The following is a 113,695-nucleotide window of genomic DNA, read 5'->3' as shown; positions in this document are numbered from 1 at the left end:
GATCCAGGCCGCCAGCCTGCCGCTGGCGCTGGCCGGCCAGGACCTGATCGCGCAGGCCAAGACCGGCAGCGGCAAGACCGCCGCCTTCTCGCTGGCGCTGCTCTCGCGCCTGGACACGCGCCGCTTCGACGTGCAGGCGATGATCCTGTGCCCGACGCGCGAGCTGGCCGACCAGGTCGCGCAGGAAATCCGCCGCCTCGCGCGCGCCGAGGAGAACATCAAGGTGCTGACGCTGTGCGGCGGTACGCCGATGCGTCCTCAGGCCGCCAGCCTGGAGCACGGCGCGCATATCGTGGTCGGCACGCCGGGCCGCATCATGGACCACCTCGAACGCGGCACGCTCGCGCTCGGCGCGCTGAACACGCTGGTGCTCGACGAAGCGGATCGCATGCTCGACATGGGCTTCTTCGACGATATCGCGACCGTCGCGCGGCAGTGCCCGACCGAGCGACTCACTCTGTTGTTCTCGGCCACCTATCCTGAAGGCATCGCCAAGCTGAGCCGCCAGTTCCTTCGCAATCCGAAGGAGATCAAGCTGGCCGAGCAGCACGACGCGCGCAAGATCCGCCAGCGCTTCTACGAGGTGACCGAGGACGAGCGCCTGCACGCGGTGGGCCAGTTGCTGAATCATTACCGGCCGGCCAGCACCATCGCGTTCTGCAATACCAAGCAGCAGTGCCGCGACCTGCTCGACGTGCTGAGCGCGCAGGGCTTTCATGCGCTCGCGCTGCATGGCGAGCTGGAACAGCGCGAGCGCGACCAGGTGCTGATCCAGTTCGCGAACCGCAGTTGCTCGGTGCTGGTCGCCACCGACGTGGCCGCGCGCGGGCTCGACATCGCCCAGCTCGAGGCGGTGATCAACGTGGACGTGACGCCCGACCCCGAGGTGCACGTGCACCGGATCGGCCGCACCGGCCGCGCCGACCAGGAAGGCTGGGCGCTGAGCCTGGCCAGCATGAACGAGATGGGCCGCGTGGGCGGCATCGAGCAGGCCCAGGGGCGCGAGGTGGAATGGCAGCCGCTGGCCTCGCTCACGCCTGCCAGCAACGAGCCGCTGCTGCCGCCGATGGAGACGCTGCAGATCCTCGGCGGGCGCAAGGAGAAGATCCGGCCCGGCGACGTGCTCGGCGCGCTGACCGGCGACGCGGGCTTTCAAGGCTCGCAGATCGGCAAGATCAACGTGACCGAGTTCTCGACCTACGTGGCGGTGGAGCGCAGCGTGGCGCACGAGGCGCTGCGCAAGCTCAATGGCGGCAAGATCAAGGGGAAGAAGGTCAAGGTGCGGTTGATGGACGAGTGAGGATGGTCGTGGGGTGCCGCAGTGGAAGCTGCGGCATCTCGACCATGTCTAGGGTTTCCGCTCGTCAACGCAGGGGCGATCAGTTGATCTAGACTGCTCAAGTCAAGCTTCACGACATTGCAGCGTCGACTCGTCTCTTACGTCAGCGGCTCGCCATGTAATCAACAATGTATTGATAAATGTCCGGATAAGTTAAGACTGCGAACAACTAGGATTATGGCTTTTCGGAGGCCAATCCATGAGAAGAAAAATCGCGGTCGTAGGCGACGCGCTTTCGAGCGGCGGGACAATCAGCACTTACAAAGCTTCGCGATGCACGTTTGACGGCTATCAAGTCGCCTTGATTGGAGGCGAGGCGTTCTGCACCGCGTGTCGATGCACTGGAATCATCGCAAAGGCTGGCGGCCCCTATCGCCTATTCTTCATGGGCGAAACGGCACTGGATGGCGACGTCGTACTATGCCAGTGCCCCGTCCCTCCGCGCATCGTTGCATCGCTTGGCGGCGACTCATGGTGCGACGACCAGTCTGGCAGCAATCGAATGCAGGCATCGCCTGTTTCCACAGCAAGCGGCACTGCATCGGTCGAGAACCTAGGCTATGACGAGCAAGTCAAGATCATGGGACATCGTGTGGAAGGCCTTCCTTATTACATCGAAACAGAAGACGGCAAAGCCAATGCAGGGCGGATCGGACCGGATGGCATCTTGCCACGCATTTCCACCGGCGACAAACCCGGCTCATACATCGTGTATTGGGGTGACGACGCGCTCGCGAAACAGTACGAGGGAAGGTAGTGATGCCGCATACCAAACACGCCAGCATCACGTCCAATGACGTGCCGAATTCGCAAAAACGAGTCGTGGTTCCGGCAATCACATTTCAGGAGCTTTGGAATAGCTTGCCGTCGGGTGATCCTTATGATGATCCCGCATACACGAATCAATGCGCCATCCGCATCAGCGTGATGTTGCACCGCGTCGGGGTCGACATGAAATCCTTCAATGCCAAAACCGTCCGCCCGATGGCGGGGGCAATGACAATCGGACGCATTTTGCTCGACCGAAAACCAACCGCAACGCGTGCCGAGGAACTCGGAACGTGGTTGCAACTTCAACCATTTGCTGGTCTGCCAAAGGCCGAAAAGATTACCGGAGCAGACTGGGCGTCGAAGATCAGGGGGCGCACCGGTATCATTCAATTTTCCGGCTACTGGACACGCAACGGAGAAACCTCGTCAGGCGCAACAGGCGGGCACATAGATCTGTGGAACGGCTCCCGCTTGACGGTCAGCGGATTTTGGAGCGGTTTCGCAACGTGGGGACGATACCTTGGAATTTCGTCCTTCCGGCAACAGGCAAGCATATTCCCGAGAGCCGCATACTCCGATCTCGCCGGCGCGAAGCAAATCCTGTTTTGGGAAATCAAGTGAAACGACTCGCGGTGTCACTGGGTGGTTTGCTGTTCGGGCTGCTCGTCACATGGGCGTTCTTCTACGCATTCAGCCGTCTCCACTGGCATGGCGGATCCGGGCACGTCGCGACCGGCTGCAGCGAATTGGGAAAGTGTCCTATTCCGTGGTGGAGCGTGCCGCTGGTGATCGGCTACCTCTGCGGCCCGGCAATCGCGTTTTGCCTGCTCAACGCGGTCGCCTGGCGACGTTGGTCAGCCCGGAAATGGGTGGGTGGAGGAGCGGTCATTCTCGTCTTCACGGCAGTTTTGTACGTCACCGACAGCTTAATGAAGCAATCCACCTGAATCGTGCATCCGCTCGAGTTCGCTGCACGGTGAGCACGGACGACAAAGTAATCAAGCGCTCGACCCGAGCCTCGTCGCAACGATCGGAGCGCTCACTCCACACTCACCTCACCAAGGCAGCGTCTCGCCGAACCGATCGACGAAACGCAAGCCCGCCTTGCCGCGATTGCGTTCGACCATCTCCACCACCTTCGGGATGCTCTCCTCGATCGACAGGCTCGCCTCCTCCCCGCCCATCTCCGTGCGCACCCAGCCCGGCGCCACCAGCAGCACCGCGCGCCGATTGCCGGGACGATGCGCGAGATGGCACTTGACCAGCATGTTCAGTGCCGCCTTGCTCGCGCTGTAGAGATCCCAGCCGCCCGGGTTGTTGGCGATGCTGGCGAGCTCCGAGGACATGATCGCGATCGTGCCGTCGGGCTCGACGCCATCCTCCAGCCCCTCGATCAGCCGCACCGGGCTGAACGCATTGACACGCATCATCTCAAGGAAATCGGCCTCGGGCGCCTTGCCCGGCGTCAGCCCGATCGAGCGCGCGATCCCAGCATTGACGAACAGGATGTCGAGCCGGCGCGTGCCCAGCCGTTCGCGCAGCAGGCGCGCGCTGTCGGCATCGGCCATATCGATGCCGGCCTCGATCGCGAGCGTATCGGGATGACGCGCGCGCAGCGCGTCGAGCGCCGGCGACGGGCCGCGCACGGTCGCGATCACGCGCGCGCCGCGCCGGCAGTATTCCTCGGCCAGCGCGAGACCGAGCCCGCGCGATGCGCCGACGATCAGGACGGTGGATGCCTTGCTCATGTGATGTCCTCCCTGGCGGAACGACGGTTGCGGGCGCAACCGCCCCGGCATGGCCGGAATCACGATTGTGCGGCGGCACGCGCGGGCCGGCCATGCCGCGCAAGTCATCGCCGTCATGACGGATCGTCAGGCAAGGCGCCGCGCCTCAGGCTCGACCCACGCACGAAGCAAAAAACCAGGCACCAAGAAAAATGCCGTCGCCACGCACGAGGCGCGACGACGGCCGAAGGACGGCCCGCTTGAACGGGCCATCGAGGATGTGAAGCTCGGAGAACCGCGCGAGGCGGCAGCTCAGGCCGCCCCGTGATACCTCGCTCAGAAGCGCGTGATGATGCCCGCGCCGACGGCGACCTGGCTGCGCGACGAGGACGGCGCGCTGTTCTGGCCGTCGCCGATGTCGGCGGTCGCGTTGATGATGCTGCCGCCCAGGGCCAGCGTCTGGCCGCCCGCGCGCTGATACGCTTCCAGCAGGTAGAAGCCGGTGCGCTTGGACATGCTGTAGTACTGCGACAGGTTGAACTGGTGGTAGTACGCAGCGTGCTGCACGCCGTTGGCGAGCGTGGCGCGCGTGTAGCTATAGCCGGCGGCGAGGTCCAGCGTCGAGATCGGCTTGAAGTGCAGCACCGCGCCGGCCGTGTTGAAGATCGCGGTGTTCGCGAACTTCGAGCCCGAGCCCGGGATGTATTGCACGTTCGAGTACGAGGCCGTCACGTCCCACTGCGAGTTGAAGGTCCAGCCACCGGTCACGGCCAGACGCTGCTGCGCGGCAGCGAACTGGTAGCCGTTGTTGATGCCGGAGACGCTCGGCTCGGAGCCGTTGTTCGATGCCGTGGAGTTCGCGCCCCAGGCACCGCCGCCCGACGTCGAATTGTTCAGGCGCATGAAGCCGACCGCGATGCCTGCGGGGCCGACCGCGTAACGTGCGCCCACGCTCCAGGTCGAGCCGGCGTTGACGCTGCCCGGCGTGCCGCCGAACGCGTACGAACCGCCGAACGTGAAGCCGTAGTACGTCGGCGACATGTAGACCAGCGAGTTGTTGACGCGGTAGGTCGTGTCCAGGGAGTCGATATCACCCGGGTGCGCGCCGTATGCGCCCGTCAGCCAGGTGGTCGGGCTGTACGGCGAAAGCAGCGTGTAGTACGCGGTGTACTGGCGGCCGGCCGTGAACGTGCCCAGGCGGGCGTCCTGCAGACCGACATAAGCCTGGCGGTTGAACATCAGGCCCGAGACCGCTTGCGCGCCGGTGGCGCTGTTGAAGCCCTCTTCCAACTGGAAGATCGCCTTCAGGCCGCCGCCCAGGTCCTCGGCACCCTTCAGGCCGAAACGGCTGCCGGCCCAGATGCCGTTGATCATCTTGACGACCGATTTGCCGCCTGCCGTCGAACCCAGCGAGGTCTGGCTGCTTTGCCAGCCGATACCGGTGTCGACGATACCGTACAGCGTCACGCTGCTTTGCGCGTACGCGACGCCCGCGGTCAGGCCGGTGAGCGTAGCTGCCGCCACCATGATGCGTTTCTTCATTGCGTCCCCTCTGTTTCCAAAGCCTGCACCCCGCAGGCAGATACGATCGCTTGTCAGTCGCGCCGCGAGTCGACGGCGACTGGTCTCCAAATGAAGAGCCTTGTCCGCGTACTTGTGGAGCCCCTCATCTAGTCAGACATCCTATAACGATCGCAATAAATACAACAATGCAGAATTTCAGATTCCTAGGGAAATCTCTGTGTCATTTATGTTGAAACCTGCACTTGACAGTATGGACTCATTTAACAACTCATTGATTATTATCGATATTTTATTTCTTTCATTTTGACTTCACAAGCTTTCCGCAATATTCCGCGCAATGTTGCCGTCCTCGGACAACGCGTGCCATTTTCTGGGATTAGGCAGACAAAAGGTGAGATGTATGACCAGTTAAGCACCAGCCCCGCCGGTCGGGGCCGGGCGGCGCGATCCCGCCCTCACGGACCCAACGATATCGGGCGCCGGCCGTGCATCATTTTGTTCTCGATTCGACAGCTTTCGATTATTACGAAAGGATCTTGCAATGCACCGGGAAGAGGAACCGGTTCTTTCCCGAGCCGACGGAATCGCCGCGATCAGCGTTGGTCGGCCGTCTCGGCCATCAGCATCTCGAGGAAGGCCGCCGGCGCGGGATCGAGCCCTTCGGTGACGTCGCCCGCCGCGGCCGCCGCGTGCGTGACCACCAGTTCCCAGCACAGCTCGGCGCGTTCGAGCCGCACGCAGGCCAGCATCTCGGGGCGGCGCACCACGATGTCCTCGGGCAGCAGGGCAATGCCCAGGCCCTGGCAGACCAGGTCGAGCAGCGTGTCCAGGTCGCCGATCTCGAAGGCCACCCGCCGCTGCAGCCCGGCTTCGGCGAAGCCGCGATCGACCAGCCGGCGCGTGCCCTGCCCCGGCACGAAATCGACGAAGGCCTCGCGCGTGAGCCGCGCGAGCGGCACCGAGCCGGCCGCGGCGAGTGGGTGGTCACGCCCGCAGGCCAGCACCATCTCGTCGCAGGCGATGATGTGCGATTCGAGCCGTTCGTTGCGCTCCTCGATCGGCAGGATCGCCAGGTCGAGCTCGCGCGCGCCCACCTTCTCGTTCAACTCCAGCGCGCCGCCCTGCACCAGCCGCACCTCCACGCCCGGATGCGCCTGGTAGAAGCGCGACAGCAGGCCCGGCAACTCGAGGAACTGCGGCAGGCTCTGCACCGTGCCGATCGAGAGCTTGCCGCGCCGCACCGAGGTGATATCGGCCACTTCCAGGCCGGCCCGATCGAGGATGTCGAGCGCGCGGCGCGCGCTGTCGAGGAACACCGCGCCGGCCGCCGACAGGCTCACGCGGCGCGTGGTGCGCACCAGCAGCTTGGCGCCCAGTTCCTCTTCCAGCAGACGAATCGAGGTCGACAGCGCCGACTGGACGATATGGCAGCGTTCGGCGGCGCGCGTGAAGTTCGCCTCCTCGGCGACGGCTACGAAATGGCGAAGTTGTCTCAGTTCCACGGCGTTCCCAGGTGTTCCGGCACGGGCCGCGCGGCGAGCGGCCCGTCATGCATCGATCGACTTGAATTATGGCAAACATTCGGGTCGGCGACCGGCCCTGCCGCCGGCCGGGAGGTCGAGGCCAGACCGTTAGTTGCCCTGCACGCCAGGGCAAGCACCCCCAGCGCGCAGGCGCTACAATCCCGCGCCTGAGCACTCCAAGACGAGCCCCGGTTTTGACTGACTTCGAGCAGGGTTTCATCCTGACCCGTCACTGGCGGGACACGGCCGCCGGCGTCGAGATCGAGTTCTGGCTCGCCACCGGCCAGGGTCCGCGCCGGGTGCGCCTGCGTCCGCAGGAATCGGTCGCGTTCCTGCCCGTCGAGCAACGTGAGGCGGCCGAGCGCCTGCTGGCCGGCGAGAGCGGCGTGGAATTGCGCCCGCTCGCGCTGCACGACTTCCGCCGGCGCCCGGTGCTGGGCCTCTACTGCAAGCGCCACCGACATCTCGGCGCCCTGCAGAAACGGCTCGCGCGCGAAGGTGTCGATCTCTACGAAGCCGACATCACGCCGCCCGATCGTTACGCGATGGAGCGCTTCATCACCGCGCCGGTCCGCTTTCGCGGCACGCCGGCGGGCGACGCGCTGCTGGTCGACGCCGAGCTGAGGAGCGGGAGCGACTATCGCCCGGCGCTGCGCTGCGTCTCGCTCGACATCGAGACCAGCGCGCGCGGCGAACTCTATTCGATCGCGCTCGAAGGCTGCGGGCAGCGCGACGTGTTCATGCTCGGCCCGGCCAACGCCGACGCCGCCGGGCTGGCGCTGAACCTGGTCTATTGCGAAACGCGCCCCGCGCTGCTCGAACGGCTCAACGCCTGGTTCGCCGAACACGATCCCGACGCGATCATCGGCTGGAACCTGATCCAGTTCGACCTGCGCGTGCTGCACGCGCACTCGCAGGAATTCGGCGTGCCGCTGCGCCTGGGCCGCGACGGCAGCGTGCTCGACTGGCGCGCCCACGGCCAGCAGCCCGACCACTTCTTCGCGGGCGCGGCCGGGCGGCTGATCATCGACGGCATCGACGCGCTGAAGTCGGCCACCTGGACCTTCCCCTCGTTCAGCCTCGAATACGTCTCGCGCACGCTGCTCGGCGAGGGCAAGGCGGTCGACAATCCCTATGCGCGCATGGACGAGATCCAGCGCCGCTTCGACGAGGACAAGCCCGCGCTCGCGCACTACAACCTCAAGGACTGCGAACTCGTCACGCGCATCTTCGCCAAGACCGACCTGCTGTCCTTCATGCTGGAGCGCGCCACCGTCACGGGGCTCGCGGCCGATCGCACCGGCGGCTCGGTGGCCGCCTTCACACACCTGTACCTGCCGCGCATGCACCGGCTCGGCTACGTGGCGCCGAACCTCGGCGACGTGACCGGCCAGAACAGCCCCGGCGGCTTCGTGATGGATTCGCGGCCCGGCCTCTACGATTCGGTGCTGGTGCTCGACTACAAGAGCCTCTATCCCTCGATCATCCGCACCTTCCTGATCGACCCGGTCGGGCTGGTGGAAGGCCTGGCCCAGCCCGACGACGCGCATTCGGTGCCGGGCTTCCTGGGCGCGCGCTTCTCGCGCAGCCGGCACTGCCTGCCCGACATCGTGCGGCGCGTCTCGGAAGGCCGCGACCTGGCCAAGCGCCAGCGCAACGCGCCGCTCTCGCAGGCGCTCAAGATCATCATGAACGCCTTCTACGGCGTGCTCGGCTCCTGGGGCTGCCGCTTCTTCGACCCGCGCCTGGCCTCCTCGATCACCATGCGCGGCCACGAGATCATGCATCGCACGCGCGAGCTGATCGAGGCGCAAGGCTACGAGGTGATCTACGGCGACACCGATTCCACCTTCGTGTGGCTGCGCGAAGCGCACCGGGACGGCGAGGCCGAGCGCAAGGGCCGCGCGATCGTCGCGCACGTGAACGACTGGTGGCGCACGCACCTGCGCGAGCGCTTCGGACTCGACAGCGCGCTGGAGCTGCAATACGAGCGCCACTACCTGCGCTTCCTGATGCCCACCGTGCGCGGCGCCGAGGAAGGCAGCAAGAAGCGCTACGCGGGCCTCGCGCTCGGCGCCGACGGCGGCGAGGACGTGGTGTTCAAGGGTCTGGAGACGGTGCGCACCGACTGGACGCCGCTCGCGCAGCAGTTCCAGCGCGAGCTCTACACACTGGTGTTCCGTCGCGAGCCCTACCAGGACTTCATCCGCGAAACGGTGCGCCGCGTGCTGGCCGGCGAGCTCGATGCCGAGCTGGTCTATCGCAAGCGCGTGCGCCGGCCGCTGGCCGAGTATCAGCGCAACGTGCCGCCCCACGTGCGCGCCGCGCGCACCGCCGACGAGTACAACCGCGAGCTGGGCCGGCCGCTGCAGTACCAGCGCGGCGGCTGGATCAGCTACGTGATGACCACCGCCGGCCCGGAGCCGCTGGAGACCATGCGCTCGCCGATCGACTACGCGTTCTACCTGAGCCGGCAACTGCAGCCCGTCGCCGACGGGATCCTGCCGTTCCTGAAGGACGACTTCGAAACGGTGATCTCGGGGCAGGGGCAGCTCTTTTCGTTCTGAGGACGGCGGGCCGCGCCCGTCGATGTCCGTCGATAGCGACATTGCCGGATTGTCGCCACCGGCAGGCCAATCTGTTTCCCCCGCAAGGGTTTATCCGCGCCGCCGCAATCGCGATACTGTCGAACATCCGCCGTGCCGTGACGGCGCGCGCCATCGACCGCGCCAACCGTCCCGCCCCGGCCTTCCCTCACGACAGGTCATGCCATGCTGACGAGACACGCGATCGAAACCGGCGCCTACCGCCAACAGTTCGAGGCGATGCCGGGGCTCTGGACGCCCGAGCGCATCGACGCTTCATTGGATGCCACGCTGCGCGAGCGGCCGGCCGGCGCCGACGAAGTCTGGGTGTTCGGCTATGGATCGCTGATCTGGAATCCCGCCATCGAGTTCGCCGCGCATCGCGTGGCCCGGCTGGAAGGCTGGCATCGCAGCTTCTGCCTGCGGATGCTGGCCGGCCGCGCCGGTTGCGAGCGCCCGGGGCGCATGCTCGCGCTGGAGCCCGGCGGAGAAACCACCGGCATCGCGCTGCGCCTGCATGCCGAGCGCCTGGTCGACGAGCTGCGGCTGGTGTGGATCCGCGAGATGGTGCTCGGTTCGTATCGGCCGACCTGGGCCAAGGTCCGGCTCGACGACGGCAGCGACGCGCATGCGATCGCCTTCGTCGCCGACCAGAGCCGCGAGCAATACGAGCGCGACGCCTCGGTGGCCACGGCCGCGCCGCTGATCGCGCAAGCAGCCGGGCCGATCGGCAGCAATGCCGATTACCTGTTCCGCCTGCAGGCGGCGCTGCGCGAGCACGGCATCGGCGATGCCTATGTCGATGCGCTGGCCGAGGCGGTGGCGCGCGCGCAGCGCGGCGCCGGGCAGCGCGATGCGATGAGCGTGCCGGGCGGGCGTTGAACGCCCGCCCCTGATTTCTGGCCCACACGCCGCCGTGCCGCTCCGAGCGGCGCGGCGGCGTTTGCTTTCCCGCCCTCCACTTTCCCCCCGAGGCCGGCCTTCGGCCCGCGGCCTGCACGCGCCCCGCCACTGTCGCCCGCCGGGAGACAAAGAAACCACCCCCGCCGGCTTTATCGCCGCGACCGCCAACTCCATACTTCGGCCAACGCTGCGGACCTGATTTCGCGCGCCGCCCGATGGGCGACCGACCGCGAGCCGGACGCGACGAGTTCTTGATCTCCACATCGATTTGATAAGGAATCCTCTTATGTTCACGCAACCCAGGAAGCGCCTGGCGGCCGTGGCCGGCGCGATCGCGCTGGCCGGCGCCGCCGGCGCGATCGGCATCCTGCATGGGCCCGGCGGCACGCCGCTGGCCGAGGCACGGGCGGCCGGCGCGCCCGCGGCGATCGACGTCGACGCCGCCGTGGTGATCTCGCGCGGCATCACCGATTGGCAAAGCTACACGGGCCGCCTGGAGGCGGTCGACCAGGTCGAGGTACGGCCGCTGGTCTCGGGCACCATCGTGGCCGTTCATTTCCGCGACGGCGCCCTGGTTCGCAAGGGCGATCCGCTGTTCACGATCGACCCGCGTCCCTACCAGGCCGCCGTCGATCGCGCCGCCGCGCAGCTCGCCGCCGCGCTCGCGCGCGCCGCCTACACCTCGGCCGACGCGACACGCGCCGAGCGCCTGATCGGCGACAACGCGATCGCCAGGCGCGACTACGACGAGAAGCAGAACGCCGCGCGCGAGGCCGCCGCCGGCGTGAAGGCGGCGCAGGCGGCGCTCGAGGCCGCACGCGTCGATCTCGGCTACACGCGCATCGTCTCGCCGGTGGCGGGACGTGTCTCGCGTGCCGAGCTGACGCCCGGCAACACCGTCAGCGCGGGCGCCAACGCGCCGCTGCTGACCACCCTGGTCTCGGTCTCGCCGATCTACGCCTCGTTCGAGGTCGACGAGCAGACCTATCTGCAATACCTCGGCCACGACCGCGACGCGCGCGTGCCGGTGGCGCTCGGCCTGGCCGACGAGAGCGGCTATTCGCGCGACGGCGTGATCGCCTCGGTCGACAACCGGCTCGATACCGGCTCGGGCACGGTGCGCGTGCGCGCCAGCTTCGCCAACGCAGACGGCGCGCTGGTGCCGGGCCTCTATGCACGCGTCAAGGTGGGCGGCGGCCGTGCCCACGACGCGATCCTGGTCGACGACGCGGCGATCGGCACCGACCAGTCGCGCAAGTACGTGCTGGTGGTCGACGCCTCGAACCGCATCCGCTACCGCACGGTGCAGCCGGGTGGGCTGCACGACGGCCTGCGCGAGATCGAGGCCGGCCTGGCGCCGGGCGAACGCATCGTGGTGAACGGCACGCTGCGCGTGCGCCCGAACGACCTGGTGCACGCGCGGATGGTCGGCATGGCCGACGCCGCGAAGCAGCCGGCCTGAAGCGAGGAGCACGATCATGAACATTTCGAAATTCTTCATCGACCGGCCGATCTTCGCCGGCGTGCTGTCGATGCTGGTGTTCCTGGCCGGCGCGATCGCGCTGGGCAAGCTGCCGACCGCCGAATATCCGGAAGTGGTGCCGCCCTCGGTGGTGGTGCGCGCGCAGTATCCCGGCGCGAACCCGAAGGTGATCGCCGAGACGGTGGCCGCGCCGCTCGAGGAGCAGATCAACGGCGTCGAGAACATGCTCTACATGCAGTCGCAGGCCAACAGCGACGGCAACATGACGACCACCGTCACCTTCAAGCTCGGCACCGATCCCGACAAGGCGCAGCAACTGGTGCAGAACCGCGTCTCGCAGGCGCTGCCGCGCCTGCCCGAGGACGTGCAGCGGCTCGGCGTGACCACCGTCAAGAGCTCGCCGACGCTGACCATGGGGGTGAACCTGGTGTCGCCCAACGGCCGCTACGACCTCACCTACCTGCGCAACTACGCGCTGATCAACGTCAAGGACCGGCTCGCCCAGGTGGCCGGCGTCGGCGAGGTGGCGATGTGGGGCGCCGGCGACTACTCGATGCGGATCTGGCTGGACCCCACCAAGGTCGCACGGCAGAACCTGACCGCCACCGACGTGGTCAACGCGATCCGCGAGCAGAACGTGCAGGTGGCCGCCGGCATCGTCGGCGGCGCACCGATGACCACGCGCGTGCCGCTGCAGTTGAGCGTCAACGCGCAAGGGCGCCTGAAGACCGAGGAGGAATTCGGCAACATCATCGTGCGCAGCTCGCCCGACGGCGCGCTCACGCACCTGCGCGACGTGGCGCGCGTCGAGCTGGGCGCATCCGAGTACGCCTTGCGCGCCAGCCTGGACGGCAAGCCCGGCGTGCAACTGATCATCTTCCAGCAGCCCAACGCGAACTCGCTGCAGATCTCCACCGACGTGCGCAGGATCGTCACCGAGCTGCAGAAGGACATGCCCGAGGGCGTGAAGGCCGAGATCGTCTACGATCCGACCCAGTTCGTGCGCGAGAGCATCGACGCAGTGGTCCACACGCTGTTCGAGGCGATCCTGCTGGTGGTAATCGTGGTGATCCTGTTCCTGCAGACCTGGCGTGCCTCGCTGATCCCGCTGCTGGCCGTGCCAGTGTCGATCGTCGGCACCTTCTCGCTGATGCTGGCCTTCGGCTTCACGATCAATGCGCTCTCGCTGTTCGGCATGGTGCTGGCGATCGGCATCGTGGTGGACGACGCGATCGTGGTGGTGGAAAACGTCGAGCGCAACATCGCCGCCGGCCTCTCGCCGCTGGACGCCTCCTACGCGGCGATGCGCGAGGTGAGCGGGCCGATCGTCGCGATCGCGCTGACCCTGGTGGCCGTGTTCGTGCCGCTGGCCTTCATGTCGGGCCTCACCGGCCAGTTCTACAAGCAGTTCGCGATGACCATCGCGATCTCCACGGTGATCTCGGCGTTCAACTCACTGACGCTCTCGCCGGCGCTCTCGGCCCTGCTGCTGAAGGATCACCACGCGCCCAGGGACCCGCTCACCCGGCTGATGGACCGCGTGCTCGGGCCGTTCTTCGGCGCCTTCAACCGTTTGTTCGGACGCGGCTCGAACGCCTATGGCAACGGCATCGGCGGCATCATCCAGCGCAAGTTCGCGATGACGCTGGTCTACGGCGTGCTGCTGGGCGCCACCGTGCTGCTCGGCAAGCTGGTGCCGGGCGGCTTCGTGCCGGCCCAGGACAAGGACTATCTGGTCAGCATCCTGCAACTGCCGCCCGGCGCCTCGCTCGATCGCACCGCCGAGGTGGTGGCGCAGATGGGCCGCATCGCGCGCGCCCAGCCCGGCGTGGTCCATACGCCGGAATTCCCGGGCCTCAACGTGACGGGCCTGATGAACTCGTCGAGCAGCGGCCTGGTGTTCCCGGTGATGCGCCCGTCGAAGGAGCGCGACGGCCACGAGACGGCCGACGCGATCGTCGCGAACCTGAACCGCGAATACGCCGGCATCAAGGGTGCCACCATCGCCACCTTCCCGCCGCCGCCGGTGCAGGGGCTCGGCACCATCGGCGGCTTCAAGCTGCAGATCGAGGATCGCGGCGCGCTCGGCTACGAGGCGCTGAACCAGGCGGTGGGCGCCTTCCTCGCCGCGGCCGCCAAGGCGCCCGAACTCGGGCCGGCCTTCTCGAGCTACCAGATCAACGTGCCGCAGCTCAACGTCGAGCTGGATCGCGAGAAGGCCAAGCAGCTCGGCGTGTCGGTCACCGACGTGTTCGACACCATGCAGATCTACCTCGGCTCGCTCTACGTGAACGACTTCAACCGCTTCGGCCGGGTCTACCAGGTGCGCGCCCAGGCCGACGCGCCGTTCCGCACCGATGCCGACAGCATCCTGCAACTGAAGACGCGCAACGCGCGCGGCGAGATGGTGCCGCTGTCCTCGCTGATCAAGGTCACGCCGACCTACGGGCCGGAGACGGTGATCCGCTACAACGGCTTCCTCGCCGCCGACATCAACGGCGGCCCGGCGCCCGGTTATTCCTCGGGACAGGCGATGGCGGCGGTCGAGCGGATCGCGGCGCAGACGCTGCCGCGCGGCATCAAGTTCGAATGGACCGACCTGACCTACCAGCAGATCCTGACCGGCGACACGGCCTTCTGGGTGTTCCCGATCAGCGTGCTGCTGGTGTTCCTGGTGCTGGCCGCGATGTACGAGAGCCTGACGCTGCCGCTGGCGATCCTGCTGATCGTGCCGATGAGCATCCTCTCGGCGCTGGCGGGCGTCTGGCTCACGCGCGGCGACAACAACATCTTCACGCAGATCGGCCTGATGGTGCTGGTGGGGCTGTCGGCGAAGAACGCGATCCTGATCGTGGAATTCGCGCGCGAGCTGGAGATGAAGGGACGCTCGATCGTGCAGGCCGCGATCGAGGCCTGCCGGCTGCGCCTGCGCCCGATCCTGATGACCTCGATCGCCTTCGTGATGGGCGTGGTGCCGCTGGTGATCTCGACCGGCGCCGGCTCGGAAATGCGTCGCGCGATGGGCATCGCCGTGTTCTTCGGCATGCTCGGCGTGACCTTCTTCGGGCTCGCGCTGACACCGGTGTTCTACGTGCTGCTGCGCAAGCTGTCGGGCTGCCGTCCCTTGAAGAACCGCCACGCGCCGGCCCCGGCCGCGGGCCAGGACGCGGATCGGCACGACGCGGCGATTCCGGTCGTCGCGCGCGATACCGCCGAGCACGAATGAGGAGCGAATCATGAACCCTGTCTCGATCCCTCGCCGGCTCGGCATCCCCGCCCTGCTCGGCGCCCTGCTGGTGCTGGCGGGCTGTTCGCTGGCACCCGACTACCACGCCCCGGCCGCGCCGACCACGGCCACCTGGAAGGAGGCGGCGCCGGCCGCCGAGGCCGCTTCCCCGCTCGGTAGCTGGAAGCCGGCGCAACCGTCCGAGACGCTCGATCGCGGCGCCTGGTGGATGGTGTTCGGCGATCCCGCGCTCGACACGCTGGAGGCCCGCGCGATCGCCGCGAATCCGAACCTGCAGGCCGCCGCGGCGCGGCTGGCCGAGGCGCGGGCCGCGAGCCGGCAAGCCCGCGCCAGCCTGTTCCCGACGCTCGACGCAGGCTTCGGGCCGACCCGCGAGCAGGTCTCGGCGGCCTCTCAGTTCCAGCCCGACGGCGCGCGAATTCCGCAGCAGACGCTGTGGCGCGCGCAGGCCGGCGCCTCCTACGAGGCCGACCTGTTCGGCCGCGTCGCCTCGAACGTCGAGGCGAGCCGCGCCGATGCCCAGCGCGGCGAGGCGCTCTATCGCTCGATGCTGCTGGCCCTGCAGGCCGACGTCGCGCAGCATTACTTCGCGCTGCGCGAGCTCGATGCCGAAGGCGAGGTGTATGCCCAGGCCGTGACGCTGCGCGAGCATGCGCTCGACCTGATCACGCATCGCTACCAGGCCGGCGACATCACCGAGCTCGACCTGTCGCGGGCACGCGCCGAGCTGTCGAGCGCGAAGGCCGAGGCGATGACGGTGGCGCGCCAGCGCGCGGCTTCCGAGCATGCGCTCGCGGTGCTGCTGGGCGAAGCGCCGGCGGCGTTCTCGTTCGCGGCCGCGCCGATCCAGCCAATCGAGCTGCGGATCCCGCCAGGCCTGCCCTCCTCGCTGCTCGAGCGGCGCCCCGACATCGCCGCGGCCGAGCGCGCGATGGCTGCCGCCAACGCGCGTATCGGCGTGGCGCGCGCGGCCTTCTTCCCATCGCTGTCGCTGAACGCGGCCGGCGGCTTCGAGGCCGCCACGCTCGGCGACCTGTTCCGCTGGAGCAGCCGCGCCTTCCTGCTCGGGCCGCTGGCCGGCACCGCGCTGAACGTGCCGCTGTTCGACGGCGGCCGACGCCGCGCCGAACTCGACCGTTCGCACGCCGCCTACGACGAGGCCGCCGCGCAATACCGGCAGCAGGTGCTGACTGCGTTCCGCGAGGTCGAGGACGGTTTGTCCGACCTGCGCGTACTGGCCAAACAGACGCGCGAGCAGGACGACGCGGTGGCCGCCTCGCAGCGCGCGGCCGATCTCGCCCGGCGCCAGTACGCCGATGGCATGGTCGCTTATCTCGAGGTGCTCGATGCGCAGCGTTCGGTACTGCAATCGCGTCGCGCCGTCGTGCAGTTGCGCGGCGTGCAGGCGGCGGCGACGGTCAGCCTGATACGCGCGCTCGGCGGCGGCTGGGGCGAGCCCGCCTCGACCGCCCGGATCGCGAGCGACACGGCGCACGCCGGCGCCGACACGATGCGATGACGCGATAAGCGAAGCCCATCCGCCTCGTCGAAGGCCTGCCCGATTCGCGGGCAGGCCTTTTTTCATCGACGACGCACGATGTTTTGCAGACCTGATCGCTCCTCGCGATTTTCATCCGGGTATTGAAGGCGGTGCATCGGCAGGCATCGAGACGGGCGGGCAATAAGCCCCGGGTGATATCGCGAACGACGCGGGCCCGGCCCGGTCGAGGCGAAAAAGAGTCGGGATACCGCCACGACGTGGCCGGCATCCCTGGCCCCCTGGGTGACATCGGGAGGAGATGATGAGGGTTGGCAATACAGTACCGGCTCGCGCGTGGCCTGAACAGCAGCCCGCCACGAAATCTCAATTCGGCTTTGGCGAACAACCGGATCCGCGCGAACGTGCTAGGCGCGAGGATTCGACATGGCTCGACGTTTCGTCGTGCCGATCGATTCCGTCCATGCAGGAAGGCCGCCTGCGTCGTGCCCGACGAGGCGGCCCGGCTCGCATCCTCGCGCGCCTCGCGTTCGCTCAGACGGCGTCCTCGCGCAGCACGTCGGCCAGGTGGTTGACCACGGCGCGCGTCTTCGCCGCCATCTTCTGGCCCAGCGAGATGATCGCGTGCACCGGCGGGCCGTCTACGTCGCATTGCGGCAGCACATGCACGAGGCGGCCTGCCTTCACGTGGCCGCTGGCGACGCGATCGTGGATCTGAGCGATGCCGAAGCCCGACAAGGCAGCCTCCACCAGCGCCTGCCCGTCGCTGACCACCAGCACCGGCTGGGCCGCGTACTCGCGCGACGCGTTACCCTCGCGCAGCGACCAGCCGCGCAACCGCCCGGAAGGGCCGCGAAACACGATCGCATCGTGACCGGCCAGCGCTGCGATGTCCTCGACGGCGCCGCGTCGCGCGAGATAGTCGGGCGAGGCATAGAGCCCGAGCCGCAGGTCGCAGAGCTTGCGCACGGTCAGCTCGCTGTCGTCGGGCAGCACGCCGATGCGCACCACCACGTCCCAGCCCTCGCCGATCGGATCCGACATGCGGTCCGTCAGCGCCAGTTCCAGCGTGATCTTCGGATAGCGGGCGCGCAGCGCGTTGAAGCTCGGCAGCAGCAGGCGGCCGAAGCCGGCCGGCAGGTCGATGCGCACGCGCCCGGCCGGCTCGGAGCGCCGCGAGGCGAGTTGCTGCTCGGCCTCGCGCAGGCCGTCGAGCGCGTCCTGGGCGGCCACCAGGTAGGTTTCGCCGTCCTCGGTCAGTCGCACCGCGCGCGTGGTGCGCTGGAACAGCCGCGTGCCGAGCCGCGCCTCCAGGCGCTGCACGGCCTTGCCGACATTCGACTTGCTGCTGCCGATCTGTTCGGCGGCGCGCGTGAAGCTGCCCGTCTGCGCGACGGCCACGAACACGGCGATTTCATTCAGCGGGGCATCCATGCGTTCGTTCATCCTGCGGCCTCGGCTCGGCGATGCGTTCGAAACGCCGAAGGCCGCGCTCCTGTGGCGCGGCCCCGGCATCGCAACCTGCCCGGCATTGTAGTCAATCGGCGATCCGCGCGTGACGCGAACCGGCTTGGCGCGCGCCGCCCCGCTCTCGTCCCCGTCGTCGTCGTCGACCTGCGCCGACGGGCCGATCATCAGCAGCCCCTTGTCCAACTCGTCGAGCGCCTTCGGCGCCGATGAAGCCCAGCGGCAGCATCACCACCAGCGCGATGCAGCAATAGCGCGGGCTGCGCCATTCTGCGTGCCGGCCCCACGCGGATCAACGCCGCGACGGTGCGCACAGCGTCGCCATGCCGGCGACAATCGCGCGCCGCCGCCATCGAGCGCCCCGCCCGCGAGGCGCGCCGATTGTCTCCCTTCGCGCTACAGAGCGGCGCATCCCGCGTCGTTTATCGCCGCATCGACTCTCGCGATACTGCATTCCACCGGCAAGACGCCGGCCGCGAGCCGGCAAGGCCGCATCACCCAACCTCATCTGCAAGGCGGAAACCATGAAGCTCTATATCGCGAAAGCCACCTGTTCCCTGGCCGTCCAGGCCGTCGCCAACGAACTGGGCCTGTCGCCCGAACTGGTGCACTTCGACGTGCTCGGCAAGACGCTGTCGGAGGACGGCAGCTTCGCCGACGTCAATGCCCTGCTCTACGTGCCCGTGCTCGAGACCGAAGGCGAGCGTCTGACCGAAACCATCGTGATCGCCTCCTACCTGGCCGACCAGCATCCGGAAGCGGGCCTGATTCCGCGCCATGGCACCATGGAGCGCGTGAAGATGGACCAGTTGCTGACCTTCATCGCCACCGAGATCGCGCAGAAGCACATCCCGCTGATGCGCAAGCTGATGACGCCCGAAGGCATCGCCTTCCATACCGGCAAGCTGCTGAGCGCCTACGGCACGCTCGACGCACGGCTCGCCGACGGTCGCGCCTATCTCACCGGCGATCGCTTCACGGTGGCCGATGCCTATGTCTGGGCAACCATGTGGCACGAGCGTTCGGGCGTGAATCTGGACCACCTCCATCACCTGCGTGCCTATCTCGAGCGCATCGAGGCGCGTGCCTCGGTGAAGCTGGCGCTGGCCGACGAGGCGACCGCCGTGGCGCGCCACGAAGTGCGGCTGGCCGCGTAAACGAAAACGGCGTCGCGTGCCGATGGACACGCGACGCCGTGGCGATACCGCCACCGCCCTATCGCTTCCGCCCCGCCACCGAAAAACGCAGCACGGTTTCCTCGTGCAGCGTCTGCCCCGGCTTCAGCTCCGTGGTCGGAAACGCCGGATGATTCGGCGAATCGGGGAAATGCTCGGCCTCGAGCGCGAACGCATCGGTCTGCCGGTAAGCATGGCCCGAGGCGCCCACCGCGCTGCCGTCCAGCGAATTCGCCGAGTAGAACTGCAGCCCCGGCTGCGTGGTATCCACGCTCAGCACACGGCCGCTGCGCGGATCGCGCACGCTGGCGGCAAAGGCCGGCGTGCTCGGGCCGCCCGCGTCGAGCACCCAGTTGTGGTCGTAGCCGCGCGCATACACCATCTGCTCGAAATCGGAACGCAGGTGCTTGCCGATCGGCGTGGGCTTGCGCAGGTCCAGCGGCGTGCCTTCCACCGAGGCCAGTTCGCCGGTGGGGATCGAGGTCCGATCGGTCGGCGTGTAGCGCGAGGCCGCGATGCGGATCTCCTGGTCCTCCACGCTGCCGCTGCCCTCGCCGGCCAGGTTGAAGTAGGTGTGGTTGGTCAGGTTGACCACCGTGTCCTTGTCGGTGCTCGCCTCGTAGACGATATGCAGCGCGTTGTCGTCGGTGAGCCGGTAGGTAACGTGAACCGTCAGCGTGCCGGGAAAGCCGTTCTCGCCGTCGGGGCTCACGTAGCTCAGTTCGACGCCCGCGCCATCCTTGCCGCCGTCGAGCGGCTTCGCGCTCCAGACCTTCGAATCGAAACTGTCGGGCCCGCCGTGCAGCGTGTTGGGCGCGTTGTTGATCGGCAGCTTGTAGGTCTGGCCGTCGAGCTGGAACTGGCCGCCGGCGATGCGGTTCGCGTAGCGGCCGATCAGGGCGCCGAAATGGATGTTGCCGTTATAGGCCTCGTAATCCTTCAGCGAGGCGAAGCCGAGCACGATATTGGCGGACTTGCCATGCCGGTCCGGTACCTCGATCGCGGTGATCACGCCGCCGTAGTTGATCAGCTTGACGGTGGTGCCGCGCGCGTTCCTCAGCGTGTACTCGGTGACGGGCTTGCCGTCCTGGGTGGTGCCGTAAGGCGCCTGGCTCAGCGTGGCGGCCGGCGCGAGCGAGGCGGCCAGCAGGCCTGCCGCGAACAGCGCGCAGGCTGCCAGGCGCGGCGGATGCAGGGGAGACGATCTCATCGGGGTACCTGTTCCTCTCGGATAGGGTGGGAAGGATCTTCGGCCGGCGCGGCATACGACATGGCTTGCCGCGGGTGCTTCACAGGCCGACGCGATGGCGCTACGTTCTGCATGCGGCTCGGGAGTGTCGACGATTGTAATCGTATGAGGGTTGCAGCGACAATCGAGGCGCGTCGTGCCGGCCACCTCCGCAGGCGCTGATCCGCGCGACGCGCCAGGACGCAATTCCGATGCCCGACCCGCCGCGCGCGCCGCCTTGCGTGCGCGGCCCACCACGCGGCCCCGCGCCGCAAAGGACAGCGAGCCATGCCCCGCACCATCGCCGAAAAACGCGCCGCGTTCCGCCAACTCCACGAAAGCGGCTGTTTCCTGCTGCCCAATCCCTGGGACGCCGGCACCGCGCGCTACCTGGAGGCCGCCGGCTTCCAGGCGCTGGCCACCACCAGCTCCGGTTTCGCCTGGTCGCAGGCGCATGCCGACAACACGCTGTCGCGCGAGGCCGTGCTCGCCCACCTGCGCGCGATCGTGCAGGCCACCGACTTGCCGGTGAATGCCGACTTCGAGAACGGCTTCGGCGCCACGCCCGAGGATGTCGCGCAGAGCGTCGGGCTGGCGGTGGAGACCGGCGTGGCGGGCCTGTCGATCGAGGATTCGACGGGCGACGCGAGCGGCTCGCTGTTCCCGATCGAGGTGGCGGTGGAGCGCGTGGCCGCCGCGCGGCGCGCGATCGATGCCAGGGGCGGCGATACGCTGCTGGTGGCGCGCGCCGAGAACTTCTTCGCCGGTCCGCCCGACCTGGACGACGCGATCGCGCGGCTGCGCGCCTATTCGGCGGCCGGCGCCGATTGTCTCTACGCGCCCGGCATCCGCACGCGCGGGCAGATCGAGGCGGTGGTGATGGCGGTGGCGCCCAAACCCGTCAACGTGCTGGTCGGCACGCCGCTCGAATTCACGCTGGCCGACCTGGCCGCGCTCGGCGTGCGGCGCGTGAGCGTCGGCGGGGCGCTGGCGCGCGCGGCCTGGGGCGGCTTCATGGCCGCCACGCAGGCGCTGGTGGAGGGACGCTTCGATGGTTTCGCGGGGATTCCGGCGGGCGGGAAGCTCAATGAGGTGTTCGAGCGGAAGTAAGCCCGACCGCCCCCGCTTCAGGTATCCATGATCGGCCGCAGCAGCGCCTGCCCTTCATAGAGAAATCGCAGGTAACGCTCGCGGATCTCCGCGAGCGACAGCGAGGACACCTGCGTGGTGATGGTCAGGCTCGCGCGCATCTGTCCATGGCGATCCGTCAGCGGCACGCCGAGGATGCGCATGCCGACCTCGTATTCCTGGTCCAGCTCCGCGTAACCCTGCTCGCGGATCGCCGAGATCACGGCCTTGATCTCGGCGATACCGGTGCGCGTGTAGGGCGTCAACGCCTGCCGGTCGACGCGCGCCAGGTAGGCATCCACCTCCTCATCGCTCAGCGAGGCCAGCCACAGCCGGCCGCTGCCGGTGCAGTACATCGGCAGCCGCCAACCCTGCCGCATCGACAGCGAGGACACGTTCATCACGCGGCTGCGCACGATATGCACCACCTCGTCGCCGTCGCGCACGGCCACCGATACATGCTCGCGCGTCTCCGCCGCCACCTTCTCGACGATCGGCCGCATCATGCGCGGCAGCCGCGCCGATTCCACGTAAGCCTGGCCGATCCGCAGGTTCTTGGCGGTCAGCCAGTAGTAGCGGCCATCGGTTTCCGCGTAGCCGTCATGCACCAGGGTCAGCAGGAAGCGCCGTGCCGCGCTGGTGCTCAGGCCGGCGCGGGCGGCCGCCTCGGGCACCGTCAGCCGCGGCGTCTGGTCGTTGAACAGCAGGATCAGGGCGAGCCCTTTCTGCAATCCCGCGATCAGGTCGCGTTCATGGATGAGGGGTTGTTTCATCAGAGGATTATTCAGGGGCAGGCACGAAGTCGCTACGGCAATGCGATTATCGCAATGCCGATTCGCTCATCGCAATATTTTCGATTCTTCGCCGTTGCTGCCGCCAGGGCGCCGGTCGCACCATAAGCGCCATGTTCCTCATGGATTCCGGTGCACCTCAATGATTCGCGGTACGACCGAACTGGTGGCCATCGTCGGCTCCCCCATCGCCCAGGTGAAATCGCCGCAGAACTTCAACGGCTGGTTCGAGCGGCACGGCAAGGATGCCTCGATGATCCCGATCGACCTCGATGGCGGCTCGCTCGATCACTTCATCGACGCGATGCGCGCCTGGCGCAACCTGCGCGGCTGCGTGGTCACGGTGCCCTACAAGCAGCAGGTAGCGCCGCGCCTGGACGCGCTGAGCCTGCGCGCCGAGGCGCTGGGCTGTGTCAACGTGATCCGTCGCGAGGCGGACGGCAGGCTGGTGGGCGACAACGTCGACGGCGACGGCTTCCTCAACGCCGCGCGCGGCCACGGCTTCGAGCCGGCCGGCGCGCGGGCGCTGGTGATCGGCGCGGGCGGGGTGGGCAGCGCGATCGCCTGGGCGCTCTGCGAGCAGGGCGCGGCGGCAGTGACGGTGGTCGACATCGACGCGCCGCGCGCGCGCCGCCTGCGCGAGCTGCTGGCCCGGCATCATCCCGGCACCGAGATCGAGCCGCACTTCGATACGCTGGCGCCGTTCGAGCTGGTGGCGAACGCCTCGCCGGCCGGCATGGAAGGTTACGCGCCGCTGCCGCTGGAAGCGATCACGCTCGCCACGCTGCGCCCCGCCACGCTGGTGGCCGACGTGGTCACCGCGCCCGAGGTCACGCCCTTTCTCGACCTGGCGCGTCGCGCCGGCTGCCCGATCCAGACCGGCGCCGAGATGGCGCTGGCGCAGTTCGGCAATCTGGGCGCGTTCATGAACGTCACGCCGCTGGAGGTCTGAGCGGCACAACCTGGCCGCCCAAGGCGAGCCGGGACGCCTTCATCCACCAGGATGACATTCCAATATTAATCAGGAGACCGGATCGATGAACGACCGACACATCACATCCACACCCAGCGCCGGGCAGACCCGGCGCGCCACGGCGAGCGGCTGGATCGGCTCGGCGCTGGAATACTACGACTTCTTCATCTACGCGCAGGCCGCGGCGATGGTGTTCCCGCAACTGTTCTTCCCGCACGGCAACCCCAAGCTGGCGATCGTCGCCTCGCTGGCCACCTACGGCGTGGGCTACGTGGCGCGCCCGATCGGCGGCTTCCTGCTGGGCCGGCGCGGTGACACGCACGGTCGCAAGCACCTGCTGCTGCTCTGCATGTTCCTGATGGGCGCCTCGACCTTCGCGGTGGGCCTGCTGCCCACCTACGGGCAGATCGGCATCGCCGCGCCGATCCTGCTGGTGCTGCTGCGCCTGGTGCAGGGTTTCGCGGTGGCCGGCGAGATCTCGGGCGCGAGCTCGATGATCCTGGAGCAGGCGCCGTTCGGCAAACGCGGTTATTACGCGAGCTTCGCGCTGCAGGGCACCCAGGCGGGCCAGATCTTCGCCGCCGCGATCTTCATGCCGCTGGCTTATTGGATGTCGCACGACACCTTCGTGGCCTGGGGCTGGCGCATTCCCTTCCTGCTCAGCGCGCTGGTGCTGGCGGCCGGTTTCGTGATCCGCCGCAACGTGTCGGAGTCGCCCGCCTTCGTCAATGAAGACAACCAAGGCGGCATCCCGGCCTCGCCGATCGCGGTGGCCTTCCGCGAAAGCTGGCGCGACATGATCCGCATCGCGGTGATGGCCACCGCGGCCGTGATCGCGATGGTCGCCACCATCTTCGGCGCGGCCTACGCGGTGCAGCCCGCCTACGGCATCGGCTTCGCGCCCGACATCTATCTCGCGATCCCGCTGATCGGCAATATCGTCGCCGTGATCGTGATTCCCTATGTCGGCAGGCTGTCGGACCGGATCGGCCGGCGCATCCCGGTGGTGGTCGGCTCGCTCGGCGCGGGGCTGCTGTCCTATGTCTATCTCTACGCGATCAGCGCGCACAACGCGCCGCTGGCGATCGTCACCTCGGTGCTGATGTGGGGCGTGATCTACCAGGGCTTCAATGCCGTATTCCCGAGCTTCATGCCGGAGCTGTTCCCGACCCGCACGCGCGTCTCGGCGATGTCGATCGGCCAGAACATCGGCATGGCGCTGACCGCGCTGCTGCCCTCGCTGTTCGCCGCGATCGCGCCGCCGGGCACGCAGAACATCCCCATGCTGATCGGCACCACCACGCTGGTAATCACGGCGCTGGCCGCGCTGGCGGCCTGGACCGCGCGCGAGACCTATCGCACGCCGCTCAACGAGCTGGGCGGCAAGCCGGCCATGGCGGCCGCGCGAAGCCGCGCCGGCGCGGGCGATTCGGCCGCGGCCGCCGGCGCGCGATCGAGCTGAGCGCGCTTCAAAGGCAAGCCGCGCCGCCGGGTTGCGGCGACGCGGCTTGCCGAAGCCCGGGTGGCTCGGCCTCGGCGATCATCGACATGCCGCCCCGGCTCCTCACCTCCCTTCCCGGTCTCAGCGCGCCAGCAACTGCTCGCTGAGCGTCCACAGCGCCCTTGCATGCACCGGGTCGACCGCGTAAGGCGAGACGCCCCGGATCCGCATCGCGTCGGCCATCTCGATCTCGCGCGGTGACTCGTCGCGCAGCGGCGCGACATCGACGTTCTCGCAATAGAGCCCGCCCAGCCCGTCGAGCTTCGGGCTGGTGGCGCACCAGACCTGGGTGGCCGCGCCCTGCCCGACCGTCTTCAACTGCCGCGACGGATCGCGGATCGGCTGCCCCTGTGCATCGAGCACGCCGGCCTCGATCAGTTGCTCGCGCGTGACGTGCTTGCCCAGCCCCGTCTCGACGATGCTGCCCGGATGCAGCGAGAAGGTGCGCACGCCATGCTCGCGCTCGCGCCGGTCGAGCTCGACCGCGAACAGGATATTGGCCGTCTTCGACTGTCCATAGGCCGAGAACGGGTGATAGTCGCGCCGCTCGAAGTTCGGATCGTCGAGCGAGACATCGGCGTAGCGATGGCCGAGCGAGGACACCGATACCACGCGCGCGCCGCGCGCCGCGCGCAGCAGCGGCAGCAGCGCGGTGGTCAGCTGGAAATGGCCGAGATGGTTGGTGGCGAACTGGATCTCGTAGCCGCGCGCGTCGCGCCGCAGCTCGGGCACGGCCATGATGCCGGCGCTGTTGACGAGGATCCGCAGCGCGGGCGTGTCGGCCGCCACCGAGGCGGCGAAGGCCGCGATCGAAGCGGGATCGAGCAGGTCCATCGCGCGCACCTGCGCGTCGATGCCGGCCAGCGCCGAGCGTGCGCGTTCGACGTCGCGCGCCGGCACGATCACCCGGGCGCCGGCCTCGCGCAGCACGCGCACGGTCTCGAGGCCGAGCCCCGAATAACCGCCGGTCACCACCGCGGTGGCGCCCGACAGGTCGATGCCGGCGATCACCTCGCCGGCCGTGGAAGCGGCTCCGAATCCGGAGCCGATGGGCTGTTGCTGGTTCGACATGGCAAAACCTCATGAAGGACAGGTGGGCCCAGTGTAGGCGGCAAGTCCTGTACGATGAATGGTCGAAAGTTCAGGAAACCATCGCATGCGTTCAGGAATCACCGAGGACCTGCTGTCGGACATGCTGCGCCTGGTCAGCGCGAACCCGGTGGTGGCGGGCGGTTTCTCGGCCGGCGGCCGCTGGGCGATCCGCTTCCCGAAGCCGGACAAGATCAAGTTCTTCGCGCTGGTGAAGGGCGGCTGCTGGCTGCTGATCGACGGCTGGGCCGAGCCGCTGCGCGTCGAGTCCGGCGACATCTTCCTGCTCTCGGGACAGCATGGCTTCGTGCTCGCGAGCGAGGCCGCCGCGCCGCCGGTGGACGCGCGGCAACTGTTCCCCGGCAGCGCCGCGACGCGCTCGGCCACCATCGGCGACGGGCTCGACTGCCGGCAGATCGGCGGCCACGTGCGGCTCGATCCCGTCAACGGCTCGCTGCTGCTGGAGGTGCTGCCGCCGCTGATCCACATCGACGGCCGCTCCGAGCAGGCGGCCGTGCTGCAGTGGCTGCTGGCGCGCCTGGTGCGCGAACTGGAGGCCGGCGCGCTGGGCAGCAGCCTGGCCTGCACCCATCTCTCGCAGATGATGTTCATCGAGATCCTGCGCGCCCACCTGGCGCGCGACACCGAGCTCTCCCCCGGCTGGCTGCGCGCGATCGGCGACGCGCGGCTGGCGCCGGCGCTGCGGCTGATGCACGGCGAGCCGGCGCGGGCCTGGCGCCTCGAGGAGCTGGCCGCGGCCGCCGCCATGTCGCGCACCGCGTTCGCGGTTCACTTTCGCGAGGTGGCCGGCATCCCGCCGCTGGCCTGGCTCACGCAATGGCGCATGCGCCTGGCCAAGCGCGCGCTGGCCGACGAGCAGGCGAGCGTGGCAGTGCTCGCCGAGCGGCTCGGTTATGCCTCGGAAAGTGCCTTCAGCAGCGCGTTCAAGCGCGTGACCGGCGTGGCGCCCAGCGCCTACCGGCGCGAAGCCGGCCGGCAAGGCGAGGACCTGGCATCGGAATCGGTCGAACTCGCGTAGCGCGATGCGAGGTCGATGCACTCGGGCGCGTTTCCGTGACAAACCCGGTCCAACATGCTGTTTGCCAGCCTGTCATGAAACCGACACGCGCGCTCGAAGCCCCCAACATCTTCACAGCCGGCGTCCAGGCAGGCATCCGGCCGTTCATCGGCGTGTTCCTGCTGGCGGGCGCCGCCGCCCTCGTCTCGCTGGCGCCACCGCCACCGCGAACGCTTTCGCCCCTCCAACGCGCCCACCCCACCTGCCTCCTGCACGGCTCGTGTAGCATGGCTCGCGAACGCCTCACCGTCCCCTGGTTCCGTCCATGCCCCCCAACCTCGGCCACCTCCGCACCTTCCTCGCCGTGATCGACACCGGCAGCCTGGCCGGCGCCTCGCGCCAGCTGTTTCGCGTGCAGTCGGCGATCACGCGCGCGATCCATGAACTCGAAGGCAGCCTCGACACGACGCTGTTCCAGCGCACGCCGGCCGGCGTGGTGCTCACGCCCGCGGCCGAGGCGATCCTGCCGCGCGTGCGCTCGGTGATGCGCGACCTGTCGACATGGGGGCGCAGGAAGAGCGCCGAGGCGCAGGCCGACGATCTCTACCGCAACGTGCCGGCCGCCGTGCTGAACAACAAGCGGCTGGATATCTTCTGCCGGCTGCTGCGCTCGCGCCACATGCCGACCGTGGCCAGCCAGGTGGGCGTGAGCCAGCCGGCGGTAAGCGCCGCGATCTCGCTGCTGGAGGAATGCGCGCAGGACAAGCTGTTCCTGCGCACCGCGCGCGGCCTGACGCCCACGCCGCGCGCGGTCGCGCTGGGCCAGACCACGCGCCACGCGCTGAACGACCTGGCGCGGCTCGCCAGCGACATCGCGGCGGCCCACGGCACGCTGGCCGGCGAGGTGGCGGTGGGCGCGCTGCCGCTGTCGCGCTCCTCGCTGCTGCCCGAGGCGATCGCGCAACTGGTGGCGGCCGAGCCGGGCGTGCAGGTCAGCACGGTCGAGAGCCCCTTCGACGATCTCTGCGCGGCGCTGCGCGCGGGCAGCCTCGATTTCATCGTCGGCGCGCTGCGCGATGCGCGTTATGCCACCGACCTGGAAGTCCACGAGCTGTTCGCCGAGCCGCTGGCGATCATCGTCGGCAGCCATCATCCGCTGGCCGCCAAACGGCGCGTCTCGCTGGCCGCGCTGGCCGGCCACCAATGGATCCTGCCGCGCCGCGACACGCCCTCGCGCGCGCTGCTCGCCGCCGCCTTCGCGACGGCGGCCCAGGCCGAGCCGGTACCCAGCGTCGAGACCGGCGATTCGATGATCGTGCGCGGCCTGCTGGCGCGCTCGACGATGCTGGCGGTGGTCTCGCAAGGCCAGATGACGCGCGAGCTGCGCAGCGGCGAGGTGAAGGCGCTGCCGATCGAGCTGGCCGGCACCGCGCGGCCGATCGGCATCATCCGGCGCGTCGGCGTGCTGGCCTCGCCGCCGGCCGCTGCCCTGTTCGAGACGATCCGCGCGATCGCGAGCCGGCCGCGCGACTGAGATCGAGATCGGGCCCGGCTCAGGCCGGCGACATCCCGCAGGCGAGCTTGGCGGCCGCGGCTTGGGGCGAGGCGAGGAAGGCCAGGAAGGCCGCGGCGGCCTCGCGCCGCGTGCAAAGGCTGCCGACAGCGCCGGCGAACACGGTCACGGCCTGCACCTCGTCGGGCAGCGGCCCGACGATCGCGATGCCGGGCTGGTCGAGCAGCTCGCTGCGCTGCTGGAAACCCAGCTCGACCTCGCCCGCCGCGATCAGCGCGGCCACCGGCACGCCCGGCCGGGCGCGCACGATGCGCGAGGCGATCGTCTCGGCGATGCCCCATTGCGCGAACAACGCCTCCAGGTGCGTGCCGCTCGGCCCGGTCGAATAGCCGATCGAGCGCGCCCGCAGCACCGCCTCGCGCACGGCCGCGCCGCTGTCGATGGCCGGATGCGGTGCATCCTCGCGCACCGCCACCGCCACTTCAGAACGCGCGATCGCCACGCGGCCGGCGCCGTCGAGATGGCCGCCCGCGGCCAGCTTCACCAGCGCCGCGTCGGCCAGCACCACCAGATCGAAGGCTTCGCCGTCGGCCACGCGCCGCGCCGCGTCGACGCCGCCCACCGACTCGATCGTCATGGCCTGCCCCGTCGCGGCCCAGTAGTCCTCGGCCAGCCGCGCCAGCAACTGCCGCGTCGCCATCGACGAGATCAGGCTCAGCCCATCCTCAGTCGACATAACGCAGCCCGGCCTTGGCGAGCGGCTCGCGCATCGCGTACATGTCGAGGCCGAGCACGCCCGAGGCGAGCTTCTCGCGCTTGGCGGCCTCGTTGGCCTCGCGCGCCAGCGCCTTGTCGAGCACCTCGGCGGCGATCGGGCGCGGCACGCAGACCACGCCGTCGGCATCGGCCACCACCACGTCGCCCGGCGTCACATAGGCGCCCGCGCAAACCACCGGCACGTTGACCGAGCCGAGCGTGGCCTTGATGGTGCCCTTCGCCGAGATCGCCTTGCTCCAGACCGGGAAGCCCATTTCCTCGAGCGTCGCCACGTCGCGCACGCCGGCATCGATCACCAGGCCGGTGGCGCCGCGCGCGCGGAAGCTGGTGGCCAGCAGGTCGCCGAAATAACCGTCGGTGCATTCGGCCGTCACGGCCGCGATCACGATGTCGCCCGGGCGAATCTGCTCGGCCACCACGTGCATCATCCAGTTGTCGCCGGGATGCAGCAGCACCGTCACGGCGGTGCCGGACGCGCGCGCATGCGGATAGACCGGCCGCATCACCGGATTGAACAGGCCGACGCGCCCCATGGCCTCGTGCACGGTGGCCGTGCCGAGTTCGCCGAGCCGTTGCGCGACGCTCGCGTCCGCGCGTTCGATGTTGCGATATACCACGCCGAGTTCATACATGATCAGAGCCCCTTTTGCTCGAGTGCCGCGCCGAGCCGCGCATAGACGCGCCGCGCATTGCCTTCGTAGATGTTGTAGCGGTCCTCGGCGCTGATCGCCGCCGCCTCGATATAGCGCTTGGTGTCGTCGAAGGCATGGCCCGTTTCCGGATCGATGCCGCGCACCGCGCCGATCATCTCGCTGGCGAACAGGATGTTGGCCACCGGGATCACGTTGGTCAGCAGGTCGATGCCGGGCTGGTGGTAGACGCAGGTGTCGAAGAACACGTTGTTGAGCAGGTGCTCGTCGAGCAGCGGCTTCTTCAGCTCCTGCGCGAGCCCGCGGAAACGGCCCCAGTGATAGGGCACCGCGCCGCCGCCGTGCGGGATCACGAACTTCAGCGTCGGGAAATCGTGGAACAGGTCCGAGGTCAGGCACTGCATGAAGGCCGTGGTATCGGCGTTCAGGTAGTGCGCGCCGGTGGTGTGGAAGCAGGCGTTGCAACTGGTGCTGACGTGGATCATCGCCGGGATGTCGTACTCGACCATCTTCTCGTAGATCGGGTACCAGTAGCGATCGGACAGCGGCGGGCTGGTCCAGTGGCCGCCCGAGGGATCCGGGTTGAGGTTGATCGCCACGTTGCCGTATTGCTCGACGCACTTCACCAGCTCGTCCACGCAGGTCGAGACGTCGACGCCGGGGCTTTGCGGCAGCATCGCGGCCGGCACGAAGTTCTCGGGGAACAACCGGCTGACGCGGTAGCAGAGCTCGTTGCAGATCGCGGCCCAGGTGCTGGACACCGCGAGATCGCCGATGTGATGCGCCATGAAGCTGGCACGCGGACTGAAGATCGTCAGGTCGATGCCGCGCTCGCGCATCTTCTTGAGCTGGTTGGTCTCGATCGACTCGCGCAGCTCGTCGTCGCTGATCCGCAGCTCCGAGACGGCCGGCATCGCGCCGCCCTCGTTGAACGCGGCCACCTGACGGTTGCGCCAGGTTTCGAGCGCCTTCGGCGCGGTGGTGTAATGCCCGTGGATATCGATGATCATTTGCAATCCTGATGGATGGTTCGGGTTTCGCCGCGATCCGGCACGACGTCATGCCGGACCGCGGCGATCAAGCATTCAGTTGTCGCCGCGGCTCGTCCTGCCCTGCAGCGCGTCCGCTTGCGCGTCGCCGGCCTGCCGGTCCCAGGCCAGCGCGCCGGCGCCCTTGCCGGCCACCGAGTACAGCGCGCCCGGCGCGTTGCGGGTGCGCTGGAACGTGTCCAGCGTCTCGCCGCGCATGGCCGCGTAGATATGCAGGTTCGAGATGCCGCTCACCGCGCCGAGCTTCTCCAGCATGAAGAAGATCACGCCGTAATGGAGCAGGCCGCGCCAGTCGCGCCGCCGGACCAGGTCGCGCTCCTCCTCGCTGAGGCCGGCGGCCTCGAAGCTGCGCTCGGGATCGGCCAGGAAGGCCTCGCGATGCGCGGGCTCGATCATGCGATGCAGGAAGTCGTTGATGCGCCAGGCGCGCACCGCCGTCTCGATCGAGAACGGATAGGTGCCCTCCAACTGCTCGATGCCGTCCAGTTCGGCCGCGATGCGGGCGCGATGGCGCGCGGCCTGCACCGCATCCGGCTCGTCCCCGGCGCCTTCGTAGATCGCCGTGGCGATGCCGGCCATCGAGGGCAGGTAGTAGCCGCGCTGGCGGCACTGAACCTGGGCCGGCAGCGCGCCGCGCATGGTCAGCCACATCACCACCTCGGCGCCCTCGTAGCCGCCCAGCCGCGCGTAGTCGGCCAGCGTCATGTTCGCCAGTTGCTCGGGATCGTGCTCGAACAGGTCGAGGAAACGCTGGTCCCAGGCGGTGTTGTTGAAGCCGGCGCGCTCGCCATGAACCTGGTGAGACAGCCCGCCGGTCGCCACGATCGCCACCCGCAGGTCTTCCGGGTAGCTCTCGACGGCGCGGCGCAGCGCCTGCCCGAGCTTGTAGAAGCGCCGCGCGCTCGGCATCGGCAACTGCAGCACGCCCATCTGCAGCGGCACCAGCTGCACCGGCCAGCTCGGCCGGTTCGGGCACAGCATCGACAGCGGCGAGAAGCAGCCATGGTCGAGCGGCTTGTTCTGGAAGAACGACAGGTCGAACTCGTCGGCCGTCAGCGAGCGGCCGATATGCGCGGCCAGCGCCGGGTGCCCCTCGATCGGCGGCAGGGCGCGCGCGCCGCCGCCCTCGTCGGCCACTTCCCATCGCGGGCCGACGCCGAGCGCGAACGCCGAGTAATGGTCGAAGAAGAACGAGGTGGCGTGATCGTTGTAGATCATCAGCAGCACGTCGGGCCGCTTCTCCTCGATCCAGGCCGCGAGCGGCGCGAAGTTCTCGAAGATCGGCGCCCAGACGGGATCGTCGCGCTTGTTCTTGTCGAAGGCGAAACCGATCGTCGGGGTGTGGGAGGCGGCGATGCCGCCAATGATTCGGGCCATACGCGTTTCCGGTAAGGAGCGCGCGGCCGATGGCGGGCCGCGGCGCGGATGGGCGTATGTAAGCGGATGGAGGCGCGGGCGTCAATCAGCGTGGATTGACATCAATCCACATTTTCGAAGCTTGTTTACCGCCTGATTCCTTACCTGTGTTGACTCAGGCGCATTGGCTCCTTTTTTATCCAATAACTTTATTCGAATCCACCCCCACCAAAAAGCAAAGCGGCGGCGGCAAGCTGCCCGCCGCCGCTGGCGCGGCCCGATCGCGGCAGCGCCGTCTACTCGGCCAGCCCCGCGTCGATCTCCTCGAGCCGCATGCCGCGGGTCTCGTGCACGCGCAGCAGGATCGCCATGGCCAGCAGCGCGGCCACCACGCTGAAGCCGGCGATGCCGAGCGCGATCGGCATCGCGGCCGCCTTCACGGTCGACAGCACGATGTAGGGCGCGAGCCCCCCGCCGATCACGCCGACGTTGTACAGGAAGCCCACGCCGGACGCCCGCACGTCGCGCGGCAGGTTCTCGGTCAGGATGGTGCCCCAGATGCCCGAGGAGCCCACCAGGAAGAAGCCGCTCAGGAACGCGAACAGCTCGGCCAGCCAGAACAGGTGGACGCTGTAGACCAGCGCGGCCACGCACAGCGAGCCGATCCCGATCATCAGGCCGATGCCCCAGCGCCGCCCGATCCGCTCAGCGATGAAGCCCGAGGCGAAGAAGCCGATCACCTGCCCGCAGGCCGAGGTCATGGTCAGCACGGTGATCAGGGCCGGTGAGAACGACAGCGACTTCAGGTAGGTCGGAAACAGGCCCTGGAACGGCCAGGAGCCGAAGCAGAGCACCAGCATCAGCAGCGCCAGGTAGGCCACGCGCTTCGGGTAGCGGCGGAACAGCAGCACCGCCGGGTTGTCGCGCAGCGGCACGCGCGCCGGCCGCCCGCCGCGCCGGAACGCTTCCGACTCGGGCACGCAGAACAGGATGAACAGCCCCAGCAGGATGGCCGGGATCACGCCGACGAAGAACATCGCGCGCCAGCCGAAGGCCGGGTAGACCAGGTCGTAGGCGATCGCCGCGCCGATCGCGCCGAGCCCCCAGCCGGTATCGAGGATGCCGATGCCGATCGAGCGGTACTTCTCGGGCCAGGACTCGGCCACCATGGTCGCGCCCAGCGAGAAGCCGGGCGCCATGCCGAAGCCTAGCAGCAGCCGGAATACGGCGAGCACGGCGAAATTCCACGACAGCCCGGTCAGCACCGCGCCGCCGGTGAACCACGCCAGGGTGATCACCAGCGGAATCTTGCGACCGATCCGGTCGCTCAGGCTGCCAAACAGCAGGCCGCCGAGCCAGCGCACGCCGTAGGTGGCGAACAGCAGCAGCGAGGCCGCCTCGAGCCCGACATGGAACTCGCCGGCGATATCGCGCAACACGAAGGTGATGGCGAGAAAGTCGACCGCATCCATCACCCACACGCCCCAGGCCGCGATCAGCACGCGCCATTGCGCCCAGGTGATGTCGCGATACCAGGCCTGCTTCCTCTCCGTCACGGGCTGCGACCGTGCCGCTTCCGTGGTTCTCATGACGCGCTCCTCCGCGGGCCGTGCCCGTCGTTCAACCGCTTGTCCATTGCCGGGTCTCCATGATTGATCTCGATCTCGGGCGGGCGGGATGGCCGGCGCCATCGCGCCGGCTCCCGGCCTGCCTCGCTACTGCTTCCTGCTGCTTGCCACGACTTCCTGCTTGCCGCTCGGGGGACTCGATTCAGGCGCCGTGTCCGCCCGCCTTAGTCCTCGCGAACGGCGAATCCTCCCAGGCCAGCACGGTCTGCTTCTGCACGCCGAGCCCGGCCACGCCCAGCTCCATCACGTCGCCGGGCTTCAGGTACTGCTCGGGCTTCATGCCCAGGCCCACGCCGGGCGGCGTGCCGGTGGTGATCACATCGCCGGGTTGCAGCAGCACGTGCCGGCTCGCGTAGGAGACGATCCTCGCCAGCGTGAAGATCATGTCCGAGGTCGACGAATCCTGGACGCGCCGGCCGTTCAGCTCGAGCCAGAGGCCCAGGTCCTGCGCGTCGCCGGCCTCGTCGGTCGTGACCAGCCAGGGGCCGAGCGGGCCGAAGCTCGGAAACATCTTGCCCTTGACCCACTGGCCGCCGTGCTCGAGCTGCATTTCGCGCTCGGACACGTCGTTGCAGACGCAGTAGCCCGCCACGTGGTCGAGCGCGTCGGCCTCGTCGACGTAGAGCGCCGGCTTGCCGATCACCATCGCGATCTCGACTTCCCAATCGCATTTGCGCGAACCCTTCGGCAGGATCACCGGGTCGTAGGGCCCCGACAGGCAGGATGGCGCCTTGTTGAACAGGATCGGCTCGGCGGGGATCGGCGCGTCGGTCTCGATCGCGTGCTGCACGTAGTTCAGCCCGATCGCGATAAAGTTGCCCGGCTGCGCGATGCAGGCGCCGATGCGCGGCTCGCCCGCCACCAGCGGCAGCGTTTGCGGATCGACGCCGCGCAGGCGCTCAATGCCGCCGCCCGCGAAGAAGGCCGGCGTGTAGTCCTCGCAGATCGCGGACAGGTCGCGCAGGCGGCCGTCGCGATCGAGCAGCCCCGGTTTTTCCTGGCCTCGCGGGCCGTATCGCAGCAATTTCATTCTGTATTCCTCAATGTCGTGATGGGGATTCGCGCGCCCGGCCGCGAGCCGGGCGCCATGTCAAAGCGGGTCGCGCGCCGGCAGGCGGCTGATTTCCAGCGCGTAGATGCCGGCGCCGGCCGCCGTCGCCACGCGCGCGGCATCGCCGCCCGCCGCGCCCGCCGCTTCGACCAGCAGGTCGAGCGCAGCCTGCGCGGCCGCCAGCGTCGAAGCCTCGACCATCAGCACGCGCGCCGGCACCACGAAGGCGCGCTGACGCGATTCGGCCGTGTCGATGCGGCTGGCCGCCTCGTCGGCCGTCAGCAGATGCGCGGCCAGCACGCCCGTCATGCCGAGCAACCGCGCGAACAGGGCCTCGACATCGAGTGCGAGCCCGGCGGGCAGGTGCAGCGTCAGCGCATGGCCGCCGGTGCTGCCGCCCGCGCTGCGCTCGACGCGGCAGATCGAGCGCGCGGTGTTGCGGAACGCCTGCACGGTGGCGCGCGTGAGCGGCGTCGGATGATTGAGCCGCTCCAGGTAGGCGGGGCTCGTCAGCACCGCGAGATCCTCGGCCTCGTAGACGGTCAGCCAGGCCGGCTCGCCGTCGCCTCGGTAACGGCGCCCGCGCAGGAAGCCCGGCAGCGCCAGCCGCTCGGGGATGTGTTCCTTGTCGTGCCATGCATAGAAGGCGGATTCGGCGCTGTCGAGCACGTCGTTCCAGATCAGCACCGCCGCTTGACCGAGCATCGCCATCAGCCTGCCTCCTGCTTGCGGGTCGACGAGGCGCCGGTCGCGGGCGCGGGCGCGAAGAAGTCGAGGATCGCCTCGCGCTGGCCGGCGTGCATGTCCTGGCCGGTCACCACGCGCGCGCCGGCCGCCAGGGCCCGCGCCACCAGCGCGGTGGGCGAGCCGGCCGGGCGCAGCACCACGTCGCCCACCAGGCAACGCGCGTCGATCGAGCCCGGCTCGCCGGGCAGGGGATCGCCGTCGCGCATGCCGACCGTCGAGGCGTTGACCACCACGTCGTGGCCTGGTTCGTCATGGTCGCCGCGCCCGGCACGCACCTCGCATTGCGGGTAGTGACGCGCCAGCTCGGTGGCGAGCCGCTGCGCGCGCGTCGCGTCGGGGTCGACCAGAGTCAGCGCGGCCGCGCCGTCGGCCGCCAGCTCGGCGGCGATCGCGGCACCCGCGCCGCCGCAGCCGAACAGCAGCGCGCGCCGCCCCGCCAGCGGCGCGATCCGGCGCGCCGCGGCCACGAAGCCGACGCCATCGAACATGTCGCCGGACCAGCTTCCGTCGCGCTCGCGCCGCAGCGCGTTGACGGCGCCGACGACCGACGCGCGCGCCGACAGCCGCGCCGCGAACGGCACCATGCGCGCCTTGTGCGGCGCGGTCACCAGCAGGCCGTCGAGATTGCCGAGCGCCATCAGGCCGCGAATCGTCTCGTCGAAGCGATCGGCCCGCACCAGGGCCGGGATCAACACGGCGTTATGCCCGGCCTGCGCGAAGGCTTCCGTGTAGACGCCGGGCGAGCGCACCTGCGCCACCGGATCGCCGACGATCGCGTAGAGCCGCGTCGCGCCGTCGATCGCGGCGCCGCGCATGCTCGCGCCCCCGACATCGATCAGCGCCGCATCCGCGCGGCCCGCAGCCAGTTGCCCTTGCGCGCCGTTCATCGCCGATGCTCCGCATGCCAGGCCGCCACGCGCGCCGAGCGGAAGCGCCGCTCGCGCGCCAGGATCTCGTCGCGCATGCCGACCGGCGCCGGCAGGAACAGCCGCGCATCCATCACCTTGAGATCCGGCGAGACGGCGGGACGGAAGGCCATCTGGCCGAGCACGTCGCGCTCGAGATCGATGCCCGGCGCGATCTCGGTCAGCATCAAGCCCTGCTCCGAGACGCGGAATACCGCGCGCTCGGTCACGAACAGCACCTGGTGGCCGTGCTCGCGCGCGAACGCGGCGCTGTAGCAGACCTGCTCCAGCTCGCGCACGAACTTGCGGTGCCGCCCCTCGCTGCGAATCACGGTCTGGCCGTTCTCCCAGCCCACGTCGAGCCCGCCGGCCGTCAGCGTGCCGCTGAACACCACGCACCTCGCGTTCTGGCTGATGTTGATGAAGCCGCCCACGCCGACGATCTTGTCGCCGAAGCGGCTGATGTTGACGTTGCCCTCGGCGTCCACCTCGGCGAAGGACAGGAAGGCGAGGTCGAGGCCGCCGCCGTCGTAGAAGTCGAACTGCGCGGGCTGGTCGATCATCGCCGCGTAGTTCTGCGCGCCGCCCGAATCGCGGCCGGTGATCGGCGCGCCGCCGATCAGCCCCTGCTCGTTGGTCAGCACCACCGCGTCGAGGATGCCCTCCTCGGCCGCCACCGTCGACAGCCCGGTGGAGATGCCGGCGCCGAGATTGCAGACCGCCTCGGGATACAGCTCCATGGCCGCGCGGCGCACGATAACCTTGCGCGGCCCGAAGGGCAGCGGGCCGATATCGGAGAGCGGCACGCGCAGCTCGCCCGAGTAGCTCGGGTCGTAGTCGGTCGCGTAGGTCTGGCGCTGGCCCGGCTCCACCACCACGAAGTCGACCAGGATGCCGGGGATCTTCACCTGCTTGGGCGGCAGCGTATTGCGCCGCGCCATGCGCTTGACCTGCACGATCACGACGCCGCCGGCGCGGCGCGTGGCCTGCGCCATCGCCAGCATCTCGCCGAACACGGCTTCCTGCTCCATGGTCACGTTGCCGTCCTCGTCGGCCGTGGTGCCGCGCAGGAAGGCCACGTTCAGCGGCAGCGGCTTGAAGCGCAGCCATTGCTCGCCGTCCAGCTCCATCAGTTCGACGAAATCGGCCGGCGTGCGCGGGCTCTGCCGCGCGCCCTGCTGGCGCGGGTCGACGAAGGTGTGCAGGCCCGTCTTGGTGATCAGGCCCGGGCGGCCCGCCGCCATCTCGCGCATCAGTTGCGAGAGCACGCCTTGCGGCAGCGTGTAGGCCTCGATGCGATCCTCGGCCGCCAGCGTGACGAGCCCCGGCGAATCGACCAGCGCCCCGGTGATCGCGCGCCGCAGCAAGCCCTCGTGCGCCAGGTGCGTGGCACCGAGCGCCGCGCGATCGCCGATCCCCACCACGCTGATCGAGGTGATGCCGCGCGGCTGCGCCGCGTCGAGCCAGCGCGCCTCCAGCGCCGCCAGCAGCGCCTCGGGCACCGAGTGGCCGCCACCCGAGCCGCTGATCACCACCGCGTCGCCGTCCTGTACCAATGCCGCGGCCTCGGCCGCCGAGATTCTCTCCATGTCGCCTTCCTGACTGATCGTTCCGTGCCTCGGCGGGCTGCCCCGACAATCTTGCCGGGAGGCACTTCGCCGAATCTTGTGTAACCGGTTTCATTAAGACATGGATTCCGAATCTTTCATCTTGGTGGTTTCACGTATACGCCATTTTTCCTGATAAATTTCACGGGACGTCGTTTACTTCACGACAATGTAACCGGTATCATTTTTGCAACCAGCCAGAAATACGAGGCAGATGTTCTCGCCTGGCGGGCAACTCATCCAGGAGACAGACGATGGCAATCAAGGGCGTGGAAATCGGGCAGGAATTCCGTTTCGCGAAGACGGTCGGCGAGACCGACGTGACGCTGTTCGCGGGCTTGACCGGCGACTTCAGCGACACCCACATCAACGAGCAGTACATGCAGGAGAAGTCGTCGATCGGCACGCGCATCGCGCATGGAGCGCTGATCGTCGGCTACATGTCGACGGCCTCCACCATCAGCATCGCGCACATCATCCATCGCACCGATCTCGAGGAATTCCCGGTCTCGGCCGGTTACGACCGGATCCGCTTCATCCGCCCGGTGCTGCTCGGCGACACGGTCACGGTGATCTACAAGGTGGCCGAGATCGACGAGGAGAAACGGCGCAGCACGGCCGACTTGGAGGTGGTGAACCAGCGCGGCGAGGTGGTGGCGGCCGGGCGGCACCTGATGAAGTGGGCGAAGAAGCTGTCGAACCAGTAAGCGTGGTCGCGCACACCAGCCGAAAAACGGCGCCGCCAGGGCTTTCCGGCGGGCGGGAACGGCGAGGGCGGCCGGTATAATGGGCGCCCCTCTCATTCCGGCGATCGACATGGCAAAGGCCGCGCGCAACAGCAAACCCGACGCGGGCTCGGGCGCCGAACCGGCGCCGCGCGCCGGTGCCGCCACGCTGAAGGACGTCGCCGAATTCGCCTGCGTCTCGAAGGCCACCGTCTCGCGCTTCGTCAACAATCCGGGCATCGTCTCGCCCGCCGTGCGCGAGCGCATCGAGGTGGCGATCAAGCATCTCGGCTGGGTGCCGCACGCGGCCGCGCGCGCCCTGGCCACGCAGCGCACCGGCACGATCGGCGCGGTGGTGCCCACGCTCTCCAACGAGCACTTCGCCACCGCGATCCAGACCCTGCAGGACGAGCTCGAAGGCGAGGGCTACACGCTGCTGCTGGCCTGCTCCGAATACGAGCTCGAACGCGAGTACCGGCAGGTGCGCAAGATGCTGGAGCGCGGCGTGGACGCGGTGGTGGTGGTGGGCGAGGGACATCATGCCGAGCTGTACCCGCTGCTCGAGCAGCGGCGCATTCCCTGCGTCAGCACCTTCACCTATCCGCCGCGCCACGGCACCGTGTGCGTGGGCGTCGACAACTACCGCGCCTTCCACGACTGCACCAACTACCTGCTCGACCTCGGCCATCGACGGATCGGCATGATCGCGCAGAACGCCGACACCAACGACCGCGCGGCCGCTCGCCGGATGGGCGTGCGCGACGCGCTGGCCGAGCGCGGCATCGCTATCCATCCCGCGCACGAGGTGGAAGGCTACTGGAGCGTCAAGGAAGGGCGGCAACTGCTGCGCCGGATCATGGAGGCGAAGGTGCCGCCGCCGACCGCGATCGTCTGCGGCAACGGCTCGTTCGCGATGGGCGCGATGCTGGAGGCGATGGCAATCGGCATCGACGTGCCGAGCCAGCTGAGCCTGATCGGCTTCGACGATTTCGAGCTGATGGCCGAGCTGCCGATCCCGATCACCACCGTGCGCGTGCCGAGCGCCGAGATCGGCAAGCAGGCCGCGCGCCTGATCCTGGCCCAGCTCGACGGGCAGGCGGAGGTGGCCAGCATCGGCTGGTCGGCCGAGTTGATGGTGCGGGCTTCCTGCGCCCCGCCGCGCAAGGACGACTGAGCCCGGCCGCCGCGCGTCGGCAGGCAATTTCGCTGCCCCGCAAGCTCCGCGCTTTTCCGCTAGAGTAGGACATCGATCGGGCACACCGCCCGATCCTTCCCGATGCCTGCCCTGCCCCCGGAGCCGCGATGAATTCTCCCCAAGCCTATACGCCCGACGCGCCCACGCGCGAAGCCGTCGATGCGCTGACCGGCGCCACCGTGATCGAATTCGGCACCAACTGGTGCGGGATCTGCGCCGGCGCGCAGCCGTCGATCCGCGAAGCCTTCGCGGCCCATGACGGGATCCGTCATCTGAAGATCGAGGACGGCCCCGGCCGCCCGCTCGGCCGCTCGTTCCGCGTCAAGCTGTGGCCCACCCTGGTGTTCCTGCGCGACGGCGTGGAAGTCGCGCGCGTGGTGCGCCCGACCAGCACCGCGCAGATCGAGGCCGAAGGCTTCGCCGCGCTCGGCTGAACACGGCGGCGGAGATCATGAGCATGAAACAGGCGATCCAGCATATCGGCGTGGCCACGCGCGGGCGCGGCCTGGTCGAATTCACGCGGCAGGTGCGCGCCTTCGTCGAGCAGCAGCCGATCCGCAACGGCCTGCTCACGCTGTTCTGCCGCCACACCTCGGCTTCGCTGCTGATCCAGGAGAATGCCGATCCGTCGGTGCGGCGCGACCTGGAGCGCTACTTCGAGGAGATCGCGCCCGAGGACGCCTCGCGCTACGAGCACGACGACGAAGGCCTCGACGACATGCCCGCGCATCTGCGCACGGCGCTCACCCAGGTGCAGTTGTCGATCCCGGTCGAGCAGGGCCGCATGGTGCTCGGCACCTGGCAGGGGATCTACCTGTTCGAGCATCGCCGCGCCGCGCACCAGCGCGACGTGGTCGTGCATTTGATCGGGGAGTGAGGGGCTCGCGCCCTGCGTATCACCCCCCGAAATCCAGCAGCACCTTGCAAGCCTCCTTCGGATTCCCCTCCGCCAGCTCGAACGCGCTGCCCACTTCGCGAAAGTCGAGCTTGTGCGTGACGATCGACGCCGGCGTCACCAGCCCGCGTTCGAGCCAGTCGATCACGGTCGGGAACATCGCGCAATTGAGCCGCGACGCGCACAGCGTCAGTTCCTTCCTGGTCAGCTCCTGCTGCGCGATCGCCGAGGGCGTCGACGAGAAGCCGAGCAGGCCGATGCGCGCCGCCGGCGCGGCGAGTCGCACGGCTTCCTCGAGGATCGCGGGATGGCCGGCCGCATCGAAGACCAGGGTCGGGCCGCCCGCCACGCCACGCCGCGCCAGCGCCTCGGCCAGGTCCGCCTCGCGGCCGGTGTTGATGGTCTCGTCCTCGGCCGCGCCGTTGAGGCGCGCCAGCGCGAGCCGCTCGTCCAGGCGGTCGGTGATGAAGGCGCGAATTCCATGCACGCGCTTGAGCACCTGCAGGATGGTCAGTCCGACCGTGCCGGCGCCGTAGATCAGCGCGACATCCTCGGGCAGCACGCCGGTGCGCGCCGTCACGTTGGCGGCCACCGCGAAGGGCTCGACGATCGCGGCGCAACTGTCGGCGATGCCCTCGGGAATCCGGTAGGCGTTGCGCGCCGGCGCGCAGACATACTCGCTGAAGCCGCCGTCGCGATGCACGCCGAGCACCACCAGCTTGCTGCAGACGTTCTGTCGCCCGATCCGGCAGGCGTGGCATTGCCCGCAACTGATCACCGGATCGACGGCCACCAGCTCGCCGATGCGCGCGGCATCGACGCTCGTGCCCACCGACTCGACGCGGCCCACGAACTCGTGGCCGATGACGCGCGGGTAAGACACGAAGGGATTGTGTCCGCGATAGATATGCAGGTCCGATCCGCAGATGCCCGCGTAGCGCACGCGCACGCGTACCTCGCCGGCGGCCGGTTCGGGCAGCGGCATCTCGCGCAGGTTCAGGCTGTTGGGACGGTCGACCACGACGCTCAGCATCTCGTCACTCCTCTCGATTCTCTCGGTTCTTGCCATCGGGCACGGCAGCGCGCCGCGCTCACCAGTTCCACATCGCGCCGTCGCGCAGGCGCGCCACCGGCAGGTAGGCCCGTTCATAGGGATACTTCGCGGCCAGCGTCTCGTCGATCTCGACGCCCAGCCCCGGCACGTCGTCCATCACCAGGAAGCCTTTCTCGAAGCGGTAGCGATGCGGGAACACCTCGTTGGTCAGCGCGTTGTGCGGCATCAGCTCCTGGATGCCGAAGTTCGGCGCCCACAGCCCGAAGTTGACGGCGGCCGCCATGCAGACCGGCGAGAGATCGGTGGCGCCGTGGAAGCCGGTGCGCACCTGGTACATCGCCGCGTAATCGGCGATGCGCCGCGCATGCGTGATGCCGCCCGCGTGCACGATGGTCGCGCGGATGTAGTCGATCAACTGCTCGCGGATCAGGTCCTTGCAATCCCAGATCGAGTTGAACACCTCGCCCACCGCCAGCGGCGTGGTGGTGTGGCTGCGGATCAGGCGGAAGCTTTCCTGGTTCTCGGCGGGCGTGGCATCCTCCAGCCAGAACATCCGATAGGGCTCGAGATCGCGGCCGAGCCGCGCCGCCTCGATCGGTGTGAGCCGGTGATGCGCGTCGTGCAGCAGATGCGGCTCGAAGCCGACCGCCTCGCGCACCTTGCGGAACAGCTCCGGCGTGTGACGCAGATAGAGCGCCGTATCCCAGGGCTCCTCGGGCGGCAGGCCCTTCTGCGCCGGCTCGTATTCGCCGGCCGTCCTGCCCACGCCATACACCTTGTCGAGCCCCGGCACGCCCGATTGCACGCGGATCGCCAGGTAGCCTTCCTCGATGTGCCTGCGCACCGCGTCGACCGCTTCCTCGTGATCGCGCCCGTTCGCGTGGCCATACACCATCAGCCCGTCGCGGCTCTTGCCGCCCAGCAACTGGTACACGGGCATGCCCGCCAGCTTGCCCAGGATGTCCCACAGCGCCATGTCGATCGCGGCGATCGCCGTCATGGTGACGGGCCCGCGCCGCCAATAGGCGCCGCGATAGAGGTATTGCCAGATGTCCTCGATACGGCGCGGATCGCGCCCGACCAGGCAGGGAAACACATGCTCTTCCAGATACGCGACCACGGCCTGCTCGCGGCCGTTGAGCGTGGCGTCGCCCAGGCCGTGCACGCCCTCGTCCGTGACGATCTTCACCGTCACGAAGTTCCTGCCGGGGCAGGTCACGATGGTCTGCAAGCGTTCAATCTTCAATCGTCGTCTCCATGCGCGGGACGGCCGGCGGCCGGTGCCGCTCAGCCGGTGAAATAGTCGGGGGCGCGCTCGCGCACCGCGGGCAGGTGCGAGCCGACCCGGTCGATATGGCTGGCCACCGTCGCGCCGAGCTGGGCGACGTTGCGCGAGGCCATCTGCGCGAGGATCAGCTCGTGTTCGTGCAGGGCGCGCAGCGCGTGATCGGCGACGCGGTCGAGCAGCAGCCAGCGCACCCGGTCGAACTGGCGCTTCATCGGCTGCAGCATCTCCCAGACATGCGCGCGGCCCGCGAATTCGAACAGGCGCCGGTGCATCAGCTCGTCGAGCTCGAAGAAGCGCTCGACCTCGCCGGCGGCGACAGCCTCGCGCTGCGCCTCGACGATCGCGCCGAATTCGGTGAGCTGCCCGGGCGTGATGGTCTGCGCGAGCTGAACATGGTTCGCGCATTCGAGCGTGCTGCGCGCGAAGCGCCCTTCCTCGAGCTGCGAGACCGAGATCGGCGCGACGATGGTGCCGACCTTGCGATAGATATTGACGAGATGCTCGTCGGCGAGCTGGGCCAGCGCCTCGCGCACCGGCGTGCGGCTCACTTCGAGCGCCTCGGAGATGGCCGCCTCGGACAGGCTGGTATGCGGCGGCAGCGCGCCGCGCACGATCGCGTCGAGCAGGAAACGGTGCACCTGCGGGCGATAGGGCAAGTCGGCATTCGCCTTGAAGCCGCGCAGCGCGGCGAGCGTGCTGTCGTCCTGTGGATCGGGAGCCATCTGGGTCATGTTCGGTGACGGTGCCATTGTTTGTACCATGGTAGCACTGAGGTGTTTTCGGGATCGTCTAGCGTTTACACCGATAAAATCCCCGACCAGTGCCGATTAAGCTTCGTTCGACGCGAACTCTACCATGGTACAAAGAGCACACGATGGCGACACTGCTGAGCCAGGCATCCCTGGGCGCGCTCCCCGCCGATACGCGGCGACCCGCTTACGCACGCGACCGCCTGCAGCCGGGCATCGTCCATCTCGGGCTGGGCGCCTTCCACCGCGCGCATCAGGCGCTCTATACCGAGGCGCTGCTCGAGGCGGGCGACCTGCGCTGGGGAATCGTCGGCGTGCATCTGCGCGAGCGGCGCATGGCCGAGCTGATCCGCCAGCAGGACCTGCTCTACTCCGTCACCGAGAGCGACGGCGAGACCACGCGCAGCCGCGTGGCCGGCGCGCTGGTCGGTGCGCTGCACGTGCCTAGCGCGTTGCCGGCCGTGCTCGACGCGATCGCCGATCCGCGCGTGTCGATCGTCAGCCTGACCGTGACCGAGAAGGGCTACAGCATCGCGCCGGCCAGCGGCGATCTCGATCTCGACGATGCCGACATCCGCCACGACCTGCTCACGCCCGACACGCCACGCACCACGCTCGGCGTGCTGGCCGCCGGCATTCGCCGGCGCGCCGCCGATGCGCCGCTGAGCGTGGTCTGTTGCGACAACATGGCCAGCAACGGCGACCAGCTGCGCAAGCTGCTGATGCAGTACGCGCGCGGCTTCGATGCCTCGCTCGCGAGTCGCATCGGCGACACGATCGCCTTCCCGAACACCATGGTCGACCGCATCGTGCCGGCCGCCACGCCGGCCTCGCTGGCGGCCGCCGAAGCGCGGCTGGGCCTGCGCGACGAGGCGGCGATCGCCTGCGAGCCCTTCACGCAATGGGTGATCGAGGATCGCTTCAGCGGCCCGCGACCCGCCTGGGAAGAAGCCGGCGCGCTGCTCACGGGCGACGTGCGGCCCTACGAGGCGATGAAGCTGCGCCTGCTCAACGGCTCGCATTCGGCCATCGCCTATCTCGGCCAGTTGCGCGGGCGGGCGACGGTGGCCGAGGCGATGGCCGATCCGGCCATCGGCACCTTCGTGCAGGCATTGATGCGCGAGGACCTGCTGGCCACCGTGACGGCGCCGCGCGGCTTCGACGTGCAGGCTTATTGCGACGAGTTGCTGGCGCGTTTTCGCAATCCGACGCTCGCCCACCAGACGCGCCAGATCGCCATGGACGGCACGCAGAAGGTGCCGGTGCGCTGGCTGCCGGCGCTGCGCGAGAGCCTGACGGCCGGCATCGAGCGGCCGCGCCTCGAACGCGCGCTGGCGGCCTGGCTGCACTACCTCGCCACGGCACGCGGCGAGACGGGCGAAACGCTCGCGATCAGCGACCCCGGCGCGGCGGCGCTGACGGGCCGGCTACGCGCCGCCGACACGCCGCTCGACGCCGCCCAGGCCGCGCTCGGCCATCACGGCGTGTTCAGCGCCGCGCCTTGGCCGGCGGATTTCGTCACGCGGCTCGCACAGCATCTCGCCGACTTGCGCGAGCGCGGCACCGAAGCCTTGCTGGCGAGATCGGCCGAACGCTAGCACCGCCGACCGCCGCCTCGCGACACCGACAAAGCCGGCCACCAGCCGGTCACAAAACCGGCAGAACAGGAGACAGAGCATGAAGCAACGCACGATGGGCTGGATCACGGTATTCCTGCTGTTCCTCGTCTACGGCATCAACTATCTCGACCGCATCGCGCTGTCGCTGACGGCGCCGCTGATCCAGAAGGATCTCGGTATCGACGCCGCGCAGATGGGCATCGTGTTCAGCAGCTTCTTCGTCGGTTACGCGCTGTTCAACTTCGTCGGCGGGCTGGCGAGCGACCGGCTCGGCCCGAAGCTCGTCTATGTGCTGGCGGTCGGCTTCTGGTCGCTGTTCTGCGGGCTGACCGCGGTGACGGTCGGCTTCGCCAGCCTGCTGGTGGTGCGCGTGCTGTTCGGCATGGCGGAAGGGCCGCTGTGCGCCGCCGCCAACAAGATGGTCAACAACTGGATGCCGCATCGGCGCGCCGCCACCGCGATGGGCCTGCTCAGCGCGGGCTCGCCGCTCGGCGGCGCGATCGCCGGGCCGGTGGTGGGCCTGCTCGCGCTGAGCTTCGGCTGGCGCCTGGCGTTCTGGATCATCTGCGCGATCGGGCTGGTGTGGGTGGTGGCGTGGGTCGCCATGACGGCCGACACGCCGGCGAGCAGCCGCCTGGTCCGCTCGCTCGACGACGAAGCCACCGCCGGCGGCCGGGCAAGCGCGCATGGCGGCGGCGCCGTCGCGCCGATCGATCCGGCCAGCGCGAACCTGCCGCTCTCGCATTGGTTGCGCCAGCCGCTGATCCTGGCCGCCGCGTTCGCCTTCTTCAGCTACAACTACGTGCTGTTCTTCTTCCTGAGCTGGTTCCCCAGCTACCTGGTGGACGCGCACCATCTCAACATCCGCGAGATGAGCCTGGCTACCGTGGTGCCCTGGCTGGTGGGCACGGTGGGGCTCGCCGCCGGCGGCGCGATCTCCGACGCGATCTTCCGCTGGACCGGCAAGCTGATGCTGTCGCGCAAGATCGTGCTGGTGGTCTCGCTGCTCGCCACCGGCATCTGCGTGGCGGTGGCCGGCACCGTGCATACCGCCGCCAACGCGGTGGCGCTGATGTCGGTCGCGCTGTTCCTGCTCTACGTGACGGGCGCGCTCTACTGGGCGGTGGTGCAGGATGTCGTGCATCCCGCCAGGGTCGGCAGCGTGAGCGGCTGCATGCACTGCATCGGCAGCCTGTCCGGCGTGATCGGGCCGGCCGTCACGGGCCTGCTGGTGCAGCGCAGCGGTTCCTACGCAAGCGCCTTCCTGCTCGCGGGCGGCATCGCGCTGGCCGGTGCGCTGCTCTCGGGTGTGTTCATCCGCGATTCGCGCCCGCGCAAGGCGGCGAGCGTCAAGGCCTATTCCTGAGGCTCGTCCCGCGCCGGATCGAACGGCGAAGGCCGTGTGCCCGACAAGGCACGCGGCCTTCGTCATTTTGTGCGCGCGCATCGCGCCGTGCGCGGCTGCCCCCTCACATCCGGCACTTATCTAACTTTTTTAGATTTCTATTAAATTTATTTGACAGCCGCCATACGGCAAGATAATTTTGCGAAAGCCCGAGGAAAGCTTCCTCTATTTCGACGGGCTCGATGCGCCGCCATCCGGCAAGCGCGCCGCGCAGCACTGAATACGGTACCGTTTCCTCGCCGTCCATTTCAGTCGTACTAAATGATTTCCCGAGCTCGCGCGACAACGCCCAGCGTTTGCCGCGCAGGCTCCTGGCGGTATCCGAACCACAACAAAAGAACCTGAGAGAGGCACACGGCCGGCCCGCGCCCTGCGGGCCGGCCTTCTCGACAGCGCGCTTCCCGCAGCAGCCGCGCCAGCAGTCCGTGCTCTTGTTCGGCAGCAGGTGCCGCCCCTGGCCAGGGCGTCGCGCCCGCCTTCATGCCGGGATGCAAACCCGTGTTTTCGCAACGGTAACACTCCAACAACGCAATCCGTTCTCTCCTTCTGGGGGTACTGGCATGAATCAATTAGTTCGTACTACTTCTATTTCTTCCGCAATCATTCTGGTGCTCGCCGCCGGCGCCACGCTCGCTCACGCCGAGACGCAGGCGCCCAGCGTGACGAGCGCCGGCAGCGGCGGCGAAAGCGTCAACCAGCTGATCGTCAAGCTGAAGCCGGCGGCCTCGCCGTCCGCTCGCGCCACGGCCTCGATCGCCTCGTCGAGCACGCAACCCGGCATCCAGGGTGTGATCGATCGCGTGCTGGCCGCGCGTGGGCAACGCGTCACCACGCGCTCGTTCGGTGCCGCGGCCGCCTCGGCGCCCGGCAATGCGGGCGACCCGGCCGCCGGCCTGCACGTGAAGCGCGAGATGGCCGACGGCGCCACCGTGCTGCGCCTGGGCCGCAACATCTCGGCGGCCGACGCGGCCTCGCTGGCCAGGGACTTCGCCGCCGACGGCGCGGTCGACTACGCCGAACCCGATGCGCGCATGCATGCCTTCCTGGTGCCGAACGACACGCGTTATTCCGAGCAATGGGGCTATGCCAGCGGCGTGGGCGGCGCGAACCTGCCGAAGGCCTGGGACATCACCACGGGCTCGGACAAGGTGGTGGTGGCGGTGGTGGACACCGGCTACCGCCCGCATGCGGACCTCGCCGCGAACATCCTGCCGGGCTACGACTTCATCAGCGATCCCGACAGCGCCAACGACGGCAACGGCCGCGATAGCAGCGCCGCCGATCCGGGCGACTGGGTCACGCAGCAGGAAGTCGACGATCCGAACGGCCCGTTCTACCGCTGCCAGCTCGATGAATTCGGCCGCACCTTCGCCAGCAACAGCTCCTGGCACGGCACCCACGTGGCCGGCACGATCGGCGCGGTGTCGAACAACGGCACCGGCGTGGCCGGCATCTCGTGGAAGGGCAAGATCCTGCCGGTGCGCGTGCTCGGCAAGTGCGGCGGCACACTGTCCGATATCGCGGACGGGATGCGCTGGGCCGCCGGCCTCTCGGTGCCGGGCGCCCCGGCCAACCCGAACCCGGCCAGCGTGCTGAACTTCAGCCTCGGCGGCGGCGGTAGTTGCAGCCGCACCTACCAGAACGCGATCAACGCGGTGGTGGCGAAGGGCGCGACGGTGGTGGTGGCGGCCGGCAACGAGGCCTCGCCGGTATCGAGCTCGCAGCCGGCGAACTGCCAGAACGTGATCGCGGTGGCCGCCACCGACATCAACGGCCGGCGCGCCAGCTTCACCAACACCGGCTCGCTGGTGAAGATCGCCGCCCCCGGCGTGAACATCCTGTCGACGCTGAACAGCGGCACGAAATCGCCGGCCGCCGACAGCTATGCCTCCTACAACGGCACCAGCATGGCCACGCCGCACGTGGCCGGCACCGTGGCGCTGATGCTGGCGGCCAACGGCTCGCTCACGCCCAGCCAGATCCTGCAGAAGCTGCAAGCCTCGGCACGGCCGTTCCCGAGCGGCTCGGGCTGCTCGACCAGCACCTGCGGCGCGGGCCTGCTCGACGCCGGCGCGGCCGTCAACGCGGCACGTCAGTAACAGCAGGCACCACGCGCGCCGGATGGCCTGGTCCATCCGGCGCGAGCGGGCGGCGGCGCGGCAACGCCCGCCGCTCGTCGCGCTTGACGACTCCCGACACAACTACAGCGAGACAAGCATGACCCACTCCTCCCTGCCCGCCGCCAAGGCGTGGCTCGCCGCGATCGCGGCCGTGTTCGCGCTCGGCGCGTGCGGCGGCGACGACGGCGGCAGCCCCGGCGCTTCCGTGTTCTCCTCCTCCGCTTCCTCCGCCGAGCAAGCCTCGGCCGATGCGGCCTCGCGCGCGCATCGTTCGCCTTCGGGCGTGCCTTATGCCGATGCCTCGCGCGGCAAATATCCGCCGCTCGTCAAGGATGGACAGGTCCAGCCTTCGCTGTCGGGCGCGACGCGCACCAGCGAAGCCTGGGTCGAGACGCCCATCGATTCCGACGGCGACGGCCAGAAGGACCGCATCCACGTGCGGGTGGTGCGCCCGGCCGAGACCGACGACGGCGCGGTGACGCCGGTGATCGTGCTGGCCAGCCCCTACTACAACGACCTGGCCGACAGCCCGAACCACGATGTCGACGTCGAGCTGGACGGCTCGCCCAGCCCTGCCGCCGCCACCGCTTCGCGGGCTGCCGATGCCGGTAGCGGCGCGCGCGTGATGGCCGCGCGGCCGGTGTCGCTGCTGCGCCAGCAGGCCGAGGTGGCCGCGGCCGCGCGCTCGTGGATCGAGGGCTACTTCGTGCAGCGCGGCTTCAGCATCGTCTATGCCGATTCGCTGGGCACCGCCGGTTCCGACGGCTGCCCGACCATCCTCACCCACGACGAATCGGTGGCGATGGCCCAGGTGATCCGCTGGCTCGGCCGCGAGGCAACGGCACGCGACGCGGTCGGCAAGCCGGTGGTCGCGAACTGGTCGACGGGCCATGTCGGCATGTATGGCGTGTCGTACGACGGCACCCTGCCGAAGATGGTCGCGAGCCTGCGCACGCGCGGACTCGACGCGATCGTGCCGATCGCCGGCCTGACCGACATGTACGGCTACTATCGCGCGGGCGGCCTGGTACGCGCGCCCGAGGGCTACCAGGGCGAGGATGTCGACGTCTACATCAAGGCGCTGCTGACCAATGCGCATCCGGAACGCTGCACGCACCTGGTCGACGAGGCGCTGCGCGACGAGGATCGCGCCACCGGCGACTATTCGGCGTTCTGGGCCGCGCGCGAGATCTCGCCGCTGCGCGCGGTGGCGCCGGCGCTGGTCGCGCAGGGGCTCGCGGACGACAACGTGAGGGTCGACCAGTCGACCTCCTGGTACCTGGCGATGCGCCGCCAGGGCGTGCCCGCGCAACTGTGGCTACACCGCGCCAAGCACATCGATCCGCGCAGCCGTCCGGCGCTGACCGATGCGTGGCCGGTGGCCGTGAACCGCTGGTTCACGCGCTACCTGCTCGGCGTCGACAACGGCGTGGAGCGCGATGCCGGTTCGGTGGTAGAGCAGGCCGACGGCACGCTGCTGAAGGAAACGCAGTGGCCGTCACGGCAGGCGCGCCCCGTCACCTACTTCGCCGGCGGCGACGGCTCGCGCGACGGCGCGCTGCTGCGTTTCCCGACGGGCGGCCCGCTGCTGACGTTCCGCGACGACGCGCGCATCGATGCGCTGACGCTGGCGAACGCGCCTGACGGCGCGCATCGTGGCCGCTTCGAGACCGCGCCGTTCACCACCGCGAGCCGCTTGTCGGGCACCGCGACGGCGCATGTGCGACTGACGTTCTCGGCTGCCGCGAACGTCACCGCGCTGCTGGTCGACCGCGCGCCGGACGGCACAGCCACCATCGTCACGCGCGCCTGGGCCGACCCGCGCAATCCGCTGTCGATCCGGCATTCGCAGCCGGTGCTGGCGGGCCTGCCCTATGAGCTGAAGCTCAGCTTCATGCCGCGCGACTACACCATCGCGGCGGGGCACCGGCTCGGGTTGGTGGTGCTGTCGAGCGACTACGAGGCGACCTTGCGGCCGGCGCCGGGTACCGAGTTGCGGCTCGACCCGGCGGGGACCGAGGTGACGGTGCCGCTCGCGAGCTTGTAAGGCATTGCGTTAGCCGTCGAGGAAGTTCAAGTCGATCTTCCTCGACGGCGCGATGCATTCGCATGCATCAGCTGCCGTCATGCATTCTCGGTAGCCATAGGCGAACCTGTCGACGCCTCTCCATTTTTCAAGCCCCGCTCGAGTGCGGCCGCAACGATCGGCCCGATCCTCGCGAGTGCCTGCGCGCTCATCATCGTTTCGTGCAGGCACTCGACGTCATGCGTCTCGATTCGGCCCTGCACATAGGGCTGCCATCCACTAACCTCGCGCTGTGGATAAGCATCCGCCTGACTGAGCACAGCCCTCAGGAACAGCACATCGCCATGGAATATCTCCGGCGCGAACATGCCGGCCAGGGCTGGTGCGATCTGGAATTGCCGCACGATCGATGCGAACGTCGGTTCGCTGATCGTCTGGAACATCAGATTGCTCCGCGCCAGGTGCGCTTTCAGCGTTGCTATCGTCAACGGTTCGGCGGTTGTCGGTTGGCGTGAATCCGAAAACGCTTGCATCAGCACCCCCATGACTTCCGCTTCCGTCGGCGAGGAAATAGCTTCGATCTCCGCCATCGGATAACCGTCGAGCATCGCGAGCAACGCCACGCTCTCGCCGGCAAGCTGTAGCTGCGTGGCAATCGCATGCGCGATATGGCACCCGAGCGACCAGCCGAGCAGATGATAAGGGCCACTGGGCTGCACGCCGCGGATTTGCCGGACGTAATCCAGTGCCATCTCCTCGATCGACTCCACTTGTTCGTCCGCTTCCGCGAGTGCGCGCGCTTGCAGGCCATAGAGCGGACGATCTGGCAGATGGTGAGCGAGGCCCGCATATGGCCAGCTGAAACCGCCAGCCGGATGGATGCAGAACAGCGGCGGTTTCGATCCCAGCGTCTGAATCGGCAGGAGCATGGCCAGCGCGTCGGACTGAACCGCCGTGTGTACTCGCGGCGCCAATTGCGAGACAGTCGGCGCCTCGAAGAGCGTGCGAATCGACACATCGTGCCCGAATGATTCACGCAGCCGCGCGAGCATGCGGGTGGCCAGCAGCGAATGGCCGCCGAGCGCGAAGAAGTTGTCGTGCCGGCCCACGCGCTCGACGCCGAGCAGTTCGGCCCACAACGCGGCGATGGTCTGCTCGGTGTCGCCTTGCGGCGCTTCGTATTGCGCCTGCGCGAACGCCTCGTCATCCGGCTCCGGCAACGCGCGACGGTCCACCTTGCCGTTCGGCGTCAGCGGCAAGGCGTCGAGCACGACGAACGCGGCCGGCACCATGTATTCTGGCAGCCGTGCAGCAAGGTGCTCGCGCAAGTCACGCACGAGTTCGGCACACGGCGCGGCGTCCTGCAAGCTCACATAAGCCAGCAAGCGAGCATTGCCCGCTGGATCCTGCCGAGCAACGACGATCGCCTCGCGCACCGCCTCGTGCGTGGCGAGCTGTGCCTCGATCTCCCCGGGTTCGACTCGGAAGCCACGCACCTTGACCTGCTCGTCGTTACGACCGAGGAACACGATGTTGCCGTCTGGCTGGTAGCGCGCGAGGTCGCCGGCTCGATACATGCGCGCCTCGGCATCGCCCTCAGCACGCGCGAACGGATCCGCAAGGAAGCGTTGCGCGGTGAGATCGGGGCGATTGAGGTAGCCTCGCGCGACACCGGCACCGCCGATGTAGAGTTCGCCGATTGCGCCCAAGGGAACCAGCGCCTGATTCTCATCGAGCAAGTAAATGCGCGTATTCGCGATCGGCTTGCCGATCGGATAAACCGTGTCGCCGGCAGACGGCTCGATCTCGCCCGAGGTCGCGACGACCGTGGTTTCGGTTGGGCCATAGTTGTTGACGATGCGCAGCGATGGCGGCAGTCCCGAAGGCAGCGACGTCACACGATCGCCGCCGATCAGCAGCGATTTCAGCCCCGGAGGCAATTCAGACTGCATCGCCAGCAGTGCCAGCGGTGTGACGAGGAATGCGCAATCCATCGACTGTTGTCGCCACCAGTTCAACAACGCAGTGGCATCGGACGACAGCCCAGGCGGCGGTAGTAACAAGCTTGCGCCAGCACACAGCACGGGCCAAAGCTCCCACACGCTGGCGTCGAAGGCCAGGCTTGCGGTGGCAGGGACACGAGAGCCCGCCCGTAACTCGAAGCGATCGATATGCCAAGTCACGAGATTCGCGAGTTGGCGATGCTCGACCATCACGCCCTTGGGCGTGCCGGTGGAACCTGACGTGTAGATCACATAGGCAAGATGCGATGAATCCAGCCCGAGCGAGCGCGGCGGAAGATCATCCGAAGGCAAGTCATCCCACGGCGCAGAAGACACGCTCAAGTCAACCATCACATGCCTGGCCAGACGCGCCTCGCCAAGCACTTCACGCCCAACCGCGTCGGCCAGCATGACGGGCGGTGCCGCATCATCGAGGATATGAGCGAGGCGCGCACTCGAATAGGCGGGATCGATCGACAGGTAAGCGCCACCGGCCTTGAATATCGCAAGCAACGCAACAACCATCGCGACGCTTCGCTCCACACACACGGCAACCGGAATATCCGGTCCAACGCCGAGCTTGACGAGATAACGAGCAAGCCGATTCGCACGCGCATTGAGCTCGCCATAAGAAAGCTGCTCATCACCCGCGACCAGCGCAATCGCCTCGGGCATATGCCCTGCCTGAGCCTCGACCAACTCATGGACACATCGATGCCGAGGATAATCCGCTTCCGTCGCATTCCACGTCTGCAGCAACAAGCGCCGCTCGTCAGCATCGAGCAAATCGATCCGCTCGATCGGCTGCTCCGGATCCGCCAGCGCCGCCTCGATGAAGTGCAGCAAACGCTTCCGATGCGCCTGCACGCTGGCGTCGTCATAAAGCTCGGCGTTCGCGTCCACATGCAGCGTGCAGCCGGGATCGCGCGGATTGCCCGTCACGGTCACCGCGAAATCGTTGACCAGGCCATTGGCGAGCGCGTGCAAGGTCGCGCGGCCATCATCGAACTCCCAGCGGTTGTCGTAGGGAACGATATTGATGCGCGGACCGAACACCGGCCCGGCGAACGCACCGCGCATCTGCCTGATCTCCTTCACGCGGAACTGCTGGTGCTTCATGTGCGCGAAGACTTCGGTGCTCACCTGGCGCGTCAGCTCCGTCAGCGTCGTGCCCGGCGTGATGGGCAGCCGCATCGGCAGGATATTGGCGAACATGCCGGGCAGCGCACGCGTCTCCTTGCTGCGCGCCGAAACCGGAAAATCGAACACGGTTACACGGCCGTTGCTCATCCGGTAGAGATAGGCCGCCACGATGGCGGTGAGCACGAGCGGCCACTTCGCGATCCGCGTCTCGATCTGGTCGAGCTGGTCGATGAATGCAGCGGGAAGCGGCGCCGATGCCCGGTTGAAGAAACCGCTCACACGGGGCGCCGCACCGGCGATCGTTTCCGTGGCAGGCAGGGCATGGACGTAGTCCTGCCAATACTGGCGGTCGCTCGCGTAGCGCGGCGAGGACCGATACGCGCGATCGCCGCTCATCATCAGGTCGATCGCCCCGAAGTCCGCCTCGGGAACCGGCGCCTGCCGCATCAGCGCCGTGTAGATCGCCGCCACCCGGCGCGTCGCGAGCGGGATGCTGGCGCCATCCATCACGATATGGTGATAGCGCTGGTACCAGACATGCCGCTGGTCGCCCAGCTTGAACAGCGTTTGACTGAACAGCCTGCCGGAGAGGACATCGTAGGGACGATTCGATTCGGCCTGCATCGCATTCCAGCAAGCCGCGAATGGATCGTCCTCGCGCGAGACGTCGATGAACGTCGGCTCGAAGGCATCTCCGCCAGCTTCGAATTGAACCGGCCCCGACGATGTTTCAAGGAAACGGAAATGCAGGATCCGGGCTTCCTCGATGAAACGGCGCACCGCCGCCTCGAAAGCCGGGTAATGGATCGCCCCCCCGATATCCACATAGGCACGACTGTCGAACAAGGGATTGTCGGGCTCGCGTTGCTGCGAAAACCACATTTCCAATTGCGCCGCGGTGAGCTCCAGAATTTCATGAGGGTTTTTGGCGTTCAAAATTATCCTCGTCATTATTTAGCGCGGGCAGTGCGCCACGGCAGCGCGGGAATTATTGGCGGTTGCCCATGCAATATCATCGAGCGTTTGATAAATCGAAAAACCGGGCTGATTCCTGCCGATTTCACGGCAACTCGCCGGCGGATATAGCCGATTGCCCAGGCAGGAGCAACCGAGCCGGGCATGAGAGCCCGGCTCGGTTTTTCGATTCACCTGGATTGAATATTCCGTCTACGGAAAGATTTGAAACATACTGTATCACGACGATGACAAGGAAATTACCCCTTGCATTCCGATACATTTGAAATCATGCGCCATCAATAATAAATGGCACCTTTGATTTTAATTTCAGTAATGGTGAAAATAATCGCCGTTCAATTTCAATTCCATCCAACAGCTAGACCGTCCTGATCGCCGCGCCGCGGGCGGCTACGCGGCACGCCGCCATCGTTTCAATCCGGCCCCGCGCGATACCGGGAAGCCGCCGCTCGATCACGGCACCGCCGAAACGAGCGCCGCTCCCCTCGATGAATTGCGCCCGTCACGCCTGAAATTTGAACATCACGGAGTTGTCGAACGTTCAGCGTAAAATGCCGCCAGCCGCCGCGACGCACCGGCATAGGCCTTTACGTCAGTAATGCACGTCGACCTTCTTACCCTATATTTCCTCGCGATCGGAACGCTGTTCGCCAGTGCCGGACTGACGTTCTGGGAGCACCAGGCTCATCCCCATCGCAGCAAGGCATTGCGGATCCTGGCCGCCGGCTATACCACGCTCGGCGTGGGCTGCGCCGTGGTGCTGGTGCGCCGCGCCATGCCCGGCGCGTCGGGCGCCGCGCTCAGCAACCTGGTGATCCTCGGCGGCTACCTGCTGATCCTGGGCGGGGTGGCGGCGCTGAACGGCCGCCGCGCGACGCGCGTGGCGATCGGCGTGCTGGCGGTGGACGCGCTGGCCTGGGCGATCTGCTGGACGCGCTGGGCGGACGTGATGTGGTACTACGTCAGCGCCCTGCCGATCGCCCTCGTGAGCGGCATGACCACCCGCGAACTGCTGCGCTGCGAGGGCATGAAGGCCCTGCAGGCGCGCCGCATCGCGATCCTCGTCACCGGCCTGCATGCGCTGTTCTATATGGCGCGGGCGCTGGTGCTGCCCTGGCTGGCGCAGCGCTACGGCATGCCGCTGGTGATGCTGGCGAGCCAGGCCACGCTCTACGAGGGCGTGCTGTATTCCGTGATCCTGCCGATGACGCTGCTGCGTCTGATCCGCGAGGAAACCCATGGCCGCCTGCTGCGCGAGGCCCAGACCGACTACCTGACGCGCCTGGGCAATCGCCGCTGGTTCTTCGAGGAAGGCATGCGGGTGATCCAGGCGGCCGGCGGCAAGCTGCCATTCGCGGTGCTGGCGCTCGACCTCGACCAGTTCAAGCGCATCAACGACCGTTACGGCCATCACACCGGCGACGAGGTGCTGAAATCGTTTGCGGAGGTGGCGCGCACCGTGTTGGGGTCCGAAACGATCCTGGCGCGCATTGGCGGCGAGGAATTCGCGGCGCTGCTGTCGAGCTACGACGCCTCGCGCGCCGCGGAACTCGGCGAGTACGTCGCGCAGCGCTTCGCCGAGACGATCGCCGCCAAGATCGACGGCATCGACATCCAGGCCACCGTCAGCATCGGCCTGGCGCGCTACGAGGCGAACTCGGTGCCACCCCTGGCCGAGATGCTGGCCGCCGCCGACGCCGCGCTCTACACGGCGAAATCGCTCGGCGGCAACCGGCTGGTGCAGGGCTAGGCGCCCGGCCTGGGGCCACCGCCCGCTGCCTCGGCACCAGCACTTCATCAGGTCGAACAGCTCGCGCATCGAGCGCCGCCAGCAAGGCGCCTGCCTGACGCAGCCGCCGAGCCAGCGCCGGCGTATGCGCCAGGAATATCTGGCCGATCGCAAACGTCGTCAGCGCATCGCGCCGCTCGTTGACGCGCTGGTCAAGCGCCCGCCTCTACCTCGCTCCCTTCTCTTTACCGCCACACGGCACCCTACGCGCCGCCTCGAGATGATATAACATATCATTTTCGTATCCCGCATCGCATCCCGACGTCGCGATGCCCGAGGCCGGCCCCGGAGGATTCCCATGCGATTGACCGTCAACCAGCAGCGCGTGCTGGCCGCCCTCAGGCAGGCGGCCGGCCCGCTCAGCGCCTACGCGCTGCTGGCGCGGCTGCGCGAGCAGGGTTTCAGCGCGCCGGCCCAGGTCTACCGGGCGCTGGAGCGGCTCACCGCGCAAGGCCTGGTGCACCGGCTCGAATCGCTGAACGCCTACCTGGCCTGCCGGCAGACGGCCGCCTGCGGGCCCGGCCTGCTCGCCTTCGCGATCTGCGACGAATGCGGGCAGGTCGACGAATTCGTCGACCCGGAAGTCGGCCGCTGCCTGGGGCACTGGATGCGCGAGCACGCATTCTCCCTGCGCCAGGCCGCCATCGAGCTTCACGGCCAGTGCGCGGCCTGCGGCGCACGTGAACAGGCCACGCACGGCTGAGTCGCCATCGAGCGAAGCCAGCGCGCGCCATTATCGAGATCCCCAAGATGAGCCAAGCAACCTCCACGTCCCCCTCTCCCGGCAGCCTGCCGGTCACGGTGCTGTCCGGCTTCCTCGGCGCGGGCAAGACCACCTTGCTGAACCACATCCTCAACAATCGCGAGGGCCGGCGCGTGGCGGTGATCGTCAACGACATGTCGGAGGTGAACATCGACGCGGCCCTGGTGCGCGAGGGCGGCGCCGAGCTGTCGCGCACCGACGAGAAGCTGGTGGAGATGAGTAACGGCTGCATCTGCTGCACGCTGCGCGAGGACCTGCTGGAGGAGGTCGACCGGCTGGCGCGCGAAGGCCGCTTCGACCAGATCGTGATCGAGTCGACCGGCATCTCCGAGCCGCTGCCGGTGGCCGAGACCTTCACCTTCGAGGGCGAGGACGGCCGCAGCCTCAACGAGATCGCCCAGCTCGACACCATGGTGACGGTGGTGGACGGCTACAACTTCCTGCTCGACTACAGCTCGCGCGACAGCCTGCAATCGCGCGGCGAATCGCTGGGCGAGGAAGACCGGCGCACCGTGGTCGACCTGCTGATCGAGCAGATCGAGTTCTGCGACGTGATCGTGTTGAACAAGATCGACCTGATCAGCGACGCCGAGCGCGAGCGCCTGATGGCGATCCTGCGCGGCCTGAATCCGCGCGCGCGCATCGAGCTGGCCGAATTCGGCAAGGTGCCGCTCGAGCGCGTGCTCGGCACCGGCCTGTTCGATTTCGACGAAGCCTCGAAGGCGCCGGGCTGGCTGCAGGAAATGCGCGGCACCCACACGCCCGAAACCGACGAATACGGCATCCGCAGCTTCGTCTATCGCGCGCGCCGCCCGTTCCACCCGCAACGCTTCCACGCGCTGATCGATAGCGAATGGCCCGGCGTGGTGCGCTCGAAGGGTTTCTTCTGGCTGGCCAGCCACCCCACCCTGGCCGGGAGCTGGTCGCAGGCGGGCGCCGTGGCGCGCCACGGCCCGGCCGGCTACTGGTGGGCCGCGGTGCCCGAGGAGCGCTGGCCGCAGGATCCGGAGGCGGTCGCCGCGATCCGCGCCAAGTGGGACGAGCGCGTCGGCGACGCGCGGCAGGAACTGGTGCTGATCGGCATGGACATGGACGAAGCCTCGATGCGCGCCCGGCTCGATGCCTGTCTGCTCAGCGACGAGGAAATGTCCCGCGGCCCGGCCGTCTGGACCACCTGGCCGAGTCCGTTTTCCGACTGGCCCTGATCGAACCAGCGTTCCTTGCTCCAGACCGGGTGGGGACGCATCTCCACCGAACCGAGAGCATGAACGCAGCCCTCCCCGACGTCTCCCTGACCGACCTCGCGCCGAGCCTGAGCCCACTGGCCTGGGTCGGCATGCAGCAGATCGACCTTCCCGTCACGATCGACGAGCCCGGCTATCGGCGCGCCCTGCACGCGCGCGCCGACGTGCAGGTCGATCTGCCCGCCCCGCAGGTCAAGGGCATCCACATGTCGCGCCTGTATCGCCTGCTCGACACGCTCGGGCACGACGAGGCGCTGTCGCCCGCCGGCCTGGTCGCGCTGCTGCAGGCGATGGTCGACAGCCATCGCGACTGCGACAGCCGCAATGCGCGCCTGCGCCTGCGGGCCGAGCTGCTGACGCGCCGCCCGGCCCTCGTCACCGAGGGTCTGTCGGGCTGGAAAGCCTACCCGGTGCGCATCGACGCGACGCTGATCGACGGCCGCCCGAGCCTGCATGCGCGCGTCACGGTCGCCTATTCGTCGACCTGCCCGTGCTCGGCGGCGCTGTCGAGGCAACTGGTGGAGCAGGCCTTCCTCAAGGACTTCGAAGCGAGCGCCGCGCTCGACCCGGCGGAAGTCGCCGCCTGGCTGAAGCGTCATGCCACCTTGGCCACGCCGCACAGCCAGCGCAGCGAGGCCGAGGTGAGTATCGGGATCGCCGCCGATGCGCGCGACTTCGGCCTGCTCTCGCTGATCGACCGCATCGAGGCGGCCGTCGCCACGCCGGTGCAGACGGCGGTCAAGCGCGCCGACGAACAGGCCTTCGCGGCGCTGAACGGCGCCAACCTGATGTTCGTCGAGGATGCCGCGCGCCGCATCCAGGCCGCGCTCGCCGGCCTCGGCGGCGCACACGTGCATGTGCGCCACCTGGAAAGCCTGCATCCGCACGACGCGGCAGCCTGGTCCGTGCCGGCGCGAGCGGGAGGCGTTCAGCCATGAGCGACGCGATCCGCCTGCACAACACGCTCACGCGCCGCAAGGAAGTCATTCGGACCTCCCGGCCCGATCGCGCCACGATGTACGTCTGCGGCCCCACCGTCTACAACTTCGCGCACATCGGCAACGCGCGGCCGGCGGTGGTGTTCGACGTGCTGGCGCGCCTGCTGCGCCACGACTATCGCGAGCTGGTCTACGCGCGCAACTTCACCGACGTCGACGACAAGATCAACGCGGCCGCGGCCGCCGCGGCCTTGCCGATCGGCGCGATCACCGAACGCTACATCGCGGCCTATCACGAGGACATGCAGGCGCTGGGCGTACTCGCGCCCGACCTCGAACCGCGCGTCACCGAGCACATCCCCGAGATCGTCGCCCTGATCGAAACCTTGATCGCGCGCGGCCATGCCTATGTCGCGGAAGGCCACGTGCTGTTCCATGTGCCCTCCTACACCGACTACGGCCAGCTCTCGGGCCGCCGCACCGAGGACATGATCGCCGGCGCGCGCGTGGAAGTGGCGCCCTACAAGCGCGATCCGCTCGACTTCGTGCTGTGGAAGCCCTCGACACCCGAGCTGCCCGGCTGGGACAGCCCCTGGGGCCGCGGGCGCCCCGGCTGGCACGTCGAATGCACGGCGATGATCGGCCGCCACCTCGGCCATACCATCGACATCCACGGCGGCGGCCAGGACCTGATCTTCCCGCATCACGAGAACGAGATCGCGCAAGGCAGTTGCGCCCACGACGCGCTGTATTGCCGGACATGGGTGCACAACAGCTTCGTCACCGTCGACGGCCAGAAGATGTCGAAGTCGCTCGGCAACGTGCTGCTGGTGCGCGAGCTGCTGGCCGAGGCGCCCGGCGAGGCGATCCGCTTCGCGCTGCTGGCCACGCACTACCGCAATCCGCTGCACTGGAACGCGCGGCGCCTGGCTCAGGCGCGGCAGACGCTGACGCGCTGGTACGGCGCGCTGGCGTGTGTCGAGGCGCCCGGCGGCGGGCCTGCTCCGGCCCAGTCCGTCGAACCCGATGCGCTGGTGCTGGCCGCGCTGCGCGACGACCTCAACGTGCCGCTCGCGATCAGCCGCCTGCACGAACTCGTATCGCAGCTCGCCCACGCCACCGATCCCGACGAGCAGCGCGAGGCCGCGGCGCGGCTGCGCGCCTCCGCGGCGCTGCTCGGGCTGCTACGGCAGCACGCTCCGAGCGCCCTCGCCGCGCTGCGCCATCAGTCCCGCGATCCGCGCCATGCGTCGCTGACGCCCGAGCGCGCCGAGGCGCTGGTGGCCGAGCGCGATGCCGCGCGCCAGCGTCGCGACTTCGCCCGCGCCGACGCGCTGCGCCAGCAGCTCGACCACGGCGGCGTGCTGCTCGAGGACACGCCGCACGGCACGCGATGGCGTTTCGCCGATCACGAGGTGCAGCCATGACGCCTCCCCCCTCTCCATTTCCCGACGCCATGATTCCTTCCGCCCTGGCCGAATCCATCGACCTCACCCTGCCCGACGGCTCGCGTCGCTGCTTCGCGACAGGCACCACGGTGGCCGAGGTGGCCGCCGCGATCGGCCCCGGCCTGGCCGGGCGCGCCGTCGCCGGCGAACTCGACGGCCGGCTGGTCGATCTCGGCGACGCCATCGACCACGATGCACGGCTTCGCATCATCACGCCCGCCGACGAGGAAGGGCTCGCGATCATCCGCCACTCCTGCGCCCACCTGCTCGGCCACGCGGTCAAGCAGCTCTACCCGGACGCGAACATGGTGATCGGCCCGGTGATCGATGACGGTTTCTACTACGACATCGCCTATCCGCGCCCCTTCACGCCCGAGGACCTGGCGGCCATCGAGCAGCGCATGCGCGAGCTGATCGACCTCGACTACGCGGTGATCAAGCGCGTGCTGCCGCGCGAGGAAGCGATCCGCCTGTTCCGCGAGCGCGGCGAGGCCTACAAGCTGCGCCTGATCGAGGCGATGCCCGAGGTCGCGGCGATGAACCTCTATTTCCACCAGGAATATGTCGACATGTGCCGCGGCCCGCACGTGCCGAACACGCGTTTCCTCAAGGCCTTCAAGCTCACGCGCCTGGCCGGCGCCTACTGGCGCGGCGACGCGCGCAACCCCCAGCTGCAACGCATCTACGGCACCGCCTGGGCCGACGCGCGCCAGCTCGCGGCCCATCTCGAGCGGCTGGAGCAAGCCGAGCGGCGCGACCATCGCCGGCTCGGCCGCGAGCTCGACCTGTTCCACTTCCAGGAAGACGCGCCCGGCGCGGTGTTCTGGCATCCGCGCGGCTGGACCGTGTTCCGCGAGCTGATCGCCTACATGCGCCGCCGCCAGGAGGACGCCGCTTATGTCGAGGTCAACTCGCCCGACGTGATGGACCGCAGCCTGTGGGAGATCTCGGGCCACTGGCTCAACTATCGCGACCACATGTTCACCACCGCCACCGAGGACGGCCGCTCGCTCGCGCTCAAGCCGATGAACTGCCCCGGCAGCGTGCTGCTGTACCGCCACGGCCTGAAGAGCTATCGCGACCTACCGATCCGCATGGGCGAGTTCGGCAAGGTGCATCGCTACGAGCCTTCGGGCGCGCTGCACGGCCTGCTGCGCGTGCGCCACTTCACGCAGGACGACGCCCACATCTATTGCACGCCCGCGCAGATGGACCAGGAATGCCGCGCCGTGGTGGCGCTGGTGCTCGACATCTACCGGCAATTCGGCTTCGAGGAGGTGCGCATCAAGCTCTCCACCCGGCCCGCGAACCGGATGGGCGACGAGGCCACCTGGGATCGGCTGGAAGGCGCGCTGGTGAACGCGCTCGACACGACGGGCCTGGATTACCGGCTCAACCCCGGCGAAGGCGCGTTCTACGGCCCCAAGCTCGAATTCGTGCTGCGCGACGCGATCGGCCGCGACTGGCAATGCGGCACGCTGCAGGTCGACATGAACCTGCCCGAGCGCTTCGGCATCGAGTACGTCGACGAGGATGGCCAGCGCAAGCGGCCCGTGATGCTGCACCGCGCGCTGTTCGGCTCGCTGGAGCGTTTCATCGGCATCCTGATCGAGCATCACGCCGGCAAGCTGCCGCCCTGGCTCGCGCCGGTTCAGGCGATGGTGCTGTCGATCAGCGAGGAACACGCCGACTACGCGCGCGACGTGGCGCAACTGCTGACCGCCTCCAGCCTGCGCGCCGAGGCGGACCTGCGCCGCGAGAAGATCGGCTACAAGATCCGCGAGCAGACCCTGCAGCGGATTCCATTCCTGCTGGTGGCCGGCGCCCGGGAACGCGAAACCGGCAGCATCGCGATCCGCTCGCGCGGCGGGCTCGACCTCGGCACGCTGCCGCTCGCGCAGGCCGTCGCGCTGCTGGTCGACGAATGCCGGGCACCCGACCAGGCCGCGCGCATCGCGGCACGGCAGGCGCTGTTCGCGCGCGTCGGACTGCATACCCCGAACACGACAGGAGCATTGCAATGAGCCAGATACCCAAGGACACGGCGAGCGAGGGCGTGACGCTGGCCTCGCGCGATTCGATCGAGCAGGTCGAGGAGGGCCATGCCCTCGCGCCGCGCTTCGACCGCGACGGCCTGATCGCCTGCATCACCAACGAGGCCGCCAGCGGCGAGGTGCTGATGCTCGGCTACATGAACCGCGAGGCGCTGGCGCTGACCATCCGCAGCGGCGAGGCGCATTACTGGAGCCGCTCGCGGCAGGCGCTGTGGCGCAAGGGCGCCACCAGCGGCCTGGTGCAGCGCGTCGAGGAGATGCGCATCGACGACGACCAGGACGCCGTCTGGCTGCGCGTGAGCGTGGCCGGCTCCGGGGCGAGCTGCCATGTCGGCTACCGCTCCTGCTTCTATCGGCGCGTGCCGGTGGGCGCGCAGCACGAGCAGGATCCGGCGCTGGTCTTCACCGAGGCGCGGAAGACCTTCGATCCGCTGCAGATGTACGGCGACGCGCCCAATCCGACGATCCTGTAACCATCGAACCCGCACGAGGACCATCATGGCCCGGCATCCCGCCATCGACATCGACTACACACGCGGCGCCGGGCTGGCGCGGCTGCTGCAGACGCGCATCGCGATCCTCGACGGCGCGATGGGCACCATGATCCAGCGCGAGCGCCTGGGCGAGGCCGAGTTCCGCGGCGAACGCTTTCGCGACTACCCGCGCGACCTGAAGGGCAACAACGAGCTGCTGTCGCTGACGCGGCCGCAGCTGATCCGCGAGATCCACGACGCCTATTTCGCGGCCGGCGCCGATATCGCCGAGACCAATACCTTCGGCGCGACCTCGATCGCGCAGGCCGACTACGGTCTCGAAGCGCTGGTGCGCGAGATGAACCTCGAATCGGCGCGGCTCGCGCGCGCCTCGGCCGACCGCCATGCCACGCCCGGACAGCCGCGTTACGTGGCCGGCGCGATGGGGCCCACGCCGCGCACGGCCAGCATCTCGCCCGACGTGAACGATCCCGGCGCGCGCAACGTCAGCTTCGACGAGCTGCGCGAGGCCTATCACCAGCAGGCGGCGGCGCTGCTCGAAGGCGGCGTGGACCTGTTCCTGGTCGAGACCGTGTTCGATACGCTCAACGCCAAGGCCGCGCTGTTCGCGCTCGACGAGCTGTTCGAGCAGACCGGCGAGCGGCTGCCGATCATGATCTCCGGCACGGTCACCGATGCCTCGGGGCGCGTGCTGTCGGGGCAGACCGTGGAAGCGTTCTGGAATTCGCTGCGCCATGCGCGCCCGCTCACCTTCGGCCTGAACTGCGCGATGGGCGCCGCGCTGATGCGGCCTTACCTGGCCGAGCTGGCCAAGCATTGCGAGACCTATATCTCCTGCTACCCGAACACGGGGCTGCCGAACCCGATGAGCGAGACCGGCTTCGACGAAACGCCCGACGTCACCTCCAGCCTGCTCGGCGAATTCGCCGAGGCCGGCCTGCTCAATATCGCCGGCGGCTGCTGCGGAACCACGCCCGAGCACATCGCCGCGATCGCGCGGGTGATGCGCAGCAAGGCGCCGCGCGCGCTGCCCGGCCGGCCCGTCGCGGCGGAGCCCGAGGCATGAACCAAACGCGGCCGGCCGACGGCGTGATCGACTACCTGGATGCCTTCGATCGCCTGCTGCAAGCGCGGCTGCCGATGCCCGAGCCGGCCGGCCCGCTGCCCTCGATCAAACTCGATCGCGATCGCCCGCTGGCGATGCTGATCTCGCCGCATCCCGACGACGAGTGCCTGGTGGGCGGCCTCGCGCTGCGCCTGCGTCGCGAGGCCGGTTACGCGGTGCTGAACCTGGCGGCCACGCTCGGCAGCCGCGTCGAGCGCCGCGAGGCGCGCTGGTGCGAACTGAGCCAGGCCTGCGCGCGGCTCGGCTTCGCGCTGGCCGATGCCGGCTTCGCGGGCCGCGAGCCGATCAGCGAGGCGCGCCGCCATGCCGACCCGGCCAGCTGGGAACGCGACGTCGCGCTCCTGGCCTCGCTGCTCGACCGGTATCGTCCGCGCCTGCTGGTGTTCCCGCATGCGCGCGATGGCTCGGCCACCCATATCGGCGTGCACCGGCTGGTGCTCGATGCCCTGCAGCGATGCGAACGGCCGCTGTGGCTGGCACAGACCGAGTTCTGGGGCACGCTGGACGATCCCAACCTGCTGCTGGAACTGCGCAAGGCCGAGGTCGCCACCCTGCTCGATGCCCTGCTCTGCCATCGCGGCGAGATCGCGCGCAATCCCTATCACCTGCGCCTGGCTTCCTGGCTGTCCGACTCGGTGCGGCGCGGCGGCGAGAACGTGCCCGGCGCCGGCGCGCAGCCGCCGTCCTTCCCGTTCGGCGCGCTGTATCGCGTGGATCGATGGAGCGGGCGGGCGATCGAAACCGTCGAACGGCGCGCCATCCTCGATGGCGGCGCCGACCTGCGCGAGCTGTTTCCACCGCTCGACGCGCGCTGAGCGCTTCTCGCCTCAGCCGAGGGGCTGGTGCTCGGCTTCCTGAACCAGGGCGAAATCTGCACCTGCCCGTCGCGCGCGCTGGTGCAGGAATCGATCTACGAGCCCTTCATGGAGCGCGTGATCGAACGCGTGCAGCGGATCCGCCAGGGCGACCCGTTCGATACCGAGACCACCATCGGCGCGCAGGTTTCCGAGCAGCAATACGACAAGATCCTCGGCTACCTGACGATCGCGCGCGAGGAAGGCGCGCAGCTCCTGGCCGGCGGCGCGCCGGGCAGGCTGGCGGGGGACCTGGCCGGCGGCTACTACGTGGAGCCGACCCTGGTGAAGGGCCATAACCGCATGCGCGTGTTCCAGGAGGAGATCTTCGGGCCGGTGATCGCCGTCACCACCTTCCGCGACGAGGCCGAGGCGCTGGCGATCGCCAACGACAGCATCTTCGGCCTGGGCGCCGGGCTGTGGACGCGCGACGCGAACCGCGCCTATCGCGTGGGGCGCGGCATCAAGGCCGGCCGCGTGTGGACCAACTGCTATCACCTGTACCCGGCGCACGCGGCCTTCGGCGGCTACAAGCAATCGGGGATCGGGCGCGAGACCCACAAGATGATGCTCGACCATTACCAGCAGACCAAGAACCTGCTGGTGAGCTACGACGCGCGGCCGGTCGGGCTGTTCTGATCGGGCACGGCGGCAAGAGGAACGCGGCGCGCCGTTCTCGTTCAGGCAGCCTGTTTCGCGAGCGCGGCCGCCGGCTCGGCGTCGCGATAGTCTTCCGCGTCGATGTCGTAGCCGGAAGGCTCCCAGCGCAGCAGCAGGAGCGCCGTCAGCGAGGCCAGCGGCGCCAGCGCGATCAGCCAGAACACCCGCGTGCCGAACGTGGCGGCCAACACCGGGAACAGGAACAGCGACACGGTGGACAGGCCGCGCGCGACGGTCTGCGAGAAGCCGACGCCGACGCCGCGCAGCGAGGTGGGATAGCTGAGCGTGGCGTAGGTCATCGAGTGCGAGCCAGGGCCGAAGCCTTGCCCGAACAGGTAGGCGCCGAGCAGCAGGATCGCACCGACAACCAGGGCCGCGCCGCTCGGCTTGCCGATCAGCGCCAGGCCGATCAAGGACGCGAACTGCAGGGCCACCCCGGCCACCGTCATCTTCCAGGCGCCGATGCTGGCGGCCGTGCGCACGCCGATCAGGCCGCCCACGAAGGCGAACAGCAGGTTCAGCGCCAGCGCGGCGACGATGGTGGTGAGCGGTCCCTGCTTCAGGAAGCTGGCGAGGATCACCGGCAAGCCGTAGACGATCGCGTTGTAGCCGAACGAGGACGCGCCGCCGATCACCAGCGTCAGGATGGTGCGCTTGCGATAGGTGGGGTTGAACAGGGCCGCGGCGTGCCGCGCTCGGCGCCCTCGGCCACCACCGCGTCGATGCCGTGCGAGCGCTTGAGGATGCGCGCCGCGCCCGCCAGGTCGCCCTGGTTGGCGGCCCACACCGGCGATTCGCTGATGTAGCGGCTGCGCACCGCGATGATCGCCAGCGCCGGCACCGCGCCGAAGGCCAGCACCACGCGCCACAGCCAGCCGAGCTGCGCATCGGGCAAGACGGCATAGAGCCCGAGGATCAGCAGGTAGCAGGCGCTGGTGGCCGCGTACCAGGCCGGGCACCAGGCGGCGATGCTGGACGCCTTGTTGCGCTTGCCCGAGACGCGCGAGAACTCGGCCAGGAAGGCCATCGCCACCGGCAGGTCGAGGCCGACGCCGATCCCCATCACGAAGCGCGAGATCGCCAGCACCCAGGCATTCGGCGCCAAGCCGGCGGCGATCGCTGCGACCACGAAGAACACCATGTCTGCCATGAACACACGATAGCGGCCGATCCGGTCGGTGAGGTAGCCGCCGGCCAGGGCGCCCACCAGCGCGCCGAAGGTGATCGCCGATGACACCAGGCCGACCTGCACCGGGCTCAGCGCGAACTCGCGCGCGATGTCCTTGATGCCGTAGGCCAGCGAGGTGAGGTCGTAGGCGTCGAGGAACACGCCGCCCAGCGCGATCGCCACCACCGCGCGCGCGTGGCCGCCGGGCGCGGCGCCGCGGTTGGCCAGGCGCGCCACGTCCTGGGCCGAGCGGATCAGCTCGGGCGCGCCGGCGGCGGAATCGGCGTGCGCCGGCGCGGCGCGATCGAAAGCGAGGGTCGACATGGTTCGGCTCGTCAGCAGGAGGAAAACGAGTTGCGACTATATCGACCGGAAATACGCGCTCAAATGCCGATTTCGGGGATCCATATCGCGCGCGCTGCGTAGGCGGCGCGCGGGGATTCGGCTGGGGAAACGGGCGAGCCCCTTTTTTCTCAATACGAAGGCCTGATATTGAGCGCCGTGTTCTTCGCGAAGGTCGCGCTGGTCGACCACAGCCGCCACTTGCGCTCGATCTCGGAAGCCGAATCGGTAGACACGTTCGGGCGCGCCGGCCAGAAGGTCGGGTCGTACCAGCCCCAGTAGTTCGGCGCGGTGCCGTTGACGGCCTTGTAGGCCCATTGCGTCCAGCTCAGCCCGGCGTTGTTGTAGGCCGTGATGCAGTACTGCCAGACGCTCGGGTCGGTCGAGAAGGCATTGAACTCGCCGACATAACCCGGCACGTTCCAGGAGGCGTGATTGGCGAAGTCGCGCGCCTGGTTGTCGGCGCCGTTCTTGATCACCGAGGCGTTGCCGTTCGCCCCCCACTGGTACTCGTGCATCTCGTAGACCACGTTGGTCCAGCCGTATTGCGAAGGTGGCGGCAGCATGTCCCAGTTCCAGTTGCCCCAGGTGCCCTCGATGAAGATCATGTGATCGGGATCGATGCTGCGAATGCTGTTGTAGAAGCGCGAATAGGCGCTCCACACGGCGTTGTTGTTCGGCGCGCCGGTCGGTTCGTTGATCAGGTCGTAGCCGGCCACGGTGGTATTGCCCTTGAAGTGATTCGCGATCTGCCACCACAGCCAGGCCGTATCCGACTGGAATTCGGTGTTGCTCCAGAACGCATTGCGATTGCCCTGGCCGGTATCCACGTCGGTGCCCTGACCGCCGATCACGCCGTGCATGTCGAAGATCACGTAGATGCCGTTGGCCGCCGCGTTGGCCACCAGCTGGTCGAGCTCGACAAAGGCATCGCTGCGCCAGCCCGGAATGGTCGGATTGTCGAGATCGAAGAACTGCCCCCACCACAAGGGCACGCGCACCACGTTGAAACCGGCGGCCTTGATATTGGCGAAATCCTGGGCCTGGATCCAGGTGTCCTGGTAGGCCTTCATCAGCGCGCGTTCCTCGGTCACGCCGTAGGCGGCGTCGAGCTGCTTCATCACGCTGTAGGTATCGGTCAGGCTGCCGGCGTCCATCGGCGACATGTAGCCTTCCATCACGAACCAGCCGCCGAGATTGAAACCCTTCAACTGGACCGTCTTGCCGCTGGTATCGACGATCTGCCGTCCACTCGCGTGCAGCATCGACAAGGCCGCCTGCGCATCGGCGCCCGAGGCGGCGAACATGGCGAATGCGGCGGAGGCAAGGATGGCAGCTTGACGGAGACGTCCGATGGCGGACTTGCGGGGCGTTTTCATTCAGTATTCCTGTTCGAATGTCCGATGCCTGGCATCGGGCGCGTTGCAAACCAGGCCGCTTCGGCGAAGCGGCACGGGGGCTCGGCACGGCAAACTCATCGTCGCGACACGTGAGGCGTTATTCACTTTTCTTGGGGTGTCGGCGATGACTCGGCAAAACGCGAGAGGCATTCGAATCAAATACCATTTCCCTGCTGCCCGCAATGCGGGAATGGTATGGTCCGCGGCCCGAATCGATATCAATAAGAATTCGGAATGAAGCGATCAAACACGGCGCGTCAGCATGTCGTCGAAAACCGGGACAAACGCGAGCGCGAACACCACCAGCGCGAGCGGCACGGTGGCGATGAAGCCGAGATGGCCGAAGCCGAGCGCGCCCACCACGCCGCCGGACAGGAAGGACAGGAGCAGCGTGCCGAGCAGTACGATCTTCTGGCGATCGGCGCGCACGCGCTCCCCCGGATCGCCGCCGGCATTCCAGTACAGCAGCTTGCCGAGTTCGATGCCGATATCGGTCACCAGGCCGGTGACATGCGTGGTGCGAATCTCGGCCTTGGAGATCTTGGTGATCATCGCGTTCTGCAGGCCCATCACGTAGCAGAGCAGGCAGACCGTGACGGGCACGAACAGCAGGCGATGGATTTCGAGGTTGGCACCGAGCAGGCCGAACGCCAGCAGCAGCGATGCCTCGAGCAGCAGCGGGATCGCGTAGCGGCTGCGCAACTGCCGGCGGCGGCCCCAGTTGATCAGCATCGCCGAGCTGGCCGCGCCGGCCAGGAAGGACAGCAGCGAACCCAGGCCGGCGGCCACCAGATCCAGGTGGCCGAGCGCGAAGTTGTCGGCCAGCGAGGAGACGATGCCCGACATGTGCGAGGTGTATTGGCCCACCGCCAGGAAGCCGCCGGCATTGGCGGCCCCGGCAACGAAGGCGAGCGTGCCTCCCAGGCGGCGATTGGCGGCGTCGCTGCGCTGCGGCGTGGTGAAACCGCGCAGGTAGTTGATAGGCATCCGGCAGGCTCCCGATGTGGATCACGCGTCGACGGCCGGCTCGCGCTGGATGGCGAGCCCCGCGACGCCCTGCATTGTATCGAGCCCGCGGCCGGCTACCTGGCAGCCGATGCCGGGTGCTTGCGCCCTGCCATGTACGCCAGGTAGCTCACCACCAGATCGATCTCGCGATCGCTGAGCTGCGCCGTCGAGAAGGCCGGCATCGCGCGGCCCGGCCAATCGCGCACCGAAGCGGGGTTGCGGATATAGCGATGCAGGGCGCCCGGCTGGAAGTATTCGGTCGGGTTCATCGGCAGGTTGAGGTCGGGGCCCGTGTTCGAGCTGCCCGCGCCGTTCAGGCGATGGCAAGCCAGGCACTGCGTGATGAACAAGGTCTGGCCGGCGCGCACGGGATCGGTGGCCGGCAGCGCGGCATCGACCGCGAGCGCGGGCCAGCGCGCCGCCGGCGAGGGCTGCAGGGCCAGGTGCGTGACCTGGTAGGGCCACTGCTCGCTGCGCACCGAGGCGGCCTGCCTGCCGACCCAGACCAGGTAGAACGGCCCCGCGCCCACCGCCTTGCCCGGCAGCTTCGGCCAGGGCCGCGCCGGCTCCTCGATCGCCAGCCACGCCACGGCGCGCGACGGATCGCGGTTGAGCACCAGGTCCATCGGCAACTGCGCGGCGAAGCCATCGGCGGCGCGTGTTTCGAGTACCTCGCCGGCCGGCAGCGTCGTGCCCGCCAGCAGGTCGGCCAGCGGCACCGCGCGATAGCGCATCGGCTTGCCGTAGGAGACATCGCGCGCCACTTCGATATCGGCCGCGTCGGCGCGCGCCAGCAACGCGGCACGCGTGAAGGAGACGGTCTTGCCGGCGGTGGCGAGGTCGACGGCGGGTTCGGCGGCCAGGGCATGGCCGATCGCGCAGATCGCCCACAGCAGCGCGCACAGGCTTCGTTTCAGCATGATTCTCGGGTCAGTCGTATCGGTCGAAGCGGGGCGCCTCCACGGCGCGCCCGGGCCGCGTGAATTATCGACAAAGCGCGGCGGCGTGTCGAACGACTTTCCGGGCGGGAAGCCCATGTCGTGGCCGCTCCCGGGCCGCGACGATTATCTTTTCACTTTTCCATCACTCACTGAACATATTTATTAATTCAACGATTACTGACATACCGAATGTGAAAATCACACTCCCGCCCGACGCCGAACCGCGACAACATCGATTCGGCGCCGCCCGCATTTCACTTGTTGACGTTCTCGCAACTCTTGGGATCGTCGCCCCAACTCTTGCCGCCGCCGTTCTTGCATTGCTGCTTGGTGTATTGCTCCGGCGGCCCGTTCTTCGGCAGCTTGCCGTCGTCCGGGCAGTTGTGGTGGTAATAGCAGAATGCCTTTGCCGCCGCGTTCGCGGCATTGCCGCCAATCAGCAAGCCGCTGGCCAGCGCGATCAAGACGATTTTTCCGAGCTTCGACATCGTGGTCTCCCGAGCTTGAAAACGACGAAAGAACCGCCACGCGGTCATACCTGGATTCGAAATGGCGTCCGCAATGACGGAACCGGAATCAGATTATTCCCGGCCAACATGGCGGTCAACGCATTTCAATACGATTCCCCACCTACCATTCCGGGATTTTAAAAACATCGGATGCTATTCATGGCGGGATATTGAAAAATCAATCCCATCGTTCTCATCTGCATTATCGAATCGATGCAGGTATTCCCGGCAAACCCGTGCCCCCTGCCATCAAGCCGACATGCGGCCGCCACACACTGCCCGCTCCTTCCGCCTGTCGCCCGCGCGCGCCTCCCGCCATGCTCCCCCTGCTTCTCGCCGCCTTCTACGAAACCGCCCGCCAGGGCAGCGTGACCGCCGCGGCCAGGCGGCTCGACATGAGCCAGCCCACCATCACCTCGCGAATCCAGCAGCTCGAGCGCCATTACGGGGTCGAGCTGTTCCATCGGCGCGGCAACCGGCTCGACCTCAGCGACGTGGGCGCCTCGCTGATGCCGCTGGTCGGCCAGATGATGCAGATCGAGAACGACATCGACTTCGCGCTGCGCAACGAACGCGAACTGCGCACCGGCAACCTGCGCGTCGGCACCACCGGCCCGTTCTACATCCTGCCCGCGATCGCGGCATTCCGGCGCCAGTATCCGGCCGTGAAGATCAGCATCGAGATCGGCAACTCGCAGCAGGTGCTGGACGCGCTGGTGGATTTTCGCGTCGATATCGCCGTCTCCTCGCAGCGCGACGACGATCCGCGTTTCGTGCGGCACACCATCGCCAACGATCCGCTGGTGGTGGTGGTGCACCCGTCCCACCCGTTCGCCACGCGCGAGGCCATCCCGCTCGCGGCGCTGGCCGGCGAGGCGCTGCTGCTGCGCGAACCGGGCTCGCGCACGCGCTCGATGATGGAAGACGTGCTGCGGCTGGCCGGCATCGAACTGCCCGCCAGCGTGATCGAGCTGGGCAGCCGCGAGGCGGTGCGCGAGGCGGTGCGGCACGACATGGGCTGCACGCTGATGCCGCGCGGCGAGGTGGGCAGCGATCCCGAGCTGTGCGCGATCCCGCTGGTCGACGAGATGCCGCCGATGCACGAGTACCTCTACTACCTCGACGCGCGCGGCGGCACGCGGCTGATCTCGGCCTTCATGGCCAATGTCGAGCGGCGCGCCGGCTCGCGCACCGACGAAGGCGAGCCGCCGCCCGCCGCCCGGCTCAGCCGAGCACGCCCATTGCCGGATCGCTGATGCCGTCGCGGCCGGTCTCGACGCGGCCGGCGAAGCGCCGCGACAGGCCGTTCTCGGCGCTCAGCGTGAAGTCGTACCAGCTGCTCGAGGCGTCCAGCGTCCAGTACGGCTCGACCTGCATGCCGGCCGGCACCGCGTAGCTCCACGGGCCGTCGCTGCGATAGGCGTTCGAAGTCACCGTCACCTGGCTGGCCGCCTTGCCGACGTTCATGATGGTGAGATAGACCGCGTTGTTGGTCGGGTCGTAGCAGACGCGCACCTCGGGAGCCGGGCCGTTGGCGGCCGCGCTCACGTTGCCCTTGAACTCGCGCAGGAAGCCGTTCGGCCCGAGCACCCAGAGGTCGTAGCTGCCCGCGTCGTCGGCCACCGCGTTCCAGGAATCCGACAACTGCTTGCCGGCCTCCACCGTATAGCGACGCGGCACGCGATCCAGGTGCAGCTTGTCGTAGACGTGGAACACCGCGCCGGCCGAGCCGGTATTGCTGAACGACAGCCACAGCTTGCCGCCCGCCACGTCGGCGTTCGCGCTGGTATGCAGCTCGTAGGGCAGCGCACGCGAGCCGCGCGTGCCCGATTGTTGCTTGGGCATCGTCTGCGCGCTGACCGACGGCACCGGCACCGCGCCCGCGTGGCTCTGCTGGGTCGACTGCGCGTCGGCGGCGGCCTTGGTGGGCGCCGAACGCGCGGTGGTCGCGGCCGCGTTCGGGTTGCGGAAATTGAAGGCCGAGGTCAGGTCGCCAAACACGGCGCGGCGCCACGGGCTGATGTTCGGCTCCTGGATGCCGAAGCGCTGCTCGAGGAAGCGCAGCACCGAGGTGTGGTCGAACACCTGCGAGTTGACCCAGCCGCCCGCGCTCCACGGCGACACCACGAACATCGGCACGCGCGGCCCCGCGCCATACGAGAGGCCGTCGGGCTTGAGCGGCGAGGAATCGCCGATGGGGTTCGGCACCGTGAAGTATTCGTACTGCGTGGTGACGGTGGAATTGCCCGCGTAGCTGCCGTCGGCATTGCGCGTGGGCGCGTTCGGCGGCGGCATGTGATCGAAGAAGCAGTCGTTCTCGTCGTAGTTCACGAGCAGCACCGTCTTGCTCCAGACATCCGGGTTCGCGGTCAGCGTGTCGAGCAGCAGTTGCAGGTAGTAGGCGCCCTGCCCCGGCGTCGACACGCCCGGGTGCTCGCAATAGGCTTGCGGCGACACGATCCAGCTCACCTGGGGCATGCGGTTGGCCGCGATGTCGTCGGCCAGCGCCTGCAGGAAGCCGCCGTCGGGCATGGTGTTGCCGATCCCCTTGTAGAGCGGCGAGAGCGCTTCCATGGCCGGCGTGTAGGGCGCGTCCGGCGAACCCGCCAGGGTCTCGTTGACCTTGCGGAAGGTGGCGAAGCCGGCCAGCGGGTTGTCGGTGTAGTTGTCGGGCTGGTTCTGGTAGACCTTCCAGCTCACGCCGGCCGCCTGCAGGCGCTCGGGATAGGTGGTCCACGACAGGCCCGTGGCCGACGGGCCGAAATCGTCCCAGCCGTTGTTGTTGACCACCGCCGTGTTCGAGCCGGTCGGGCCGTTGGTGCCGGTCCACTGGAAGATGCGGTTCGAGTTGGTGCCGCCGTGCAGCGAGCAGTGATAGGCGTCGCAGATCGTGAAGGCGTTGGCCAGCGCGAAGTGGAACGGCAGGTCGCCCTGCTGCAGGTACCCCATCGAGGCATCGCCCTTGGAGGCGGGCCAGGCGGTCATGCGCCCGCCGTCCCAGGCGGAATGCGCGTCGGACCACGAATGCGCGCCGCCCACCAGCAGCGCGTTGCCCTTGGTGCTGTCGAGGTAGAACGGCAGCACCGGGCGCACGCCGTCGCTCTGCTGCCAGACCGTGGCGCCGCCCGGCTGCGGGATCGTGAAGCGATCGCCGAAGCCGCGCACGCCGGCCATGCTGCCGAAGTAATGGTCGAAGGAACGGTTTTCCTGCATGAAGATCACGACGTGCTGGACGTCGTTGATCGTGCCGGTCTGGTTGTTGGCCGGAATCGCCAACGCGCGGCGAATCGCCGGCGGGAACATCGAGAAGGCCGTACCGGCGGCGGCGGCACGGAGGAAGGAGCGGCGGTCGATGAGGGTCATGATCGGATCTGGGTTCGTCGCGGGAAGGCGCGCGTCACGGCGCGCAGCGCAGCTGGGCATTCAGCGAGGGCGACGGCAGCGCGGTCGTCCCCGAGGCCGGGCACGGCCCGGCGCCCGGCATCACCACGATCGGCACCGGCGCGCTGGCGCCGCCGGAGCCGGCCGGCGCGGCATCGGCCTGGGTGGGGGCCGGCGCGGCGCCGTCCGAGGAGTCGCCGCCGCAGGCGGCCAGCAGCACGCTCAGGGCGCAGGCGGCCAGCAGCGCGCGCACGAGATGGGCGCCGCGGCGGCCCGGGAAATTCGCGTTCATGTCGGCGTTCCGTCAGTGGAGGATGGTGGACAGCGGCTTGCCCGAGCCCGCGATCGATTGCAGCTCGCTCTCGGTGAGCACGCGATTCCAGATCGCGAGGTCCGAGAAGCCCTCGAGGTTCGGCTTGACCGTGGTGCAGCCGTTGACCGTGTAGCCGCCGGGATAGGAACTGGCGGGCTTGCCGCAGGCCAGCATGTGGTACTGGCCGGTGCCGTCCTCGTTGATGCCGAAGGTCTTGTTGTCGAGGCCGGTGAGCGCCGACGGCGCGACCGTGAGCGGCGTGCTCTGCTTCTGCTCGCCGAGCACCGGATCGAAGGTATAGGCCGTCATCGTCTTGGCCGCCGTGTCGATCACGAAGGCCGCGTAGGCCCATTGGTTGCCGCTCACGCTCATGGTCTTCAGGTCGTTGCGGTTGGTGCCGTCGCCCGCGTTGAACTGGATGTTGCAGCTGCCCGAGGGCGCGCCCGACACCTGCGGGAACAGGCCGATCGCGATGCCGGGGTTCTTGCCGGTCTGCCAGTTCTTGTTGGCGAACACCGGGGTGCCGAAGCCCACCACGTCGCTGCACGGCGTCTTCACCCACATGCCGATCGTGAACTGCGACTGGGCGGTGATGTCGGCGTTCTGCACCAGCTTGTAGCCGTCGAAGCCGTTGGTGTCGACGGTCTGCGTGTTGACCTGCAGCCCCTGCGAGCCGAACGGATCGACCGCCAGCGAGCCGCCGTCCGCGTCCGACGCGAACGGGCCGAGGGTGCTGGCGTTCAGCGCATCGGCCGCCGGCAGCGCGCCGAACGGGTAGTAGGACACCAGGTTGTTCTTCAGGGTGGTGGCCAGCGGCGGGGGCGGAGGCGGCGGCGGTACGTAGGCGATCCGCGCGATGGTGCCGAGCGGCGCGTTGCCGGCCGTCACCACGTAGTCGAAGCTGTAGGTGCCGGCCGCGCTCAGGCCGAGCTGGCTGTCGGTGTAGCTGCTGGTGCCGGCCGGCAGCGTGGCGATCTGCTGGCCGGCTCGCAGCACGGTGATCGCGCCGCTGGCGGGCGCCGTCCAGGACAGCACCAGGCTGCGGCTGTCGGGGCTCGCGCTCGTCAGTTGCGAGACCGGCTGCGCGCCGATCAACTCGCCGCCGTCCAGCTCGTAGGCGGAGGCGGCCGGCAGCGCGCCGAGCTGGGCCAGCACGGTGGGCGCGAGGTCGGCGATGCTGGCGCGCGCATGCAGATCGGCCAGCGAGGCCGGCTGCGCGGCGCTGCCGAGCCGGCCGTTGTCGGCCTGGTTCATCGCGACGAAGGTGGTGGATTCCGGCAGCAGCGGCAGGCCGTCGGCGCCGCCCGCCGCGTTGAGCCCGTGGCTGCCGGTGACCAGGATCAGCCAGTTCTCGCCGCTGCGCTTGGCGGTCTCGGCGGCCAGCGTGCCGACCGCGGCATCGAGCTGCTGCAGCGTGCTCGCATAGGCGGAGGCGCCGAGCCCGTAGTTCAGCGCGGCATCCTGCGCCGAATGGTATTGCGCGACCACCAGCGCATAACCCCGGTCGATCATCGAGATGCCCTGCTGCGTCACGCAACTGTCGACCGAGGCGCAGCTCGAGAGCGTGTCGAGATTGCCGGCATTGCGGTCGATGCCGAGCAGCGAGGCCAGGCCCGCCGAATCGACGGCCGCGCCGAGCTTGCCGGCCTTGGCCGTCTTCAGCGCGTCGAACAGGGTGGGCGCCTGCAGCGCCTGGTTCGGCGCATCGGACAGCACCTGGTGGCGATTGGCCCAGGTGCCGGTCAGCAGCGTGGCCCAGCTCGGCGTATCGAGGTTCGGCTGCTGCGAGAGCGTGCCGTTGAGGCCGCCGCTATAGGCCGGCGCCACGTGCAGCTTGGCGAGGTTCGGCAGCGAACCGTTGGCGATGCCGGCCGCCAGCGCGGCATAGGTCGCGCCGTCGAGCTGGATCAGCAGTGCGTGCTGGCTGCTGGCCTGCACCGGCGTGGTCGAGCCGCCGGCCGCCGCCGAGCTGCTGCCGGTGCCGGCGCCGCTGTCAGAATTGCCGCCGCAGGCGCCGAGCGTGGCGACCAGGACCAACCCGCCCAGCAGGCGCGCGAGTGTCGTTTTCCGCATGCTTCCCCCTTCCGCTGTTTTGAATGTCCGGACCAGGCCGGTGAACGCAGTGGATTCTGGGCAGGCGATGCGATGGCAGTATTTCGTTTGGCAGAAGGGAGCTGATGGAGGTATCAGGATTTTTTCGGGGGCCGGCATGCCGGCCCCCTCGATTCCCGATCAATCGCAACTGAAGCGGTAGCTGTCGTCCAGGTCCATGCTCAGCACCAGGGTCCGCAGCTTGCGGGCGCGCGCGTCGGCGCACAGCGCCCGCTGCCCGGCCGAAGTCCGGTAGCTGGCCTCGTACTCCGCGTTCAGGACCGGCTTGTTGGCCGAGGTGAACGGGCCGTACTTGTCGCATTCGCCCTGTTCGTGACATTCCTCGTTGACGGCGAAATCGAAGGACGGCGCCAGCAGCGCGACCTGGTCGACGTCGTTCTTCAGGCCTACCGCGAGATTGCGCCGGTGCGCCTCGGCGGCGATGAAGCGGTTGAAGTCGGCCTGGTCGGCGGGCGCGAGCGGAAAGCCGGAATCGTTCGCGTAGGCGTCGACGTTGTCGGGCTCGACGCCGTCGCAGCCCTTGGCGACGGCGCGATCCAGACGCGCCGTCATGATCGCGCGGACATTGGCCGAGCGCGTGTCGAGCCAGTTCTCGCCTTCCCAGTCGCTGTCCGGCGAGCGCTTGACCACCTTGCCCTTGTCGGCGGGGGCGAACTGGCCGAAGTCCGGGCGCCAGTCTTCCGAACTGCCGGCCGAGAAATAGCAGACCACCTTGCGGCCCGCCTGGTGCAGATCGGCAATCGTCTGCGCGCTGTTGTCGAACAGGTCGATGTCGTAGATCGCGACGGCGTAGCCGCGATTGAGCTTGCCCCGCAATTGCCATTGCCAGGTGTCGGAGGCGACGGGTTGCCAGCGCGAGGAGAGTGCGGCCGGCGGCGCCGCCGCGTGGATCGACGGCGAGGGCGCGGCGGAGGAATCGCCGCCGCAGGCTTGCAGGGCCGAGGCGGCGACCAGGGCGAGCGCGGCACCGAACAAGCCGAGGGCGATTTTCATGAGGAGCGGCTCCGATATCAGGGCTCGTGGAGAGGAACAAGCCATGACGCCATCCGCTGGTTCGCGACGGGCGATGGCGAAACGCATCGCAGTCTAGCCACTCGCGACGCTCATCGGTTCGCCGCGCACAGACGCGACAAGAAAATCAGAAGGACTACACAATCGATCCCGACTCGGCAGGCGGCCGACGACAAATCTGCACACGACCCCGAGATGTCCAGGCCGCCTCGCGATCGTGCCGGGACACGCGGAGAAGCGCGCCCCGGCACCACGTCGACGCTTCATCGCATCGCGATCGTCACGGATAACTGACCAGGTTCACCGGAATGGTCGACACGCCGGCTGCCTGCGCGCCGCTGTTGTTGACGATGTGCGTGATGGTGCCCACCCCGCCGAGCGATACCGTGAAGGTGTCATGCAGCTTCACGCCGGCCGTTTGCGGCACCTCGAAGCCGTGCAACGCGTTCACCGAGGGATTGACGTTGAAGAAGCAGTAGCTGCCCATCCCCCAGGTCTCGTGGCTGGTCACGCCGGCGGCCACCTTGTAGGCCGCGTAGCCGTTGCCGGCCGGGCTGATCCAGGCGGACTGGTTCGGCACGTCGTAGGGCAGCTCGTTCTGGAAGAAGATGGTCCTGCCGTTCTGGCCGTTCCACTGCACGTTGTACTTCTGGTAGTGCTCGACGAACAGGCCGGTGGCCAGCACGTTCGCGCCGTTCACCACCACGCCGGTATCGGCGGTGTTGACGGTCCAGCCGGTCGGCGCCGAGCCGTGGTCCGCGCGCCAGGCCCAGATATGGTCGATCAGCGTGTCGTTGGCATTCACCACCAGGCTGTTGGTGGCCTTGCCGGACACCGCCCCGCCGATGCGGAAGTACACGTCCTGCACGCTGACCGGATCGCCCGCGTGGCTGGCCGAGGAGCCGGCGGTGCCGACCGTCAGCAGCGCGTTGCTGTTCACGGTGCCGGCATCGAACAGCAGGCCGGAGATCTTCACGCCGTTGACGTCCGCCACCGTCATCGCGTTCACGCCGTTGTCGGGCGTCAGCGTCGGGAAGCCGATGCCGAGCACCACCGTGTCGGCGCGCGTGATCGCGATCGGCTGGCTCAGGTGGTAGGTGCCGGGCGTGAAGAACAGGTTGAGGCCTTGCTGCAGGGCGGCGTTGAGGGTCGCGGCCGTATCGGACGGACGCGCGACGTAGAACTGGCTCATCGGGATCGAGCTGCCGGGCGTCGCGCCCGAGGCCCAGGTGATGCCGCTGGCGTTGTTGCGCAGCGCGGGCACGAACACGTTGTAGTTGCCGGCGCTGTCGATGTAGAGGTAGGGCTTCTCGCGCGAGACCGGTGTGGTGCCGAGCGTGGTGTAGGGCGGCGCCGCGTTCCAGGTGGCCGGGAACGATTGCGCGGGCGCGCCCTGCACGCCGGAGAACACCATGTTCCAGACGCCGTTGACCCAGTTGCCGATGGTGCTGTCGCGCGTGTACCACTGCTGCTGCGAACCCGAGGACACGGTGCCGTCGATCTTGCTGTCGGCGATGTAGCCGCCGCTGGCATAACCCTGCCCGTCGCCCTGGTTCGACGGCCCGAGCGTCAGGTTGCCCCGGATATGGACCCGCCGCATCGGCGCGGCCTGCGAGACCGCCCAGCGATCGGTGCCGCCGTTGGGCGACACCGCGAGATTCTCCACTGAGCGCCAGAAATTCTGCGTCGCATTCGACTGATCGCCGTAATTCCAGCCGCTGTCGACATTCACGCTGCCGCTGATGGCCGTGTCGTCGGGATTCTTGCCGAGCCCGGCGATAGCCGTATAGAAACCGACATTGGCATTGATGTTGTTATAGCTGCCCGGCTTGAACAGGAATGCATAACGTTGCGACCCGAATTGCGCGGTGGGGCTGCGCAATTGCGAATTGAAGGCATTGTCGAGTTGCGACTGGATCGAGGCGCTCGACATGCTCGGATCGAACACGACCACGTTCGGGCCGAAGTCGGGCGTGTTCGAGGTGGCGAAGGTGCTGGCCTTGGCGCCGGCCACCGAGCTCTGCGCGAGCGCGAGGCTGCCGGGCGAGGCGCCGTCGTCGCCGCCGCAGGCGGCCAGCGAAGTGACCGCGGTGGCAATGAGCGTCAAGCTGACGTGACGAAGCTTCAACATATGAATCTCTCCGTATTTGAAAACGCGGGTTTTCCGTCGAAAAATTCCATCGTTTTCACGCCGACATCCCAGGCCGGGCATCCGCCTGCACCATCCGCGAGAGGGCTTCAATGAAAGCCGCACAGGCTTTTTCTTGTATTTTTTTGAATAGTCATTCCGAGCCGGCCGCGAGTTGAAATGAATCTCGAATTCGCTTGCTGTCGAGGCGGCTCGGCATATGGCGGAGCGAGCTTAGCACGCGGTCTTTTCGATATGAAGATTTATTATCTGGAATGTTTATTGCGAATAAGGATTCGCATTGCGCATAGTCGTATTCAATTGCGCGAGTTGTTTCGGTGATCGCGATGCGGCTCGATTCGTCGATGTCGAAGCCGCATCGCCATGCCTCAGGGCAGTTGCCGGGTCGGCCGGAACAGGATCTCGTTGACGTCCATGTCCTCGGGCTGGGCAATGGCGAAGGCCACCGCGCGCGCGCGAAGGAGTCGGCGGAAATCGCGTTGGCCGCATAGAAGTCGCCCAGGCCGCGCGCGATATCGGGCTCGCTCACGCCGCCCGGCAGCTCGGTGTCCACGGCACCCGGCGAGATCACCGTGGTGCGGATGTTCCAGGGCTTGATCTCCTGCCTCAGGCCTTCGGACAGGGCTCCGACCGCGTGCTTGGTGGCGCTGTAGACGGCGCCGTTGAGCATCAGCTTGTGGCCCGCCACCGACGACACGTTGATCACCTGCCCGACATCTGGCGCTGCATGTGCGGCAGCGCCGCCGCGACGCCGTACAACACGCCCTTCAGGTTCACGTCGATCATGCGATCCCATTCGTCGACCTTCCGGCGCTCCAGCGGCGCGAGCGACATCAGCCCCGCGTTGTTGATCATCACGTCGATACGGCCGAAGCCCTGCACCGCGCCGTCGACGAGCCGCTCGACCTGTTCGCGCACGGTCACGTCGGCCGCGAAGGCCAGCGCACGCGCGCCCTGCCCGCTCAATTCCTCGACCAGTTGCTGCAGGCGCTCGATGCGCCGCGCGCCGAGTACCACGCGCGCGCCCCGCGCGGCGAGGTGGCGCGCCGCGGCCGCGCAGGGCATCAGCCCGCAAGCCGCCAGCCAGGCGCTGGCCACGCTCGAGAAACGGCTCGGCGTGCGCCTTCTGCATCGCACCACCCGCAGCCTCGCGCTCACCCACGAAGGCCAGCAGTTCCTCGAAACCACGCAGCCCGCGCTGGCGGCGCTGGCGCGCGCCATCGACCGCGCGCGCATCGCGAAGGACGAGATCGCCGGGCAGCTACGCATCGTCGCGCCGAAATACTCGTTCCTGCCGGTGCTCTGGCCGCTGGTCGACGAATTCTGCCGGCGCCATCCCGGGATCCAGCCCGACGTGACGCTCGACGATCGCATCGGCAACTGGGCGCGGGATCGCATCGATGTCGGCTTCCGCATCGGCACCACGCTGGAGGACGAGCTCACCGCGCGCCGCCTGTTCGCCCTGCAACTGATCGTCTGCGCGGCGCCGGCCTACCTGGCCGCGTACGGCGCGCCGGCGTCGATCGAGCAGCTCGCCTCGCATCGCTGCAGCGTGTTCCGCCATCCCGGCAGCGGCCGCGTGCTGCCCTGGCTGCTGCGGGTCGGCGAAGAGGTGATCCGGCATGAGCTGCCGCCGATGCTGTCGACCAACGATGCGCAACTGGAAACCGAGGCGGTCCTGTCGGGGCAGGTGATCGGGCTGTTGTCGGGCCTGTCGGCGGCGCCGCTGATCCGTGCCGGGCGGCTGGTGCCGCTGCTCTCTCGACACGCGGCCGATCACATGAGCGTCTACCTCTATTACGGCAGCCGCACGGCGCAGCCGTCGCGGGTGCGCGCCTTCATCGACCTCGGCGTCGAGCGGCTGGCCGGCTCGCGCGATTACGTGCTGGATGCGCGTGAACTGGCGACGGCGGAAGCCAGGGGACGCAAGGCGGCGCGCGGGCGATAGCGGCGCGCGATCGCGCGAGCACCGCTGAACCGCCCTCGGCGTCACCGACGATCGCATGCATGCTGCGAACCTCAATCCGGCGTCATTCGCTCGAGCTCCCGCGCGGCACTCAGCAAGCCGCCCAGTACCGTATCGGCCACGCGTTGCGAAAATCCGCCCGGCAGTTCGGCCGCTACCTGCTCGATGGCCGCCGGCGTACGTGCGATCAGTTCCTGGATCAGAGGCTCGGCGTCGTCGCCATAACCGAGCTTGCGCGCCGTGCTGTTGAAATGCCGGCGTCGAATGGTCTGCACCTGATAGTGGCGATTCCTGCCGAGCAGCGCCATCGCCAGCTTGATGTCCCGCGCGGCCCATTGATTCGGCCCGTCGCCCATCACCGGATAGGCGGACATCACGTCGTAGATCGGGGTGAGACGAAACCCTCCCGCATCGCCGCCTTGCAACTGGATGCTGAAATTCTTGGCATGACCGTCGGGCGCACGCAGCAGCCAGAACAGAATCTGTGTCGCCATCAGCGTGCGCAGGTCGCGCTCGGCGTCGCGCGATTGATGGACGAGCTCGAACAAGGCCTTCAGGCCGGGCCCACCTTCGTTTTCATATTTGAGCAGCGGTGACGTGGCGGTGGCTTGACAGAAGTCCTCCTGGACCAGGCGAAGCAGGCGCGAACCGTTCGACGAGACGATGCGATCGAAACGTTCGACCACCAGCACGCGCTGGGTCCCGAAAGCGGCGATGCTTGCGCTGGCGGTCGGCAGGCCATAGGCCTTGAACAGGCGCAGGCACAGCCACTCGTTGTCCACCGAGGTGCTGAAATCGGCGCGCCGGCCGCCGATCAGACCCAGCGGCAGCTTGAAGATATGGGTGGTAGGCGTGGCGCCGCGCGGCTTCATCCATCGACCGTTCCACCACAGGAAGGCGTCCTTTTCCTGGGCACCGGCCAGCGAGATCCGGAAATCGTCGTCGGGATCGCGCGCGCCCGCGAAGCGATCAGGTGTGACCATTTCCAGCAGATGCCGCTCGATCGCCTCCTCGTCCAGCGCGATGCCGTCGATGCGATCGATACCCTGTGGCATCTCACCCTCGGGCAGCAGTTGCAATGCGCCGACACAATCGCGCCCGATGACACGCAGAAGATCGAACGCGTCGGTGGAGCCGGTCCGGAAGCGGGCGGCGACACGTTTGCGAATCGTGTCGCTGTCGGGCAGCAGGCCTTCGAAGTAATGGGAGACGGCGGGGCCGCGTATCGCCGCGTTGCCGACCGTGAAAGGCAGCGACAGGGAGAGCGGCCGCCCCCGGGGGGAGCGAAACCAGGCGTCGTCATAGCGCAGCTCCATCTCGCCGCGCGCCGTGACGGTCCAGCGTCCGACCGGTTCGCCATTGGCCCAGAGGGCCAGTGTCTGACTGTGCGAGCGGCGCCCCATCTCACCACTCCAGTTCGTCGCCAGGCGGCGAATGATCGGGCTCGCCGAGCCGCAGTTCCAGTCCCACGACAGCGCACCAGCCCAGCAGTTGCCGGAAGCTCAGTTCCTCGGGATGCTGTTCGAGATGGGAGATGCGGTTCTGGCTCAGGCCCAGGCGTGTCCCCACTTGCGCTTGCGTGAGCTTGCGCCGCTTGCGGGCGCTCTTCAGCAACTGCCCGAGTTGCAGGGCCGACATCAGCTTCTGGGGCGCGAGGATCAAGGCCATGACGAAAAATATCCTGATTCCAGATTTTTCGAGTTTATCTGAAATTCAGATATGCGCAATATATCTGCATTCCAGCTATTTCAAGAATAGCTGAATATCAGATAAACGAACGAGAAAACTGGCGGTCTTGCTCGTCAGTCATGCGGACAGGACGTTCCGGACAGGGTCACGAGATCTCCGCCAGACCAAGCTCCATCAGGCAAGCCTCGGCACACATCGCCATCCAGCCAGCCGCGCCGTATCGCTGCCATCCCTCCAAACTGTATCGGTACTGTACAGATAACTGTCGCTACACTGCCTCTTCCCCGACTGTTTCCCATTCCCGGTCTCGAGAGGCACCCATGAACATCATCACCCTGAGCGCGCTGCCGGCCGGCATGCTGTTCGCACTCGTGACGTCGATCACGCCAGGCCCGAACAACACCATGCTGCTGGCATCCGGCGTCAATTTCGGCTTCCGTCGCACGCTGCCGCACATGGCCGGCATCAGCACGGGGGTGGCGATCATGATGGTGGCGGTGGGTTTCGGCCTGGGCGAGGCCTTCGCGCAACTGCCCGTGCTCTACACGGTGCTCGAGGTCGCCAGCATCGCCTACCTGCTCTACCTGGCCTGGAAGATCGGTACCTCGGGCCAGGTGAACGCCAACCAGGGCAAGTCGCGCCCGATGACCTTCGTCGAGGCCGCGCTGTTCCAGCTCGTCAACCCGAAGGCCTGGATGATGGTGTTGACCGCCGCCACCACGGTCCAGCTCTCGGCCAGCTACGGCACCAATGCGATCGGCATGGCGCTGGTGTTCATCCTGGTGGGCTTTCCCTGCATCGGCGTGTGGGCCGCGTTCGGCCAGGGCATGCGCGGCTTCCTGTCGAACCCGCGGCGGCTGCGCATGTTCAACGTGACCATGGCGATCCTGCTGGTGGCTTCGCTCTATCCGCTGTTCGCCAGGCTGCTGGCCGCCTGACCCCGAATCCGGCATGCCGGCGCGCGGCATTTCCGGTTGTCGGCCGCCGCGTGCAGGCGTAGGCTGGTCGGTCCCGGACGCTGGCGCGTCGACGGCGCGCCCGCCCGGGCAGGAGGGTCCGATGAAGCACACCATGAAAGCCGGCGACCGCATCGAAGGCCTGCACTGGCGGGCCGAATATCATCCGAACACGCATCACATCCGCGTGCTGCGCGAGCACAGCGAGGTGGGCACCTATATCGCGCCGCGCACCCTGTTCGGCGACGAGCACACGATGCGCACGGCCACCTCGGCCGATCGCCGCTGTGTCGAGTCGGCGCTGCGTGCCTATCTGCGCCAGTTCGCCAAGATCCACGACGCCGAGGAATGAAAACGGGGCGGCAAATGCCGCCCCGTTTTCATGTCGTTCGAGCAACGGCGCCGTCTTGCCGGCGCCTGCCTCGCCCTGGCGGGCGAGCCGCTCAGGCGGCGCCGCCCGCGTCCTCTTCCTTGAAGATCCGGTCGGCCAGGTGGAAAGCCGAATTCGCCGCCGGCACGCCGCAATAGATCGCGGTCTGCATCAGCACTTCCTTGATCTCGTCGCGCGTCACGCCGTTGTTCTTGGCCGCGCGCAGATGCAGCGCCAGTTCCTCGCCGCGATTGAGGGCCACCATCATCGAGATCGTCAGCAGGCTGCGCGTGTGACGCGGCAGGCCCTCGCGCGTCCAGATCTCGCCCCAGGCATAACGCGTGATCAGATCCTGGAATTCCGTGGTCAACTCGTTGCGATTGGCCAGCGAGCGATCGACATGGGCCTCGCCGAGCACGGCGCGGCGCACGCCCAGGCCGTCTTCGTAGCGTTGTTTCTCGTCCATCTTGCGGCTCCGTCAGGCGGTCAGGAATTCGATCAGCGCGCGGTTGAAACCTTCGGCGCATTCGATGTTGGAGATATGCGCGGCGTCGAACTCGACGTGCTTCGCACCCGGAATCGCGGCAGCCAGCTCGCGGCCCAGCGCGGGCGGCGTCGACATGTCGTGCGCCCCCGTCACCACCAGCACCGGCAGCGCGATGCCCTTCACTTCCTCGCGCAGGTCGGCCGCGTTCAGCGCGTCGCAGTTGGCGGCATAACCCTGCTTGTCGTTGTGCACGAAGGTGTCGCGCACCACGTCGACCAGACGCGGCTCGGCCGCGAAGAATTCCTTCTTGAACCAGCGCTGCAGCACCGCGTCGACCAGCGCGCGCATGCCTTCGTCGCGCGCCTTCGCCGCGCGCGGCCCCCATACCTCGGGCGAGCCGATCTTGGCCGCGGTGTTGGCCAGCACCGCGCGCCCGATGCGCCGCGGATGACGCGCGGCCAATGCGGCGCCGGTCAGCCCACCCATCGAGATGCCGCAGAAATGGGCGCGCTCGATCCCCAGGTGATCGAGCAGGCCGATCACGTCGCCGGCGAGCTGGTCGATCGTGTATGAGCCGGCCGGCGCTTCCGAGTGGCCGTGGCCGCGCGTGTCGTAGCGCAGCAGGTTGAAATGCGCGCCCAGCGCATCGACTTGGGCGGCCCACATCGACAGGTCCGCGCCGAGCGAATTCGAAAACACCAGCCACGGCGCCTCGGCGTTCGCGGCACGATCGATTCGGTAATGCAGCTTCACGCCGTTGACAGAAGCAAAAGGCATCACTAGTTCTCCTTAATTGCCGCTCGCGTGACGCGCGAGCACGGCATCGACGAAGGCACCGGCCTCGCCGACGTAATGAGCGGGATCGAGCAGCCGCGCCAGCGCCTCGGGCGCGAGCTGCGCGGAAACGACGGGATCGGCGGCCAGCACGTCATGCAGGGTTCGGTTCGAGCGCACCGCCTCCTTCGAGGCCTGCTCGACCAGGTGATGCGCGTCGAGCCGGCCGATCCGGTCGCCGAGCGCGAGCATCACGGCCTCGCCGAGCACCAGGCCGCGCGTGGCGTCGAGATTGGCGGCCAGCCGCGCGGTATCGACCTGCAGGCCGCCGACGATCTGCGCCACCTGGGCCAGCGCGCCGCCGGCCAGGCGCGCCAGCTCGGGCAGCGCCTCCCATTCGGCCTGCCAGCCGCCAAGCGCGCGTTCGTGCTCCTGCACCATCCCCGCGAATACCGTGGCGAGCAGCCCCGGCGCGCGCACGGCTGCGCTCAGCACGGCCGCGCAGCCGACCGGGTTGCGCTTGTGCGGCATGGTCGAGGAACCGCCCTTGCCGGCCGCGGCCGGCTCGGCCAGCTCGCAGATCTCGGTCTGCATCTGCAGCGAGATATCGCGCGTGATCTTGCCGAGCGTGCCGATCACCATCGCGAGGAACGAAGCGGTTTCGGCGATGCGATCGCGCTGCGTGTGCCAGGGCACCTCGGGCAGCGTCAGTCGCAGGTCCTCGGCGAGCGCAGCAGCCACCTTCGGCGCGGCGTCGCGCAGGCTGGCCAGGGTGCCGGCCGCGCCGCCGAACTGCAGCACCAGCACCTCGCCGCGCAACGCGGCGAGCCGCCGGCGATGGCGGCCCAGCGTATCGAGCCATTGCGCGAACTTCAGGCCGAGCGTGATCGGCAGCGCCTGCTGCAACCAGGTGCGGCCGATCATCGGCGTGTCGCGATGCGCGCGGGCCAGCGCGGCCAGCGAGCTGCACACGGCATCGAGCAGCGGCTCGATCGCATCGAAGCTGTCGCGCAACTGCAGCACCAGGCCGCTGTCGATGATGTCCTGGCTGGTGGCGCCCCAGTGGACGAACTTGGACGCCTCGGCATCGTCGTCCTTGACGCGCGCGGTCAACTGCTTGACGAGCGGGATCGCAAGATTGCCGCCGAGCGCCGCGTCGCGCGCCAGCGCCTCGGCATCGAGCCGCTCGGCACGGCAGGCCGCCACGATCGGCGCCACCGCCGCGGCGGGAATCACGCCGTGGGCAGCCAGCGCGCGCGTCAGCGCGGCCTCGACGTCGAGCATTCGCTGCAGGGTGGCGGCGGGCGACCAGATGCGCATCAGCGTGGCATCGCCGCCGATCAGGGAGGTCAGTCGGGCACTGTCTTCGAACATGGAATGGTCAGCAGGTCGGGAAGGGCCGGGAGCGCCTATTGTCCACCGAAGCGCGCCGCCTTGCGCGCACGGCGAATGGCCCCGCGCGACGCGGGAAGCGGCGTGTCGCGCGGGGCCATCGGCAGGCAGGCGCCTGGAAGAACGGGAAAGTCTGGAAACAGCGGCGCTTACGCGGCCGCGCGTTCGGTGGCGTCGACGAGCGGCACGCCCGTCAGCGCCTGCAGTTCGTCGAACGACAGGTCGGTGAAGATCTCGCGCACGGCGAGGCCTTCGGCCGTCACGTCGAGCACGGCGAGATCGGTATAGATGCGCGTCACGCAGCCGATCCCGGTGACGGGATACGAGCACTCGGCCACCACCTTGCTCTCGCCCTGCTTGGTCAGGTGCTCCATCATCACGAACACCTGCTTGGCACCGATCGCCAGGTCCATCGCGCCGCCGACGGCGGGGATCGCGTCGGGCGCGCCGGTGTGCCAGTTGGCCAGGTCGCCCTTGGCCGACACCTGGAAGGCGCCGAGCACGCAGTAGTCGAGATGGCCGCCGCGCATCATCGCGAAGGAATCGGCGTGGTGGAAGAACGCGCCGCCGGTCAGCAGCGTGACGTGCTGCTTGCCGGCGTTGATCAGTTCGTCGTCCTCATGGCCGGCCTCGGGCGCCGGGCCCATGCCGAGCACGCCGTTCTCGCTGTGCAGGAAGATTTCCTTGTCGGCGCCGAGGTGGTTGGCCACCAGGGTCGGCACGCCGATGCCGAGGTTCACGTAGGCGCCTTCGGGGATGTCCTGGGCGACGCGTTGCGCCATCTCATCGCGGGTCAGTCGTTTCATGGTGGTGTCCTCCGGGTTCAGGCGGCTTGCGCGCCGAGTTCGGCCGCATGCACGGCTTGCGGCACTTCGACGACGCGTTGCACGAAGATGCCCGGCGTCACGATGTGTTCGGGATCGAGCCCGCCCAGGTCGACCACCTGCGAGACCTGCACGATGGTGGTCTTCGCGGCGCTGGCCATCACCGGCCCGAAGTTGCGCGCCGTCTTGCGATACACCAGGTTGCCCCAGCGATCGCCCTTGAAGGCCTTGATCAGCGCGAAATCGGCGTGGATCGGCGTCTCGAGCACATACTGCTTGCCGTCGATCTCGCGCGTCTCCTTGCCCTCGGCCAGCCGCGTGCCGTAGCCGGTGCGCGTGAAGAAACCGCCGATGCCGGCGCCCGCCGCGCGGATCCGCTCGGCCAGGTTGCCTTGCGGCACCAGCTCCAGCTCGATCTCGCCGGCGCGGTAGAGCGCGTCGAACACCTGCGAATCGGCCTGGCGCGGGAACGAGCAGATGATCTTGCGCACGCGCTTGGCCTTCAGCAGCGCCGCCAGGCCCGTCTCGCCGTTGCCGGCGTTGTTGTTGACGATCGTCAGATCGCGCGCGCCGTGCGCGATGAGCGCGTCGATCAGCTCGGACGGCATGCCGGCCGTGCCGAAGCCGCCGATCATGACCGTCGCGCCGTCGTGGATGTCGGCCACCGCCGACTGCAGGGAATCGAAAATCTTGTTGACCATGGCTCTTCCTGAGGGAATCCGCGCCGCGCCACGCGCGCGTCGGACAGCGCGCCGGACTCCTCCGGAAGCACGCCGCACCGGGCCGTCCTTGGCCCGATTTGTTCGTATTTCGAACTCAGATTCGATTAGCGAACGATGCGGCGATCATAGAATCTCGCTCGCGGCCTTGTCAAGGCGGGGTGATGCGGAGGCGGCCGCGTCGTCGAAGGGCAGGCCGACGTAGTTCTCGGCCAGCGCGCGCGCCGCCGCAGGCGAGCGCGTCACGTACTTCAGCTCGGCCAGCTTGAGGCGATCGACGAAGGGCGTGTCCTCGGGCGAGGCATGCAGCATGTTGGTCATGAAGTAGGAGAAGTGCTCGGCGCGCCAGACGCGTTCCAGGCAGGTCGACGAATAGTTCTCAAGCGGCGCGTGGTCGCCGCGATAGTGGGCCGCCAGCGCCCGCGACAGCGTCCGCACGTCGGCCACCGCCAGGTTCATGCCCTTGGCGCCGGTCGGCGGCACGATATGGGCGGCGTCGCCGGCCAGCAGCAGCCGGCCATGGCGCATGGTCTCGCACACGAAGCTGCGCATCGGCGTGACGCTCTTTTGCGTGATCGCGCCTTCGGTCGGCGTCCAGCCGGTGCGGTTCGAGAAGCGCGTGTGCAGTTCGTCCCAGATTCGCGCGTCGGACCATTGCGCGAGATCCTCGTCGGGACGGCATTGCAGGTAGAGCCGCGTGACGCTGGGCGAGCGCATCGAGAACAGCGCGAAACCGCGCTCGTGATGGGCGTAGACAAGCTCGTCGAGCGAGGGCGCCGCGTCGGCCAGGATGCCGAGCCAGGCAAAGGGATAAACGCGCTCGTAGCAGCGCTGCAGCGCCTCGGGGATAGTCTGCCGCGCGATGCCGTGGAAGCCGTCGCAGCCGGCGATGAAGTCGCAATCGATGCGCTCGGCCACGCCGTCCTGGCGCCGGAAGGTAACGGCCGGCCGTTCGCCGGTCACCTCGTGCAGCGCCACCTCGCTCACCTCGAAATGCATCGCGTGGCCCTGCTCGATGCCGGCGGCGATCAGGTCGCGCACCACCTCGTGCTGGCTGTAGACGGTGATCGCGCGGCCGCCCGTCAGCGCCGACAGGTCGATGCGGTGCCGCTCGCCCGAGAACAGCAGCTCGATGCCGTGATGCACCAGCCCCTGGCTGCGCATGCGCTCGCCGAGCCCGGCTTCGTTGAGCGTGTCGACAGTGCCCTGCTCCAGCACGCCGGCGCGGATCCGGTTCTCGCAATACTCGCGCGAGCGCGCCTCGACCAGCACCGCGTCGATGCCCTGCAGGCGAAGAAGATGGGAAAGCAGCAGCCCGGCGGGGCCGGCGCCGACAATCGCGACCTGGGTACGCATTGTTCGCCTCCTGAACATTGATTCGATTAGTGAAACGGATGTTCGGGCTTCGCCGACTATGCGGCAATGCCATTTTGGAGATATGTTCCATATCGAATTCCGATAGTGGTGAGGCATGTCCGAACTCGACCTGAACCTGATTCCCTACCTGGTGGCGCTCGACGAGACGCGCAACGTGAGCCGCGCCGGCGACCTGCTCGGCGTCAGCCAGCCGCGCGTGAGCGCGGCGCTGGGCCGGCTGCGCGAGCATTTCGGCGATCCCTTGTTCGTGCGCACCTCGCGCGGCATGGAGCCGACGCCGCGCGCGCTGGCCCTGGTGCCGGCCGCGCGCGACGCGCTCGCGCAGATCCGCCGCGGGCTGGTCGCGCCGCACGACTTCGATCCGGCGACCGATACCAGCACCTTCTCGATCGCGTTGTCCGACGTCGGTGAGATCGTGTTCCTGCCCAGGCTGCTGCAGGAACTGGCGCGGCGCGCGCCGCGCGCGAACCTGCGCTCGGTGTCGCTGCCGCACGCGGAGATCGAGCGCGGGCTGGAGGCAGGCAGCGTCGACCTGGCGATCGGCTATTTCCCCGACCTGGGCGGCAGCAACTTCTTCCAGCAGCGTCTGTTCACGCATCGCTTCATCTGCCTGATGCGACGCGGCCATCCGCTGGCCGGCAAGCCGCTCACGCTGGAGCAGTTCCTCGCCTGCGGCCACGCCGTGGTGCGCGCCGAGGGGCGCAGCCAGGAGATCCTCGAGCAGCACCTGGCGAAGGCGCGGCTGCAGCGGCGCGCGGTGCTGGAGACGCCGCACTTCATGAGCCTGCCCTTCATCCTGGGCCGCACCGACCTGATCGCCACCGTGCCGCACGCGATCGGTTATGCCTACGCGGCCGAGCACGCCTCGATCACCCTGGTCGAGCCGCCCTTGCCGCTGCCGCGCTTCGACCTGCGCCAGCACTGGCATCGCAAGTACCACAACGATCCGCGCACGGCCTGGCTGCGCGGCATGGTGGCCGATCTGTTCAACGACGCGCTGGACGAATGGCCGAAATGAAGCCCTGCGGGCGCCGTCGAATAACCCTATCCGGGGCAAGGCGCGGCATCGGCGTCAAAACCATGAAACAATGCCCGGTCAGCCGCGCCAGGCGGCAATCCTAGGAGCCCGAGAGCATGTCCAAACGCAAGACCGCCGGCAAGGCGGCAGCCGAGCCCGTGGCCGGCAAGACCACTCAGATCGTCGAGCGCCCGAGCCGCGCCGAAGCCGAGGACGCCGTGCGCGTCCTGCTGCGCTGGGCCGGCGACGATCCCGCCCGCGAGGGCCTGCTCGACACGCCCGCGCGCGTGGCGCGCGCCTACGAGGAATTCTTCAAGGGCTACCAGCTCGAGCCGAAGGACATCCTCGCGCGCACCTTCAGCGAGGTGGAAGGCTACGACGAGATGATCGTGCTGAAGGACATCCGCTTCGAGAGCTATTGCGAGCACCACATGGTGCCGATCATCGGGCGCGCGCACGTGGCCTACCTGCCGAACCACCGCGTGGTCGGCATCTCGAAGCTGGCGCGGCTGGTGGACGCCTTCGCCAAGCGCCTGCAGATCCAGGAAAAGATGACGGTGCAGATCGCCGACACGCTGTTCGAGGTGCTGCAGCCCAAGGGCGTGGGCGTGATCCTCGAAGCCGCCCACCAGTGCATCTCCACGCGCGGCATCCACAAGCCCGGCGTCGAGATGGTCACCTCGCGCATGCTCGGCACCTTCCGCACCGATCCGTCCACGCGTCGCGAATTCCTCTCGATCGTGTCGAATCCGTCCTCGGTCAACCTGACGAACACGTGATGCCGCACGACACCGACCTGCGCGAGGCGCCCGTGGTGCTGGTGACGGGCGCCGCGCGTCGCGCGGGCCGCGCCTTCGCCAGGCACTTCGGCGCGCGCGGCTATCGCGTCGCGGTCCACTACGACCGCTCGGCCGAGGCGGCCGCCGAGGCCGTCGACGAGATCGGCACGGACGGCGGCGAGGCCATCGCGCTGCAGGCCGACCTGGCCGACGCCGCGGCCTGCGACGCGCTGATCGCGGCTGTCCACGCCCGCTTCGGGCGGCTCGACGTGCTGGTCAACAACGCCTCGGTGTTCTGGCAGGACCACTTCCCGGGCTTCGACCTGGCCGCCTTCGACAGCGCCTGGACCGTCAACTGCCGCGCGCCGATCCTGCTCGCCCGGGCCTTCTACGAGCGTGCCAAGGCCGCCGGCCGGCAGGGCGTGGTGATCAACGTGATCGACCAGAAGATCAAGGAGAACTTCCATCGCGACCACTTCAGCTACACGGTCGCGAAGGCCGCGCTCGGCAACCTGACCCAGATGCTGGCGATGTCGGCCGCGCCGGTGCTGCGTGTCAACGCGGTGTTCCCGGGACTGATGCTGCCCAGCGACGACCAGACCGAGGCCGATTTCGAGCATGCGAGCCGCGCCTCCACGCCGCTGGCGCGCATCGCGGGGCCCGAGGATGTCGCCAACGCGATCCTGCTGCTGACGGGCAGCGCCTACAACGGCGTGGATTTCGTGGTGGATGCGGGACAGAACCTGATTCGCGTCGACCAGGACGTGCTCTACAAGCATCGCTCGCCGGCGCGCGGCAGTTGAGTCGAACGACAGCGTCAAGCGCCTGGCTCGAAGGCGCCTTGCTTCGGAACCCTGATCAAGCGGCTTGATCGTTGCTCGCGGCGCATCGCCCTCGATCTCGGCGCCTCCCGAAAAACCTCACCTTCGATGCCGTTTGAAACAGGCGCCGCGAACGCGGCGCCTGTTTTTCGTGCCTCCTGCCTAGGCTTGCGCCTCGCCGTTCTCGCCGGCGCCGCGCTCGCCCTCGCGTACCTTGCCCTGGGCCACGCTGCTGCCCGGCGGCACGCTGTGCGTGAGCCAGACGTTGCCCCCGATCACCGAGCCGCGCCCGATCGTGACGCGCCCGAGGATGGTCGCGCCGGCATAGATCACCACGTCGTCCTCGACGATCGGGTGGCGCGCGTTGCCCTTCACCAGCGTGCCGTCGCCGTCGGCGGGGAAGCTCTTCGCGCCGAGCGTGACGGCCTGGTAGACGCGCACGCGCTCGCCGATGATGGCGGTCTCGCCGATCACCACGCCGGTGCCGTGGTCGATGAAGAAACTCGGCCCGATGGTCGCGCCGGGGTGGATGTCGATGCCGGTGGCCGAATGCGCGATCTCGTTGATGAAGCGCGCCAGCAGCGGCACGCCGAGCTTGTGCAGCGCATGCGCGAGGCGGTGGTGCATCATCGCCAGCACGCCGGGGTAGCAGAGCAGGATCTCGGTGATGTGCTGCGCGGCGGGGTCGCCCGCGTAGGCGGCCTGGATATCGCTGACCAGCAGCGCGCGGATCGCCGGCAGTTGCTCGCCGAAGGTGCGCGCGATCTCGAATGCGCGTTCGTCGAGCGCGCCCGGCTCCGCATCGGCGTACTCGGGCAGGAACGGCAGCGCGCGGCGCACCTGTTCGTGCAGCACGCGCAGGGTGCTCTCCAGCGTGTGGCCGACGTAGAAATCGACGCTCTCGTCGGTCAGGTCGGGTGCGCCGTAATGCGTCGGAAACAGCGAGGCGCGCAGGCCGGTCACAATCTTGCAGATCGCGTCACGCGAGGGCAGTTCGCGAATGCCGCGCGGGTGCCGCGTGCGATGCAGCGTTTCGCGCGACTCGCGCAGTTCGGCGACGATTTGCTCAAGACCCCAGCCGCGGGTGAGGGACGAAGCGGACGATTTCGACATGGTGCGGTGGACGGCCGTGCGTAACATGCGTAACGAACGGGCGCGCTGTTTGAAAAAGGTGAATGACAGGATCGACAAGATTACCGCGTTTCGTCCGCGCCCGCGAAACGCGGCCCGCGCCGGGCGCCGATGCGCTCCGTTGCGGCGGCGAGGCATGCGCGATGACGTCGGGCCAGGCCCGCGCGGCTCGCGATCGGGAAACCAGGGCGTGGCGGGCGCGGGAAGCGCGCGCCTAGACCGTCATGCTGCTCGCATCGATCCAGCGCACGGCCCAGTCACGCGCATGCGCGATCGCATCGCCTTCGTCGCCGAAATGGAGATCGGATGGAAAAAAACGATTCGCGACCAATTCGCCGTCGCTGGATCGGGAGATGACCACGTAAGGCTGGAACGAACCGTCGCTGGCACGCGCCGGGGCGCAATTCAACAGATAGCCGCGATGCGTGAATGCCGTCGTCGTCGAGTGCATGAGTGCGCCCACCTTAAGTCCCTTGCGTTCTTCTTCACTGCCGTCCGTTAAGGGTGCCGCGGTGCCCGTTGCGGGCAGGAGCCGCGCGGCCGGCACGTGCCGCCGCGCCGTCTCGAAAGGGAATCATACTCTGTCGTCCCGGTGCCTTCTAGTTGAAATAAAACCCGCCGATACTGGACGATCGCGCACGCGCCGCGCCTCGGGCGTCTCGCCGTCCGAAGGCGGGGTTTTCACCGATCGGCGCGCGCCGCCGCGTTCACGATCGGCCCACATCGTGAAATCTCCACGCCGGCCTCGATGCGCCGTTCGATGTCCCTCGATGCGCCGCATCATGCGATACGAACCGCGCGGCTCCCGGAATCGCGTTTGATCCACGGCACTGCAAGCCGGGGCCCGTTCGTATACGCTCCCATCCAGCAAGGCACACACGCCGCCCGGCCTCGGCCGGTCCCTCATTCAACGCACCACGGAGCCACCATGTACCAGCGCATCTTCGTCGCAGTCGACGGCAGTGAAACCTCGCGTCATGCATTCGACTCCGCCCTCGCGCTCGCGCGCTCCGAACGCGCCACGCTGCGCGCGTTCTACGCGGTCGAGAACGCGACCCTCTACTACAACGTGCCCGGCTACGATCCCTCGGTGCTGCGCGCGCAACTGATCGAGCAGGGCGGCGACCTGACCCGCGAATTCGCGCAGCGCATGCAGGACGCCGGCGTGAAGGGCGACGTGCTGACCGGCGAGGCCACCACGCTGGCCGACGTCTCCTCGCTGATCCTCGAGGCCGCCAAGGAGTACCAGGCCGACCTGCTGGTGCTCGGCACGCACGGGCGCCGCGGCTTCAAGCGCCTGGTGCTCGGCAGCATCGCCGAGCAATGCCTGCGGCAGGCCTCGCTGCCGGTGCTGCTGATCCCCTCGGCCGCCTCGCATCCGCCGGCGGCCGCCGCCGAACCGGACAATTCGGAAACCTGATTGCCTTGCCGTAACGCAACCGCGACGCAGCTCGCGTCGCGGCGTTTTGCCGCTCAGCTCATGGAAAACCCGGTGGGACAATGACCCCGTTGTGATTCCCTTGTGCGAGCACCACATGCTGACCCCTACCCCGCTGTCCCCCGTCCGCTCCCGTCCCTCCCCCTCCTGGTCCCCTCACCAGGCCGCGCACTGCTCGACCTGCTCGATGCGCCATCTCTGCGTGCCGCAAGGCCTGAGCAACGATGCCGTCGAACGGCTCGAGACGGTCATCTGCCTGGCACGCCCGGTCCGTCGCGGCGATGCGCTGTTCCGCGAGGGCGACAGCTTCGACAGTCTCTACGCGGTGCGCTCGGGCGCGCTGAAGTCGGTCGCCACGCGTCACGACGGCCGCGAGCAGGTGGCCGGCCTCCATCTCGCCGGCGAGCCGCTCGGCCTCGACGGCATCGCCGACAACCAGCACCCGCGCACCGCCGTCGCGCTCGAGGACAGCACCGTCTGCGTGATCCCCTATGCCCCGCTGCGCTCGCTCTGCTCCGAAACCAGCACCTTGCAGGCACGCGTGCTCAAGCTGATGAGCGAGCAACTGGTGCGCGAAACCACCCAGTCGATCCTGCTCGGCTCCCTGAACGCCGACGAACGCGTGGCCGCGTTCCTGCTCGACGTGTCGCGGCGCTACCTCGCGCGCGGTTACTCGTCCACCGAGTTCAACCTGCGCATGACGCGCGAGGAAATCGGCAGCTACCTCGGCATCACGCTCGAAACCGTCAGCCGCACGCTGTCGAAGTTCCAGCGCAACGGCCTGCTGTCGATGCAGGGCCGCATCGTGCATATCCTCGATTTCGAAGGCCTGCAGGCGATCTAATCGCGCCTTGCCTCGCGCAGCGCTCCCGCTTCCCGCCACGAATGCAAATGGCGCCCATTGGGCGCCATTTTTTCGTGCCGCCCCACTCGGGCTCAATCGAGCCAGCGCGCCGCCTGCGTCTTCAGCGCGCGACTGAACTCGTCGAGCCAGTCGATCGAGAGCCGCCAGCTCTGCCAGTAGAGCTCGATATCGATGCTGCGCCCTTCCGAGAGGTCGATCATCTCGCCGGCCGCCACCTGCCGCTCGATCATCCGGTCCGGGCACATGCCCCAGCCGAGCCCCGTCTCGCAGGCGCGCAGGTAACCGGCCACGTGCGGAATCCAGTGCTTGGGCGGATCGAGGTCGGTGCGCACGGCGCGCCGGATGAAACGCATCTGCAGGCTGTCCTTGGGGCTGAACATCACGCAGGGCGCGCAACGCAGGGCCTCGCGCGTGAGCCCGTCGGAAAAATAGCGTGCATGGAAATCGGGCGAGCACACCGCGTGATAGCGGATCCGGCCCAGGCGCGTGGAGCGGCAGCCCTGGATCGGCTCGGCCTGCGCCGTGATCGCGCCCTGCACGCTGCCGTCGCGAATCCGCTCGGCCGTGTAGTCCTGGTCGTCGATCACAAGGTCGAGCAAGGTGTTGCTCTCGGCGCAGAACGGGCCGACCGCGTCGATGAACCAGGTGGCGACGCTGTCGTCGTTGACGGCCACGCGCAGGGTCGGCCAGGCGCCGACACTGCCCGGCAGGTGCGGCACGCGCCCGGAAAGCTCGGCCTCCAGCAACTGCACGCGCTCGGTATGCCGGCACAGCAGCGCGCCCGAGGTGGTCGCCACGCAGGGCTGCCCGCGCTTGACCAGCACGCTGCCGACGCGCTCCTCCAGCAGCTTGACGCGCTGCGAGACGGCCGAGGGCGAGACGTTCAGGTCCCTGGCCGCGCGTTCGAAGGATCCGTGCCGGATCACCGCGGCCAGCGCCTCCAGCAGGGCGTAGTCGAGCATTCAGTTTTCCTTCATCGGCATTAGGGAAATTAGCTTCGCTTATCCAAAGCCTGCCCGCAGACTAGCGGCAATTTCTGAACGAGTCTACTGCCCTCCTTGCCATGAACTGGATTGCCTTCACCCACGGCGCCGCGCTCTGCGCCTCGCTGATCATCACCATCGGCGCGCAGAACGCCTTCCTGCTGCGCCAGGGCATCATGCGCTCGCACGTCGGCAAGATCGTGCTGCTGTGCGCCGCCTCCGACATGCTGCTGATCGCGGCCGGCGTCGGCGGCGCCTCGGTCCTGGTCGAGCGCTACCCGACCTTCATCCACGTCGTGCTCTATCTCGGCCTCGCCTACCTGGCATGGTTCGGCCTGAGTGCGCTGCGCCGCGCGCTGAAGCCGGGCCACGCGACGCTCGACGTGAGCGGCAGCGCCGCGCCGCCCGTGCAGGGCGCCTGGCCGGTAGTGCTCTCCACGCTCGCGCTGACCTGGCTCAACCCGCATGTCTATCTCGACACCTTCCTGCTGATCGGCACGGCCGGCGCCCGCGAGCCGGACGGCACGCGCGCCGCCTTCGCGATCGGCGCGATGCTGGTCAGCGTGCTGTGGTTCGTCGGGGTGGGATATGGCGCGCGCCTGCTCGCGCCCTGGTTCAGGAAGGCGCTCGCCTGGCGCCTGCTCGACGGCGCGGTGGGCAGCATGATCCTGTGCCTGGCGGCCGTGCAGTTGCGCTGAAGCAGGCCCCGGATGCGAGATCGCCGGCCTGCGCGATACGCAAGGCCGGCGATATCTTCATCGGGCGATCGCGCCCGGCTCGAGCCGATTCACAGCGCGCGGACGATCCCGCCGTCCACCCGCAGGTTCTGGCCCGTGATGTAGCCGGCGCCGTTCGACAGCAGGAAGGCCACCGTCTTCGCGATCTCCTCGGTCTTGCCGAAGCGCCCCGCCGGGATCCGCGCGACGATCTCGGGCGTTTCCGGCCAACTGTCGATGAAGCCCGGCAGCACCGAGTTGATGCGGATCCCCGCGCTCGCGTAACGATCGGCATAGAGCTTGGTGAAGGCGCTGAGCGCGGCGCGCAGCGCCGAGGACACCGGCATGGCCTGCTCGGGCGCGTCGGCCGCGAAGCTCGAGATGTTGACCACCGCGCCGCCGCCCTGCTTCTCGAACACCGGCGTCACGCGACGCAGCACGCGCGCCACGTTCAGCACGACCAGGTCGAGGCCGAGATGCCATTGCTCGTCGCCGATCGCGAGCAGATCGCCCTTGGGCGGATGGCCGGTGTTGTTGACGACCGCGTCGATGCGGCCGTACCTGGCGAGCGTCTCGTCGACGAAGCGCCCGATATCGGCATCCTCGGTGACCGAACCGGCGATGCCGAAGCCGCCCAGTTCGGCGGCCAGCTCGACGGCGCTGCCCGAAGGCGACATCAGCGCGACACGATAACCGCCGGCGGCCAGCTCACGCGCGATCGCGGCGCCCATGCCCTTGCCGGCGGCGGTGACGAGTGCAACTTTTTCTGCAGACATGTTTTCTCCTGGGTTGAGAATGGGCGGCCCAGGCTCCGGCCGTCCCGTGCATGCCGCACTGTAGGACGCGCAAACGCCGGTGTCGAATCATCAATTCTGCTTGGAGTCAGGAGAATTTCTACTGTCTTTGCTAATCCCGCGAGGGTCGGCCTTTCCATCAGGAATTAAAGCCCGATGCGGTATGTCGCGATCGCATCGGGTGCCCTTCCATCACCAGTTTTTCTACAGGATATTCAGCGCGCCGCGCCGGTCCAGCGTCGATACTGCCGCGTCTGGCAGGCATTGGCCAGGCGTTGCCGGACCAGCGCGCCGACCGGCCAGACGTCCGGCCGGGTGTGGCGGCCGCGGCTCAGCCTCACCAGCTGGTACTTGACCATCGCCATGTTGGCCATCGCGCCGAGCATCTTGTTCTTCAGCGTGACCGGCCGCAGCATCGGCACGATCTCCTCGCCGGCGCGCCAGCGCCGCGGCAGCGCCGGATCGATCGACATGGCGGTGGCGATGCCGGCCATCGCCACGCCGCTGGCCAGCACCTGCTCGACCACCGCGCGGCGCCGGATCCCGCCCGTCACCATCAGCGGCACGCGCGAGACGGCGGCGATGTCCTCGGCGAACTCCAGGAAATAGGCCTCGCGCGCCAGCGTGCGACCGTCGCGCGCCTGGCCCTGCATGGCCGGCGCCTCGTAGCTGCCGCCCGACAGCTCGATGAGGTCGACAGCGAGTTCGTTGAGCATCGCCACCACCTGTTTCGCGTCCTCGGGGTCGAAGCCGCCGCGCTGGAAATCCGCCGAATTCAGCTTCACCGACACGGCGAAACCGGGGCTCACCACCGCGCGCACGGCGCGCACCACGTCCAGCAGCAGCCGCGCGCGGTTCTCGATCGAGCCGCCCCAGCGATCGCCGCGCCGGTTCGACAGCGGCGAGAGAAACTGGCTCAGCAGGTAACCATGCGCGGCGTGGATCTGCACGCCCGTGAAGCCGGCCGCCTCGGCCAGTTGCGCGGTGCGCGCGAAGCGCCGCGTGACCTCGTCGATGCGCGCCTCGTCCATCGCCTCGGGCACCGGAAAACGGTTCGAGAAGGCGCCCATGTCGAGCGGCACGGCCGAGGGCGCGATGGTCGGCTGGCCGAGCTCGGCCGGCATCTGGCGCCCCGGGTGATTGATCTGCATCCACACCTGGGCGCCGCCCGCGCGCGCTGCCTCGGCCCAGCGCCGGAAGCGCTCGAGGTGCGCATCGTCCTCGAGCACCACGCCGCCCGGCCCCGTCATCGCGCGGCGGTCGATCATCACGTTGCCGGTCAGGATCAGCCCGGCGCCGCCCTCGGCCCAGGCGCGATACAGGCGCAGCAGCGCCTCCGAAGGGGCATGATCGGCATCGGCCAGGTTTTCCTCCATCGCCGCCTTCGCGAGGCGGTTCGGCACGGTCGCGCCGTTCGGCAGTGTCAGCGAATTGAAAAGTGTCATGAGCGGCTCCCCGCATTGAATGCCGCCCACGATAAGTTTAAAGTTCGCTTGAATGTCAAGCCCCGGGAGGCAGCGATGAAGATCGGCGAACTGGCGAAACGCAGCGGCCTCGCGCCGTCGCGGATCCGTTTCTACGAGGCCAGCGGCCTGCTGCGCGCGGCGCAGCGCCAGGCCAACGGCTATCGCGAGTACGCGCCCGAGGCGCAGCTGGTGCTGGCCCTCATCGTGCGCGCGCAGGAAGCCGGCTTCTCGCTCGACGAGATCCGCAGCATGCTGCCCGACGACCTGGCCGACTGGCGGCATGCCGACCTGGTGCCCAAGCTGCGCGCCAAGGTGGCCGATATCGAGGCCATGGAGCAGCGGCTCGCCGCCAGCAAGGCGCGGCTGCTCGAGGTGATCCGGCAGGTCGAGGGCAAGCCCGACGAGATGGCCTGCCGCGACAATGCCAAACGCATGCTCGACGAACTGGTCGCCGCGCCGCCGTCGGCATCATCGCCCGCCCCCTCTCCCTTGCCGCCCGAGCACGCCGACACGGCGAGTTGAGCCCGGGCGATTTCACGCCTTCACAATCCACGCCGCGGCCAGTTGCGGAACGAAACGATCGCCAGGCTGACCGCGATCGAGCCCGTCGCCGCCCGCGGGGCCGCTTCGCCGAGCGGTTCGACGAATCTCGCCCGCGCGCGCTTGCCGACCGTCGATTCGGTCGGCATGCACTGATTCCCCAGCTCCACCCCGGTGGCCCCGTCGCGGCCAGGCTCCGCCGCGGCCCCCGCATGGGTTCCGGTCGGGCATGAGTCGAAATGTCGGGCGCACATGGCAAATCCTTCAAGGCGGCAGGAGTCCGTATTGAACGCGGCGGCGATCGATCCGTAAAATGAATGTTTTGAGCGATTCGATAACTACGCGGAATGGAACTGAAACTGCTGCGCGCCTTCCTGACTGTCACCGAACTGCGCCATTTCGGCCGCGCGGCCGATGCGCTGCACATGAGCCAGCCCGCGCTGAGCAAGCAGATCGGCGCGCTGGAGGCGAGCCTGGGCGGCCGACTGTTCGAGCGCGGCCGGCACGGCGCCGAGCTGACGCCGTTCGGCGACGCCTTCCTGCTCGATGCGCAGGCGTTGGTGCGCGATGCCGACGAGATCCTGGCCCGCGCGCGCGAATCGAGCAGCGGTCGGCGCGGCCATCTGCGGATCGGCATCTGCCTGTCGGTGCTGACCCTGGTGCCGCCGCTGATCGCCGAGTTCCGGCGCCAGCACCCTTCCGTCTCGGTCACGCTGAGCGATCTCTCCTCGGGCGAACAGACGCGGCGCCTGCTGGCCGGCAAGCTCGAAGCCGGCTTCATGCGCATGCCGGCGCAGGCCGTGGAAGGCCTGTCCTCGTTCAAGGTGATGGAGGAAAACCTCGCGCTGGCACTGCCGCCGCAACTGCCGCCGATCACCCCCGCCCAGTTGCCGGCCAGGCTGGCCACGCTCAACGAGATCGGCTTCATCGCGCTGCAGCTCTCGCGCGGCGCCGGCCTGGCCGCGCAGGTCGAGCGCTGGTGCCGCGCGCGCGAGTTCGTGCCGAACGTCAGCCAGCAGGCCGAGGACGTGCAGTCGGTGCTGGCCTCGGTGGCGGCCGGCGCCGGCGTCGCCTTCATTCCCTCGCGCGCGCGGCACCTGCTGCGCGACGCGGCCGTGCTCGAGCTGCGCGATCGCGATGCGCGCTGGCGCGTCGGCCTGGCCTGGCCCGACACGCGCCAGGACCCGGTGATGGAGCGCTTCGTGTCCTTCGTGCGCGCGGCGCTGCGCAAGGCCTGAACCGCCGGGACCTCGCGCAGCGCCGCGTGCCGTCGACGCCGATGCACTTCCGCCCGGCGTTCACTCCACCGGTGTCGACGGGCTGTCGCCGTGCGTCAGCACCTCCCACTGCACGTTGTGGCCGTCGTTCGCCTCGGCGGCCGGAATGATGTCGTCGAGCAGGTGCGCCTTGGTGGCCGGCAGGGACATGCCCTTGCGGATCGCATAGGCGTTGTAGGCCCGCACCATGGTGCCCTTCAACACCGGCACGAACTGGTTCGCATGCCCCGAGACGTCGGTGCAGAGCGCGCCGAGGTAGGCATTCGGCACCGGCTGGTAGGCCGTCTGCGAGGTGTTGCGGGTGCCGTGCAGCAGCTTCGAGAGGAATTCGAGCGAGGTGGTGAGGCGCTCCGCGAACACGGCATAGAGGTCGGTGCCCTGGATATAGGCCGTCTCGGCCGCGTTGAAGGTGGCGGCCATGCCGAGCCCGACGTGCTGCGTATCGCGACAGGTTTCCTGCGTGACGCCGCTGACCTGCGCGTTGAACACGGTCTGGCCGTTCCAGCCGCCCGGGCTGCCGGAGAACTTGACCGGCGCGCCGCCGTCCTTCGCGGCGTTGTAGTAATAGGCCGACATCCACTGGCGGAAGGTGCCGGTGGCGGTGTTGAACAGCGATTGATCGTCGTTGTAGACGGCGATGCCGATCATGCCGTCGATCATGCTGAGCTTCCAGTTGCCGTTGCCGCCATTGCCGTTGCTGCCGGTGATGTAGGGCAGGTGCTGGGTGTTCAGCATGGTGCCGAAGGCCTTGGCGTCGCTGGCCGACCAGCCGCTGTAGGTGTAGCGGATGATCTCGGCGGCGGCCGGCCAGACCTCGGCGGCCCAGGCCGATTGCAGCGGCGCGTTGGCGCCGCGATGGCCGCCCTTCAGGTTGCGCGCGTAGAAGTTCATGATCGACACGGCGTTCTTCGCGTAGGTGCTGTCGCCCGTCAGGTACCACATCAGCGCCTGCGTGTAGGCCGCCGTCATGTCGCTCTGCTCGGCCTTGCAGCCGTGATCGTTCGAGGACGTCGCATCGCAAGAGATATAGCCGCCGCCGAGGTTGCCGGCAATCTTGTAGGTCTTCGAGGCCCAGCTGCTGCCCTTCATCTGGTTGAAGGCGTTGACGAACAGCTTGTCGTTCGCGGCGATCCGCCCTTTCACGTAGTCGAGACGCGCCTGCGTGACGAGGATGCCGGGGTGCTTGAAACCCGCGGCCTGCGCGTTGCCGCCGGCCGCGCCGAGCGCCAGCATCGCCAGCGCGCCGCCTGCCATCATCGAAACCTGGAATCTTCGCTTCATGTCATCTCCTGGGTTGCTATCGATATGGATTGCCGATCGACCGGCTTGCGACTGCCGTGACGATCGAATTTGCCTTTCGAGCTTGCCCCTTGCATCGGCGGGTGGGCACGACCCGCTCGCGCAACGGCCCTCGCCGCGCGTTTCCCGCATCGCGGCGCCCACATCGGGCAGGCGCCGCGACGCTCGATTCGGATGATTGGTTCAGGCGCCGGAGCGCGTCGCGCGCAGGCTGCCGTCGTCGCGCATGTCGCCGAGCATCGGCATGGCCGCGTCCTGCCGCGGCGGTGTCGCCCGCGCGCTGCGCACCAGCAGCGTGCCGATGATGCCGACCGCCAGCGCGCAACCGAGAAACACCAGCCGCCCCCAGGCGGGATTCGGAATCGCCACCATCGCCAGCAGGCCCGCCGTCATCCCCTGCGTGATGCGGCCGAGCTTGAGTCGCTGCAGGCGATCGAACTCGCCCTGCAGGCCGTCGCTGTGGACGGGCGTCGCGTAATCGCGCCAGAACTTCGCCAGCACGCCGGCGCGGGCCGCGTCCGGCTGGCGATGGAACAGCCGCGTGGCGACGAAGAAACCGCCCGTCAGCACGCAATGGCAGAGCACGGCCCACAGGGTGTCGAACTCGGAAGTCTCGCGCGCGCTCAAGCCCCAGCCGAACCAGCGGCTCAGCTCGTGACCGGAGATCACCGCGCTGCACAGGCAGGACACGCCGAGCCCGACCACCACCGTGGCCCAGCCGGCCCAATCCGGCACGCGCCGGATCAGCAGGCCGAGGAACAGCGGCACCACGATCGGCAAGGTCGCCAGGGTGCTCACCCGCATCATCAGCGTGAACAGGCTCAGGCCCGTCAGGTGGGAGAAGCCCAGCGCGACAACGATGATCACCAGCCCGTTGAGCACGTTCATCCCCTTGCCGGCGAGCACCGATTCGCGCTCGGACAGCGCGCGCCCGCCGCGGATCACCGGCTGGTAGAAGCTGCGCACGAAGATCCCGGCGTTGTGGTTCAGCGCCGCGTCCATCGAGGCCATGGTGGCGGAGAACATGCCCGCCATCAGCAGGCCGACCGTGCCGAGCGGCATCGCGCGCTCGACGAACACCAGGAACACCGCGTCGCCCGATTTGGACCCCAGGTCGTGCGCATGCGCGACGGCCACATCGGGATAGAGGATCGCCGCGGCCCAGGGCGGCACCATCCAGATCAGCGCGCCCGCCGTCATTAGCACCAGCGCGAACAGCGCCGCCTGGGTCGCGTTGTGCGAATCCTTGGCGTTCAGGAATCGATAGGCATCCTTCATGTTGTTGATGGCAAGCATCTGCTTGACGCACAGGAACAGGAAGGAGCCCACCAGCAGACTGCCGTGGCTGTAGTCGGGCCCGGTGAAGAAATCGGCCGGAAAGCGCGCGACGATCTCGCCCGGCCCACCCAGCTTGACCAGCGCGACGATCGCGCAGGCCACCGACATCACCGCCACCACGATCGACTGCACGAAATCGGAGGCGACCACGCCCCAGGCGCCGCCGAGGAAGGACAGCGCCAGCACCGACAAGCCGGTGAGCCAGAGCGTGGTGCTCAGGTGGACGCCCGTGACGGCCGAGAAGAACACCGCCAGCGCGTTGAGCGAGACGGCACCTTGCAGGATCGACAGCGGAATCACCGACCAGGTGAAGAACTGTTCGTTGCCGCGCCCGAAGCGCTGGCGGATCGCCTGGGTGGGCGCGTCGCAACGCAGTTGGCAGAAGCGCCTGCCGAACCAGAAGGTGGCGACCAGGTAGCCGACGCAGTTGCCGATATAGACGTAGCAGGCCGGCAAGCCGTTGCGGAAGGCCTCGCCGGCGGCGCCGGTGAAGGTCCAGGCCGAGAACTGGATCATGAAGGCGGAGCTGCCGACCATCCACCACAGCATGCGGCCGCCACCGCGAAAATAATCGCTGGCCGACTGGCTGGCCATCTTCCTGAACGCGGCGCCGATCGCGAACATCAGCAGGAAATAGCCGACCACCACGGCGATATTGACGTCCATCTGTCTCGTCCTTGTCGTTCTTGATATGGATGCCGAAACGTCTGCCGCGCCAACGCCCGAACTGCTTTCCCCAACCGATACGACGGCACGCTGCGCGAGGATTCCCGGACTTGCCGCCCGGGCCGGCATGAAGGCAATCTAGCACGCATCCGGAACGATGGTCCGAATCGAAATGCACTGAACCGCCTATCGTTTACCCCTGAAAATCAAGGTTGTATCGATAAATCACTGCCATTTCCATCAGTCATCTTTTCGACAGCTATTTCTTTTTGATTGAACTCGAAACGATGTTCCGGAAATTTGATCGATGTGATTCAATGCCGGCTGCAATGAAAATGACAACCCGGCCACTGGAGGAGAAATGAAGCAAGACGGTCCGCCCGTAGCGGCGATCCGGCGCCGCATGGTCTGGCGGCCCACGGCGCGGCGCATGTGCCGGCAGGGCGCCACGACGACATGCTGTCTTATGGCGACGACGACTTCATGGAAGCGCTGATGCGCTCGCAAGGGCACGACCGCTTCGCGTGGCAATGAAAGCGCATGGCGTGGCCGGGTCGATGGCCGTGCCGGTCGCGCGGCTGCGTGGCACCGCGCGCCGCCGCTCAGCGCGACGCGGGCCAGGGACCGCGATAGCCGATTCGCGCCGAGATCGCCTGGGCGGCCTCGCGCAGCAATTCGACGTAGTGAGTACGGGTGTTCGCGCCGCAGCGCATGGTGGGAAACGAGATCGACAGCGCCGCGACGGCATTGCCGAAGCGATTGAAGATCGGCGCCGCGAGACAGCGCAGCCCCTCCTCCTGCTCCTCGTCGTCCTCGCCGTAAGCCTGCCGCCGTATCTGCGGCAGGATCGCGATCAGCGCCTCGGCCGAGCCGAGCGTGCGCGCGGTGGAAGGCTTGAACTCGACGCGCGCGAGCGTCTCGCGTACTTCGTCCTCGGGCATGAAGGCCAGCAGCACCTTGCCGATCGCGGTGCTGTAGAGCGGATTGCGGCGGCCGACGCGCGACTGCATGCGCAGCCCGTAATCGGCGTCGATCTTGTGGATGTAGATGATGGCGTCCTCGTCGAGCGCGCCGAGGTGGATCGCCTCGCGCGTCATCGAGGCGATATGGCGCATCTCGAGATCGGCCTCGCGCACCAGGTCGACGCTCTCCAGTGCCTTGGCGCCGAGCTCGAACAGGCGGATCGCGAGCCGGTAGTGCTCGCCCGCGCCATCCTCGCCGGCCACGCGCGCCACGTAGCCGAGCGACTCGAGCGTCTGCAGCAGGCGCTGCACCACCGGCCGCGACATGCCCAATTGCTGGGACAATTCCGCCGCGCCCGCCGTGCCGCTCGCGCCGAGCGCCGACAGGATCGTGAAGACCTTGCCGACCGCCGCGACCGATTCGGTCCTGTCCGCGCCGGGCTCGGCCGGCGTCTCGCCTACCGCCTGCTTGCCGCCGCGCGACCTGGGCATTGATGTCATGTCCGCCTGTCCGTGAGATCCGAAACCGCCAAGCATAACGCGTCGCGCGGGCCGATCGCCAATGCGGCGCGCCCGAGGGGCTCGAATGTGGGTTATCGGCGACGCTCGCGTGCGCCGGAACCGCTGGACATGAAAACGGCCCGGCCGCGCGTGCCAGCGCGGCCGGGCCGTGTCATCGAGGCGCGACGCCTCAGTTCAGGCGCGTCTTCAGCTCGTTGGCCATCGCCTTCATCGCCGCCTTGGTGGCCGGATCCTCGGCCAGCGCGTTCAGCAGTCCGAAGTCATGGATGGTGCCGTCGTAGCGCGTGGTGGCAGCCTCCACGCCGGCCGCGTCGAGCTTGCGGCCATAGGCTTCGCCCTCGTCACGCAGCACGTCGAACTGCGCGACCTGGATCAGCGCGGGCGGCAGGCCCTTCAGCTCGTCGAGCGAGGCGCGCAGCGGCGAGGCGTAGATCTCGTTGCGTTGCGCTTCCTTCTTCGTGTACGCGTCCCAGAACCACTTCATCATCGGCCGCGTCAGGAAGTGATCCTTCTGGTACGCAATGTAGGAGCCATCGTTGAAGTTGTGGTCCGTCACCGGCCAGAGCAGGCCCTGGAATCGGATCGCCGGGCCGCCCTTGTCCTTCGCCATCAGGGACACCACCGCCGCCATGTTGCCGCCGACGCTGTTGCCCACCACCGCCAGACGGCTGCCGTCCACGCCGATCTCGTCGCCGTGCGCGGCCACCCACTTGGTGGCGGCATAGGCCTGGTTGATCGCCACGGGGTACTGCGCTTCCGGCGAAGGCGTGTAGTTCACGAACACCGCCACCGCGCCGGATTGCACCACCAGGTCGCGCACCAGCCGCTCATGGGTCGGGAAGTCGCCGAGGATCCAGCCGCCGCCGTGGAAGAACATGAACACCGGCGGGTTGCCCTTCACGCCTTCCGGACGCACGATCGTGACCGGCACGCTCAGGCCGTCCTGTTCGATGGTGCGGTTCGACACCTCGATGCCCGACAGATCGACCTTCACGCTGTTCTGCGCGCCCACCAGCACCTGCCGCGCCTTTTCCGGCGACAGGGTCTCGAGGCCCGGGCCCTTCTGGCTGTTGAGGGCGGCGAGGAAGCGGCTCGTGACCGCATCGGGTTGGTCCACCGGCGCGGCCGACGGAGTGTGCGAGCCGGCCGTGCCGGCAGCGAACGCGGAGGTGGCGGCGGCAATCGCGACGGCAATCAGCAGCGGCTTGACGATCTTCATGATGGACTCCTGGGCAATGTGCCCGAATGGTTTGGACTGGATGGCGGATTTCGATGCGGGGAGAAGCGAGCGCCGGCGATCAGACCAGCGTGAGCGTGACGTCGATGTTGCCGCGCGTCGCGTTCGAATACGGGCAGACGATGTGCGCCTTCTCAACCAGCGCCTGGGCCGCTTCGCGCTCCATGCCGGGCAGCGAGATCTTCAGTTCCACCTCGATGCCGAAGCCGTTCGGGATCGCGCCGATGCCGACGCTGCCGTCGATCGCGACGTCGGCCGGGATCCTGATCTTGTCGCGCGCCGCGACGAACTTCATCGCGCCGAGGAAGCAGGCGCTGTAGCCGGCCGCGAACAGTTGTTCCGGGTTCGCGCCTTCGCCGCCTGCGCCGCCCAGCTCACGCGGCGTGACCAGCTTGAAATCCAGCTTGCCTTCGGGCACCACGGCGCGGCCGTCGCGGCCACCGGTGGCGTGAGCATGGGCGCGGTACAGAACGTTTTCGATCGACATGACTGACTCCTGTTGGATGAATGAACCAGGCCGGGGCGGAACCCTTTCCGCCATCGCCGGCTGAACTGCTCGCCGCGCCGCTATCGACTACTAGATAGACAACACGACTCAAAAAATGCAGACCTTGCCGTCTGCGCTGTTTCCTGCAATTTTATCTACCAATAGATAGATACCCAGCTTCAATAAAAAGGCGGTGAACCGCCTTTCGATCTTTTTACCTACCTCCGCCGCGTCAGGGCGCTTTTCTCCACGCCTTCTCGACTTCGTCCAGGCGCGCCTTCGACTTGAACAGCCGGCTCGCCAGCACCGCGCCCTGGAACGCGGCGTACAAGGTGCGCGCCGCATGTTCGGGCTTGCCGCTGAACACCAGCGTGCCGTCGGCCGCGCCCTGCTCCAGCAGCGCCGCGAGCCATTGCTCGTTCGCGTTGAAGAACGCCTGCACCGCCTGCCGCACCGGCTCGGGCAGCGATTCGATATCCGCCGCCAGCATGCCGCACAGGCAGATCTGGTTGCCGTCGCCGAGCGTCTTGCCGAACAGCTTCGTGTAGCGGCTCAGCTTCTCGTCGGCCGGCAGCGAGGGGGAAATGGCAGCGACGCCGTTCATCACCGTCTCGCTGTACTCGCGCACCGCTTCGAGCACCAGGTCGTCCTTCGATGGAAAGTAGTAGTGGATGCTCGAGGTCTTCACCCCCACCCGCTCCGACAGATCGCGATAGCTGAACCCGTTGTAGCCGAGGAGCATGATCAGCTCGATGGCGTGTTCGAGAACCTGTTCGCGGACTGGCGTTTTCGTTTCCATGGGTCGTAATTTATCTACTGGAAGATAGAGAGTCAAGCGGTTTTTCAAAAAATTTTTGGGGCCGCGAACCGCTCAATCCATCGCCCGCCCAAAGATCCGCACCACCTCGTCCAGATGCCCGGCCATCGCGCGGCGCGCCGCACCGGCGTCGCGCGCGCGGATCGCGTCGAGAATCTCGCGATGCTCCAGCTCCGAGCGATGCGGCATGTCGTTCGACATGTACAGCGACTGCAACCTCCGGAACATCGGATCGTATTTGTGCGCGAGCAACTGCTTGATGATCAGCGCGTAGGCGGGATTGTCGCTGGCCTCGGCGATGCGGATATGGAACAGCCGGTCGCCGGGATGGGTGAGCGAGCCGCTGCGGTTGTCTTCCTGGTTGCGCAGGAAGGCGGCGTGGATCGCCGCGATCTGCGTCTGCGAGCCGTGCTTCGCGGCGAGCGCCGCGGCTTCCGGCTCGATCAGCCGGCGCGCCTGCAGCAGCGCGAACGGCGGAATCTCGGTATCGAGGTCGAGCGCGATGCCGAGCTCGGGGTCCACCTCGACGATGCCCAGCGGCGCGAGCTTCCTGTCCGGCACATCGGGAAGCCCGGACGCCGCGGCACGCACCGGCAGCGCAGCCGCCGTCGCGCCCGCCTCGGGCTGGCGCACCTTCACACCATCGCCCACACGAACGCTGACACGCCCGCTCACCTCAAGCGCGATCAGCGCCTCGCGCACCGAGGTGCGCGACACGCCGAACTGCTCGGCCAGCTCGCGCTCGGGCGGCAGGTAGCTGCCCGGCGGGAAATCGCCGGCCTCGATCAGGGCACCGAGCTTGTCGGCGATCTGCTGGTAGAGGCGACGGTTCTGGATCGGCTGGATGGACATGCCTGGGCCTTGCTGGGCGGTTTCATTCCGAAACATCGCGTGCCGCCGCATCGGCGTGTCGCCCGATGCAACGACGACGCGATACGCGGGTTCAGTCGTACAGCGCCGCGGCGATCTTCGGATCGTCGATATTGCTCTTGTCGTACCAGTAGAAGCCGGTGTCGATCACCTTCGGCAGCTTCTCGCCCTTGATCGCCTTCACCGCCGCCTCGACCGTCTTGTAGCCGATGCCGACCGGGTTCTGCGTGATCGCGCCGGCCATCAGCCCGCTGCGGATCGCGTCCTTCTGCTGCTTGCCCGAGTCGTAGCCGACGATCACCACCTTGCGCTTCATCTCGCGCACGCCGTTCACCACGCCGATCGCCGAGCCCTCGTTGGTGCCGAACAGGCCCTTGAGCTTCGGATAGGCCTGCAGGATCGACTTGGTCACCTCGGTCGACTTCAGCTGGTCGCCCTCGCCGTATTGGACGGTGACGATCCGCACCTTCGGGTGCGCCGCCTTCATGCGCTCCAGGAAGCCGTCGCGCCGGTCGATGCCGGTGCGGCTGGTCTGGTCGTGCGCGACCACCGCCACCTCGCCCTCGTCGCCGATCAGCGCGGCGAGCTTGTCGGCGGCCAGCGCCGCGGCGGCCTTGTTGTTGGTGGCGGCGGTGGTGACGGGGATGTCGCTGTCGACGCCCGAGTCGAAGGCGATCACCGGGATCTTCTGCGCCTGCGCCTTCTTCAGCAGCGGCAGCGCGGCCTTGCTGTCGAGCGCCGCGAAGCCGATCGCGGCCGGCTTCTTGGCGATCGCGGCCGACAGCATGTCGATCTGCTTGTCCACCATCGCCTCGGTCTCGGGCCCCTCGAAGCTCACCTTCACCTTGTAGTCGGCGGCGGCCTGCATCGCGCCGGCCTTCACGGCCTGCCAGAACTGATGCTGGAAGCCCTTCGAGATCAGCGGGATATAGGTTTCCTGCGCCTGCGCGCCGGCCGCGAGGCCAACCGCGAACGTCACCCCGACCACCGCCTTCAACAGCTTGCTCCTGATCACTTCGCGTCTCCTTTTTTCGTATCGAGTGGGATGCCGGCCGGAACCGGCAGTGAAGCGCATGCCCGCGCGCGTCAGCGGCGCCGACGACGCAGGATGTCGACGTAGACGGCCAGGATGATGATCACGCCCGTCACGACGGTCTGCCACTCCTGCGCCACCGACATGATGCGCAGGCCGTTGGTCAGCACGCTCATGATGAACGCGCCGATGATGGTGCCGAGGATGCTGCCCGCGCCGCCCGACAGCGAGGTGCCGCCGATCACCACGGCGGCGATCGCGTCGAGCTCGTAGCCCTGGCCGAGCGCCGGCTGGGCGGAATTGAGGCGCGAGGCGATCAGCAGCCCGGCGATCCCGCATACCGCGCCGCTGAAGGTATAGACGGCGATCTTCCAGGCGTCCACGTTCACGCCCGACAGCCGCAGCGCCTCCTCGTTGCTGCCGAGCGCGAAGGTGTAGCGGCCGAACAGGGTCTTGTTGAGCACGATCGAGGCGCCGATCGCGACCAGGAACAGGATCAGCACCGCGTTGGGGATCGGCAGCGCCGGGATCAGGTTGCCGATCAGCGAATCCTGCGCGATCGCGGTGAAGCCGGGCGTGTCGTTGAAGTAGATCGGGCGCGTGCCCGAGATCACCAGCGACAGGCCCTTGAGCAGCATCATCATGCCCAGCGTGGCGATGAAGGGCGGCACCTTCATCTTCGCAATCACGAAGCCCGACACGCAACCGGACAAGGCCCCGAACAGCAGCGCGGCCAGGATCCCGAGCGGCAGCGGCATGCCCCAGTTGGTCAGCACCACGCCGGCCATCACCGCGCAGAAGGTCATCAGGGTGCCGACCGAGAGGTCGATGCCGGAGGTGATGATCACGTAGGTGCAGGCCACCGCGAGCACGCCGTTCACGGCGGTCGCCTGCAGGATCGACACCAGGTTGTCGACCTCCAGGAAGT

General features: G+C 68.2%; 97 protein-coding genes and 3 pseudogenes (2 of these 100 cut by a window edge). 46 read left to right on the top strand and 54 right to left on the bottom strand.

Going from position 1 to position 113,695, the window contains the following annotated elements:
- From dbpA to FB600_RS07075, 4 genes are all read left to right on the top strand, one after another.
- A protein-coding gene (gene dbpA / locus FB600_RS07090) for an ATP-dependent RNA helicase DbpA (protein ID WP_098151531.1) crosses the window boundary here: on the top strand, positions 1-1,300 show its 3' portion. It extends 98 nt beyond the left edge of the window; only the last 1,300 of its 1,398 coding nucleotides appear in the window; its start codon lies off the left edge, out of view; the stop codon is at positions 1,298-1,300.
- A 238-nt stretch (positions 1,301-1,538) separates the two neighbouring features.
- Positions 1,539-2,096: a PAAR domain-containing protein gene (locus tag FB600_RS07085; protein WP_145756438.1), complete on the top strand. Its 558-nt coding sequence runs from the start codon at positions 1,539-1,541 to the stop codon at positions 2,094-2,096.
- A 2-nt stretch (positions 2,097-2,098) separates the two neighbouring features.
- Complete coding sequence (locus FB600_RS07080; protein WP_096752306.1) at positions 2,099-2,731, top strand: type VI secretion system amidase effector protein Tae4; 633 nt, start codon at positions 2,099-2,101, stop codon at positions 2,729-2,731.
- The gene (locus FB600_RS07075) at positions 2,728-3,057 is read left to right on the top strand and encodes a hypothetical protein (RefSeq protein ID WP_013689003.1); all 330 of its coding nucleotides are present in this window, start codon (positions 2,728-2,730) and stop codon (positions 3,055-3,057) included. The genes FB600_RS07080 and FB600_RS07075 overlap by 4 nt, the downstream gene beginning before the upstream one ends.
- A 108-nt stretch (positions 3,058-3,165) precedes the next feature.
- Here FB600_RS07075 and FB600_RS07070 read toward each other — a convergent pair whose 3' ends face one another.
- The gene (locus tag FB600_RS07070; protein ID WP_017919036.1) at positions 3,166-3,858 is read right to left on the bottom strand and encodes an SDR family NAD(P)-dependent oxidoreductase; all 693 of its coding nucleotides are present in this window, start codon (positions 3,856-3,858) and stop codon (positions 3,166-3,168) included.
- Positions 3,859-3,907: 49 nt separating this feature from the next.
- Between FB600_RS07070 and FB600_RS07065 the strand changes: the two genes are divergently transcribed.
- On the top strand, positions 3,908-4,165 hold the full coding sequence (locus FB600_RS07065; protein WP_145756437.1) for a hypothetical protein: 258 nt from the start codon (positions 3,908-3,910) through the stop codon (positions 4,163-4,165).
- An 8-nt stretch (positions 4,166-4,173) separates the two neighbouring features.
- Here the strand turns inward: FB600_RS07065 and FB600_RS07060 are convergent, their stop codons facing one another.
- Together FB600_RS07060 and FB600_RS07055 are read right to left on the bottom strand one after the other, a co-directional pair.
- Entirely contained in the window at positions 4,174-5,379 is a 1,206-nt protein-coding gene (locus tag FB600_RS07060) for a porin (protein ID WP_096752304.1), read from the bottom strand.
- Positions 5,380-5,954: 575 nt separating this feature from the next.
- Entirely contained in the window at positions 5,955-6,863 is a 909-nt protein-coding gene (locus FB600_RS07055) for a LysR family transcriptional regulator (RefSeq protein ID WP_017919038.1), read from the bottom strand.
- A gap of 215 nt (positions 6,864-7,078) precedes the next feature.
- Between FB600_RS07055 and FB600_RS07050 the strand changes: the two genes are divergently transcribed.
- The 5 genes from FB600_RS07050 to FB600_RS07030 all read left to right on the top strand — a co-directional run bounded on the left by FB600_RS07050 (position 7,079) and on the right by FB600_RS07030 (position 16,621).
- Positions 7,079-9,451, top strand: coding sequence for a DNA polymerase II (locus tag FB600_RS07050; protein WP_145756436.1), 2,373 nt, complete (start codon positions 7,079-7,081; stop codon positions 9,449-9,451).
- 204 nt (positions 9,452-9,655) lie between these two features.
- Positions 9,656-10,351, top strand: a complete 696-nt coding sequence (locus FB600_RS07045; RefSeq protein WP_145756435.1) for a gamma-glutamylcyclotransferase — start codon at positions 9,656-9,658, stop codon at positions 10,349-10,351.
- Between the two features lie 307 nt (positions 10,352-10,658).
- Positions 10,659-11,834 (top strand): efflux RND transporter periplasmic adaptor subunit, encoded by a 1,176-nt coding sequence (locus FB600_RS07040; RefSeq protein ID WP_145756434.1) that lies wholly within the window; start codon positions 10,659-10,661, stop codon positions 11,832-11,834.
- A gap of 16 nt (positions 11,835-11,850) precedes the next feature.
- Positions 11,851-15,081: an efflux RND transporter permease subunit gene (locus tag FB600_RS07035; protein ID WP_145756433.1), complete on the top strand. Its 3,231-nt coding sequence runs from the start codon at positions 11,851-11,853 to the stop codon at positions 15,079-15,081.
- A gap of 10 nt (positions 15,082-15,091) precedes the next feature.
- A complete protein-coding gene (locus FB600_RS07030) occupies positions 15,092-16,621 on the top strand; it encodes an efflux transporter outer membrane subunit (protein ID WP_145756432.1) in 1,530 nt (509 codons plus the stop codon).
- Between the two features lie 513 nt (positions 16,622-17,134).
- Here the strand turns inward: FB600_RS07030 and FB600_RS07025 are convergent.
- Complete coding sequence (locus FB600_RS07025) at positions 17,135-18,046, bottom strand: LysR family transcriptional regulator (protein ID WP_046576405.1); 912 nt, start codon at positions 18,044-18,046, stop codon at positions 17,135-17,137.
- A 545-nt stretch (positions 18,047-18,591) separates the two neighbouring features.
- On the opposite strand from FB600_RS07025, the gene FB600_RS07020 reads away from it, so the two are divergent.
- Positions 18,592-19,224, top strand: a complete 633-nt coding sequence (locus FB600_RS07020) for a glutathione S-transferase family protein (RefSeq protein WP_060005864.1) — start codon at positions 18,592-18,594, stop codon at positions 19,222-19,224.
- A gap of 58 nt (positions 19,225-19,282) precedes the next feature.
- Here the strand turns inward: FB600_RS07020 and FB600_RS07015 are convergent, their stop codons facing one another.
- On the bottom strand, positions 19,283-20,452 hold the full coding sequence (locus tag FB600_RS07015) for an aldose epimerase family protein (protein WP_046576015.1): 1,170 nt from the start codon (positions 20,450-20,452) through the stop codon (positions 19,283-19,285).
- A gap of 306 nt (positions 20,453-20,758) precedes the next feature.
- Between FB600_RS07015 and FB600_RS07010 the strand changes: the two genes are divergently transcribed.
- A complete protein-coding gene (locus FB600_RS07010; protein ID WP_046576013.1) occupies positions 20,759-21,580 on the top strand; it encodes an oxaloacetate decarboxylase in 822 nt (273 codons plus the stop codon).
- 17 nt (positions 21,581-21,597) lie between these two features.
- Here the strand turns inward: FB600_RS07010 and FB600_RS07005 are convergent, their stop codons facing one another.
- Positions 21,598-22,371 (bottom strand): IclR family transcriptional regulator C-terminal domain-containing protein, encoded by a 774-nt coding sequence (locus FB600_RS07005; protein ID WP_046576010.1) that lies wholly within the window; start codon positions 22,369-22,371, stop codon positions 21,598-21,600.
- A 160-nt stretch (positions 22,372-22,531) separates the two neighbouring features.
- Between FB600_RS07005 and FB600_RS07000 the strand changes: the two genes are divergently transcribed.
- Both FB600_RS07000 and FB600_RS06995 read left to right on the top strand, forming a co-directional pair.
- Positions 22,532-23,341: a shikimate dehydrogenase family protein gene (locus tag FB600_RS07000; RefSeq protein WP_096752297.1), complete on the top strand. Its 810-nt coding sequence runs from the start codon at positions 22,532-22,534 to the stop codon at positions 23,339-23,341.
- Between the two features lie 85 nt (positions 23,342-23,426).
- Positions 23,427-24,824 carry an MFS transporter gene (locus tag FB600_RS06995; RefSeq protein ID WP_060005859.1) on the top strand — a complete coding sequence of 466 codons (1,398 nt, stop codon included), beginning with the start codon at positions 23,427-23,429 and terminating at the stop codon, positions 24,822-24,824.
- A 120-nt stretch (positions 24,825-24,944) separates the two neighbouring features.
- Here the strand turns inward: FB600_RS06995 and FB600_RS06990 are convergent, their stop codons facing one another.
- Positions 24,945-25,934, bottom strand: coding sequence for an SDR family NAD(P)-dependent oxidoreductase (locus FB600_RS06990; RefSeq protein WP_145756431.1), 990 nt, complete (start codon positions 25,932-25,934; stop codon positions 24,945-24,947).
- A gap of 85 nt (positions 25,935-26,019) precedes the next feature.
- Between FB600_RS06990 and FB600_RS06985 the strand changes: the two genes are divergently transcribed.
- Both FB600_RS06985 and FB600_RS06980 read left to right on the top strand, forming a co-directional pair.
- Positions 26,020-26,991 carry an AraC family transcriptional regulator gene (locus FB600_RS06985; RefSeq protein ID WP_145756430.1) on the top strand — a complete coding sequence of 324 codons (972 nt, stop codon included), beginning with the start codon at positions 26,020-26,022 and terminating at the stop codon, positions 26,989-26,991.
- A gap of 304 nt (positions 26,992-27,295) precedes the next feature.
- Positions 27,296-28,504 (top strand): LysR family transcriptional regulator, encoded by a 1,209-nt coding sequence (locus FB600_RS06980; protein WP_096752294.1) that lies wholly within the window; start codon positions 27,296-27,298, stop codon positions 28,502-28,504.
- Positions 28,505-28,523: 19 nt separating this feature from the next.
- Here FB600_RS06980 and FB600_RS06975 read toward each other — a convergent pair whose 3' ends face one another.
- The 9 genes from FB600_RS06975 to FB600_RS06935 form a co-directional block, all read right to left on the bottom strand.
- On the bottom strand, positions 28,524-29,219 hold the full coding sequence (locus FB600_RS06975) for a substrate-binding domain-containing protein (protein WP_145756429.1): 696 nt from the start codon (positions 29,217-29,219) through the stop codon (positions 28,524-28,526).
- Positions 29,209-29,892 carry a 4-carboxy-4-hydroxy-2-oxoadipate aldolase/oxaloacetate decarboxylase gene (gene ligK / locus FB600_RS06970; RefSeq protein ID WP_096752292.1) on the bottom strand — a complete coding sequence of 228 codons (684 nt, stop codon included), beginning with the start codon at positions 29,890-29,892 and terminating at the stop codon, positions 29,209-29,211. Before ligK ends, FB600_RS06975 begins: the two co-directional genes overlap by 11 nt.
- Positions 29,893-29,894: 2 nt before the next feature.
- Positions 29,895-30,920 (bottom strand): amidohydrolase family protein, encoded by a 1,026-nt coding sequence (locus FB600_RS06965; protein WP_145756428.1) that lies wholly within the window; start codon positions 30,918-30,920, stop codon positions 29,895-29,897.
- Positions 30,921-30,995: 75 nt separating this feature from the next.
- Entirely contained in the window at positions 30,996-32,336 is a 1,341-nt protein-coding gene (locus FB600_RS06960) for a gallate dioxygenase (RefSeq protein WP_145756427.1), read from the bottom strand.
- A 275-nt stretch (positions 32,337-32,611) separates the two neighbouring features.
- Positions 32,612-33,904 (bottom strand): MFS transporter, encoded by a 1,293-nt coding sequence (locus FB600_RS06955; protein WP_261383349.1) that lies wholly within the window; start codon positions 33,902-33,904, stop codon positions 32,612-32,614.
- Between the two features lie 181 nt (positions 33,905-34,085).
- Positions 34,086-34,973, bottom strand: coding sequence for a fumarylacetoacetate hydrolase family protein (locus tag FB600_RS06950; RefSeq protein ID WP_096752288.1), 888 nt, complete (start codon positions 34,971-34,973; stop codon positions 34,086-34,088).
- Positions 34,974-35,033: 60 nt separating this feature from the next.
- Complete coding sequence (locus tag FB600_RS06945) at positions 35,034-35,705, bottom strand: DUF4286 family protein (RefSeq protein WP_145756425.1); 672 nt, start codon at positions 35,703-35,705, stop codon at positions 35,034-35,036.
- Entirely contained in the window at positions 35,705-36,628 is a 924-nt protein-coding gene (locus tag FB600_RS06940) for a shikimate dehydrogenase family protein (protein ID WP_096752286.1), read from the bottom strand. The genes FB600_RS06945 and FB600_RS06940 overlap by 1 nt, the downstream gene beginning before the upstream one ends.
- Entirely contained in the window at positions 36,625-38,235 is a 1,611-nt protein-coding gene (locus FB600_RS06935; RefSeq protein ID WP_046575979.1) for an acyl CoA:acetate/3-ketoacid CoA transferase, read from the bottom strand. Before FB600_RS06935 ends, FB600_RS06940 begins: the two co-directional genes overlap by 4 nt.
- A 272-nt stretch (positions 38,236-38,507) precedes the next feature.
- On the opposite strand from FB600_RS06935, the gene FB600_RS06930 reads away from it, so the two are divergent.
- The 4 genes from FB600_RS06930 to FB600_RS06915 all read left to right on the top strand — a co-directional run bounded on the left by FB600_RS06930 (position 38,508) and on the right by FB600_RS06915 (position 41,050).
- Positions 38,508-38,960, top strand: a complete 453-nt coding sequence (locus FB600_RS06930; protein WP_145756424.1) for a MaoC family dehydratase — start codon at positions 38,508-38,510, stop codon at positions 38,958-38,960.
- A 109-nt stretch (positions 38,961-39,069) separates the two neighbouring features.
- The gene (locus FB600_RS06925; RefSeq protein WP_013688978.1) at positions 39,070-40,152 is read left to right on the top strand and encodes a LacI family DNA-binding transcriptional regulator; all 1,083 of its coding nucleotides are present in this window, start codon (positions 39,070-39,072) and stop codon (positions 40,150-40,152) included.
- A gap of 128 nt (positions 40,153-40,280) precedes the next feature.
- Positions 40,281-40,607: a thioredoxin family protein gene (locus tag FB600_RS06920; protein ID WP_013688977.1), complete on the top strand. Its 327-nt coding sequence runs from the start codon at positions 40,281-40,283 to the stop codon at positions 40,605-40,607.
- Positions 40,608-40,630: 23 nt separating this feature from the next.
- A complete protein-coding gene (locus FB600_RS06915) occupies positions 40,631-41,050 on the top strand; it encodes a secondary thiamine-phosphate synthase enzyme YjbQ (protein ID WP_025097424.1) in 420 nt (139 codons plus the stop codon).
- Between the two features lie 19 nt (positions 41,051-41,069).
- On the opposite strand, the gene FB600_RS06910 is transcribed toward FB600_RS06915, so the two are convergent.
- The 3 genes from FB600_RS06910 to FB600_RS06900 are packed head-to-tail and all read right to left on the bottom strand — an operon-like array spanning position 41,070 to position 44,141.
- Positions 41,070-42,101, bottom strand: coding sequence for a Zn-dependent oxidoreductase (locus FB600_RS06910; RefSeq protein WP_145756423.1), 1,032 nt, complete (start codon positions 42,099-42,101; stop codon positions 41,070-41,072).
- 58 nt (positions 42,102-42,159) lie between these two features.
- On the bottom strand, positions 42,160-43,368 hold the full coding sequence (gene manD, locus FB600_RS06905; RefSeq protein ID WP_103694019.1) for a D-mannonate dehydratase ManD: 1,209 nt from the start codon (positions 43,366-43,368) through the stop codon (positions 42,160-42,162).
- 41 nt (positions 43,369-43,409) lie between these two features.
- Entirely contained in the window at positions 43,410-44,141 is a 732-nt protein-coding gene (locus FB600_RS06900) for a GntR family transcriptional regulator (protein ID WP_145756422.1), read from the bottom strand.
- A 143-nt stretch (positions 44,142-44,284) separates the two neighbouring features.
- Between FB600_RS06900 and FB600_RS06895 the strand changes: the two genes are divergently transcribed.
- Together FB600_RS06895 and FB600_RS06890 are read left to right on the top strand one after the other, a co-directional pair.
- Entirely contained in the window at positions 44,285-45,757 is a 1,473-nt protein-coding gene (locus FB600_RS06895; RefSeq protein WP_145756421.1) for a mannitol dehydrogenase family protein, read from the top strand.
- A 79-nt stretch (positions 45,758-45,836) separates the two neighbouring features.
- Positions 45,837-47,144: an MFS transporter gene (locus FB600_RS06890; protein WP_096752282.1), complete on the top strand. Its 1,308-nt coding sequence runs from the start codon at positions 45,837-45,839 to the stop codon at positions 47,142-47,144.
- Between the two features lie 103 nt (positions 47,145-47,247).
- Here the strand turns inward: FB600_RS06890 and FB600_RS06885 are convergent, their stop codons facing one another.
- Positions 47,248-47,430 (bottom strand): hypothetical protein, encoded by a 183-nt coding sequence (locus FB600_RS06885; RefSeq protein ID WP_124076830.1) that lies wholly within the window; start codon positions 47,428-47,430, stop codon positions 47,248-47,250.
- Between the two features lie 313 nt (positions 47,431-47,743).
- On the opposite strand from FB600_RS06885, the gene FB600_RS06880 reads away from it, so the two are divergent.
- Positions 47,744-49,282, top strand: coding sequence for a S8 family peptidase (locus FB600_RS06880; protein ID WP_096752281.1), 1,539 nt, complete (start codon positions 47,744-47,746; stop codon positions 49,280-49,282).
- 118 nt (positions 49,283-49,400) lie between these two features.
- Positions 49,401-51,350, top strand: a complete 1,950-nt coding sequence (locus tag FB600_RS06875; protein WP_096752280.1) for a Xaa-Pro dipeptidyl-peptidase — start codon at positions 49,401-49,403, stop codon at positions 51,348-51,350.
- Between the two features lie 77 nt (positions 51,351-51,427).
- Here FB600_RS06875 and FB600_RS06870 read toward each other — a convergent pair whose 3' ends face one another.
- On the bottom strand, positions 51,428-55,411 hold the full coding sequence (locus FB600_RS06870) for a non-ribosomal peptide synthetase (RefSeq protein ID WP_186467850.1): 3,984 nt from the start codon (positions 55,409-55,411) through the stop codon (positions 51,428-51,430).
- A 637-nt stretch (positions 55,412-56,048) separates the two neighbouring features.
- Between FB600_RS06870 and FB600_RS06865 the strand changes: the two genes are divergently transcribed.
- The 10 genes and pseudogenes from FB600_RS06865 to FB600_RS06820 all read left to right on the top strand — a co-directional run.
- Positions 56,049-57,200, top strand: coding sequence for a sensor domain-containing diguanylate cyclase (locus tag FB600_RS06865; RefSeq protein ID WP_145756419.1), 1,152 nt, complete (start codon positions 56,049-56,051; stop codon positions 57,198-57,200).
- A 337-nt stretch (positions 57,201-57,537) separates the two neighbouring features.
- Positions 57,538-57,942 carry a Fur family transcriptional regulator gene (locus tag FB600_RS06860; protein WP_046575963.1) on the top strand — a complete coding sequence of 135 codons (405 nt, stop codon included), beginning with the start codon at positions 57,538-57,540 and terminating at the stop codon, positions 57,940-57,942.
- Between the two features lie 47 nt (positions 57,943-57,989).
- Entirely contained in the window at positions 57,990-59,207 is a 1,218-nt protein-coding gene (zigA, locus tag FB600_RS06855; RefSeq protein WP_025101876.1) for a zinc metallochaperone GTPase ZigA, read from the top strand.
- Positions 59,208-59,266: 59 nt separating this feature from the next.
- On the top strand, positions 59,267-60,184 hold the full coding sequence (folE2, locus tag FB600_RS06850; protein ID WP_145756418.1) for a GTP cyclohydrolase FolE2: 918 nt from the start codon (positions 59,267-59,269) through the stop codon (positions 60,182-60,184).
- A complete protein-coding gene (gene cysS / locus FB600_RS06845) occupies positions 60,181-61,611 on the top strand; it encodes a cysteine--tRNA ligase (protein WP_145756417.1) in 1,431 nt (476 codons plus the stop codon). The genes folE2 and cysS overlap by 4 nt, the downstream gene beginning before the upstream one ends.
- A gap of 29 nt (positions 61,612-61,640) precedes the next feature.
- Entirely contained in the window at positions 61,641-63,656 is a 2,016-nt protein-coding gene (gene thrS, locus FB600_RS06840; protein ID WP_222432916.1) for a threonine--tRNA ligase, read from the top strand.
- Positions 63,653-64,159 (top strand): phosphoribosyl-AMP cyclohydrolase, encoded by a 507-nt coding sequence (gene hisI, locus FB600_RS06835; RefSeq protein WP_145756415.1) that lies wholly within the window; start codon positions 63,653-63,655, stop codon positions 64,157-64,159. Before thrS ends, hisI begins: the two co-directional genes overlap by 4 nt.
- Positions 64,160-64,184: 25 nt before the next feature.
- On the top strand, positions 64,185-65,246 hold the full coding sequence (locus tag FB600_RS06830; protein WP_145756414.1) for a homocysteine S-methyltransferase family protein: 1,062 nt from the start codon (positions 64,185-64,187) through the stop codon (positions 65,244-65,246).
- Complete coding sequence (locus FB600_RS06825) at positions 65,243-66,121, top strand: PIG-L deacetylase family protein (protein WP_145756413.1); 879 nt, start codon at positions 65,243-65,245, stop codon at positions 66,119-66,121. The genes FB600_RS06830 and FB600_RS06825 overlap by 4 nt, the downstream gene beginning before the upstream one ends.
- A gap of 12 nt (positions 66,122-66,133) precedes the next feature.
- A pseudogene (locus tag FB600_RS06820) lies at positions 66,134-66,799 on the top strand (aldehyde dehydrogenase family protein); the annotation flags it as partial.
- A gap of 41 nt (positions 66,800-66,840) precedes the next feature.
- On the opposite strand, the pseudogene FB600_RS06815 reads toward FB600_RS06820, so the two are convergent.
- From FB600_RS06815 to FB600_RS06795, 5 genes and pseudogenes are all read right to left on the bottom strand, one after another.
- Positions 66,841-68,312 (bottom strand): annotated as a pseudogene (locus FB600_RS06815) (MFS transporter).
- A 149-nt stretch (positions 68,313-68,461) separates the two neighbouring features.
- Positions 68,462-69,637, bottom strand: coding sequence for a glycoside hydrolase family 5 protein (locus tag FB600_RS06810; protein WP_244102683.1), 1,176 nt, complete (start codon positions 69,635-69,637; stop codon positions 68,462-68,464).
- 336 nt (positions 69,638-69,973) lie between these two features.
- Positions 69,974-70,717: a YoaK family protein gene (locus FB600_RS06805; RefSeq protein WP_145756411.1), complete on the bottom strand. Its 744-nt coding sequence runs from the start codon at positions 70,715-70,717 to the stop codon at positions 69,974-69,976.
- A gap of 95 nt (positions 70,718-70,812) precedes the next feature.
- Positions 70,813-71,658, bottom strand: a complete 846-nt coding sequence (locus FB600_RS06800) for a c-type cytochrome (RefSeq protein WP_145756410.1) — start codon at positions 71,656-71,658, stop codon at positions 70,813-70,815.
- A gap of 275 nt (positions 71,659-71,933) precedes the next feature.
- A complete protein-coding gene (locus FB600_RS06795; RefSeq protein ID WP_025101773.1) occupies positions 71,934-72,167 on the bottom strand; it encodes a hypothetical protein in 234 nt (77 codons plus the stop codon).
- Between the two features lie 338 nt (positions 72,168-72,505).
- Here FB600_RS06795 and FB600_RS06790 point away from each other — a divergent pair, with 338 nt between their 5' ends.
- Positions 72,506-73,444, top strand: a complete 939-nt coding sequence (locus tag FB600_RS06790) for a LysR substrate-binding domain-containing protein (protein ID WP_145756409.1) — start codon at positions 72,506-72,508, stop codon at positions 73,442-73,444.
- On the opposite strand, the gene FB600_RS06785 is transcribed toward FB600_RS06790, so the two are convergent.
- The 6 genes and pseudogenes from FB600_RS06785 to FB600_RS06760 all read right to left on the bottom strand — a co-directional run bounded on the left by FB600_RS06785 (position 73,413) and on the right by FB600_RS06760 (position 82,219).
- On the bottom strand, positions 73,413-75,551 hold the full coding sequence (locus FB600_RS06785; protein ID WP_098151506.1) for a phosphocholine-specific phospholipase C: 2,139 nt from the start codon (positions 75,549-75,551) through the stop codon (positions 73,413-73,415). The two genes, FB600_RS06790 and FB600_RS06785, sit on opposite strands and share 32 nt — an antisense overlap.
- 34 nt (positions 75,552-75,585) lie before the next feature.
- A complete protein-coding gene (locus FB600_RS06780; RefSeq protein ID WP_025101770.1) occupies positions 75,586-75,861 on the bottom strand; it encodes a hypothetical protein in 276 nt (91 codons plus the stop codon).
- A 12-nt stretch (positions 75,862-75,873) separates the two neighbouring features.
- The gene (locus tag FB600_RS06775) at positions 75,874-77,955 is read right to left on the bottom strand and encodes a LamG domain-containing protein (RefSeq protein WP_145756408.1); all 2,082 of its coding nucleotides are present in this window, start codon (positions 77,953-77,955) and stop codon (positions 75,874-75,876) included.
- A gap of 159 nt (positions 77,956-78,114) precedes the next feature.
- Positions 78,115-78,987 carry an endo alpha-1,4 polygalactosaminidase gene (locus tag FB600_RS06770; protein ID WP_145756407.1) on the bottom strand — a complete coding sequence of 291 codons (873 nt, stop codon included), beginning with the start codon at positions 78,985-78,987 and terminating at the stop codon, positions 78,115-78,117.
- Between the two features lie 298 nt (positions 78,988-79,285).
- The gene (locus FB600_RS06765) at positions 79,286-81,136 is read right to left on the bottom strand and encodes a hypothetical protein (RefSeq protein WP_096752257.1); all 1,851 of its coding nucleotides are present in this window, start codon (positions 81,134-81,136) and stop codon (positions 79,286-79,288) included.
- 386 nt (positions 81,137-81,522) lie between these two features.
- Positions 81,523-82,219, bottom strand: a pseudogene (locus tag FB600_RS06760) (SDR family oxidoreductase).
- Between FB600_RS06760 and FB600_RS06755 the strand changes: the two are divergent.
- Complete coding sequence (locus tag FB600_RS06755) at positions 82,149-83,102, top strand: LysR family transcriptional regulator (RefSeq protein WP_145756406.1); 954 nt, start codon at positions 82,149-82,151, stop codon at positions 83,100-83,102. The pseudogene FB600_RS06760 and the gene FB600_RS06755 overlap by 71 nt on opposite strands.
- 71 nt (positions 83,103-83,173) lie before the next feature.
- Here FB600_RS06755 and FB600_RS06750 read toward each other — a convergent pair whose 3' ends face one another.
- The gene (locus FB600_RS06750) at positions 83,174-84,523 is read right to left on the bottom strand and encodes a type II toxin-antitoxin system HipA family toxin (RefSeq protein WP_098151502.1); all 1,350 of its coding nucleotides are present in this window, start codon (positions 84,521-84,523) and stop codon (positions 83,174-83,176) included.
- A 1-nt stretch (position 84,524) separates the two neighbouring features.
- Complete coding sequence (locus FB600_RS06745) at positions 84,525-84,788, bottom strand: helix-turn-helix domain-containing protein (protein ID WP_036032382.1); 264 nt, start codon at positions 84,786-84,788, stop codon at positions 84,525-84,527.
- A gap of 341 nt (positions 84,789-85,129) precedes the next feature.
- On the opposite strand from FB600_RS06745, the gene FB600_RS06740 reads away from it, so the two are divergent.
- Positions 85,130-85,747 (top strand): LysE family translocator, encoded by a 618-nt coding sequence (locus FB600_RS06740; protein ID WP_096752254.1) that lies wholly within the window; start codon positions 85,130-85,132, stop codon positions 85,745-85,747.
- A gap of 121 nt (positions 85,748-85,868) precedes the next feature.
- Positions 85,869-86,117, top strand: a complete 249-nt coding sequence (locus tag FB600_RS06735; RefSeq protein ID WP_046581087.1) for a hypothetical protein — start codon at positions 85,869-85,871, stop codon at positions 86,115-86,117.
- Positions 86,118-86,208: 91 nt separating this feature from the next.
- Here the strand turns inward: FB600_RS06735 and pcaC are convergent, their stop codons facing one another.
- From pcaC to FB600_RS06705, 6 genes are all read right to left on the bottom strand, one after another.
- Positions 86,209-86,601: a 4-carboxymuconolactone decarboxylase gene (gene pcaC / locus FB600_RS06730; protein ID WP_025100781.1), complete on the bottom strand. Its 393-nt coding sequence runs from the start codon at positions 86,599-86,601 to the stop codon at positions 86,209-86,211.
- 12 nt (positions 86,602-86,613) lie between these two features.
- Positions 86,614-87,399, bottom strand: a complete 786-nt coding sequence (gene pcaD / locus FB600_RS06725) for a 3-oxoadipate enol-lactonase (RefSeq protein WP_096752252.1) — start codon at positions 87,397-87,399, stop codon at positions 86,614-86,616.
- A gap of 12 nt (positions 87,400-87,411) precedes the next feature.
- Positions 87,412-88,770, bottom strand: a complete 1,359-nt coding sequence (locus FB600_RS06720; protein WP_145756405.1) for a 3-carboxy-cis,cis-muconate cycloisomerase — start codon at positions 88,768-88,770, stop codon at positions 87,412-87,414.
- Positions 88,771-88,937: 167 nt separating this feature from the next.
- Positions 88,938-89,594 (bottom strand): 3-oxoacid CoA-transferase subunit B, encoded by a 657-nt coding sequence (locus FB600_RS06715; RefSeq protein ID WP_013688936.1) that lies wholly within the window; start codon positions 89,592-89,594, stop codon positions 88,938-88,940.
- 17 nt (positions 89,595-89,611) lie between these two features.
- The gene (locus tag FB600_RS06710; RefSeq protein WP_013688935.1) at positions 89,612-90,313 is read right to left on the bottom strand and encodes a 3-oxoacid CoA-transferase subunit A; all 702 of its coding nucleotides are present in this window, start codon (positions 90,311-90,313) and stop codon (positions 89,612-89,614) included.
- 144 nt (positions 90,314-90,457) lie between these two features.
- A complete protein-coding gene (locus tag FB600_RS06705; protein WP_096752250.1) occupies positions 90,458-91,687 on the bottom strand; it encodes a 4-hydroxybenzoate 3-monooxygenase in 1,230 nt (409 codons plus the stop codon).
- Between the two features lie 115 nt (positions 91,688-91,802).
- Here FB600_RS06705 and FB600_RS06700 point away from each other — a divergent pair, with 115 nt between their 5' ends.
- The 3 genes from FB600_RS06700 (at position 91,803) to FB600_RS06690 (ending at position 94,308) form a co-directional block, all read left to right on the top strand.
- Positions 91,803-92,726: a LysR family transcriptional regulator gene (locus FB600_RS06700; protein ID WP_096752249.1), complete on the top strand. Its 924-nt coding sequence runs from the start codon at positions 91,803-91,805 to the stop codon at positions 92,724-92,726.
- A 116-nt stretch (positions 92,727-92,842) separates the two neighbouring features.
- A complete protein-coding gene (gene folE / locus FB600_RS06695; protein ID WP_013688932.1) occupies positions 92,843-93,505 on the top strand; it encodes a GTP cyclohydrolase I FolE in 663 nt (220 codons plus the stop codon).
- Positions 93,505-94,308 carry an SDR family oxidoreductase gene (locus FB600_RS06690; RefSeq protein ID WP_098151498.1) on the top strand — a complete coding sequence of 268 codons (804 nt, stop codon included), beginning with the start codon at positions 93,505-93,507 and terminating at the stop codon, positions 94,306-94,308. The genes folE and FB600_RS06690 overlap by 1 nt, the downstream gene beginning before the upstream one ends.
- Before the next feature lie 180 nt (positions 94,309-94,488).
- Here FB600_RS06690 and epsC read toward each other — a convergent pair whose 3' ends face one another.
- Both epsC and FB600_RS06680 read right to left on the bottom strand, forming a co-directional pair.
- Positions 94,489-95,439 (bottom strand): serine O-acetyltransferase EpsC, encoded by a 951-nt coding sequence (gene epsC / locus FB600_RS06685; RefSeq protein WP_096752247.1) that lies wholly within the window; start codon positions 95,437-95,439, stop codon positions 94,489-94,491.
- A 232-nt stretch (positions 95,440-95,671) separates the two neighbouring features.
- Positions 95,672-95,908 carry a hypothetical protein gene (locus FB600_RS06680; RefSeq protein ID WP_013688929.1) on the bottom strand — a complete coding sequence of 79 codons (237 nt, stop codon included), beginning with the start codon at positions 95,906-95,908 and terminating at the stop codon, positions 95,672-95,674.
- 477 nt (positions 95,909-96,385) lie between these two features.
- Between FB600_RS06680 and FB600_RS06675 the strand changes: the two genes are divergently transcribed.
- A complete protein-coding gene (locus FB600_RS06675; RefSeq protein WP_013688928.1) occupies positions 96,386-96,877 on the top strand; it encodes a universal stress protein in 492 nt (163 codons plus the stop codon).
- A gap of 115 nt (positions 96,878-96,992) precedes the next feature.
- Positions 96,993-97,739 carry a fumarate/nitrate reduction transcriptional regulator Fnr gene (gene fnr, locus FB600_RS06670; RefSeq protein WP_059999625.1) on the top strand — a complete coding sequence of 249 codons (747 nt, stop codon included), beginning with the start codon at positions 96,993-96,995 and terminating at the stop codon, positions 97,737-97,739.
- Between the two features lie 92 nt (positions 97,740-97,831).
- Here the strand turns inward: fnr and FB600_RS06665 are convergent, their stop codons facing one another.
- Positions 97,832-98,722 carry a LysR family transcriptional regulator ArgP gene (locus FB600_RS06665; RefSeq protein WP_096752246.1) on the bottom strand — a complete coding sequence of 297 codons (891 nt, stop codon included), beginning with the start codon at positions 98,720-98,722 and terminating at the stop codon, positions 97,832-97,834.
- A gap of 101 nt (positions 98,723-98,823) precedes the next feature.
- Here FB600_RS06665 and FB600_RS06660 point away from each other — a divergent pair, with 101 nt between their 5' ends.
- On the top strand, positions 98,824-99,441 hold the full coding sequence (locus tag FB600_RS06660) for a LysE/ArgO family amino acid transporter (protein WP_098182367.1): 618 nt from the start codon (positions 98,824-98,826) through the stop codon (positions 99,439-99,441).
- 89 nt (positions 99,442-99,530) lie between these two features.
- On the opposite strand, the gene FB600_RS06655 is transcribed toward FB600_RS06660, so the two are convergent.
- Positions 99,531-100,235: an SDR family oxidoreductase gene (locus tag FB600_RS06655; protein ID WP_098151497.1), complete on the bottom strand. Its 705-nt coding sequence runs from the start codon at positions 100,233-100,235 to the stop codon at positions 99,531-99,533.
- Positions 100,236-100,468: 233 nt separating this feature from the next.
- Positions 100,469-101,698 (bottom strand): NADH:flavin oxidoreductase/NADH oxidase family protein, encoded by a 1,230-nt coding sequence (locus tag FB600_RS06650; RefSeq protein ID WP_098151496.1) that lies wholly within the window; start codon positions 101,696-101,698, stop codon positions 100,469-100,471.
- Positions 101,699-101,773: 75 nt separating this feature from the next.
- On the opposite strand from FB600_RS06650, the gene FB600_RS06645 reads away from it, so the two are divergent.
- A complete protein-coding gene (locus FB600_RS06645; protein WP_096752243.1) occupies positions 101,774-102,241 on the top strand; it encodes a MerR family transcriptional regulator in 468 nt (155 codons plus the stop codon).
- Between the two features lie 365 nt (positions 102,242-102,606).
- The gene (locus FB600_RS06640; protein ID WP_145756404.1) at positions 102,607-103,497 is read left to right on the top strand and encodes a LysR family transcriptional regulator; all 891 of its coding nucleotides are present in this window, start codon (positions 102,607-102,609) and stop codon (positions 103,495-103,497) included.
- 60 nt (positions 103,498-103,557) lie between these two features.
- On the opposite strand, the gene FB600_RS06635 is transcribed toward FB600_RS06640, so the two are convergent.
- The 9 genes from FB600_RS06635 to FB600_RS06595 all read right to left on the bottom strand — a co-directional run.
- Positions 103,558-104,817, bottom strand: a complete 1,260-nt coding sequence (locus FB600_RS06635) for an alginate lyase family protein (RefSeq protein ID WP_164467692.1) — start codon at positions 104,815-104,817, stop codon at positions 103,558-103,560.
- A gap of 201 nt (positions 104,818-105,018) precedes the next feature.
- The gene (locus tag FB600_RS06630; protein WP_145756403.1) at positions 105,019-106,839 is read right to left on the bottom strand and encodes a sodium:solute symporter family transporter; all 1,821 of its coding nucleotides are present in this window, start codon (positions 106,837-106,839) and stop codon (positions 105,019-105,021) included.
- A 602-nt stretch (positions 106,840-107,441) separates the two neighbouring features.
- Positions 107,442-108,302, bottom strand: coding sequence for a DNA-binding transcriptional regulator KdgR (kdgR, locus tag FB600_RS06625; protein WP_105819534.1), 861 nt, complete (start codon positions 108,300-108,302; stop codon positions 107,442-107,444).
- Between the two features lie 190 nt (positions 108,303-108,492).
- Complete coding sequence (locus FB600_RS06620) at positions 108,493-109,542, bottom strand: alpha/beta hydrolase (RefSeq protein ID WP_098151494.1); 1,050 nt, start codon at positions 109,540-109,542, stop codon at positions 108,493-108,495.
- A 79-nt stretch (positions 109,543-109,621) separates the two neighbouring features.
- Entirely contained in the window at positions 109,622-110,047 is a 426-nt protein-coding gene (locus tag FB600_RS06615; protein WP_096752238.1) for an organic hydroperoxide resistance protein, read from the bottom strand.
- Between the two features lie 232 nt (positions 110,048-110,279).
- The gene (locus FB600_RS06610; protein ID WP_013688917.1) at positions 110,280-110,846 is read right to left on the bottom strand and encodes a TetR/AcrR family transcriptional regulator; all 567 of its coding nucleotides are present in this window, start codon (positions 110,844-110,846) and stop codon (positions 110,280-110,282) included.
- 72 nt (positions 110,847-110,918) lie between these two features.
- Positions 110,919-111,716, bottom strand: a complete 798-nt coding sequence (locus tag FB600_RS06605; protein ID WP_036028255.1) for a FadR/GntR family transcriptional regulator — start codon at positions 111,714-111,716, stop codon at positions 110,919-110,921.
- A 91-nt stretch (positions 111,717-111,807) separates the two neighbouring features.
- Positions 111,808-112,749 (bottom strand): ABC transporter substrate-binding protein, encoded by a 942-nt coding sequence (locus FB600_RS06600; RefSeq protein ID WP_123037402.1) that lies wholly within the window; start codon positions 112,747-112,749, stop codon positions 111,808-111,810.
- Between the two features lie 71 nt (positions 112,750-112,820).
- A protein-coding gene (locus tag FB600_RS06595; RefSeq protein WP_025102230.1) for an ABC transporter permease crosses the window boundary here: on the bottom strand, positions 112,821-113,695 show its 3' portion. It continues 163 nt past the right edge of the window; only the last 875 of its 1,038 coding nucleotides appear in the window; its start codon lies beyond the right edge, outside the window — the gene reads right to left on this strand; the stop codon is at positions 112,821-112,823.

The organism is Burkholderia sp. SJZ089, assembly GCF_007828315.1.
In the GTDB taxonomy this organism is placed as follows: Bacteria; Pseudomonadota; Gammaproteobacteria; order Burkholderiales; family Burkholderiaceae; genus Burkholderia; species Burkholderia gladioli.
Note: the sequence above shows the minus strand (reverse complement) of the source record. Positions and strands in the feature narration are given on the sequence as shown.

Excerpts from the sequence above, each read along its gene's own strand:
- FB600_RS07085 (WP_145756438.1), top strand. The coding sequence starts at position 1,539 with ATGAGAAGAAAAATCGCGGTCGTAGGCGACGCGCTTTCGAGCGGCGGG.
- FB600_RS07080 (WP_096752306.1), top strand. The coding sequence starts at position 2,099 with ATGCCGCATACCAAACACGCCAGCATCACGTCCAATGACGTGCCGAAT.
- FB600_RS07070 (WP_017919036.1), bottom strand. The coding sequence starts at position 3,858 with ATGAGCAAGGCATCCACCGTCCTGATCGTCGGCGCATCGCGCGGGCTC.
- FB600_RS07065 (WP_145756437.1), top strand. The coding sequence starts at position 3,908 with ATGGCCGGAATCACGATTGTGCGGCGGCACGCGCGGGCCGGCCATGCC.
- FB600_RS07060 (WP_096752304.1), bottom strand. The coding sequence starts at position 5,379 with ATGAAGAAACGCATCATGGTGGCGGCAGCTACGCTCACCGGCCTGACC.
- FB600_RS07045 (WP_145756435.1), top strand. The coding sequence starts at position 9,656 with ATGCTGACGAGACACGCGATCGAAACCGGCGCCTACCGCCAACAGTTC.
- FB600_RS07040 (WP_145756434.1), top strand. The coding sequence starts at position 10,659 with ATGTTCACGCAACCCAGGAAGCGCCTGGCGGCCGTGGCCGGCGCGATC.
- FB600_RS07035 (WP_145756433.1), top strand. The coding sequence starts at position 11,851 with ATGAACATTTCGAAATTCTTCATCGACCGGCCGATCTTCGCCGGCGTG.
- FB600_RS07030 (WP_145756432.1), top strand. The coding sequence starts at position 15,092 with ATGAACCCTGTCTCGATCCCTCGCCGGCTCGGCATCCCCGCCCTGCTC.
- FB600_RS07025 (WP_046576405.1), bottom strand. The coding sequence starts at position 18,046 with ATGAACGAACGCATGGATGCCCCGCTGAATGAAATCGCCGTGTTCGTG.
- FB600_RS07020 (WP_060005864.1), top strand. The coding sequence starts at position 18,592 with ATGAAGCTCTATATCGCGAAAGCCACCTGTTCCCTGGCCGTCCAGGCC.
- FB600_RS07015 (WP_046576015.1), bottom strand. The coding sequence starts at position 20,452 with ATGAGATCGTCTCCCCTGCATCCGCCGCGCCTGGCAGCCTGCGCGCTG.
- FB600_RS07010 (WP_046576013.1), top strand. The coding sequence starts at position 20,759 with ATGCCCCGCACCATCGCCGAAAAACGCGCCGCGTTCCGCCAACTCCAC.
- FB600_RS07005 (WP_046576010.1), bottom strand. The coding sequence starts at position 22,371 with ATGAAACAACCCCTCATCCATGAACGCGACCTGATCGCGGGATTGCAG.
- FB600_RS07000 (WP_096752297.1), top strand. The coding sequence starts at position 22,532 with ATGATTCGCGGTACGACCGAACTGGTGGCCATCGTCGGCTCCCCCATC.
- FB600_RS06995 (WP_060005859.1), top strand. The coding sequence starts at position 23,427 with ATGAACGACCGACACATCACATCCACACCCAGCGCCGGGCAGACCCGG.
- FB600_RS06990 (WP_145756431.1), bottom strand. The coding sequence starts at position 25,934 with ATGTCGAACCAGCAACAGCCCATCGGCTCCGGATTCGGAGCCGCTTCC.
- FB600_RS06985 (WP_145756430.1), top strand. The coding sequence starts at position 26,020 with ATGCGTTCAGGAATCACCGAGGACCTGCTGTCGGACATGCTGCGCCTG.
- FB600_RS06980 (WP_096752294.1), top strand. The coding sequence starts at position 27,296 with ATGCCCCCCAACCTCGGCCACCTCCGCACCTTCCTCGCCGTGATCGAC.
- FB600_RS06975 (WP_145756429.1), bottom strand. The coding sequence starts at position 29,219 with ATGTCGACTGAGGATGGGCTGAGCCTGATCTCGTCGATGGCGACGCGG.
- ligK (WP_096752292.1), bottom strand. The coding sequence starts at position 29,892 with ATGTATGAACTCGGCGTGGTATATCGCAACATCGAACGCGCGGACGCG.
- FB600_RS06965 (WP_145756428.1), bottom strand. The coding sequence starts at position 30,920 with ATGATCATCGATATCCACGGGCATTACACCACCGCGCCGAAGGCGCTC.
- FB600_RS06960 (WP_145756427.1), bottom strand. The coding sequence starts at position 32,336 with ATGGCCCGAATCATTGGCGGCATCGCCGCCTCCCACACCCCGACGATC.
- FB600_RS06955 (WP_261383349.1), bottom strand. The coding sequence starts at position 33,904 with ATGAGAACCACGGAAGCGGCACGGTCGCAGCCCGTGACGGAGAGGAAG.
- FB600_RS06950 (WP_096752288.1), bottom strand. The coding sequence starts at position 34,973 with ATGAAATTGCTGCGATACGGCCCGCGAGGCCAGGAAAAACCGGGGCTG.
- FB600_RS06945 (WP_145756425.1), bottom strand. The coding sequence starts at position 35,705 with ATGGCGATGCTCGGTCAAGCGGCGGTGCTGATCTGGAACGACGTGCTC.
- FB600_RS06940 (WP_096752286.1), bottom strand. The coding sequence starts at position 36,628 with ATGAACGGCGCGCAAGGGCAACTGGCTGCGGGCCGCGCGGATGCGGCG.
- FB600_RS06935 (WP_046575979.1), bottom strand. The coding sequence starts at position 38,235 with ATGGAGAGAATCTCGGCGGCCGAGGCCGCGGCATTGGTACAGGACGGC.
- FB600_RS06930 (WP_145756424.1), top strand. The coding sequence starts at position 38,508 with ATGGCAATCAAGGGCGTGGAAATCGGGCAGGAATTCCGTTTCGCGAAG.
- FB600_RS06925 (WP_013688978.1), top strand. The coding sequence starts at position 39,070 with ATGGCAAAGGCCGCGCGCAACAGCAAACCCGACGCGGGCTCGGGCGCC.
- FB600_RS06920 (WP_013688977.1), top strand. The coding sequence starts at position 40,281 with ATGAATTCTCCCCAAGCCTATACGCCCGACGCGCCCACGCGCGAAGCC.
- FB600_RS06915 (WP_025097424.1), top strand. The coding sequence starts at position 40,631 with ATGAAACAGGCGATCCAGCATATCGGCGTGGCCACGCGCGGGCGCGGC.
- FB600_RS06910 (WP_145756423.1), bottom strand. The coding sequence starts at position 42,101 with ATGCTGAGCGTCGTGGTCGACCGTCCCAACAGCCTGAACCTGCGCGAG.
- FB600_RS06900 (WP_145756422.1), bottom strand. The coding sequence starts at position 44,141 with ATGACCCAGATGGCTCCCGATCCACAGGACGACAGCACGCTCGCCGCG.
- FB600_RS06895 (WP_145756421.1), top strand. The coding sequence starts at position 44,285 with ATGGCGACACTGCTGAGCCAGGCATCCCTGGGCGCGCTCCCCGCCGAT.
- FB600_RS06890 (WP_096752282.1), top strand. The coding sequence starts at position 45,837 with ATGAAGCAACGCACGATGGGCTGGATCACGGTATTCCTGCTGTTCCTC.
- FB600_RS06885 (WP_124076830.1), bottom strand. The coding sequence starts at position 47,430 with ATGGACGGCGAGGAAACGGTACCGTATTCAGTGCTGCGCGGCGCGCTT.
- FB600_RS06880 (WP_096752281.1), top strand. The coding sequence starts at position 47,744 with ATGAATCAATTAGTTCGTACTACTTCTATTTCTTCCGCAATCATTCTG.
- FB600_RS06875 (WP_096752280.1), top strand. The coding sequence starts at position 49,401 with ATGACCCACTCCTCCCTGCCCGCCGCCAAGGCGTGGCTCGCCGCGATC.
- FB600_RS06865 (WP_145756419.1), top strand. The coding sequence starts at position 56,049 with ATGCACGTCGACCTTCTTACCCTATATTTCCTCGCGATCGGAACGCTG.
- FB600_RS06860 (WP_046575963.1), top strand. The coding sequence starts at position 57,538 with ATGCGATTGACCGTCAACCAGCAGCGCGTGCTGGCCGCCCTCAGGCAG.
- zigA (WP_025101876.1), top strand. The coding sequence starts at position 57,990 with ATGAGCCAAGCAACCTCCACGTCCCCCTCTCCCGGCAGCCTGCCGGTC.
- folE2 (WP_145756418.1), top strand. The coding sequence starts at position 59,267 with ATGAACGCAGCCCTCCCCGACGTCTCCCTGACCGACCTCGCGCCGAGC.
- cysS (WP_145756417.1), top strand. The coding sequence starts at position 60,181 with ATGAGCGACGCGATCCGCCTGCACAACACGCTCACGCGCCGCAAGGAA.
- thrS (WP_222432916.1), top strand. The coding sequence starts at position 61,641 with ATGATTCCTTCCGCCCTGGCCGAATCCATCGACCTCACCCTGCCCGAC.
- hisI (WP_145756415.1), top strand. The coding sequence starts at position 63,653 with ATGAGCCAGATACCCAAGGACACGGCGAGCGAGGGCGTGACGCTGGCC.
- FB600_RS06830 (WP_145756414.1), top strand. The coding sequence starts at position 64,185 with ATGGCCCGGCATCCCGCCATCGACATCGACTACACACGCGGCGCCGGG.
- FB600_RS06825 (WP_145756413.1), top strand. The coding sequence starts at position 65,243 with ATGAACCAAACGCGGCCGGCCGACGGCGTGATCGACTACCTGGATGCC.
- FB600_RS06810 (WP_244102683.1), bottom strand. The coding sequence starts at position 69,637 with ATGTTCGCCGCCTCGGGCGCCGATGCGCAGGCGGCCTTGTCGATGCTG.
- FB600_RS06805 (WP_145756411.1), bottom strand. The coding sequence starts at position 70,717 with ATGCCTATCAACTACCTGCGCGGTTTCACCACGCCGCAGCGCAGCGAC.
- FB600_RS06800 (WP_145756410.1), bottom strand. The coding sequence starts at position 71,658 with ATGCTGAAACGAAGCCTGTGCGCGCTGCTGTGGGCGATCTGCGCGATC.
- FB600_RS06795 (WP_025101773.1), bottom strand. The coding sequence starts at position 72,167 with ATGTCGAAGCTCGGAAAAATCGTCTTGATCGCGCTGGCCAGCGGCTTG.
- FB600_RS06790 (WP_145756409.1), top strand. The coding sequence starts at position 72,506 with ATGCTCCCCCTGCTTCTCGCCGCCTTCTACGAAACCGCCCGCCAGGGC.
- FB600_RS06785 (WP_098151506.1), bottom strand. The coding sequence starts at position 75,551 with ATGACCCTCATCGACCGCCGCTCCTTCCTCCGTGCCGCCGCCGCCGGT.
- FB600_RS06780 (WP_025101770.1), bottom strand. The coding sequence starts at position 75,861 with ATGAACGCGAATTTCCCGGGCCGCCGCGGCGCCCATCTCGTGCGCGCG.
- FB600_RS06775 (WP_145756408.1), bottom strand. The coding sequence starts at position 77,955 with ATGCGGAAAACGACACTCGCGCGCCTGCTGGGCGGGTTGGTCCTGGTC.
- FB600_RS06770 (WP_145756407.1), bottom strand. The coding sequence starts at position 78,987 with ATGAAAATCGCCCTCGGCTTGTTCGGTGCCGCGCTCGCCCTGGTCGCC.
- FB600_RS06765 (WP_096752257.1), bottom strand. The coding sequence starts at position 81,136 with ATGTTGAAGCTTCGTCACGTCAGCTTGACGCTCATTGCCACCGCGGTC.
- FB600_RS06755 (WP_145756406.1), top strand. The coding sequence starts at position 82,149 with ATGCGCCGCGCGCCGAGTACCACGCGCGCGCCCCGCGCGGCGAGGTGG.
- FB600_RS06750 (WP_098151502.1), bottom strand. The coding sequence starts at position 84,523 with ATGGGGCGCCGCTCGCACAGTCAGACACTGGCCCTCTGGGCCAATGGC.
- FB600_RS06745 (WP_036032382.1), bottom strand. The coding sequence starts at position 84,788 with ATGGCCTTGATCCTCGCGCCCCAGAAGCTGATGTCGGCCCTGCAACTC.
- FB600_RS06740 (WP_096752254.1), top strand. The coding sequence starts at position 85,130 with ATGAACATCATCACCCTGAGCGCGCTGCCGGCCGGCATGCTGTTCGCA.
- FB600_RS06735 (WP_046581087.1), top strand. The coding sequence starts at position 85,869 with ATGAAGCACACCATGAAAGCCGGCGACCGCATCGAAGGCCTGCACTGG.
- pcaC (WP_025100781.1), bottom strand. The coding sequence starts at position 86,601 with ATGGACGAGAAACAACGCTACGAAGACGGCCTGGGCGTGCGCCGCGCC.
- pcaD (WP_096752252.1), bottom strand. The coding sequence starts at position 87,399 with ATGCCTTTTGCTTCTGTCAACGGCGTGAAGCTGCATTACCGAATCGAT.
- FB600_RS06720 (WP_145756405.1), bottom strand. The coding sequence starts at position 88,770 with ATGTTCGAAGACAGTGCCCGACTGACCTCCCTGATCGGCGGCGATGCC.
- FB600_RS06715 (WP_013688936.1), bottom strand. The coding sequence starts at position 89,594 with ATGAAACGACTGACCCGCGATGAGATGGCGCAACGCGTCGCCCAGGAC.
- FB600_RS06710 (WP_013688935.1), bottom strand. The coding sequence starts at position 90,313 with ATGGTCAACAAGATTTTCGATTCCCTGCAGTCGGCGGTGGCCGACATC.
- FB600_RS06705 (WP_096752250.1), bottom strand. The coding sequence starts at position 91,687 with ATGCGTACCCAGGTCGCGATTGTCGGCGCCGGCCCCGCCGGGCTGCTG.
- FB600_RS06700 (WP_096752249.1), top strand. The coding sequence starts at position 91,803 with ATGTCCGAACTCGACCTGAACCTGATTCCCTACCTGGTGGCGCTCGAC.
- folE (WP_013688932.1), top strand. The coding sequence starts at position 92,843 with ATGTCCAAACGCAAGACCGCCGGCAAGGCGGCAGCCGAGCCCGTGGCC.
- FB600_RS06690 (WP_098151498.1), top strand. The coding sequence starts at position 93,505 with ATGCCGCACGACACCGACCTGCGCGAGGCGCCCGTGGTGCTGGTGACG.
- epsC (WP_096752247.1), bottom strand. The coding sequence starts at position 95,439 with ATGTCGAAATCGTCCGCTTCGTCCCTCACCCGCGGCTGGGGTCTTGAG.
- FB600_RS06680 (WP_013688929.1), bottom strand. The coding sequence starts at position 95,908 with ATGCACTCGACGACGACGGCATTCACGCATCGCGGCTATCTGTTGAAT.
- FB600_RS06675 (WP_013688928.1), top strand. The coding sequence starts at position 96,386 with ATGTACCAGCGCATCTTCGTCGCAGTCGACGGCAGTGAAACCTCGCGT.
- fnr (WP_059999625.1), top strand. The coding sequence starts at position 96,993 with ATGCTGACCCCTACCCCGCTGTCCCCCGTCCGCTCCCGTCCCTCCCCC.
- FB600_RS06665 (WP_096752246.1), bottom strand. The coding sequence starts at position 98,722 with ATGCTCGACTACGCCCTGCTGGAGGCGCTGGCCGCGGTGATCCGGCAC.
- FB600_RS06660 (WP_098182367.1), top strand. The coding sequence starts at position 98,824 with ATGAACTGGATTGCCTTCACCCACGGCGCCGCGCTCTGCGCCTCGCTG.
- FB600_RS06655 (WP_098151497.1), bottom strand. The coding sequence starts at position 100,235 with ATGTCTGCAGAAAAAGTTGCACTCGTCACCGCCGCCGGCAAGGGCATG.
- FB600_RS06650 (WP_098151496.1), bottom strand. The coding sequence starts at position 101,698 with ATGACACTTTTCAATTCGCTGACACTGCCGAACGGCGCGACCGTGCCG.
- FB600_RS06645 (WP_096752243.1), top strand. The coding sequence starts at position 101,774 with ATGAAGATCGGCGAACTGGCGAAACGCAGCGGCCTCGCGCCGTCGCGG.
- FB600_RS06640 (WP_145756404.1), top strand. The coding sequence starts at position 102,607 with ATGGAACTGAAACTGCTGCGCGCCTTCCTGACTGTCACCGAACTGCGC.
- FB600_RS06635 (WP_164467692.1), bottom strand. The coding sequence starts at position 104,817 with ATGAAGCGAAGATTCCAGGTTTCGATGATGGCAGGCGGCGCGCTGGCG.
- FB600_RS06630 (WP_145756403.1), bottom strand. The coding sequence starts at position 106,839 with ATGGACGTCAATATCGCCGTGGTGGTCGGCTATTTCCTGCTGATGTTC.
- kdgR (WP_105819534.1), bottom strand. The coding sequence starts at position 108,302 with ATGACATCAATGCCCAGGTCGCGCGGCGGCAAGCAGGCGGTAGGCGAG.
- FB600_RS06620 (WP_098151494.1), bottom strand. The coding sequence starts at position 109,542 with ATGAAGATCGTCAAGCCGCTGCTGATTGCCGTCGCGATTGCCGCCGCC.
- FB600_RS06615 (WP_096752238.1), bottom strand. The coding sequence starts at position 110,047 with ATGTCGATCGAAAACGTTCTGTACCGCGCCCATGCTCACGCCACCGGT.
- FB600_RS06610 (WP_013688917.1), bottom strand. The coding sequence starts at position 110,846 with ATGGAAACGAAAACGCCAGTCCGCGAACAGGTTCTCGAACACGCCATC.
- FB600_RS06605 (WP_036028255.1), bottom strand. The coding sequence starts at position 111,716 with ATGTCCATCCAGCCGATCCAGAACCGTCGCCTCTACCAGCAGATCGCC.